General features: G+C 68.0%; 106 protein-coding genes, 2 tRNA genes, 3 pseudogenes and 1 riboswitch. Of the genes and pseudogenes, 44 read left to right on the top strand and 67 right to left on the bottom strand.

Going from position 1 to position 113,531, the window contains the following annotated elements:
- A partial coding sequence (gene smc / locus AB0M45_RS20605) for a chromosome segregation protein SMC (protein WP_364331267.1) occupies positions 1-2,678 on the bottom strand: 2,678 nt, incomplete at its 3' end.
- A gap of 441 nt (positions 2,679-3,119) precedes the next feature.
- On the opposite strand from smc, the gene AB0M45_RS20600 reads away from it, so the two are divergent.
- Positions 3,120-4,853, top strand: a complete 1,734-nt coding sequence (locus tag AB0M45_RS20600) for a hypothetical protein (RefSeq protein ID WP_364331264.1) — start codon at positions 3,120-3,122, stop codon at positions 4,851-4,853.
- A 248-nt stretch (positions 4,854-5,101) separates the two neighbouring features.
- Here the strand turns inward: AB0M45_RS20600 and AB0M45_RS20595 are convergent, their stop codons facing one another.
- Positions 5,102-5,527 (bottom strand): DUF1707 domain-containing protein, encoded by a 426-nt coding sequence (locus AB0M45_RS20595; protein WP_364331261.1) that lies wholly within the window; start codon positions 5,525-5,527, stop codon positions 5,102-5,104.
- 227 nt (positions 5,528-5,754) lie between these two features.
- Here AB0M45_RS20595 and AB0M45_RS20590 point away from each other — a divergent pair, with 227 nt between their 5' ends.
- On the top strand, positions 5,755-6,840 hold the full coding sequence (locus tag AB0M45_RS20590; RefSeq protein ID WP_364331258.1) for an S-(hydroxymethyl)mycothiol dehydrogenase: 1,086 nt from the start codon (positions 5,755-5,757) through the stop codon (positions 6,838-6,840).
- A 68-nt stretch (positions 6,841-6,908) separates the two neighbouring features.
- On the opposite strand, the gene AB0M45_RS20585 is transcribed toward AB0M45_RS20590, so the two are convergent.
- From AB0M45_RS20585 to kdpF, 4 genes are read right to left on the bottom strand one after another with little or no spacing between them, the layout of a single operon-like run.
- A complete protein-coding gene (locus tag AB0M45_RS20585) occupies positions 6,909-7,778 on the bottom strand; it encodes a potassium-transporting ATPase subunit C (protein ID WP_364331255.1) in 870 nt (289 codons plus the stop codon).
- A 1-nt stretch (position 7,779) separates the two neighbouring features.
- Entirely contained in the window at positions 7,780-9,936 is a 2,157-nt protein-coding gene (gene kdpB, locus AB0M45_RS20580; protein WP_364331252.1) for a potassium-transporting ATPase subunit KdpB, read from the bottom strand.
- Between the two features lies 1 nt (position 9,937).
- Entirely contained in the window at positions 9,938-11,608 is a 1,671-nt protein-coding gene (gene kdpA, locus AB0M45_RS20575) for a potassium-transporting ATPase subunit KdpA (protein WP_364331249.1), read from the bottom strand.
- Positions 11,609-11,695, bottom strand: a complete 87-nt coding sequence (gene kdpF, locus AB0M45_RS20570) for a K(+)-transporting ATPase subunit F (RefSeq protein ID WP_067479578.1) — start codon at positions 11,693-11,695, stop codon at positions 11,609-11,611.
- Between the two features lie 613 nt (positions 11,696-12,308).
- On the opposite strand from kdpF, the gene AB0M45_RS20565 reads away from it, so the two are divergent.
- From AB0M45_RS20565 to AB0M45_RS20535, 7 genes are all read left to right on the top strand, one after another.
- On the top strand, positions 12,309-14,861 hold the full coding sequence (locus AB0M45_RS20565) for a sensor histidine kinase KdpD (protein ID WP_364331246.1): 2,553 nt from the start codon (positions 12,309-12,311) through the stop codon (positions 14,859-14,861).
- Positions 14,858-15,586: a response regulator gene (locus AB0M45_RS20560; RefSeq protein WP_364331243.1), complete on the top strand. Its 729-nt coding sequence runs from the start codon at positions 14,858-14,860 to the stop codon at positions 15,584-15,586. Before AB0M45_RS20565 ends, AB0M45_RS20560 begins: the two co-directional genes overlap by 4 nt.
- 98 nt (positions 15,587-15,684) lie before the next feature.
- Positions 15,685-16,146, top strand: coding sequence for an OsmC family protein (locus tag AB0M45_RS20555; protein ID WP_364331240.1), 462 nt, complete (start codon positions 15,685-15,687; stop codon positions 16,144-16,146).
- The gene (locus AB0M45_RS20550) at positions 16,146-16,424 is read left to right on the top strand and encodes an acylphosphatase (protein WP_364331237.1); all 279 of its coding nucleotides are present in this window, start codon (positions 16,146-16,148) and stop codon (positions 16,422-16,424) included. Before AB0M45_RS20555 ends, AB0M45_RS20550 begins: the two co-directional genes overlap by 1 nt.
- A 31-nt stretch (positions 16,425-16,455) precedes the next feature.
- On the top strand, positions 16,456-17,280 hold the full coding sequence (locus AB0M45_RS20545) for a hypothetical protein (RefSeq protein WP_364331234.1): 825 nt from the start codon (positions 16,456-16,458) through the stop codon (positions 17,278-17,280).
- The gene (locus AB0M45_RS20540; RefSeq protein WP_364331231.1) at positions 17,281-18,444 is read left to right on the top strand and encodes a glutathionylspermidine synthase family protein; all 1,164 of its coding nucleotides are present in this window, start codon (positions 17,281-17,283) and stop codon (positions 18,442-18,444) included.
- Positions 18,445-18,508: 64 nt separating this feature from the next.
- Positions 18,509-18,964 carry a DUF350 domain-containing protein gene (locus AB0M45_RS20535; protein ID WP_364331228.1) on the top strand — a complete coding sequence of 152 codons (456 nt, stop codon included), beginning with the start codon at positions 18,509-18,511 and terminating at the stop codon, positions 18,962-18,964.
- 70 nt (positions 18,965-19,034) lie between these two features.
- Here AB0M45_RS20535 and AB0M45_RS20530 read toward each other — a convergent pair whose 3' ends face one another.
- From AB0M45_RS20530 to AB0M45_RS20475, 12 genes are all read right to left on the bottom strand, one after another.
- Entirely contained in the window at positions 19,035-19,223 is a 189-nt protein-coding gene (locus tag AB0M45_RS20530) for a hypothetical protein (RefSeq protein WP_364331226.1), read from the bottom strand.
- 97 nt (positions 19,224-19,320) lie between these two features.
- Entirely contained in the window at positions 19,321-21,432 is a 2,112-nt protein-coding gene (locus AB0M45_RS20525) for a glycogen debranching N-terminal domain-containing protein (RefSeq protein ID WP_364331223.1), read from the bottom strand.
- A gap of 14 nt (positions 21,433-21,446) precedes the next feature.
- Positions 21,447-22,613, bottom strand: a complete 1,167-nt coding sequence (locus AB0M45_RS20520) for a glycosyltransferase family 4 protein (RefSeq protein ID WP_364331433.1) — start codon at positions 22,611-22,613, stop codon at positions 21,447-21,449.
- Between the two features lie 330 nt (positions 22,614-22,943).
- Positions 22,944-24,050 carry a winged helix DNA-binding domain-containing protein gene (locus AB0M45_RS20515; RefSeq protein ID WP_364331220.1) on the bottom strand — a complete coding sequence of 369 codons (1,107 nt, stop codon included), beginning with the start codon at positions 24,048-24,050 and terminating at the stop codon, positions 22,944-22,946.
- Positions 24,051-24,132: 82 nt separating this feature from the next.
- Positions 24,133-25,719, bottom strand: a complete 1,587-nt coding sequence (locus AB0M45_RS20510) for a substrate-binding domain-containing protein (protein ID WP_364331218.1) — start codon at positions 25,717-25,719, stop codon at positions 24,133-24,135.
- A gap of 65 nt (positions 25,720-25,784) precedes the next feature.
- A complete protein-coding gene (locus AB0M45_RS20505) occupies positions 25,785-26,882 on the bottom strand; it encodes a PHP domain-containing protein (protein ID WP_364331215.1) in 1,098 nt (365 codons plus the stop codon).
- Positions 26,883-27,464, bottom strand: coding sequence for a dihydrofolate reductase family protein (locus AB0M45_RS20500; RefSeq protein WP_364331212.1), 582 nt, complete (start codon positions 27,462-27,464; stop codon positions 26,883-26,885).
- Between the two features lie 63 nt (positions 27,465-27,527).
- On the bottom strand, positions 27,528-28,388 hold the full coding sequence (gene mutM, locus AB0M45_RS20495) for a bifunctional DNA-formamidopyrimidine glycosylase/DNA-(apurinic or apyrimidinic site) lyase (RefSeq protein ID WP_364331209.1): 861 nt from the start codon (positions 28,386-28,388) through the stop codon (positions 27,528-27,530).
- Position 28,389: 1 nt separating this feature from the next.
- A complete protein-coding gene (gene rnc, locus AB0M45_RS20490; RefSeq protein ID WP_364331201.1) occupies positions 28,390-29,103 on the bottom strand; it encodes a ribonuclease III in 714 nt (237 codons plus the stop codon).
- Positions 29,104-29,125: 22 nt separating this feature from the next.
- Entirely contained in the window at positions 29,126-29,308 is a 183-nt protein-coding gene (gene rpmF / locus AB0M45_RS20485) for a 50S ribosomal protein L32 (RefSeq protein ID WP_039799574.1), read from the bottom strand.
- 53 nt (positions 29,309-29,361) lie between these two features.
- The gene (locus AB0M45_RS20480) at positions 29,362-29,991 is read right to left on the bottom strand and encodes a DUF177 domain-containing protein (RefSeq protein WP_364331430.1); all 630 of its coding nucleotides are present in this window, start codon (positions 29,989-29,991) and stop codon (positions 29,362-29,364) included.
- A gap of 96 nt (positions 29,992-30,087) precedes the next feature.
- Positions 30,088-30,834, bottom strand: a complete 747-nt coding sequence (locus AB0M45_RS20475) for a DivIVA domain-containing protein (RefSeq protein ID WP_364331427.1) — start codon at positions 30,832-30,834, stop codon at positions 30,088-30,090.
- Between the two features lie 203 nt (positions 30,835-31,037).
- On the opposite strand from AB0M45_RS20475, the gene AB0M45_RS20470 reads away from it, so the two are divergent.
- Positions 31,038-31,556, top strand: coding sequence for a GtrA family protein (locus AB0M45_RS20470; protein WP_364331197.1), 519 nt, complete (start codon positions 31,038-31,040; stop codon positions 31,554-31,556).
- 193 nt (positions 31,557-31,749) lie between these two features.
- Here the strand turns inward: AB0M45_RS20470 and coaD are convergent, their stop codons facing one another.
- The 3 genes from coaD to AB0M45_RS20455 are packed head-to-tail and all read right to left on the bottom strand — an operon-like array spanning position 31,750 to position 36,253.
- On the bottom strand, positions 31,750-32,235 hold the full coding sequence (gene coaD, locus AB0M45_RS20465) for a pantetheine-phosphate adenylyltransferase (protein WP_364331194.1): 486 nt from the start codon (positions 32,233-32,235) through the stop codon (positions 31,750-31,752).
- A gap of 53 nt (positions 32,236-32,288) precedes the next feature.
- Positions 32,289-32,852, bottom strand: coding sequence for a 16S rRNA (guanine(966)-N(2))-methyltransferase RsmD (gene rsmD / locus AB0M45_RS20460; protein ID WP_364331191.1), 564 nt, complete (start codon positions 32,850-32,852; stop codon positions 32,289-32,291).
- Complete coding sequence (locus AB0M45_RS20455; RefSeq protein WP_364331188.1) at positions 32,849-36,253, bottom strand: pyruvate carboxylase; 3,405 nt, start codon at positions 36,251-36,253, stop codon at positions 32,849-32,851. Before AB0M45_RS20455 ends, rsmD begins: the two co-directional genes overlap by 4 nt.
- 459 nt (positions 36,254-36,712) lie before the next feature.
- Positions 36,713-36,901, top strand: a riboswitch (cobalamin riboswitch).
- 170 nt (positions 36,902-37,071) lie between these two features.
- On the opposite strand from AB0M45_RS20455, the gene metE reads away from it, so the two are divergent.
- Complete coding sequence (metE, locus tag AB0M45_RS20450) at positions 37,072-39,339, top strand: 5-methyltetrahydropteroyltriglutamate--homocysteine S-methyltransferase (RefSeq protein ID WP_364331185.1); 2,268 nt, start codon at positions 37,072-37,074, stop codon at positions 39,337-39,339.
- A 463-nt stretch (positions 39,340-39,802) separates the two neighbouring features.
- Here metE and AB0M45_RS20445 read toward each other — a convergent pair whose 3' ends face one another.
- From AB0M45_RS20445 to AB0M45_RS20435, 3 genes and pseudogenes are all read right to left on the bottom strand, one after another.
- Entirely contained in the window at positions 39,803-40,174 is a 372-nt protein-coding gene (locus AB0M45_RS20445; protein ID WP_364331182.1) for a limonene-1,2-epoxide hydrolase family protein, read from the bottom strand.
- A gap of 118 nt (positions 40,175-40,292) precedes the next feature.
- A pseudogene (locus tag AB0M45_RS20440) lies at positions 40,293-40,479 on the bottom strand (citrate/2-methylcitrate synthase); the annotation flags it as partial.
- A 1-nt stretch (position 40,480) separates the two neighbouring features.
- Positions 40,481-40,801 (bottom strand): annotated as a pseudogene (locus AB0M45_RS20435) (MmgE/PrpD family protein); the annotation flags it as partial.
- Between the two features lie 144 nt (positions 40,802-40,945).
- Between AB0M45_RS20435 and AB0M45_RS20430 the strand changes: the two are divergent.
- A complete protein-coding gene (locus AB0M45_RS20430; RefSeq protein WP_364331179.1) occupies positions 40,946-42,367 on the top strand; it encodes a short-chain fatty acyl-CoA regulator family protein in 1,422 nt (473 codons plus the stop codon).
- On the opposite strand, the gene sigJ is transcribed toward AB0M45_RS20430, so the two are convergent.
- The gene (gene sigJ / locus AB0M45_RS20425) at positions 42,346-43,275 is read right to left on the bottom strand and encodes an RNA polymerase sigma factor SigJ (protein WP_364331176.1); all 930 of its coding nucleotides are present in this window, start codon (positions 43,273-43,275) and stop codon (positions 42,346-42,348) included. The two genes, AB0M45_RS20430 and sigJ, sit on opposite strands and share 22 nt — an antisense overlap.
- 199 nt (positions 43,276-43,474) lie before the next feature.
- Here sigJ and AB0M45_RS20420 point away from each other — a divergent pair, with 199 nt between their 5' ends.
- Positions 43,475-44,938 (top strand): MFS transporter, encoded by a 1,464-nt coding sequence (locus AB0M45_RS20420; protein WP_364331173.1) that lies wholly within the window; start codon positions 43,475-43,477, stop codon positions 44,936-44,938.
- Between the two features lie 760 nt (positions 44,939-45,698).
- Here AB0M45_RS20420 and AB0M45_RS20415 read toward each other — a convergent pair.
- A pseudogene (locus AB0M45_RS20415) lies at positions 45,699-46,205 on the bottom strand (YbhB/YbcL family Raf kinase inhibitor-like protein); the annotation flags it as partial.
- A gap of 89 nt (positions 46,206-46,294) precedes the next feature.
- On the opposite strand from AB0M45_RS20415, the gene AB0M45_RS20410 reads away from it, so the two are divergent.
- Positions 46,295-46,978 (top strand): GntR family transcriptional regulator, encoded by a 684-nt coding sequence (locus AB0M45_RS20410; protein ID WP_364331170.1) that lies wholly within the window; start codon positions 46,295-46,297, stop codon positions 46,976-46,978.
- A 164-nt stretch (positions 46,979-47,142) separates the two neighbouring features.
- On the opposite strand, the gene AB0M45_RS20405 is transcribed toward AB0M45_RS20410, so the two are convergent.
- The 3 genes from AB0M45_RS20405 to AB0M45_RS20395 form a co-directional block, all read right to left on the bottom strand.
- Positions 47,143-47,823, bottom strand: a complete 681-nt coding sequence (locus AB0M45_RS20405) for a dihydrofolate reductase family protein (RefSeq protein WP_364331167.1) — start codon at positions 47,821-47,823, stop codon at positions 47,143-47,145.
- Positions 47,820-48,536 carry a hypothetical protein gene (locus AB0M45_RS20400; RefSeq protein WP_364331164.1) on the bottom strand — a complete coding sequence of 239 codons (717 nt, stop codon included), beginning with the start codon at positions 48,534-48,536 and terminating at the stop codon, positions 47,820-47,822. The genes AB0M45_RS20405 and AB0M45_RS20400 overlap by 4 nt, the downstream gene beginning before the upstream one ends.
- A gap of 152 nt (positions 48,537-48,688) precedes the next feature.
- Complete coding sequence (locus tag AB0M45_RS20395) at positions 48,689-48,841, bottom strand: hypothetical protein (protein ID WP_364331161.1); 153 nt, start codon at positions 48,839-48,841, stop codon at positions 48,689-48,691.
- Positions 48,842-48,919: 78 nt separating this feature from the next.
- Between AB0M45_RS20395 and AB0M45_RS20390 the strand changes: the two genes are divergently transcribed.
- On the top strand, positions 48,920-49,123 hold the full coding sequence (locus tag AB0M45_RS20390) for a hypothetical protein (protein WP_364331158.1): 204 nt from the start codon (positions 48,920-48,922) through the stop codon (positions 49,121-49,123).
- 196 nt (positions 49,124-49,319) lie between these two features.
- Here the strand turns inward: AB0M45_RS20390 and AB0M45_RS20385 are convergent, their stop codons facing one another.
- Genes AB0M45_RS20385 through AB0M45_RS20375 form a run of 3 tightly spaced genes read right to left on the bottom strand, consistent with a single transcriptional unit; the run spans position 49,320 to position 50,881 of the window.
- Positions 49,320-50,174 (bottom strand): Scr1 family TA system antitoxin-like transcriptional regulator, encoded by an 855-nt coding sequence (locus AB0M45_RS20385; protein WP_364331155.1) that lies wholly within the window; start codon positions 50,172-50,174, stop codon positions 49,320-49,322.
- Complete coding sequence (locus AB0M45_RS20380; RefSeq protein ID WP_364331152.1) at positions 50,155-50,673, bottom strand: DUF6879 family protein; 519 nt, start codon at positions 50,671-50,673, stop codon at positions 50,155-50,157. Before AB0M45_RS20380 ends, AB0M45_RS20385 begins: the two co-directional genes overlap by 20 nt.
- Positions 50,657-50,881 carry a hypothetical protein gene (locus AB0M45_RS20375; protein WP_364331149.1) on the bottom strand — a complete coding sequence of 75 codons (225 nt, stop codon included), beginning with the start codon at positions 50,879-50,881 and terminating at the stop codon, positions 50,657-50,659. The genes AB0M45_RS20380 and AB0M45_RS20375 overlap by 17 nt, the downstream gene beginning before the upstream one ends.
- Positions 50,882-51,106: 225 nt before the next feature.
- Here AB0M45_RS20375 and AB0M45_RS20370 point away from each other — a divergent pair, with 225 nt between their 5' ends.
- From AB0M45_RS20370 to AB0M45_RS20350, 5 genes are all read left to right on the top strand, one after another.
- Complete coding sequence (locus tag AB0M45_RS20370) at positions 51,107-51,379, top strand: hypothetical protein (RefSeq protein WP_364331146.1); 273 nt, start codon at positions 51,107-51,109, stop codon at positions 51,377-51,379.
- Entirely contained in the window at positions 51,376-51,624 is a 249-nt protein-coding gene (locus AB0M45_RS20365) for a hypothetical protein (RefSeq protein WP_364331143.1), read from the top strand. The genes AB0M45_RS20370 and AB0M45_RS20365 overlap by 4 nt, the downstream gene beginning before the upstream one ends.
- Positions 51,621-52,013, top strand: coding sequence for a hypothetical protein (locus AB0M45_RS20360; protein WP_364331140.1), 393 nt, complete (start codon positions 51,621-51,623; stop codon positions 52,011-52,013). The genes AB0M45_RS20365 and AB0M45_RS20360 overlap by 4 nt, the downstream gene beginning before the upstream one ends.
- Positions 52,014-52,102: 89 nt before the next feature.
- Positions 52,103-52,531, top strand: coding sequence for a hypothetical protein (locus AB0M45_RS20355; protein ID WP_364331137.1), 429 nt, complete (start codon positions 52,103-52,105; stop codon positions 52,529-52,531).
- A 579-nt stretch (positions 52,532-53,110) separates the two neighbouring features.
- Positions 53,111-53,533, top strand: coding sequence for a hypothetical protein (locus tag AB0M45_RS20350; protein WP_364331134.1), 423 nt, complete (start codon positions 53,111-53,113; stop codon positions 53,531-53,533).
- 69 nt (positions 53,534-53,602) lie between these two features.
- Here the strand turns inward: AB0M45_RS20350 and AB0M45_RS20345 are convergent, their stop codons facing one another.
- The 4 genes from AB0M45_RS20345 to AB0M45_RS20330 all read right to left on the bottom strand — a co-directional run bounded on the left by AB0M45_RS20345 (position 53,603) and on the right by AB0M45_RS20330 (position 59,362).
- Positions 53,603-54,373 (bottom strand): hypothetical protein, encoded by a 771-nt coding sequence (locus tag AB0M45_RS20345; protein WP_364331131.1) that lies wholly within the window; start codon positions 54,371-54,373, stop codon positions 53,603-53,605.
- A complete protein-coding gene (locus tag AB0M45_RS20340) occupies positions 54,298-55,032 on the bottom strand; it encodes a hypothetical protein (RefSeq protein ID WP_364331128.1) in 735 nt (244 codons plus the stop codon). The genes AB0M45_RS20345 and AB0M45_RS20340 overlap by 76 nt, the downstream gene beginning before the upstream one ends.
- A gap of 220 nt (positions 55,033-55,252) precedes the next feature.
- Positions 55,253-57,532 (bottom strand): ATP-dependent DNA helicase RecG, encoded by a 2,280-nt coding sequence (recG, locus tag AB0M45_RS20335; protein ID WP_364331125.1) that lies wholly within the window; start codon positions 57,530-57,532, stop codon positions 55,253-55,255.
- A 3-nt stretch (positions 57,533-57,535) separates the two neighbouring features.
- Positions 57,536-59,362 carry a DAK2 domain-containing protein gene (locus AB0M45_RS20330; protein WP_364331122.1) on the bottom strand — a complete coding sequence of 609 codons (1,827 nt, stop codon included), beginning with the start codon at positions 59,360-59,362 and terminating at the stop codon, positions 57,536-57,538.
- Between the two features lie 306 nt (positions 59,363-59,668).
- On the opposite strand from AB0M45_RS20330, the gene rpmB reads away from it, so the two are divergent.
- From rpmB to AB0M45_RS20315, 3 genes are all read left to right on the top strand, one after another.
- Positions 59,669-59,860 carry a 50S ribosomal protein L28 gene (gene rpmB / locus AB0M45_RS20325; protein ID WP_011210730.1) on the top strand — a complete coding sequence of 64 codons (192 nt, stop codon included), beginning with the start codon at positions 59,669-59,671 and terminating at the stop codon, positions 59,858-59,860.
- 105 nt (positions 59,861-59,965) lie between these two features.
- Entirely contained in the window at positions 59,966-60,508 is a 543-nt protein-coding gene (locus AB0M45_RS20320) for a GNAT family N-acetyltransferase (protein ID WP_364331118.1), read from the top strand.
- 9 nt (positions 60,509-60,517) lie between these two features.
- A complete protein-coding gene (locus tag AB0M45_RS20315; protein WP_364331115.1) occupies positions 60,518-61,306 on the top strand; it encodes an enoyl-CoA hydratase-related protein in 789 nt (262 codons plus the stop codon).
- A gap of 7 nt (positions 61,307-61,313) precedes the next feature.
- On the opposite strand, the gene AB0M45_RS20310 is transcribed toward AB0M45_RS20315, so the two are convergent.
- From AB0M45_RS20310 to AB0M45_RS20295, 4 genes are read right to left on the bottom strand one after another with little or no spacing between them, the layout of a single operon-like run.
- Positions 61,314-62,177: an alpha/beta hydrolase gene (locus tag AB0M45_RS20310; protein ID WP_364331112.1), complete on the bottom strand. Its 864-nt coding sequence runs from the start codon at positions 62,175-62,177 to the stop codon at positions 61,314-61,316.
- 57 nt (positions 62,178-62,234) lie between these two features.
- Entirely contained in the window at positions 62,235-62,474 is a 240-nt protein-coding gene (locus AB0M45_RS20305; protein WP_364331109.1) for a hypothetical protein, read from the bottom strand.
- Between the two features lie 52 nt (positions 62,475-62,526).
- Entirely contained in the window at positions 62,527-63,210 is a 684-nt protein-coding gene (locus AB0M45_RS20300; protein WP_364331106.1) for a uracil-DNA glycosylase, read from the bottom strand.
- 11 nt (positions 63,211-63,221) lie between these two features.
- The gene (locus tag AB0M45_RS20295) at positions 63,222-64,220 is read right to left on the bottom strand and encodes a thiamine-phosphate kinase (RefSeq protein WP_364331103.1); all 999 of its coding nucleotides are present in this window, start codon (positions 64,218-64,220) and stop codon (positions 63,222-63,224) included.
- A 144-nt stretch (positions 64,221-64,364) separates the two neighbouring features.
- On the opposite strand from AB0M45_RS20295, the gene AB0M45_RS20290 reads away from it, so the two are divergent.
- Positions 64,365-65,117 carry a DUF3515 domain-containing protein gene (locus tag AB0M45_RS20290; protein ID WP_364331100.1) on the top strand — a complete coding sequence of 251 codons (753 nt, stop codon included), beginning with the start codon at positions 64,365-64,367 and terminating at the stop codon, positions 65,115-65,117.
- A gap of 53 nt (positions 65,118-65,170) precedes the next feature.
- On the opposite strand, the gene AB0M45_RS20285 is transcribed toward AB0M45_RS20290, so the two are convergent.
- Together AB0M45_RS20285 and AB0M45_RS20280 are read right to left on the bottom strand one after the other, a co-directional pair.
- A complete protein-coding gene (locus tag AB0M45_RS20285) occupies positions 65,171-66,274 on the bottom strand; it encodes a D-alanine--D-alanine ligase family protein (protein ID WP_364331097.1) in 1,104 nt (367 codons plus the stop codon).
- An 87-nt stretch (positions 66,275-66,361) separates the two neighbouring features.
- Positions 66,362-67,357 carry an NAD(P)H-dependent glycerol-3-phosphate dehydrogenase gene (locus AB0M45_RS20280; RefSeq protein ID WP_364331094.1) on the bottom strand — a complete coding sequence of 332 codons (996 nt, stop codon included), beginning with the start codon at positions 67,355-67,357 and terminating at the stop codon, positions 66,362-66,364.
- 31 nt (positions 67,358-67,388) lie between these two features.
- Here AB0M45_RS20280 and cofC point away from each other — a divergent pair, with 31 nt between their 5' ends.
- The 3 genes from cofC (at position 67,389) to AB0M45_RS20265 (ending at position 71,274) form a co-directional block, all read left to right on the top strand.
- Positions 67,389-68,072 (top strand): 2-phospho-L-lactate guanylyltransferase, encoded by a 684-nt coding sequence (gene cofC, locus AB0M45_RS20275; protein WP_364331092.1) that lies wholly within the window; start codon positions 67,389-67,391, stop codon positions 68,070-68,072.
- Between the two features lie 71 nt (positions 68,073-68,143).
- Positions 68,144-70,315, top strand: coding sequence for an RNA degradosome polyphosphate kinase (locus tag AB0M45_RS20270; RefSeq protein ID WP_364331089.1), 2,172 nt, complete (start codon positions 68,144-68,146; stop codon positions 70,313-70,315).
- On the top strand, positions 70,312-71,274 hold the full coding sequence (locus tag AB0M45_RS20265) for a bifunctional NUDIX hydrolase/histidine phosphatase family protein (protein WP_364331086.1): 963 nt from the start codon (positions 70,312-70,314) through the stop codon (positions 71,272-71,274). Before AB0M45_RS20270 ends, AB0M45_RS20265 begins: the two co-directional genes overlap by 4 nt.
- Before the next feature lie 168 nt (positions 71,275-71,442).
- On the opposite strand, the gene AB0M45_RS20260 is transcribed toward AB0M45_RS20265, so the two are convergent.
- The 3 genes from AB0M45_RS20260 to leuC form a co-directional block, all read right to left on the bottom strand.
- Entirely contained in the window at positions 71,443-72,090 is a 648-nt protein-coding gene (locus tag AB0M45_RS20260; protein WP_364331083.1) for an HU family DNA-binding protein, read from the bottom strand.
- Between the two features lie 156 nt (positions 72,091-72,246).
- Positions 72,247-72,855 (bottom strand): 3-isopropylmalate dehydratase small subunit, encoded by a 609-nt coding sequence (gene leuD / locus AB0M45_RS20255; RefSeq protein ID WP_364331080.1) that lies wholly within the window; start codon positions 72,853-72,855, stop codon positions 72,247-72,249.
- 39 nt (positions 72,856-72,894) lie between these two features.
- Positions 72,895-74,316 carry a 3-isopropylmalate dehydratase large subunit gene (leuC, locus tag AB0M45_RS20250; RefSeq protein ID WP_364331077.1) on the bottom strand — a complete coding sequence of 474 codons (1,422 nt, stop codon included), beginning with the start codon at positions 74,314-74,316 and terminating at the stop codon, positions 72,895-72,897.
- A 155-nt stretch (positions 74,317-74,471) separates the two neighbouring features.
- Between leuC and AB0M45_RS20245 the strand changes: the two genes are divergently transcribed.
- The 3 genes from AB0M45_RS20245 (at position 74,472) to AB0M45_RS20235 (ending at position 76,036) form a co-directional block, all read left to right on the top strand.
- The gene (locus AB0M45_RS20245; RefSeq protein WP_364331075.1) at positions 74,472-75,173 is read left to right on the top strand and encodes an IclR family transcriptional regulator; all 702 of its coding nucleotides are present in this window, start codon (positions 74,472-74,474) and stop codon (positions 75,171-75,173) included.
- 33 nt (positions 75,174-75,206) lie between these two features.
- On the top strand, positions 75,207-75,707 hold the full coding sequence (locus AB0M45_RS20240) for a PPOX class F420-dependent oxidoreductase (protein WP_364331072.1): 501 nt from the start codon (positions 75,207-75,209) through the stop codon (positions 75,705-75,707).
- Between the two features lie 149 nt (positions 75,708-75,856).
- Positions 75,857-76,036 (top strand): DUF5302 domain-containing protein, encoded by a 180-nt coding sequence (locus AB0M45_RS20235; RefSeq protein ID WP_364331424.1) that lies wholly within the window; start codon positions 75,857-75,859, stop codon positions 76,034-76,036.
- A gap of 487 nt (positions 76,037-76,523) precedes the next feature.
- Here the strand turns inward: AB0M45_RS20235 and AB0M45_RS20230 are convergent.
- The 4 genes from AB0M45_RS20230 to AB0M45_RS20215 form a co-directional block, all read right to left on the bottom strand.
- Positions 76,524-76,596 (bottom strand) — tRNA-Glu (locus tag AB0M45_RS20230).
- 146 nt (positions 76,597-76,742) lie between these two features.
- Positions 76,743-76,814, bottom strand: a tRNA-Gln gene (locus AB0M45_RS20225).
- 121 nt (positions 76,815-76,935) lie between these two features.
- Positions 76,936-78,420: a glutamate--tRNA ligase gene (gltX, locus tag AB0M45_RS20220; protein WP_364331069.1), complete on the bottom strand. Its 1,485-nt coding sequence runs from the start codon at positions 78,418-78,420 to the stop codon at positions 76,936-76,938.
- Positions 78,421-78,433: 13 nt separating this feature from the next.
- Positions 78,434-79,234: a fumarylacetoacetate hydrolase family protein gene (locus tag AB0M45_RS20215; protein WP_364331066.1), complete on the bottom strand. Its 801-nt coding sequence runs from the start codon at positions 79,232-79,234 to the stop codon at positions 78,434-78,436.
- A gap of 206 nt (positions 79,235-79,440) precedes the next feature.
- On the opposite strand from AB0M45_RS20215, the gene AB0M45_RS20210 reads away from it, so the two are divergent.
- On the top strand, positions 79,441-80,622 hold the full coding sequence (locus AB0M45_RS20210) for an MFS transporter (protein ID WP_364331063.1): 1,182 nt from the start codon (positions 79,441-79,443) through the stop codon (positions 80,620-80,622).
- Between the two features lie 324 nt (positions 80,623-80,946).
- Here the strand turns inward: AB0M45_RS20210 and AB0M45_RS20205 are convergent, their stop codons facing one another.
- Together AB0M45_RS20205 and serA are read right to left on the bottom strand one after the other, a co-directional pair.
- Complete coding sequence (locus AB0M45_RS20205) at positions 80,947-81,954, bottom strand: 3-isopropylmalate dehydrogenase (RefSeq protein ID WP_364331060.1); 1,008 nt, start codon at positions 81,952-81,954, stop codon at positions 80,947-80,949.
- Between the two features lie 385 nt (positions 81,955-82,339).
- Positions 82,340-83,938, bottom strand: coding sequence for a phosphoglycerate dehydrogenase (serA, locus tag AB0M45_RS20200; RefSeq protein WP_364331057.1), 1,599 nt, complete (start codon positions 83,936-83,938; stop codon positions 82,340-82,342).
- Between the two features lie 143 nt (positions 83,939-84,081).
- On the opposite strand from serA, the gene AB0M45_RS20195 reads away from it, so the two are divergent.
- Entirely contained in the window at positions 84,082-84,636 is a 555-nt protein-coding gene (locus AB0M45_RS20195; RefSeq protein ID WP_364331054.1) for a TetR/AcrR family transcriptional regulator, read from the top strand.
- Between the two features lie 68 nt (positions 84,637-84,704).
- On the top strand, positions 84,705-86,414 hold the full coding sequence (locus AB0M45_RS20190) for an alpha/beta fold hydrolase (protein ID WP_364331051.1): 1,710 nt from the start codon (positions 84,705-84,707) through the stop codon (positions 86,412-86,414).
- A gap of 836 nt (positions 86,415-87,250) precedes the next feature.
- Here the strand turns inward: AB0M45_RS20190 and AB0M45_RS20185 are convergent.
- Entirely contained in the window at positions 87,251-87,703 is a 453-nt protein-coding gene (locus AB0M45_RS20185) for a VOC family protein (protein ID WP_364331048.1), read from the bottom strand.
- Between the two features lie 78 nt (positions 87,704-87,781).
- On the opposite strand from AB0M45_RS20185, the gene AB0M45_RS20180 reads away from it, so the two are divergent.
- The gene (locus AB0M45_RS20180) at positions 87,782-88,426 is read left to right on the top strand and encodes a TetR/AcrR family transcriptional regulator (RefSeq protein WP_364331045.1); all 645 of its coding nucleotides are present in this window, start codon (positions 87,782-87,784) and stop codon (positions 88,424-88,426) included.
- Between the two features lie 89 nt (positions 88,427-88,515).
- On the opposite strand, the gene AB0M45_RS20175 is transcribed toward AB0M45_RS20180, so the two are convergent.
- The 7 genes from AB0M45_RS20175 to AB0M45_RS20145 form a co-directional block, all read right to left on the bottom strand.
- Entirely contained in the window at positions 88,516-88,719 is a 204-nt protein-coding gene (locus AB0M45_RS20175) for a cold-shock protein (RefSeq protein WP_014987157.1), read from the bottom strand.
- A 455-nt stretch (positions 88,720-89,174) separates the two neighbouring features.
- On the bottom strand, positions 89,175-91,028 hold the full coding sequence (gene iolD / locus AB0M45_RS20170; RefSeq protein ID WP_364331041.1) for a 3D-(3,5/4)-trihydroxycyclohexane-1,2-dione acylhydrolase (decyclizing): 1,854 nt from the start codon (positions 91,026-91,028) through the stop codon (positions 89,175-89,177).
- A 151-nt stretch (positions 91,029-91,179) separates the two neighbouring features.
- Complete coding sequence (iolC, locus tag AB0M45_RS20165; protein ID WP_364331038.1) at positions 91,180-92,118, bottom strand: 5-dehydro-2-deoxygluconokinase; 939 nt, start codon at positions 92,116-92,118, stop codon at positions 91,180-91,182.
- Entirely contained in the window at positions 92,115-92,897 is a 783-nt protein-coding gene (locus tag AB0M45_RS20160) for an ATP-binding cassette domain-containing protein (RefSeq protein ID WP_364331035.1), read from the bottom strand. The genes iolC and AB0M45_RS20160 overlap by 4 nt, the downstream gene beginning before the upstream one ends.
- Entirely contained in the window at positions 92,894-93,943 is a 1,050-nt protein-coding gene (locus AB0M45_RS20155; RefSeq protein WP_364331032.1) for an ABC transporter permease, read from the bottom strand. The genes AB0M45_RS20160 and AB0M45_RS20155 overlap by 4 nt, the downstream gene beginning before the upstream one ends.
- Positions 93,944-93,960: 17 nt before the next feature.
- Positions 93,961-94,971 (bottom strand): sugar ABC transporter substrate-binding protein, encoded by a 1,011-nt coding sequence (locus tag AB0M45_RS20150; protein WP_364331029.1) that lies wholly within the window; start codon positions 94,969-94,971, stop codon positions 93,961-93,963.
- 9 nt (positions 94,972-94,980) lie between these two features.
- Positions 94,981-95,877, bottom strand: coding sequence for a TIM barrel protein (locus AB0M45_RS20145; RefSeq protein ID WP_364331026.1), 897 nt, complete (start codon positions 95,875-95,877; stop codon positions 94,981-94,983).
- 272 nt (positions 95,878-96,149) lie between these two features.
- Here AB0M45_RS20145 and AB0M45_RS20140 point away from each other — a divergent pair, with 272 nt between their 5' ends.
- Both AB0M45_RS20140 and AB0M45_RS20135 read left to right on the top strand, forming a co-directional pair.
- On the top strand, positions 96,150-97,154 hold the full coding sequence (locus tag AB0M45_RS20140) for a LacI family DNA-binding transcriptional regulator (protein WP_364331023.1): 1,005 nt from the start codon (positions 96,150-96,152) through the stop codon (positions 97,152-97,154).
- Positions 97,155-97,207: 53 nt separating this feature from the next.
- Positions 97,208-98,233, top strand: a complete 1,026-nt coding sequence (locus AB0M45_RS20135) for a Gfo/Idh/MocA family oxidoreductase (protein WP_364331020.1) — start codon at positions 97,208-97,210, stop codon at positions 98,231-98,233.
- A gap of 13 nt (positions 98,234-98,246) precedes the next feature.
- Here AB0M45_RS20135 and AB0M45_RS20130 read toward each other — a convergent pair whose 3' ends face one another.
- Positions 98,247-98,570, bottom strand: coding sequence for a hypothetical protein (locus AB0M45_RS20130; RefSeq protein WP_364331017.1), 324 nt, complete (start codon positions 98,568-98,570; stop codon positions 98,247-98,249).
- Positions 98,571-98,953: 383 nt separating this feature from the next.
- On the opposite strand from AB0M45_RS20130, the gene AB0M45_RS20125 reads away from it, so the two are divergent.
- Together AB0M45_RS20125 and AB0M45_RS20120 are read left to right on the top strand one after the other, a co-directional pair.
- Positions 98,954-100,147 (top strand): hypothetical protein, encoded by a 1,194-nt coding sequence (locus AB0M45_RS20125; protein WP_364331014.1) that lies wholly within the window; start codon positions 98,954-98,956, stop codon positions 100,145-100,147.
- A 109-nt stretch (positions 100,148-100,256) separates the two neighbouring features.
- Entirely contained in the window at positions 100,257-100,550 is a 294-nt protein-coding gene (locus AB0M45_RS20120) for a hypothetical protein (protein ID WP_364331011.1), read from the top strand.
- 174 nt (positions 100,551-100,724) lie between these two features.
- Here the strand turns inward: AB0M45_RS20120 and AB0M45_RS20115 are convergent, their stop codons facing one another.
- Both AB0M45_RS20115 and AB0M45_RS20110 read right to left on the bottom strand, forming a co-directional pair.
- Complete coding sequence (locus AB0M45_RS20115) at positions 100,725-100,862, bottom strand: hypothetical protein (RefSeq protein WP_364331008.1); 138 nt, start codon at positions 100,860-100,862, stop codon at positions 100,725-100,727.
- Positions 100,863-100,910: 48 nt separating this feature from the next.
- The gene (locus tag AB0M45_RS20110; protein ID WP_364331005.1) at positions 100,911-101,990 is read right to left on the bottom strand and encodes a hypothetical protein; all 1,080 of its coding nucleotides are present in this window, start codon (positions 101,988-101,990) and stop codon (positions 100,911-100,913) included.
- Positions 101,991-102,503: 513 nt separating this feature from the next.
- On the opposite strand from AB0M45_RS20110, the gene AB0M45_RS20105 reads away from it, so the two are divergent.
- The 3 genes from AB0M45_RS20105 to AB0M45_RS20095 are packed head-to-tail and all read left to right on the top strand — an operon-like array spanning position 102,504 to position 105,117.
- Positions 102,504-102,764 carry a hypothetical protein gene (locus AB0M45_RS20105; RefSeq protein ID WP_364331002.1) on the top strand — a complete coding sequence of 87 codons (261 nt, stop codon included), beginning with the start codon at positions 102,504-102,506 and terminating at the stop codon, positions 102,762-102,764.
- The gene (locus tag AB0M45_RS20100) at positions 102,764-104,617 is read left to right on the top strand and encodes an alpha/beta hydrolase (protein WP_364330999.1); all 1,854 of its coding nucleotides are present in this window, start codon (positions 102,764-102,766) and stop codon (positions 104,615-104,617) included. The genes AB0M45_RS20105 and AB0M45_RS20100 overlap by 1 nt, the downstream gene beginning before the upstream one ends.
- The gene (locus tag AB0M45_RS20095; protein WP_364330996.1) at positions 104,614-105,117 is read left to right on the top strand and encodes a hypothetical protein; all 504 of its coding nucleotides are present in this window, start codon (positions 104,614-104,616) and stop codon (positions 105,115-105,117) included. Before AB0M45_RS20100 ends, AB0M45_RS20095 begins: the two co-directional genes overlap by 4 nt.
- 193 nt (positions 105,118-105,310) lie before the next feature.
- Here AB0M45_RS20095 and AB0M45_RS20090 read toward each other — a convergent pair whose 3' ends face one another.
- Together AB0M45_RS20090 and AB0M45_RS20085 are read right to left on the bottom strand one after the other, a co-directional pair.
- On the bottom strand, positions 105,311-105,730 hold the full coding sequence (locus tag AB0M45_RS20090) for a GNAT family N-acetyltransferase (protein ID WP_364330993.1): 420 nt from the start codon (positions 105,728-105,730) through the stop codon (positions 105,311-105,313).
- Complete coding sequence (locus tag AB0M45_RS20085; protein WP_364330991.1) at positions 105,727-107,076, bottom strand: hypothetical protein; 1,350 nt, start codon at positions 107,074-107,076, stop codon at positions 105,727-105,729. Before AB0M45_RS20085 ends, AB0M45_RS20090 begins: the two co-directional genes overlap by 4 nt.
- A 614-nt stretch (positions 107,077-107,690) precedes the next feature.
- Between AB0M45_RS20085 and AB0M45_RS20080 the strand changes: the two genes are divergently transcribed.
- Positions 107,691-107,987, top strand: a complete 297-nt coding sequence (locus AB0M45_RS20080; RefSeq protein WP_364330988.1) for a hypothetical protein — start codon at positions 107,691-107,693, stop codon at positions 107,985-107,987.
- A 178-nt stretch (positions 107,988-108,165) separates the two neighbouring features.
- Positions 108,166-109,107, top strand: a complete 942-nt coding sequence (locus AB0M45_RS20075; RefSeq protein WP_364330985.1) for an HNH endonuclease — start codon at positions 108,166-108,168, stop codon at positions 109,105-109,107.
- Between the two features lie 58 nt (positions 109,108-109,165).
- Here the strand turns inward: AB0M45_RS20075 and AB0M45_RS20070 are convergent, their stop codons facing one another.
- The 3 genes from AB0M45_RS20070 to AB0M45_RS20060 all read right to left on the bottom strand — a co-directional run bounded on the left by AB0M45_RS20070 (position 109,166) and on the right by AB0M45_RS20060 (position 112,958).
- A complete protein-coding gene (locus tag AB0M45_RS20070) occupies positions 109,166-110,590 on the bottom strand; it encodes a VWA domain-containing protein (RefSeq protein WP_364330982.1) in 1,425 nt (474 codons plus the stop codon).
- A gap of 400 nt (positions 110,591-110,990) precedes the next feature.
- Positions 110,991-111,884, bottom strand: coding sequence for a MoxR family ATPase (locus AB0M45_RS20065; protein ID WP_364330979.1), 894 nt, complete (start codon positions 111,882-111,884; stop codon positions 110,991-110,993).
- A gap of 30 nt (positions 111,885-111,914) precedes the next feature.
- Positions 111,915-112,958: an acyl-CoA thioesterase gene (locus tag AB0M45_RS20060; RefSeq protein WP_364330975.1), complete on the bottom strand. Its 1,044-nt coding sequence runs from the start codon at positions 112,956-112,958 to the stop codon at positions 111,915-111,917.
- Between the two features lie 332 nt (positions 112,959-113,290).
- On the opposite strand from AB0M45_RS20060, the gene AB0M45_RS20055 reads away from it, so the two are divergent.
- Positions 113,291-113,531, top strand: a 241-nt coding sequence (locus AB0M45_RS20055) for a transposase (RefSeq protein ID WP_364330972.1), incomplete at its 3' end; no start/stop codon positions are given.

The following is a 113,531-nucleotide window of genomic DNA, read 5'->3' as shown; positions in this document are numbered from 1 at the left end:
AACCCGGCCGAGTTGATCCCAGGGGTGGCGAGCGCGGCTGAGCCGAGCGGGATGGAATCGACATCGAGAGCGGCGACCACCTTTTCCAGTTCTGCGGCGATCTTCGCACCGGACCCGGCGACCGCCGCGGCCACCTCGGCGGCCTTCTTGCGCGCGGCCTGGGCACGTTCGGCGCGGGCGCGGGTCTCCCGTTCCGCGCGTGCTGCCCGGCGCAGTGAATCCGCTTTACCGCGGACGGATTCCGCGCGTTCTTCGGCGGTGCGCACGGCGAGCCTGGCTTCGACTTCCATGGCCCGCACCTCCGCCAGCGCGGCCGCCGCCTCCTCCCGCGCGCGACCCGCGGATTCGGTGCCCGCGGCGCCCGCGCCGTCGGAGTCGGCCCCGGACTGTTCGAGTTCCGCGTGCCGCAGGCGATCTTCCAGTTCGGCGAGCGCGGCGAGCGCCTCCTCCCGGCTCGTCTCCGCATCGGTGCGCTGGGCCAGCAGGCGCTCGCTGTCGGCATGTGCGGTGCGGGCGGTCTGGCCGAGCCTGCCGAGCCGCTCGTAGATCGCCACCAGCGCCTGGTCGGATTCGTGCAGGGCGAGCAGCGCCTGATCGACGGCGTCCTTGCGGTCGGCCTGCTCGTCCAGTGCGCCGGACAGCGCGGCCTCGAGTTCCTCGGCGCGCCGCTGCGCCGCGGCCAAGTCGGCGGTGGCCGCGTCGATGTCGGCTTGGATCTCCAGCTGGCTCGGCGCGCGATCGGAACCACCCAGCAGCCAGCCGTTTCCGGCGAGATCGCCGTCCCGGGTGACCACGCGCACCTCGGGCCGGGCCGCGACCACCGCCCTGGCGGTGGGCAGATCGTCGACCACGGCGATGTCAGCGGTCAACGCGGCCATCGCGGCGCGCACGCTGTCGGGGCAATCCACCACATCGATCAGCCATCGGGCGTTGCCGGGCAGTGCGCCGAGGGACGGACGATCGGCCTGCGCAGCGCCGAATACGACGGCGGCGCGTCCGGCGTCGGCGTCCTTGAGCGCGCTGATCGCGGCGTGCGCGGACTCGTCGGTGTCGGCGGCGATGGCGTCGGCGAGCGGACCCAGCGCGGCCGCGACCGCCGCCTCGTAGCCACCGTGCACGCGCAACAGCGCCGAGAGCGGGCCGAGCAATCCTTGTTCCCGGTGCTCCACCAGCCACGCCCCACCGTCACGCCGGGCCAGGTTCATGCCGAGCGCTTCGATCCGCGCGCTCAGCGACGCCACCCGCTTGCTCGCGTCACGGTCCTGTTCGCGCAGTTCGGTGACGCGCTGATCGGCCAGTTCCAGCGCCTGCACCGCATGCTCGTGCTGAGCGTCCAAGCCCACCTCGCCCGCGTCCAGTTCGGCGAGCTCGGCCTGCACCGTGTCGAATTCGGCCTGCGCGGTCTCACCGCGATGCCGGGCCTCGGCGATGGCGGCGGAGAGCCTGGCGATCTCCGCGTCCACCGACTGGGCCCTTGCGCGCAGGGTGTCGACCTTGCCCGACAGCCTGGCCAGTCCTTCACGCCGGTCGGCGATCGCCCGCACGGCGGCCAGATGTGCCTGCTCGGCGGCCTTGGCCGCGTGTTCGCGTTCGGCCAGCTGGTCCCTGGCCGCCTCCAGCGTCTCGGCGGCGATCTCGACCGCCTCGCGCAGCTCGGCCTCTTCGGCCTCCACCCGCTCGGCCTCGGCTTCCAGCTGCTCGGGGTCGCGACCGGTGCCGACCGGGACCGCCGTGTCCAGGTGACGCGCGCGGTCGCCCGCGATCCGGATGGTCGCGTTGACCCGCTCGGCCAGCGCGGAGAGCTGGAACCAGATCTGTGCGGCCGCCTCGGCACTCGGGGTCAGCCGGGACAGCTGGAATTCCTGCTCCGCCAGTGCCGCGTTGGCGGCGTCCAGCTCGGATTGCACGGTGATCTGCTGCTCGCGGGCGTATGCCTCTTTGCTCTGCTGGCTTTCCAGTTCCCGGCGGCGGGTGACCAGGTCGTCCGCGGCCAGGCGAAGCCGGGCGTCGCGCAGATCGGCTTGGACGGTCTGCGCCCTGCGGGCCACCTCCGCCTGTCTGCCCAGCGGTTTGAGCTGGCGGCGCAGCTCGGTGGTGAGGTCGGTCAGGCGCGCCAGGTTGGCCTGCATGGCCTCGAGCTTGCGGACCGCCTTTTCCTTGCGCTTGCGGTGCTTGAGCACACCGGCGGCCTCTTCGATGAACGCGCGGCGGTCCTCCGGGCGCGATTCCAGGATCGCCGACAGCTGGCCCTGGCCGACGATGACGTGCATCTCGCGGCCGATGCCGGAGTCGCTGAGCAGTTCCTGCACGTCCATCAGGCGGCAGGAGTTGCCGTTGATCTCGTATTCGCCCGCGCCGTCGCGGAACATCCGCCGGGTGATGGACACCTCGGCGTAGTCGATCGGCAGCGCGCCGTCGGAGTTGTCGATCGTCAATGTGACCTCGGCACGGCCGAGCGGGGCGCGTCCCGCGGTGCCCGCGAAGATCACGTCCTGCATCTTGCCGCCCCGCAGCGCCTTCGCGCCCTGCTCGCCCATGACCCAGGTGAGCGCGTCGACGACGTTCGATTTGCCCGATCCGTTCGGACCGACCACACACGTGATGCCCGGCTCCAACCGCAGCGTCGTCGCGGACGCGAAGGACTTGAAGCCCTTCAACGTCAGGCTCTTCAAGTGCAAATTCGACGACCTTTCCGTTTTCCACCCGGCCCGCGGCCTGCCTGTGCTCGGCAGCGCATCGGCGACCAGTCATCGTATTCCGTCGCGTGCCGGAGCTTCCCTGGGCCCGACAGCGTGCGGCCGAGTAGCGGTTCGGCACTCCCAGTAGGTTATCGACTCGCCCGGGGATTCCGCGCATGCGATATGCCCCAGGGTTGCCGGGACTTCCTGTATCGCTGTCTACCGCGCTCGATCGTCCCGCGCAACGCGAGCATGACACATCACCGGGTCCTTTCCGCGCCGCGGCGCGGAAAGGACCCGGCGCGGTGGGCCCACCGGCCGCATATCCGAACCGGCCGCACCGCACCGCACCGAGCAGTCTCGAACTGGCACTGACGCCGCGCGGTCCCGCCACATACGATCCCTCTGATTCGCCAGCGGCACGTTCTGGAGCGCACCACCATGTCTGCCCCCTCAGCAGGGTCTCCCACGGCGTTCCGCCTTGCCCGCATCGCGGCGCTGGTGCTGGGCAGCCTGGTGTTTCTCCATGCCTGCGAGCGCAGCAAGAGCATGGTGCTCAGCGACGTGTGGGGGGAAGTCGTCGTCGCGGCCGTGTTCGTCGCGGCGGCACTGGTGGCGGCGTGGTTCGAAATCGAGCTGAGTGCGCAGGAGCGGGAGGGCGACGACGCGCGTCCCGGCGCCGAAAGCGGGTGGGATGACGACGCGGAGCAGGCCGCGGCTCCCATTCGTGGGAATTTTCCCCGGCGAGGCCGCCGATCCGGAGACGAGGAGTACCCGGAAGACGAGCCGGGTGAGCGCACCGGTCGCGCGGCGCGTCCGGTGCCCATGGCGCCGCCGGGAGCGGACGACCTGTCCGAACCCGCCGAATACTCCGCGCGTTCCGACCTCGTCGCCGGGATAGCGCGGACATTGCGGATCGGCCGCCCTGGCGCTGAGGACGAGCGGCCACTGCTGTCCACCTGGAACGCCGTGACGAAGTGGGCGCGGCGCGGCGATCCCGGCGAGGACGCCGACCTCGACGATGTCGACGATGTCGACGACCACGACGAGATCGAGCAGATCACGCGCACCGAAACGGGTGAACTCGTCGTCGAGTCGAGCAGGCGGACGATCCGCGTCAAGATCGGTCGTTCGGGTGACCTCGTGGTGCACGGCCGCGCGATCGTCGGTCCGCATCCGCGGTCGGAATGGAGGTGGACATTCCAACCCGACACGTTCCCCGGCATCCGCGCCGCGCTCGGTGACCGGCCCGGTGATCTGCTGGACCTGCTCGAGGAAACCATTCCGTGGCTGGACGCCGGTGCCCGCGACGACCCGGGCGCGTGGCTGCGAGCCCACGACCTTCCCGCGACCTATCGCGAGAAGGGCGTCAGCGCCTCCCATGTCACCCGGGAACTTCCCGTACTGCGGCCCGGGCCTGCGCCGTGGCCGGGCAAGCCGCCTCGGCAATCGCCGGAAGACACACCCCGCACCAGACACCCACGCACGACGGCCGCAGAGATGGCAGACGTCCGCGATGCCCATTTCCCCGCCCGCCGGGAAAGATCTTCGGCCCCTGCCCGAGCCGCCGAGCCTCTACCGTCCCGCCGAGAAAGCCGCTCGCCACGCGAGAGCGCCGCCGATCCGCGGGCCTCGTCCCGCCGCGCCGACGTCGATCGGCCATCCGCCTCCCGCCCCACGGAGCAACGGAAGCCGCGGTCCGGCAACGACGGACCGTCCCGCTCGGCGCGCCGCCACCGCGACAACCCCGATCCGGACCGGCACAGTGGCCCGTTTCCGCGAACCGCCGCGGAAGACCCCCACCTACCCTTGCGTCCCACCCCCGGGCGTCCCGAGCTGCCACGACGACGACGTCAGGAACCCGCCGACGAACCGCCCGCCGACCAGCGGTACGCCGGGCGCCACACCCCGCGGCCGAGTCCGGATCCACGATCCGGTTACGAGGCCGACGCGCACCCATCGCCTCCAGAATCCGGGCGCCAGCGCAACCCGTACGCGGCTACGGACTTCGAGTCGCGGCCGGGGCGACGCGCCCAGCCCGAGCGCCCGCGTCGCGACCAGGCCGCCGACCCACACCACGACCAACCTCCGCCGCGCCGCCGCAACGGCGAACAGCGGTCACGGCGCGATCGCCCCTCCCCGTCGCACGAGTCGACCTCGCGGCGCAGGTGGTAGCACCCGACATCGATACCGCCACCAGGTGATCCGATGGCGGCGCCGACACGCTCAGCCCGGTGCCACGTCACAGCCGGCTCGCCAGCCTGACCAAGCCGCCGAACGACCACGACGAACCTCTGCCCCGGGCACCTCGCGGCGTCGAACAATGCTCGCAGCGGGATCAGCCCAGTCGACCGCACGGCGCGGTGGTAGCTCACGAAATCGGCACCTTCACCGGATGTTCCGATGGACGGCGCCGATCCGGCTCAGCGCGCGCGGCGCCCGCAGCGACCGCTCTCGAAGCCGGTCAGCACGCGGAACGCGAGTACGGCACCCCACGGGCCGATCACCCAGATCGGCCAGAAGTACGTGACGGCACCGACGCCGAGCGAGATCGCGGCCCAGATCGCCAGCACGAGCACGCTGACGCCGAGCCACGTGCCGCCCTCGATGCGCTGCCAGATCGGGATGCGCGGCCGCGGGGTGGCCGGTTCGGCGGCGCCCTTGGCGAGTTCGGGCAGATCGGACAGCACCAGTCGTAGGTCGTCGCGGGTGGTGGTCGCGTACACCTGGGCGACGCGCTGGTCGTACTCGGCCGCGTCGATCCGCCCGTCCGCCATATGCCTGCCGAGCAGGCGCACCACGGTGTCGCGTTCGGCATCAGAGGCGCGGGTAGCGGTGGAGATGTCCATACCTGGTCCTATCGACGGTTCCACGGTCCATAGTGGAATGTTGGTTTCCAGCATAACCCTCCAAAGTGGAATGTCAACTCTTCTACTTCCGCTCGGAAAAGCGGGACTTCGCACGGCCCGGCGGTAGCGTTCGAGGCCTCGGGTACAGGAGCATGGACAGGTGTTCAGCTCGCGGGCCCGCCGAGCGGCCGGACCGCGTCATCGGTGAATTCCCTCAGGAGGCACAGATGTCGGAAACCGTGCGTGGGGTCGTGGCCCGGAGCAAAGGCGCGCAGGTCGAGCTCGTCGACGTGGTGATTCCCGATCCGGGACCGCACGATGTGGTGGTGCGGGTCCAGGCCTGCGGGGTGTGCCACACCGACCTGCACTACCGCGAAGGCGGGATCACCGACGACTTCCCCTTCCTGCTCGGCCATGAGGCGGCAGGCGTGGTGGAAACCGTTGGCGCCGCGGTCACCCACGTGGCGAAGGACGACTATGTGATCCTCAATTGGCGCGCCGTCTGCGGCGAGTGCCGGGCATGCAAGCGCGGCCGTCCCTGGTACTGCTTCGCCAGCCATAACGCCAGCAAGAAGATGACGCTCACCGACGGCACCGAACTGACCCCCGCCCTCGGTATCGGCGCGTTCGTGGACAAGACCCTGGTCCACGAAGGCCAGTGCACCGAGATCGACCCGGAAGCCGACCCGGCGGTGGCGGGGCTGCTGGGCTGCGGCGTGATGGCGGGACTGGGTGCGGCGATGCACACCGGCAACGTCTCACCCGGCGACACCGTCGCGGTGATCGGCTGCGGCGGCGTCGGGGACGCGGCGATCACCGGTGCGCGCCTGGCCGGAGCGAAGACCGTCATCGCGATCGACCGGGACGCCCGGAAGCTGTCCTGGGCCGGCGAATTCGGCGCCACCCACGCGGTCGACGCGACCACCGAGGACGTGGTCGGGAAGATCCAGGAGTACACCGGCGGATGGGGCGCCGACGTCGTCATCGACGCGGTCGGCCGGCCGGAGACCTGGAAGCAGGCGTTCTACGGCCGCGACCTGGCGGGCACGGTCGTCCTCGTCGGCGTGCCGACCCCGGACATGGTCATCGAGATGCCGCTGCTCGACCTGTTCTCCCGCGGCGGCGCGCTGAAATCCTCTTGGTACGGCGACTGTTTGCCGGAACGCGACTTCCCGGCCCTGATCGACCTGTACCGTCAGGGCCGCCTGCCGCTGGACCGCTTCGTCACCGAACGGATCGGACTCGACGAGGTGGAGCGGGCATTCGGCAAAATGCACACCGGCGACGTGCTGCGCTCGGTGGTGCTCTGGTGACCCGCCCACATCAGGGATGAAGCCGCCCTGGGCCGGACGCGTCGGCACGCCCGGCGGCAGGCAGACGATCACCCTCCGTACGGATAGCGGTGGTCCAACTCCACGTTCAGCTGAAGAACATGCACGCGCGGCTCGCCGAGGAACCGCAGCGTCCGCCCGCTGGTGTGCTCGTCCACCAGAGCGCGCACCTGCTCCGCGGAGACGCCGCGCGCCTTCGCGACACGAGCCACCTGGATGGCCGCGTACTCCGGGGAGATGTGCGGATCCAGCCCGCTGCCGCTCGCGGTGACGGCGTCGGCGGGCACCGCCGGGTCGGCGGGGGCATCACCGTGGATCGGCACGATGCGGCCGACCGAATAGTCCCGGCCGGGCTCGGCGCATTCGACCCGCACGCCGCGATAGGTGTGCAGGAACGGCTGCGCCGGGCACACCTCGTTCACGCTGACCACCTGCACCGGACGCGACACGTCTCCGTCGGCGTCACGTGGGCCGATCACCGAAAGCACCGCCCCCACACCATTTTTCGTGCAGAACGGACGGCTGCCGTCGACGCGCTCACGGTCGCCGGCCTGCTTGCTGCGGGTGCACACCTGAGTCAGCAGACTCTTGCGCGAGGCGGTGTCGACGATGTCCTCCGGGCCGAGGTTGCTCGCCGAGGTGGACAGCGGGTCGTACCCGGCGCCGGCGGCGGACGGACGGCTCTGGAAGTACTGCACCAGGGCGGCGCCATCGGCGTCGGTGAACGACTGCCCGATCAGGCTGGAACCCACGCTCGCCGCGTTCACGTCCAGGAGCGAGCCGTCCGCCTTTTCACGCAGACCGGGCAGCTGCGCGACCGCGAAGACCGCCAGTGGATAGACGATTCCGGTGATCGCCGTGAGCACGAGCAGCGCGCGCAGTGCGGCGACATGTTGCCGGAGCAAGGTCGAGAAGCGCATGTCAGGACATCCCAGGGAGGAATTGGACCGCGAGGTCGATGAGTTTGATGCCGAGGAACGGCGCGATGATGCCGCCGAGCCCGTACAGAGTCAGGTTGCGGGTCAACAGCTTCGAGGCGTTCGACGGCCGGTAGCGCACGCCGCGCAGGGCCAGCGGGATCAGCGCGACGATGACGACGGCGTTGAAGATCACCGCGGACAGGATGGCCGACTGCGGGCTGGCCAGCCGCATGACGTTGAGCAGGTCGAGGCCGGGAAACAGCGTCACGAACAGCGCGGGAATGATCGCGAAGTACTTGGCGATGTCGTTGGCGATGGAGAACGTGGTGAGCGCGCCGCGGGTGATGAGCAACTGCTTGCCGATCTCCACGATCTCGATCAACTTGGTCGGATCGGAGTCCAGATCGACCATGTTGCCCGCTTCTTTGGCCGCCGAGGTGCCGGTGTTCATCGCCACGCCCACGTCGGCCTGGGCCAGGGCGGGCGCGTCGTTGGTGCCGTCGCCGGTCATCGCGACGAGGCGTCCACCGTCCTGCTCTTTCTTGATCAGCGCCAGCTTGTCCTCCGGCGTGGCCTCGGCCAGGAAGTCATCGACTCCTGCTTCGTCGGCGATCGCCTTGGCGGTCAACGGATTGTCCCCGGTGATCATCACCGTGCGGATGCCCATGCGGCGCATTTCGTCGAACCGCTCCCGCATGCCGTGCTTCACCACGTCCTCGAGGTGGATCACGCCGAGCACCCGCGCTGCACCGTCGGCCACTCGGCCCACGACCAGCGGCGTGCCGCCCGCGGCGGAGATGCCGTCGACGGTCGCGCCGAGTTCGTCCGGCACCGCACCGCCCTCGGCGCGCACCCATTCGGTGACCGCGCTCGCCGCGCCCTTGCGCAGCTGGCGGCCGTCGAGGTCGACGCCCGACATGCGGGTCTGGGCGGTGAACTCGACCCAATGCGCGTGAGTCAGCTCGCCTCGCGTGCGCTCTCGCAGCCCGTGGGCCTGCTTGGCGTAGACGACGATGGAGCGGCCCTCCGGCGTCTCGTCGGCCAGGCTGGAAAGCTGTGCGGCATCGGCCAATTCGTCCTCGCTCACGCCGGGCACGGGGACGAAATCCGTGGCCTGGCGGTTGCCGAGGGTGATGGTGCCGGTCTTGTCCAGCAGCAGCGTGTTCACATCGCCAGCGGCCTCGACGGCACGGCCGGACATGGCGAGCACGTTGCGTTGCACGAGGCGGTCCATGCCCGCGATGCCGATGGCCGACAGCAGCGCGCCGATGGTCGTCGGGATCAGGCACACCAGCAGCGAGACCAGCACGATGCCGGTGACGCCGTGCACGTCCAGCGCCGAACTGTCCTGCACCCCGGGGTTGTTCGCCTTGCTGAAGATCGCCAGCGGCTGCACCGTGACGACGGCGAAGACGAAGATGATGGTCAGCGCCGCGAGCAGGATGTTCAGCGCGATCTCGTTCGGCGTCTTCTGCCTGCTCGCGCCCTCGACCAGGGCGATCATCTTGTCGATGAAGCTGCGGCCCGGCTCCTGGGTGATCCGCACGACGATCCGGTCCGACAGCACGGTGGTCCCGCCGGTCACCGCCGAACGGTCGCCGCCGGATTCCCGGATCACCGGCGCGGACTCGCCGGTGATGGCCGACTCGTCCACCGAGGCGATGCCATCCACCACGTCGCCGTCACCGGGGATGACCTCCCCCGCTTCGACCACCACGTGATCACCGGGCCGCAGTTCCGGTGCGGCGACCCGTTCTTCGACAACCCGCGCGCCCGGCGACCAGTCGGCCAGCCGCCGCGCGACCGTATCGGTCTTGGCCTTGCGCAGCGTGTCGGCCTGCGCCTTGCCCCGGCCCTCGGCGACGGCCTCGGCCAGGTTCGCGAAGATCACCGTGAGCCACAGCCATACGACGATGGCCCAGGCGAAGAAGCTCGGATCCGCCAGCGCCAGGATGGTCGACCACACCGCGCCGAGCTCGACGATCAGCATCACGGGGTTGCGCCACAGGGTGCGCGGATCGAGCTTGCGCACCGCGTCCGGCAACGAGGTCAGCAGCATCTTGGGGTCGAGCACCCCGCCTTGTACGCCCTTGCCCCGCCGCGGCCGCTGGGATTCGGCCTCCGCGGAGACGCTCTTCTCGATGACGGAACCGGACATGTCAGTGGATTCCTTCGGCGAGCGGCCCGAGCGCGAGCGCGGGCAGGAAGGTGAGCGCGACCAGGATCACCGTCACACCGACGACCATGCCGGCGAACTGCGGCCGGTGCGTCGGCAAGGTGCCGATCGACTCGGGAGTGGTGCCCTGCCGCGCCAGCGAACCGGCCAGCGCGAGCACGACGATGATCGGCAGGAAGCGGCCGAAGACCATGGCGAGGCCGAGCGCGGTGTTGTACCACTCGGTGTTGCCGGTCAGGCCCGCGAATGCCGAGCCGTTGTTGTTGGCCGCCGAGGTGAACGCGTACAGGACCTCCGACAGGCCGTGCGGCCCGGAGTTCAGCATGCTCGCCCGTTGCCCGGGCAGCGCCATCGCCGCGGCCGTGCCCACCAGGACGATCAGCGGGCTGATGAGGAAATACGAGGCGGCCAGCTTGATTTCGCGCGGCGTGATCTTCTTGCCGAGGTACTCGGGTGTGCGCCCGACCATCAGGCCCGCCACGAACACCGTGATGACGGCCAAGATCAGCATGCCGTACAGACCCGACCCCACACCGCCCGGCGCGACCTCGCCGAGCTGCATGTTGAACAACAGCATCGAGCCGCCGAGGCTGGTGTAGGAGTCGTGGAACGAGTCGACGGCGCCGGTCGAGGTCAGTGTGGTCGAGGCGGCGAAGGTAGCCGAATTCGGCACGCCGAAACGCTGTTCCACGCCCTCCATCGAGGCGCCGATCGCGGTCGGCACGGTCCCGTGGTGCTGGAGCTGGAACAGGTTGGTCAGTGTCACGCTGATCAGTGCGATCGTCCCCATCACCGCGACGATCGCGTAGCCCTGCTCGCGACTGCCCACCATCCGGCCGAAGGTGCGCGGCAGCGAAAAACTGATCACCAGCAGCAGGAAGATCTCCAGCCAGTTGGTCCAGCTGGTCGGATTCTCGAACGGGTGCGCGGAGTTGGCGTTGTAGAAGCCGCCGCCGTTGGTGCCCAGTTCCTTGATCACTTCTTGGCTGGCGACCGGTCCGCCGGTGATGGTCTGCGGAGCACCATTCAGGGTCTGCGCCACCTGATCGTGCAGGTGGAAGTTCTGGATCACGCCGCCCGCGACCAGCACGATCGCGAACCCGAACGCGATCGGCAGCAGGATGCGTAGCGTGCCGCGCACCAGGTCGACCCAGAAGTTGCCGAGGTCGCCGGTGTGCCTGCGGGCGAATCCGCGCACCAGCGCCACCGCCACCGCCATGCCGACCGCCGCGGAGACGAAGTTCTGCACCGCGAGCCCGGCCATCTGCACCAGGTGTCCCTGGGTCGATTCACCGGAGTAGTTCTGCCAGTTCGTGTTCGTCACGAAGCTGACCGCCGTGTTCCAGGCCAGCGCGGGCGTCATCTCGGTGGCCGGATCGTTCAGGTGCAGTGGCAGTTCGTCCTGTACCAGCTGGAAGAAGAACAGGAACAGGATGCCGATCGCCGAGAAGGCCAGCACGCTGCGGGCGTACACCGGCCAGGTCTGCTCGACCTCGGGTTGTGCGCCGATCGCGCGATACACCAGGCGCTCGACGCGAGAATGCTTGCGGCCGTTGTATACGCGATACATATAGTCGCCCAGCGGCACGTGCACCAGCGCGAGCGCCAGGATCAGGACGGCCACGAAGGCGATCCCCGCGGTTGTCGGGCTCACTCAGAACCTCTCGGGGAACAGCAACGCCGCGACCAGGTAGACCGCGACGCCGACAGCGAGTACCAGACCGATCAGGTTCGCGGTCACAGCTTCTCCATCCCGCGCTGGACCAGCCCCAACAGCGCGAACACCACGAGGGTGAGCGCCGTGAACACGACGACCGACATGACTCGTCAACCTCCATCCGCGCGCCGATGCTTCGGCGCATCAGAGCGAGTGAAGCGCCCGGACCGCTGTCCCGACCGCTTCCTGACGACTTCTTGACGCCCCTGCGCCCGGCATTTGCGGTTCATTGACACGCCGGACAGGGCCGCAAGTATCGCGTCAAAGTACGCGGCCGAATTGTCAACACACCGTAAAGATCGAGGTCGGCCTGCGACGAAGGTAGAAGACGAAGGTAGAAGTGGAGAACCGGCCAGGCGGAGGACACCCGCACGACCGGTGTCACCCGCCGGGAGGAAAGCGAGGATCGTCGTGTCGGCAGTCGCGGTTGTCGTCGGATTCGTCTGCTGCGCGCTGGTCATCCGCGCGCTCGGGGTACGCAAGCAGGCGCCGTGCCGACAGTCCGTCGTAGTCGAGAGGGAGGGTGCGCGGCGGTGACGCGCGCAGACCCGCGCAGGACGCCGGGATACCAGGCACAGCACACCGGATCGGCCGGGGGCTGCTGGGCCGGAGCGGCGCGGCGCGCGATGATGAACGCGTGAAGCGCGGTCAGTTGCGGATCTACCTCGGCGCCGCGCCGGGAGTCGGCAAGACCTACGCCATGCTGGGCGAGGCGCACCGACGGCTGGAGCGCGGCCGCGACGTGGTGGCCGCGGTGGTCGAAACGCACGGCAGGGAGAAGACCGCGCGGCTTCTGGAGGGCATCGAGCGCGTTCCGCCGAAGATGATCGAGTATCGCGGCGCCATCTTCCCCGAGCTCGATGTCGATGCGGTGCTGCGGCGGGCCCCCGCGGTGGTGCTGGTCGATGAGCTGGCACACACCAACGCGCCCGGCAGCAAGCACGAGAAGCGCTGGCAGGACGTGGCCGACCTGCTCGACGCGGGTATCGACGTGATCTCCACGGTCAACGTGCAGCACCTGGAGAGCCTCAACGACGTCGTGGAACAGATCACCGGCATCCAGCAGCGCGAGACCCTGCCGGACGCGGTGGTGCGCGGCGCGGACCAGGTGGAGCTGGTCGACATCACACCGGAAGCGCTGCGGCGCAGGCTTTCCCACGGCAACGTGTACGCCGCCGAGAAGATCGACGCTGCGCTGCGCAATTACTTCCGGGCGGGCAACCTCACCGCGCTGCGCGAACTGGCGCTGCTGTGGCTGGCCGACCAGGTCGACGCCGCGCTGGCCAAGTACCGGGCCGACCACAAGATCACCGAGCTGTGGGAAGCGCGCGAGCGCGTCGTGGTCGCGGTGACCGGCGGGCCCGAGTCGGAGACGATCGTGCGCAGGGCGAGCCGCATCGCCACCAAATCCAGCGCCGACCTGGTGGTCGTGCACGTGGTGCGCGGCGACGGCTTGGCCGGGGTCTCCACCGAGCGTCTGGCCCGGCTGCGTGAACTCGCGGCCAGCCTGGACGCCTCGCTGCACACCGTCACGGGCGACGATGTGCCCACCGCCCTGCTGGAATTCGCCCGCGAAGTGAATGCCACTCAGCTGGTGCTCGGCACGTCGCGGCGCTCGCGCTGGGCGCGGATGTTCGACGAGGGCATCGGCTCCACGGTGGTGCAGCTGTCCGGCAAGATCGACGTCCACATGGTGACGCACGAGGCGGCCCACCGCGGCTTCCGGCGTCCGGTGCCGCACCTGCGCCGCCCGGTCTCCGCGTGGCTGGCCGCGGTGCTCGTACCCGTCCTGGTGTGCGCGCTCAGCGCCGCGTACCTGGACGACGTGCTGGATCTCGGCGGGCTCAGCGCGGTGTTCGTGGTCGGCGTCGTCGCGGTGGCGTTGCTGGGCGGCGTCGTGCCCGCGTCGTTGTCGGCGCTGCTGTCCGGCCTGCTGTTGAACTGGTTCTTCGCACCGCCGCGCTACAGCCTGACCATCGCCGAGCCGAACAGCTTCATCACCGTCGTCGTGCTGCTCATCGTCGCCGTCGCGGTGGCGGCCCTGGTCGACCTGGCCACGAAGCGAACCAGACAGGCACGCAAGGCATCTCGGCAGGCCGAGCTGCTGACCATGTTCTCCGGCGCGATCCTGCACGGCGCGGACCTGCCCAAGCTGCTCGAGCAGATCAGGGAGACCTTCGCCCAGCGCGCGGTCGGTCTCGTATCGGGCGACCAGGTACTGGCCGAGGTCGGCGCCGATCCCCCGCGGCTGCCCTCCGCCGCGGACACCGTGGTGGAGGCTGGCGATGCCCATCATCTACTGCTGCTCGCGGGCCGACCACTGGCCGCGGCCGACCGCCCGGTGCTCAACGCGGTGGCCAACCAGGCCGTCGGGCTGGTGCGGCAGGCGCGCCTCGCCGAAGAGGCCGGAGCCGCCGCGGCGCTGCTGGAGGCCGACCGTTTGCGGCGGGCACTGCTCTCGGCGGTCAGCCATGATCTGCGCACCCCGCTGGCCGGAGCCAAAGCGGCAGTGTCCAGCCTGCGCAGCGACGACATCGAATTCTCCCCGGAGGACACCGCGGAACTGCTGGAGACGATCGAGGAATCGGTGGACCAGCTCACCGCGCTCGTGGGCAATCTGCTCGACTCGTCGCGGCTTGCCGTCGGCGTTGTCACGCCCCAGCTGCGGCGGGTGTACCTGGACGAGGCGGTGCATCGGGCGCTGGTGAGCGTCGGGATGGGCGCCCGCGGGCTGCGGCGCGCGGCGATGGACCGGGTCGAGGTCGAGGTCGGCGACGTCTCGGTGCGCGCCGACAGCGGCCTGCTGGAACGGGTGCTGGCCAACCTGATCGACAACGCGCTGCGGCACGCGCCGCGGGGCAGCTCGGTCCAGGTCACCGCCGAACGCACCGGCGACCGCGTCTCGATCGCCGTCGTCGACTCCGGCCCCGGCGTGCCTCCCGGCGTAGAGGAGCAACTGTTCGAACCGTTCCAGCGCCTCGGGGACCGGGACAACACCACCGGCGTCGGGCTCGGTCTCTCGGTGGTGCGCGGGTTCGTGGAGGCGATGGGCGGCACGGTGCACGCCGAGCCGACACCGGGCGGAGGATTGACCATGCTGGTCGAGCTGCCCGCCGACGAAACGCCGGACTCCACCGGTGCGGGCGGCGAGGTCGCGCAAGAGACGATGAGCGCAGGAGGTGAGGTGTGACGACACAGGAGGCGGCGGTCGTGACGAAAACGCCCGAGGCGGTGGCGACGAAGGTGCTCGTGGTCGACGACGAACCGCAGATCGTGCGCGCGTTGCGGATCAATCTGTCGGTCCGCGGCTACGAGGTGATCACCGCGGCCACCGGCGCCGCGGGCCTGCGCGCGGCCGCCGACCGGCATCCGGACGTGGTGGTCCTCGACCTGGGCCTACCCGACATGGACGGCATCGAGGTGCTCGCCGGGCTGCGCGGCTGGACGTCGGCGCCGGTGATCGTGCTGTCCGCGCGCACCGACTCCGCCGACAAGGTCGAGGCGCTGGACGCGGGCGCCGACGACTACGTCACCAAGCCGTTCGGCATGGACGAGCTGCTGGCACGGCTGCGCGCCGCGGTCCGCCGCGGCGCCGCCGACGGCGACTCCTCGGCACCGGTCGTGACCACCGCGTCGTTCACCGTCGACCTGGCCGCCAAGAAGGTAACCAAGCGCGGCGAGACCGTGCATCTGACCCCGACCGAGTGGGGCATGCTGGAGATGCTGGTGCGCAACCGCGGCAAGCTGGTCGGGCGGCGCGAACTGCTGCGGGAGGTGTGGGGCCCCTCCTATGCCACCGAAACGCACTATCTGCGGGTGTACCTGGCCCAATTGCGGCGCAAGCTGGAGGACGATCCGTCCCACCCGAAGCACTTGCTCACCGAGGCGGGTATGGGCTACCGCTTCCAGGAGTAGTAATCCCGGCCACCGCTCGGCTGCCTCCGGAATCGTCGGGCCTGACGCGGCGTTGCCAGGCGCGAGCCGATCACGACGAGAATGGCAGGATCGAACCCATGGCTGAACAGACCGCTACCACCGCCGCCGCGGCGCCGACCGTACCCGGATCGACCACGCTGTGGGTCGAGCGCACCGGAACCAGGGCCTACACCGGCCGCAGCTCCCGCGGCGCCGAGGTCCTGATCGGATCGCAGGGTGTTCCCGGTGTGTTCACCCCCGGTGAGCTGCTGAAGATCGCCCTGGCTGCCTGCTCGGGACTGAGCGCGGACTTCGCGCTGTCGCGCAAACTCGGCGACAGCTTCGACGCGACCATTCGGGTCTCCGGCGACGCCGACCGGGACAACGAGGTCTACCCGCAACTGGACGAGGTGTTCGAGCTCGACCTGAGCGAACTCGACGACGAGGCGCGCGAACGGTTGCTGGTCACCGTGCAGCGCGCTATCGACAAGGTGTGCACGGTGGGCCGGACGCTGAAGGTGGGATCGAAGGTGACGCTGTCGTTCGACATCGAGGCCTGATGGACGGCGCCGTCCGGTTGAGCGCGTGGGTGCACGGCCTGGTCCAAGGCGTGGGTTTCCGCTGGTGGACCCGGTCGCGCGCGCTGGAGCTCGGGCTGGTCGGGCACGCGACCAACGCCCGCGACGGCCGGGTGCACGTGGTCGCGGAGGGCCCGCGCACCGCCTGCGAGCGGTTGCTCGACCTCTTGCGTTCGGGGGATACACCTGGTCGGGTGCGGTTGGTTGTGGAAAGCTGGGAGCCCGCGCGGGGTGATTTGACGGGTTTCGAGGAGCGGTAGTGGTGATTCGGGCAACGAGGGGGGCGCAGCGGTGAATACGCGGAATCCGGGTGACGGCAAACGTCGAGACGACGCCGAACCCGAGCGCCCGGCCGAGGGCCGGCCGACGCCCGCGACCACGCCCGAATCGGCCGACCAGCAAGAGTGGCCGGCACCCACGTCCGGCGGCACGGACTGGTCGACGCCTGTGTCCGCACCGAGCGGGCCCGCCGAACCGCCGGAGATCGACTGGTCGACGCCGAGTTCGGTGCCCCCCGGCACGGGGACCGGCCAGGAGCCCGCAGAAGGCACCGGTTCCGATCAGCAGCCAGCCGAACCCCAACAACGCCGAGGCACTGTGCAGCGTCAGGAACCAGGCGTCACGCAGCCGCGGCCGCCCACGGTTGCCGAGGCACGGGCCAGAGACAAAGCGCGTAAGCGCGCCGAAGAAGCGCAGCGCGCGGCCGCGGCGGCCGAGGCGGCCAAGAAGCGCAAGCGCAAGCGGGTCATGATCGGGGGTATCGCCATAGTCGGCGTCGCCGGTCTGGTCGGCGGCGGATACCTCACCTATCGCGCCCTGGCCGCGCCGGACCGGGTCACGGCGCACTGCGTGAAGACCGAGAACGGCCAAGAGGTCGTGGTCGACGACTCCTACTGCGGCGAAGGCCGTCCCGGCTTCACCAGCAGCGGGCCGGGCGTGATCATCCTCGGCGGCGGACCGCAGTATCGCTACTACTACGGCGGCACCGGCACGGTCGGCAAACCACCCACCGGCGGCACCACGATCAAGCCGAAGGGCGCCGAGATCAAGACCAAGAGCGGCACCACGATCCAGCGCGGCGGACTGGGCAGCAAGAGCACCGGCGGGGGATCGTAGATGCGCCGCGTGCGGGACAAGCCCCGGCCGGGCTGGCAGGGGATTATCGAAAGCCAAGGATTGGTCTACGGTTCCCCTGGACGGGATGCGAGCGGGCAACCGCGGCCGTACTGGGACGAATCGGTCCATTACGAGTTCGAGATGCCGGAGATCCTCGCCTTGGAGGCCGATGTCGAACTGCTGCACTCGATGTGCCTGAACGCGGTGGAACACATCGTGCTCACCGAGCGGTTCGCCGATTTCGGCCTGCCCGAGTGGAGCTGGGGTCCGATCGCCGAATCCTGGAAACGCTCCGACCCGCACGTCTACGGGCGCTTCGACCTGCGCTACGACGCGCGCCGCCCGGCGAAACTGCTGGAGTACAACGCCGATACCCCGACCTCGCTGCTGGAGGCGGCGATCGTGCAGTGGCACTGGCTCACCGACCGACACCCCGGCGGCGACCAGTGGAATTCGCTGCACGAGAAGCTGGTCGAGCGGTGGAGCGCGCTGCGTGACGTGGTGCCCACCCCGCAGCTGCATTTCACCTGGTCCGGCGCGGACGCCACGGGTGAGGACAACGTCACGACGGCGTACATGCAGGAGACCGCGGCCGAGGCCGGGTTCGACACCATCGCGCTGCCGATCGAGGAGGTCGGGTTCGATTCGGAGCTGGAGCGTTTCGTCGATCTGGCCGAGGCGCCGATCGAGGCGATGTTCAAGCTCTACCCCTGGGAATGGGTGCTCGACGACGAGTTCGGCAAGCGCGTCGTGGACAGCCTGCCGCAGACCATGTGGATCGAACCGCTGTGGAAGACGCTGCTGAGCAACAAGGCGATCCTCGCGGTGCTGTGGGAAATGTACCCGGGCCACCCGAATCTGTTGCCCGCCTATCTCGACCAGCCCCATGAGCTCACCGAGTACATCCGCAAGCCGAAGCTCGGACGCGAGGGCGCGAACATGACCATCGTCGGCGCAGGCTTGGAGACTGCCACCGGTGGCGTCTACGGCGAAGAAGGCTACGTGTACCAATTGCTCGACCCGCTACCGGAGTTCGACGACATGCGCCCGGTGCTCGGCGCATGGATCGTCGGCGATACCGCGGCCGGTCTCGGCATCCGCGAGACCGCGGGACTGATCACCGACGACGGCTCCGCCTTCGTCCCGCACCGCATCACCGACTGAGCATCATCACCGACGAACACCAATCCGTCTCCACCGCAGGCCAACCCATTTCGGAAGGATCAAGATGACCGCAGTCGCCCTGGAATCGGGGTACTGGAACTCGCTGGGCGAGGGTGTGGGAGCGATCATCCTCTACGCCCTGGTCGGATTGCTGCTCATGCTCGTCGGCTTCTACGCCGTCGACCTGACCACGCCGGGCAAGCTGCGTAAGCTGGTCGTGGCGGGCAAGCCGAACGCCATCATCGTGACCGCCGCGGGCATGATCAGCATGGCGTTCATCGTCGTGCTCGCCATCTTCGCGGTGGGCGGCGGCGGCAAACTCTCCGAGGGCCTGATCGCGGCGCTGGTGTTCGGCCTGGTGGGCATTGTCGCGCAGGTCATCTCGGTGCGGGTCATCGAGCGGGCGCTCGGGATCGACATCGGCGCCGCTTTGCACGCCGAGACCTACACCTCCGAGGTCCTCGTCGTGGCGGCCGCGCATTTCGCGCTCGGGCTGGTCGTCGCCTTCGCGATTCTGTAACGGGTCGCCGTACGCGGAGGTCATCGCGGGCGCGCTCGCCCAGCCGCTGCGCGGGTGAAAAATCGGTGGTTCAGTTGTCGTCGAAGTGATCGAGGCAATACGCCGCCGCCGCGAGGTACTGGCGGCACTCCGGGCCGTGTCCGGCGTGCACGCCGCGAATGAACAGCGCGCGGTCGAGGTCCAGATCGGTCGTGGGCTCCGCCGTGCAGTCCCGGTACTGCGTGCGCCACAGATCCTGCATATCCAGCGATGTCTGCATCGTGCACCTCCCATGCCTGCGTGTCAGTACGAAGAGGCTTGCCAACATCCTTACGCCGGAGGCATACCCCTTGGCGCCTCTCGGCAACCCGGCCTGGTCATCTGATCACCAATTGCCAGTCGTCGGGTAGGCGGGCCGCAGCGATCTGGGTACCCTCCACCTCCAGGTCGACGGTGATCGCGCCGAGGCGCAACGCGCGCAGCGAAATCCTGCCCCACCTCGCCGGAAGGTGCGGGCGCACGGTGAGCGTCCGGGTCGGAACGTCCGGGTCGAGTCCGAGAAACGCGCGCACCAGCAGCAGCGGCGCGGCGCTCGCCCACGCCTGCGGCGAACAGGACGTCGGATACGGCACCGGGTTGGCGAACCGCGACCGGGGAAAACCACAGAACAACTCCGGCAGCCGCCCGTCGAACACCGCTGCCGCGTCCAGCAATCCGATGGCCAGCTGCGTCGCGAGTTCGACCGCGCCGGGCACGTGCTGATAGCGCAGCAGGCCCGCCACCGCGATCGCCGTGTCGTGCGGCCAGACCGAACCGCAGTGGTAACTCATCGGGTTGTAAGCGCCCATGTTCGACGCCAAGGTGCGCAATCCGAACCCGGAGTCCATCTCCGGACCACCTATATGTCGCACCAGTTCGGCCGCGTGCTCGTCACTCGCGATACCCGACCAGAGGCAGTGCGCCGCATTGCTGGTCAACGCGTCGACCTGCCGCTTGCCGCCGTCCAGCGCCACGGCGTACCAGCCGCGGTCGGGCAGCCAGAACTGCTCGGCGAACTTGCCGCGCAACTCCTCGGCGCGCTCCCGCAGTTGGGCGGCCAGCCGCCGGTCGTCGAATGCGTCGGCCAAATCGGCCCGGGCCAGCAGCGCCGCGTGCACATATCCCTGCACCTCGCACAGCGCGATGGGCGCCTCGGCGATATGGCCGGTGGCGTCGTTGATTCCGTCGAAGCTGTCCTTCCACCCCTGATTGATCAGGCCACGGTCGGTCGCACGGCGGTACTCGACGAAACCGTCACCGTCGCGGTCGCCGTAGTCGGTGATCCAGCGCAGCGCGGCGTCGGCGGCGGGCAGCAGTTGCCGGATCGCCTCGGGATCGGCGCCCCAGCGATAGCATTCGGCGAGCAGCATCACGAACAGCGGTGTGGCGTCGGCGCTTCCGTAGTAAATGTTGCCGCCGAGCACCTGACCACCCGCCGGGCCGCGGCGCATCTCGTGCATGATGCGTCCGGGCTCCTCCTCGGTGAGCGGGTTCACCTCCTGCCCTTGCAGTTCCGCCAGCTGCTGCAGCGTGCCCAGCGCGAGGTCGACTTCCAAGGGCAGCGCCATCCACGCGGTGAGCAGGCTGTCGCGGCCGAACAGGGTCATGAACCAGGGCGCGCCCGCGGCGACGAACGGGCGGGCGTCGCCGGATTCGTCGTGAATCTGCAACGCGCCCAAGTCGCTTTCGGTGCGGCGCAGCACCCGGGTGAGCACCGGATCGGACGCGCTGATATCGGTGGCGGTATCCCGCCACGCCTCGATCTTGCGGCCCGGCGCGCTGATTCCATAGTGCTCGCCGGGAGCGACCGCTTGGAAGCGCTGATTGCCCACCGTGGGCTGAGCGATGATCTCGGTCTGCCAGAGCTCACCGACCGGCACGATCACCCGCCACAGCAGCGTGCCCGGCATCACCTGGGGCTCCACCGTCGCCGAGATCGAGATCCCGCGGGTGCGGTCGGCATGGTCGTGCAGCACCAGTTCGCCGTCGGCGACCGTCACGTCGGCCCTGGCGTGTCCCGCGCGGCCCTCCTTCACCGCGAACAGGTCGACGAAATCGGCGTCCACGTGCAACTCCAGCAGTACCGCCGTTGGCTCGCGCCCCATGTTCTCCAGGGTGAGCAATTCGTGCATGCCGTCGGCGACGATCCGTTCGCGCACCACCAGCAGCGTGCTGTCGGCCAGGCCAGCCTGCGGCGGCCTGCGCAACACGAACCTGGCGGCGAACGCCTCCGGACTCAGCACCGAAAGCGACTCGGCGGGTTTGCCGTTCACCAGCAACTCCCAGCGGGACAGCACGCGCGCGTCACGGAAGAACAACCCGTGCGGCTTACCCGGCTCCACATCACCGAGCCGGTTCGACAGGCAGAACGTGCCGCCCTCCACCAGGGTCACCGAACCGCACCCCCCGAATCCGGCCGGTTCACCGGAGTTCAGGGGGGCGGGAGTCAATGGTGGGGTACCTGTCACGCCAATCCGCTCGCGGCGATTCTGGCCGGCGCGGAAGCGGGCACGCCCGCGTCGATCGGCACCGCGCCGAATCGATTCTTGGACCGCAGCACCCGGCGATACACCTGCTCGTAGCCGAAGCCGAGGGTGTCGGAGCCGAATTTCGCCTTCACGTGGGCCCGGCAGGCGAACGGGTCCATCGTCCGGACCTCCTCGATGGCCGCGGGCAACTCGGCGGGGTCGGCACAGATGCGGCCGGTCACGCCGTCGACGATCACCTCGGACACCGCCCCGCCGCGCAGCGCGACCACCGGCGTGCCACAGACCATGGATTCGATCATCACCATGCCGAACGGTTCCTCCCAGCGAATCGGGAACAACAGGCAACGCGCATTGGCAAGTAGCTTACGCTTGGCCGTGGCGTCGGCGAGGCCGAATACGTGGTCGTTGTCGGTCAGCAGCGGCCGTACCTTCTCCTCGAAGTAGATCTGCTCGGGTCGTTCGCTGCATTTGCCCGCGAGCACCAGCGGGATGCCGGCGGCGTGCGCGGCTTCCACCGCCAAGTGGGGGGCCTTGCACTCGCTGAACCGGCCGAGGAACAGCGCGTAGTCGTCCTTCTCGACGCGGAACGGCCAGTCGTCGACGTTCAGCGCATTGTGCACGCGCCCAGACCAGTTCAGGCCCGCGGCGAGTTCGCGCTGCCGGTCGCTGATCGCGACCAGCGCCACCTCGTCGCCCAAATCCTGGTAGTACCGGTAGATGTCGTCCTCGACCGGTCCGTGCACGGTCAGCACCGTAGGCAGGCCGATGCGCTGGAAGACCGACGCGTTGAGCGGGCCGGCGAAGGTGTGGTCGTGCACCAGGTCCACACCCGATGTGGCCGCGACCTTCTCGATCGCGCGTCGCACCCGGATCGCGTGCACGACCTCGGGAAACGGCTCTCCGAGGCGCTCGGGAACGGCGCGATCCCACACCGGCACGAACTTGGCCTTGGTGCCCGGCTCCCCCGCCCCGAACAGGGTCACATCGTGCCCGCGGGCCACCAATGCGTCGACCAGATCGGCGACCACGGCCTCGACACCGCCGTATGCCTTGGGCGGCACGTCGAAATACGGTGGTACGACCATCGCGATGCGGAACGGACCGCTGGAATGGTCTGTCGACAAGTAGTCGGACGACGCCATCGGCAGATCGGACAACGCCCTCTGCCCCGAAAACGGCACGGAAATCGCGCTCATGACCCTCCTTCCAGGGACAACCAAGTAGCACTCGCATTCACCCAGCACTCGGAGTACCGGGCGCCGAACTGAACTAAGTGGCCGCCGCGGCGGGGGTGAAGACCTTGCTGCACCGCCGTCCATGGGGCTTGGTTGGCCTGGTCACGCGGTCGGCATGATCAGGGGGGCCGTCTGGGAGGTACCTCAGACGAGCCGTTTCAAACCAATCGATGTGACTAAAGTCAACGCAATAGCGATTAATCAGCTATCAATGGGTAGTCCGGTGGCCCCGGTTCGTCAACCCGCAATGACAACCTTCGGGTCTCCGTCGGCCGCCGCGGCCCCGCCCGCCGCGATGAACGCCAGCAGATCCTCGGCTTCGGCGCGTACCGCCGCCTCGTCCGACGCCGAGAGCGGATGCCACGGCATGACGCGGAGCGTGCCACCGTCGAGCCACCAGCGGCCGTGCACGAAGCCGTCGACCAGATACATGGGCACGCCCGCGGATGCCTCCTTGGCGGTGCGCTTGCGGTCTTCCTCGCTGATGATCCTGCGGCGGTCCTTGTGGCCGAGCAGCGCGTTGTCGAAGGCGGGCAGAAAACGCACGGGCACGGGCACATCCGGCTCGGCCAAAGGCGCGTCCGGAAGATCGAACAGCACGCGGTGCTGGTCGTCGGTGAACACCCGCAGGCGCGTGCGCATCTCGTCGACGACCTCGGCCAACCGCGTGATGCCCGCCCACGCTTGCATATCGGCCACCGTGGCGGGGCCGAACGCGGCCAGATAGCGCAGCACCAGCGTCTCGGGCCGCGGCGCAGCGGCCATGGGTGCGCCGATCCATTCCTCGGCCAGCCCCACTGTGACGTACCGGTTGCGCCACCGTCCCCACACACCGGTCTCCGGACCGTGCGCCAGCGGGACCAGTAACTCCACCGTCTCGGCCAACCGGCGGGTGTGCCGGTCCGGGAAGCGCTCCGCGAGCAGCTTGCCCAGCTCGCCGCGGCGCAACAGCCGGCCGGCCAGCATTTCGCGTCCGGCCGCCGCGAGTTCCTCCAAGTCGACACCGTCGATCTCATCGCGGAAATACGGTGCTTTCAGCGCGGCGTCGACCACCGGCTGCACCGTGGGCCGCAACCAGCGGAAGTCCGCGGCGTCGGCCAGATGCACGGTCCGGCGGATCATGGTGGAGCGCACCAGCTGACGCTCACGCAGCAGCGCGGCCAGGTCGTCGCGCCGGAACGCCGCCAGCCGCGACCACAGTCCCACGTAGGGCCAGTTCGGCTCCTGGCCCTGCACGGCGACCAGATGCCGGACGAGTTCGAACGGGGTCAGCGCCACCCGCTCCACCAGCTTCTGGCGGACCAGCAGCGTCCGATTCAGTTCGCGCAGCGAGAGTTCCGTCATGCGTCCATCGTCGCGGAGACCACCGACAGATCGGCGGCGGCGCGATGGTCGGTGCTGCGGCGCGTACGACAGCGCGCGGGATTCACCGGTCGGGCAGGCAGCGACCCGGGTCGGGCAGGTCGGCGCACGGCGCGTTGCCGTGCGCTCGCAGCACCTCTTTGCCGGTCTGATCGGTCAGGAAGTGCAGGAAGCTCGCGGCGAGCGAGTCGCCGGGCGGTTCCCCATTGCTGTAGGCGTACTCGACACCCCAGAACGGGTACGTGCGCCGCACGGCGGCATCGCGGCCCGCGCCGACGCCGTCGATCGCGACGGTGGGCAAGCCCGCGTCGATCGCTTCGGAGAACTCCACATAGCCTACTGAGCCCGGGATGTCGGCGACCGCCTTGCGCATGTCCGCGGTCACCTGCACGTCGCAGTGCGCGGGCGCGCTGATCACGGTGCCTTTGAGCGCGATGCAGCTCACGTGCGGGCGATCCGGCTGCGTGCCGTCGAGCAACCTGCGCTCGAAGGTGGTTCGCGAACCCGAACCGGGAATGCGGTTGACCAGCACCACCGGCAGATCCGGACCGCCGACCTCGCGCCAGTTACCGACCGTGCCCCGGTAGAGATCCTGGACCTGGGCGACGGTCAGATCACGGACGCCGACGCCGGGATGCACGATCAGGGTGAACAACGACAGCGCGAGCGGCCGGTGCACCAGCGCCGGATACCCGCCGCCCTTCGCGCCGTCGCTGATCGCGAGCAGGCCTGGGTTGCCCGCGCCCTCCTCGGCGAGCTTGTCGAGACCGCGTTCGGTGCCCTCGAATCGGAACGCGAATTCCGCTCCGGTGCAGCGCTTCCGATACTGCTCGGCGGCGTCCTGGATCACCGGTCCGAACGCCGACGACCCGATCACGGTCAGCTTGCCCGACGCGCAGCCGAGCGGCGCCGGATCCGGTTCCATCGCGGTCATCACGAGTTGCACGATGATCACCGAGACCAGAAACACCGTGAGCGCGATCACCATCCGGGAAACGCTGGTCCGGCTCCGGGTTTCGATGATCCCGCCGCCCTTGATGCCACCGCGCAGCACCGGGTCCGGATACGGCCCCTCACCGTCGGAGCGCTGCAGGATGGCCAGGATCTTGTAGTGATCGATCTTGCGCAGCGGCACTTTCGGCAGATCGATCACGCCGATGTGCCCGTCGGTGTCCTCGCGCACACCGATGCCGGAGTTGCGGCCGAGATGGTCGGCGAGCGCCGAAGGATCGCTGAGCTCGTTCACCGCCATGCCGATCACCCGGCGCCGCGGAAAGTGCAAGTGCAGACCGATCTGCGGGCTCGGCGCCGTGTAGTCCTCGATGTCGAGCCGCATGATGCCCGCGTTCTCGATGCGCACCAGAACGACCGAGATGTCCTTCAGGTCCGGGCTCGCGCCGTCGGCCGATGGACGCAGTTGTGTGAGCACGCCGGGGAAGATCGACTCGATCTCGCCGGTGACCGGCGTATCCATCTGCACCCGGTAGCCGAGCCGCTTGCTGCCCGCGAAGACGAATTCGCGCAGGAAGGCCAAGACCGCTATGGCGAGCGCAATCACCGCCACAACGGTGCCGATGAGCTCCAGAACGGTGTCGAGCTCCAAGTCGCCCACCAGTTGATCCCACTCCCCGAGAAGACGGTGTGCACTCATTCTCGGGCGCAATTACCCTCCAGCACATCGTGATTCGAACTGTTCGGCAACCGTTAACCCGACCGTCATGCTCCAGCGCGGGTCCAGGCCAGCAGGTCCGCCAGCGGCCAGGCGTTGATCACGCGTTCCGCGGCAACACCGTTCGCGACCGCGCGCTCGCATCCGTACCCCTGCCAGTCGAGCTGTCCAGGTGCGTGCGCGTCGGTGTCGATGGCGAAGTGACAGCCCATCTCCACCGCCAGGCGGAGCAATCGCGATGGCGGATCGAGCCGTTCGGGCCTGCTGTTGATCTCGACGGCGGTGCCGTAGGTGCGGCATGCCTCGAAAACCACCTCGGCGTCGAAGGTCGACTCCGGCCTCGTGCCGCGGCCACCCGTGACCAGGCGACCGGTGCAGTGCCCGAGCACGTCGACGTTGGGATCGGCGACCGCGTACGCCATGCGCTTGGTCATCGTCGCGCTGTCATCGCGCAGATGCGAATGTACGCTGGCCACGACGATGTCCAGCCGGGCGAGCAGGTCCGCCCGCTGATCGAGGGTGCCGTCATCGAGGATGTCCACCTCGATACCGGTGAGAATCCGGAACGGCGCCATCCGGTCATTGAGTGCGGCGACCACGTCCAATTGCTTGCGCAGCCGGTCGGCGGACAGCCCGTTGGCCACGGTCAATCGCGGTGAATGGTCGGTCAGGGCGCAATATTCGTGGCCGAGCGCCGCCGCGACGCGCATCATCTCCTCGATCGGGCTGCCGCCGTCCGACCAGTTCGAGTGCGTGTGCAGATCGCCGCGCAGCCGCTCGCGCAACGGCTTGCCCGGCGCCCCGATCGGCTGCGCGGCAGCACGCAGCTCGACCAGGTACCGCGGCACCGTACCGGCGTACGCCTGTTCGATGACGGCCGCGGTCTTGGGCCCGATGCCCGCGATCTCCTGCCAGCTGCCCGCCGCCCGATGCGCCTCCCGCTCCTCGGCGCTCAGCCCGGCGACGGCGTCGGCGGCGCGCCGGTAGGCCTTGACCCGGTGGGTTTCGGCTCGGGCGCGCTCCAGCCAGAAGCCGATCTCCCGCAACGCCGCCACCGGACCCGACACGGTCGCGTCGTCCGGCGTACCTTCGCCTTCGCTCCGGCCATGCGAGGGCTGATGACGGACCGCGTCCGGCTCCGCCATTTATGCGATCCGGCTGTACTTGATGAAGGCCACGCCGTCCTCGAACACCGTGCTGGTGATCACCCGGAACTTGGCCGGTTCCGGCAGCCGTGACCCCACGCCGAACAGCGGCCGTCCGCTGCCGAGCACGATCGGGTACAGCTTGAGGAATATCTGGTCGATCTCCGGGAGCAGCACCTGCGCCAGCTCACCACCGCCGCACAGCCAGATGCCCAGCCCACTTTCTCGCTTGAGCGCCCTGACCTTCTCGATCGGGTCCGCCGAGATCAGTTCCACGGCGGGATCAGGGCTCTCCGGCAGGGTGGTCGACACCACGAACTGCCGCAGATGCGCGTACGGGCTGGAGGTGCCGGTACGCACGCCGAAGTCGTGCGTCTTGCGCCCCATCAGCACGGTGTCGAAATAGCGATTGCGTTGCTCGATGCCGATCGCTTCGCGCACCTTGGTCGGCAGCGTCTCCGGGTACTGCGCGTTGATCGCGGGGCCGTGATCGCCGCCGACCGGGAAGAAGTCGACCGAGCCCTCCTCGGTGGCGATGAATCCATCGATGGTCGAGGCGACGTAATAGGTGAGCTTGCGCATGCTTCCCTTCCTCACGGCGGGTGACATTCCGAACCGCCTGAGGAAAACGGTAGCTCGCTCGCGCTAGCGGTGGCGCGGCTTCGGCTGGCAGCGCGGGCAGGAGTAGGACGAGCGGTTCATGAACCGCTCCCGGATGATCGGCGCGCCACAGCGGCGACACGGCTCGTGCTCCCGGCCGTAGACGGCGAGGGAGCGCTCGAAATAACCGGACCGACCGTTGATGTCTACGTATAGCGCGTCGAAAGACGTGCCGCCCGCCACGAGCGCTTCGCCCATCACCGCACGCACCTCGGCGAGCAGGCCGCGCACGGCGGGCCTGGACAATCCCGCGGCGATCCGCCCGCCGTGCAGCCGGGCACGCCACAGCGCCTCGTCGGCGTAGATGTTGCCGATGCCGGAGACCACGCCCTGGTCGAGCAGAACGCGTTTGATCTCGCTGCGCTTGCCCCGGATGACGGCGACCACGGATTCGACGTCGAAACGCGGGTCCAACGGGTCGCGGGCGATGTGCGCGACCGGCTCCGGCACCAGGGTGCCGTCCACCTCGACCAGCGGCGCGAGCGCCCAACCGCCGAACGTGCGCTGGTCGACGAAACGCAGCTGAGTACCGTCGCTGAAGGTGGCCCGGATGTGCGCGTGCTTCTCCAGCGGCGCGTCGGCGGGCTGGATCAGCATCTGACCGCTCATCCCCAGATGCACCACCAAGGCGGCTTCCGGGTCGTCGAAGGTCAGCCAGAGGAACTTGCCACGCCGCTCGGCCGACTCGACCTTCAGGCCGGTCAGCCGCGCGGCGAGATCGGCGGCGCCTTCGAGGTGCCTGCGCACCGAACGGGGATGGGTGATCGCCACCGATTCGACGACCCGGCCGACCACATGCTCGGCGAGGCCACGTCGAACCACCTCGACCTCGGGAAGCTCGGGCACGTCAGGTTTCGGCGGTCAGCGCCTCGTAGGCGGCCCCCGCGGCCTTCTGTTCGGCTTCCTTCTTGGACCGCCCCACGCCCTGCCCGTAGGCCCGGCCGCCGACCACCGTTGTGGCGGTGAACTCCTTGTCGTGGTCCGGCCCCGTCGAGGTGATCTCGTAGCTGGGCACGCCGAGACCACGCTCGGCGGTGAGTTCCTGCAGGCTGGTCTTCCAGTCCAAGCCGGCGCCCATGCGCGGGCCCCGCTCGAGCAACTCGGCGAACAGCCGCAGCACCACCGAGCGCGCCACATCGATGCCGTGCTGCAGATGCACGGCGCCGAGCAGCGACTCCATGCCGTCGGCGAGGATGCTCTCCTTGTCCCGGCCGCCGGTGAGTTCTTCGCCCTTTCCGAGCAGCAGGTGCGCACCGAGGCCGCCTTCGCCGAGGCCACGGGCGACCTCGGCGAGCGCGCGCATGTTCACCACGCTCGCGCGCAGCTTGGCCAGCTCACCCTCGGTCTTCGAGGGATGTTCGTGATACAGCCGCTCGGTGATGCTCAGTCCGAGCACGGAGTCGCCGAGGAACTCGAGACGTTCGTTCGTCGGCAGGCCGCCGTTCTCGTACGCGTACGACCGGTGGGTCAGCGCGAGGCGCAGCAGATCCGGCTGCAGGTCGACGCCTAGCGCGGCGATCAGGCTCGCGTGTTCGCCGGACGAGTCGGGTTCGTCGGTCACGTCGCTACGGAAGGTCGGACGATCAGACCGCGGCGGTGACCTGGCGGCCCTTGTAGGTGCCGCAGGACGGGCAGGCGATGTGCGGCAGGGTCTTCTCACCGCAGGCGCGGTTCGGGCAGGTGATCAGGGTCGGCGCGGCGGCCTTCCACTGGCTGCGCCGCGACCTGGTGTTGGAACGGGACATCCGGCGCTTGGGAACGGCCACGACTACTTCTCCTCTGTCTTGATTGCTCTGCCGGTTCGGCTGATCGGTCTTGCTCAGTGGTCTCGGTCGGCCGCACCCTCGCCGGGGCTGCCGGTGCCGGGCGATCCGGAGGCGAATTTAGCCAGTCCGGCCCAGCGGGGGTCAAGTATCTCATGCGTGTGCTCGGATCCCGCAATCGCCATCCGTACGCCGCATTCCGGGCACAGTCCGGCGCAATCCGGTGTGCACAGCGGCTGTAGCGGAAGCTCCAGGCCGAACGCGTCGACCACCACGGGCTTCAGGTCGATGGTGTCGTCGACCATGCGGTAGACCTCGTCGTCCTCGGTGGTCTGCTCGGTCGTGCTGTCCGGATAGGCGAACAACTCGGTGACTCGCAGGCCGACCTCGCCGGTGAACGGCTCCAGGCAGCGCGAGCACTCCCCCTCGGTCGGCGCGGTCACCGTTCCGGTGACCAGCACACCCTCGGACACCGCCTGCAACTGCAGGTCGAGCTCCACCTGCGCGCCAACGGGGACAGCGATCAGGTCCAGGCCGATCCGCTCCTCGGTGGTCACAGTGCGACGCAGCTCGCGCATCGTCCCCGGCCTGCGGCCGAGACTGCGGGTGTCCAGCACGAAAGCGGCGTCCGGCATCCGGCGCTTGGCCGAATGGGAACGCGACGCGGAACCGGAACCGGCGGACATCACGAACTCACTCACGATCGGGGGATATGGGCAACCACTCAACAATACGCGACCGCGTGGTTCTCGCCCAAACGCAGCTGATCATCCCGGGTGCCGCTACCTGCGGAATTCGGTGGCGTAGTCGGGCGCGCCCGCGCCGGTGCGCAACTGGTGGCGCCCGCGGCCGACGGTGCGCAACGTGCTGGTGAGCGTCTCTTCGAACTCGGCCAGCCGGGAGTCGACGTAGTGGTCGCACTCCTCGCGCAGCCGATCGGCTTCCGCGTGCGCGGCGTCGATCACCCTGGCCGATTCGGCATGCGCGGCGCGCACCACCTCGGTCTGCGTGACCAGGCGCTCCTGCTCGGCGAGACCTTCCGCGACAGAACGCTCATAGGCGGCCTTCCCCGCCTCGATCATCCGCTCCGACTCGGTGCGCGCCCGGCCGGTCAGCGCCTCGTATTCGGCATTGCCGTCGGCCACCACGCGCTCGGCCTCCTCCTGTGCGGAGGTGACCAGCCGGTCGGCGTGCGAACTCGCCTCGGCGACCATGCGGTCGGCGTGCGCCTTGGCGTCGGCGAGGATGCGGTCGGCCTCCTCGCGGGCCGAGCCGATGGTGCGCTCGGCCTGTTCGTCGGCGCCCTGCACCGTGGTCTCGGCCGCGGACCTGGCGTCGGAAACGATCTTGTCCCGGTGATCGAGCACGTCCTGGGCGTCGTCGAGTTCGCCGGGCAGCGCGTCACGGACGTCGTCGAGCAGTTCGAGCACGTCGCCGCGCGGGACGATGCAACTGCGAGTCGGCGGGATGCCGCGCGCCTCCTCGACGATGGCGACCAGCTCGTCGAGCGCTTCGAATACGCGATACATGCTCACTACCCTCCTGCGGACTCACGGCGAAACCCAGTGTGCCCCTCGTCACCGCTCGTGCCGAATCACTTTCCGGTGTGTCGCGGCAGTGTCTTGCACACCACAAAATCAAGTGGAGCCCCACCCTCCGCTTCGTGTTACATTCGTCTGGAAGATCGAAATCAGATCTTCCTGCCGAGGGCTCGTGTTCGATCGGAATGACGATGACTGTTCTGGAACTGCCGCGACCGGCGGGAGTGAGCGCCACCAGCTTGTTCACGCCGTGGGTGAGCCCGTACCCGGCGTTGCCGAATGCCGAGGCCGCGGCGAGGTTCGAACAGCCGATCCGGTACCTGCGCAGTGACCGCGCCTTCGCCCAGCTGATCCGCTTCGCGCTCGCCGGCGGGTCCAGCAACGTCGCCTACGTGCTGTTGTTCTTCGCCATGCACGGTGTCGGGCCGCTGATCGCGAACGTCGCCGGCTCGGTCGTCAGCACCATGATCGCCAACGAACTGCACCGCCAGCTGACCTTCCACGCCGCAGGCCGGGTCGGCTGGTTCACCGCGCAGTGGGAAGGCGGCGGACTGGCGCTGGTCGGTCTCGGCATCACGACCGCGGCCCTGGCCGCACTCGGCGTGTGGGCGCCCGGCCTCGGGGACACCGCACAGGCGGCCGCCATCCTGGCCATCACCGCCGCGGTCGGCGGCCTGCGCTTCCTGGCGCTACGCGGCCTGGTCTTCTGAGCCAGTCCGCCTCTCCGCGTCTTTAGGCCGTACAAGTCAGGTACCGCCGGATTCGCGTTCAGGTCCTGCGTTGGGTGCCCGCTCGGTTTCTGGGCGTACCCGGCGAGTTACCCATGTTCTCGCGAAATCAGTAGTTGCGTGCGGCGGTAATCGAGTGGATAGCCGGGACTGCGGAATTCAGTCCCGGGTTCGCTCAGGCTTTGCGTTCCGCCAAGCGGTCGAGGAGGCGTTTGTGGACGGACGGGGGAAGCATGTCGGCGACGTCGCCGCCGTATGCGGCGACCTCCTTGACCAGGGAACTGGACAAGTAGCTGAAGGACGGGTTGGTGGCGATGAAAAAGGTGTCCACGCCGGAAAGCTTCTTGTTCATCTGCGCCATTTGCAGCTCGTAGCCGAAGTCGCCCGCGTCGCGCAGGCCCTTCACGATGGCGGTGATGCCCTGCTCGCGGGCGAAGTCCACGAGCAGGCCGTGCCATGACTCCGCCCGGACGTTGCTCAGGTGCGCGGTCGACTCGCGCAGCATCTCGATGCGCTCCTCGACGGTGAACATGCCCTGCTTCTTCGGGTTGATCATGACGGTGATGACCACCTCGTCGAACTGGGCCGCCGCCCGGGTGAAGACATCGAGGTGTCCGTAGGTCACGGGGTCGAACGACCCGGGGCACAGTGCTCCTGCCATGAGCCGACGCTAGCAGGACCGCGGCCCTGCGGCACGAGTGGCCACGCCCGCGTCTACTGGTCCGGCTCGAACTCCGCCAGATCGATGCGCGTTTCACCGTACCGGCGCGACTTCGCGGGCAGGAAGCCTGCGGGCCAAGCTGTTTCGGGCGAACGCGCCGAACGCTCCAGCACCATCACGGCGCCGGGACGCAGCCAACCGTGCTCGGCCAGCGCGCGCAGGTCGTCCAGCACGGCGGCGTTGTCGACCGCGTAGGGCGGATCGGAGAACACCACGTCGAAGCCGCCCGCACCGCCCAGCCGCAGCACGCTCGCCACCGTCGCGACCCGGAGTTCGGCACCGGGCAGCCCGAGCTCGGCGATATTGCCGCGCACCACGGCGGCGGCCTTGCGGTCGGACTCCACGAGCAGCGCGTGCTCGGCGCCGCGCGAGAGCGCCTCCAAGCCGAGCGCGCCGGAACCCGCGTACAGGTCCAGTACGCGGGCGCCCGCGAAGTCCAGCCGCGCGTCCAAGGCGCTGAACAGCGCCTCCCGCACCCGATCGGAGGTCGGGCGGGTGCCCGAAGGCGGCACCCGCAGGCGCCGCCCACCCGCCGTCCCCGCGACGATCCGGGTCATTGGGCGGAGGATTCCCGCACGGTCAGCTCGATGAGCAGATCGCCGCCTTCCACCTGCTGCACCGGGCCGATCGCGACGCGGCCGACGATGCCCGCCCGGGGCGCGGTGATCGCGGCTTCCATCTTCATGGCTTCGATGGTGCCGATGGTTTCGCCCGCGGCGACCGAATCGCCTTCGGACACAGCGAGCGTCACCACGCCGGCGAACGGAGCCGCGACGTGTCCCGGGTTGGCCTTGTCGGCCTTCTCCGCGGCCGGGATGTCGCTGGCGATCGAGCGATCGCGCACGGAGATCGGTCGCAGCTGCCCGTTCAGGATGCACATCACGGTGCGCATGCCGCGCTCGTCCGGCTCCGAGATCGCCTCCAGGCCGATGAGCAGGGTGACGCCTTTCTCCAGCTGCACCCGGTGTTCCTCACCACGGCGCAGGCCGTAGAGGAACTGGTTGGCCGAGAGCCCGGAGGTGTCGCCGTACTTCTCCCGGTGGGAGAGGAATTCCGCGGTGGGGCCAGGGAAAAGCAGGCGGTTGAGCGTGGCGCGCCGCTCTTCGGAGCTACCGGCCAGCCCTTTCTCGTCAGCGGGGGTCAGCGGTGTTTCCGGCTTGGCAGCGCCGCGACCGGCCAGTGCCTTGCTGCGGAACGGCTCGGGCCATCCCCCCGCGGGGGTGCCGAGTTCGCCACGCAGGAACCCGATCACGGAATCGGGGATGTCGTAGCGCCCCGGATCGGCGGCGAAATCCTCGATGTCGACGCCGGTGCCGACGAGTGCGAGCGCCAGGTCGCCGACGACCTTCGACGACGGCGTCACCTTCACCAGGCGCCCCAGCAGCCGGTCGGCCGCGGCGTATTTGGCCTCGACCTCCTCGAACCGGTCACCGAGGCCGAGCGCGATGGCCTGCTGCCGCAGATTCGACAGCTGACCGCCGGGGATCTCGTGGGTGTAGACCCGGCCGGTGGGTGCGGGCAGCCCGGACTCGAACGGCGCGTACACCTTCCGCAGCGCCTCCCAATACGGCTCCAGATCACACACGTTCTGCAGATCGAGGCCGGTGTCGTACTCGCTGTGCGCCGCGGCCGCGACGATCGCCGACAGCGCGGGCTGGCTGGTGGTTCCGGCCATCGCCGCGCTGGCACCGTCGATGGCGTCGGCACCGGCCTGCCACGCGGCGAGGTAGGTGGCCAGCTGACCGCCGGGCGTGTCGTGGGTGTGCACGTGCACCGGCAGATCGAAGTTGCTGCGCAGCGCGGTGACCAGCTTGGTAGCGGCCGGGGCCCGCAGCAGACCGGCCATGTCCTTGATGGCCAGCACGTGCGCGCCCGCGTCGACGATCTGCTCGGCCAGTTTCAGGTAATAGTCGAGGGTGTAGAGCGATTCGTCCGGATTCGCCAGGTCACCGGTGTAGCTCATCGCGACTTCCGCTATCGCCGTCCCGGTTTCGCGCACCGCGTCGATGGCCGGACGCATCTGGTCGACGTTGTTGAGCGCGTCGAAGATACGGAAGATATCGATACCGGTCGCGGTCGCCTCGGAGACGAACGCGCGGGTCACCTGCTCCGGATACGGCGTGTAACCCACGGTGTTGCGCCCGCGCAGCAGCATCTGCAAACAGATGTTCGGTACCGCCTCGCGCAACGCGGCCAGCCGCTCCCACGGGTCCTCGTACAGGAACCGCAAGGCGACGTCGTAGGTAGCGCCGCCCCACGCCTCGATCGACAGCAGCTGCGGCGTCAGGCGCGCGACGTGCCCGGCCACACCGAGCAGGCCGTTGGTGCGCACCCGAGTGGCCAGCAGCGACTGGTGCGCGTCGCGGAAGGTGGTGTCGGTGACGCCGACCGCCTTCTGCTCGCGCAGCGCCCGCGCGAAACCGTCCGGACCCAACGCCAGCAGCCGCTGCCGGGAGCCGTCCGGCGGCGGCACGCTCAGGTCGATCGCGGGCAGCTTGTCGTGCGGGTACACCGTGGTCGGCCGCTCACCGTGCGGCTTGTTCACGGTGACATCGGCCAGGTACTCGAGGATCTTGGTGCCGCGGTCGGCGGATCGGCGCAGGGTCAGCAGCTGCGGGCGCTCATCGATGAACGAGGTGGTGACCCGGCCTGCCTTGAAGTCGGCGTCATCCAGCACCGCGAGCAGGAACGGGATATTGGTGGCCACACCCCGGATACGGAACTCCGCCAGCGCCCGGCGCGCCCGCGCCACCGCCGTCGAAAAGTCGCGACCGCGGCACGTGAGCTTGACCAGCATCGAGTCGAAGTACGCGCCGATCTCCGCACCCAGATTCGCACCGCCGTCCAGCCGGATGCCCGCGCCGCCCGGCGTGCGATAGGCGGTGATGCGGCCGGTGTCCGGACGGAATCCGTTGGCCGGGTCCTCGGTCGTGATCCGGCACTGCAGTGCCGCACCACGGATCGTCACCGCTTCCTGGCTCAACCCGAGGTCGGCGAGGGTCTCTCCCGCGGCGATACGCAGTTGCGACTGCACCAGGTCCACATCGGTGATCTCCTCGGTCACCGTGTGCTCGACCTGGATGCGCGGGTTCATCTCGATGAAGACATGGTTGCCGCGCTCGTCGAGCAGGAACTCCACGGTGCCCGCGCACGAGTAGCCGATCTCGCGTGCGAAGGCCACCGCGTCGGCGCAGATCCGTTCCCGCAGCGCCGGATCCAGGTTCGGCGCCGGCGCGAGCTCGATGACCTTCTGGTGGCGGCGCTGCACCGAACAGTCCCGCTCGAACAGGTGCATCACGTTGCCGTGCTGATCGGCCAGGATCTGCACCTCGATGTGCCGTGGGTTCACCACCGCCTGCTCGAGGAATACGGTCGGATCACCGAACGCCGACTCCGCCTCCCGCGAGGCCGCCTCGATCGATTCACGCAACTGTTCGGGGGCGGCGACGCGCCGCATACCGCGTCCGCCACCACCGGCGACCGCCTTGACGAAGATCGGGTACTCCAGCTCCCGCGACGCGGCGATCAGCTCTTCCACGTCCGCCGACGGCGCGCTGGAGCGCAGCACCGGAAGCCCGGCCGCCTTGGCCGCCTCGATGGCGCGCGCCTTGTTCCCCGCCAGCTCGAGCACCTCGGCCGAGGGCCCGATGAAAGTAATGCCCTCCCTGGCACAGGCCGCCGCCAGGTCCGGGTTCTCGGAGAGAAAGCCGTAGCCAGGGTAGATGGCGTCCGCCCCCGCCGACTTGGCCGCCTCGATGATCGCATCGATGGACAGGTACGCCCGGACCGGATGGCCCGGCTCCCCGATCTGATACGACTCCGCCGCCTTCAGCCGATGAACCGAATTGCGGTCCTCATAGGGGAACACGGCGACCGTCCCGATGCCGAGTTCGTAGGCCGCGCGGAAGGCGCGGATGGCGATCTCGCCACGGTTGGCAACCAAGACTTTCGAGAACATTGACCTAAGGTACCCGGCTTCGTGAACCGCACGAACATGGAATCCCCCTTCGCAAGGCTCTTCACAAAGGGCCCTAGCACCGTTGCGAAGTTGCGTTCACGAGACCGATACATGAGCTTCGCGGGAGCAACCGCGCGCCGGGCGCCCATTACTCGATCAGCTGGCCGACGCGCCGGTCGCTGCCGCGGGATCGACGGCGGGCCACCGCACAACTCCCAGCGCAGCGAGTGATTTCGTGAGCACATGGGTAACTCACCGGGTACGCCCAAAGCCCGGGCCGCACCCAACGCAGGACCTGAACGCAAATCCTAGGTCACCCGACTAGTACGGCCTAAAGGCCCGGAGAGGCGGCACAGCCTATGCTGAGGGGGCAGCTGGTTCACCGGTGCGCGGCGAGATGGAGCCCCGACGTCGCGCGACGGAGTCGAGCCCGCCCGTGCGGCGACGTCACGGCGGGCGAGAGGGAACCCGGTGGGAATCCGGGACTGTCCCGCAGCGGTATGCAGGAACGACCGCCGTCACCAGGCACTGAGTTCACCGGGCCGGAAGGTGCCGCGACTCGGGAAGCGACGGCCAGTAGGTCGGCCATCGGGAACACCGGCACGAGCCGGGCCATCCCGCGGCCGGTGCCCGCGAGTCCGAAGACCTGCCAGCCGTGCCGGGTACACCGTATCCGGCGGCCACCGCCTCGTGGATTGGGCGTGCGGATCACCAGCTGACGTGTCGGGCTCCTCGGCCGGGAATATCTCCGGCATGTCATAAGGTTCTCCGCCTGCCCGTATGGCGATGGCTTTCGTCCTCAGCAATGGAGAAACATCGTGACTGTTTCACAGCAAAAGCCGTTTACCGCAACGGTTCTCGGGCTACCGCGGGTGGGGCCGCGGCGCGAGCTCAAACGGGCAACGGAGGCCTATTGGGCAGGCAGAACAGATGCCGGGAAATTGCACGCCGTGGCACGTGAGCTACGGCGTGCTCAGCTCACCGAACTGCACGCCGCGGGCCTGGACTCGATCCCCGTCGGGACCTTTTCGTATTACGACCAGATGCTCGACACCGCCGTGTTGCTCGGCGCGCTGCCGCCTCGGGTCGCCGGGATCGCCGATCCGCTGGATCGGTACTTCGCCGCCGCACGCGGCACCGACACGGTCGAGCCGTTGGAGATGACCAAATGGTTCGACACCAACTACCACTACTTGGTGCCGGAAATCGGCCCGGACACCGCGTTCTCGCTGCATCCGGAGAAGCTGCTGGAAGAATTGCGGGAGGCGCTCGAGCTGGGCGTGCCCGCGCGGCCGGTGGTGATCGGCCCGATCACCTTCCTGAAGCTGGCGAAGGCGACCGGCGGCTCGGCGCAGGCACGGCTGCTCGAGCTGCTACCGCTCTATAGGGAACTGCTGCGCAGGCTGGCCGCCGCGGGGGCTGAGTGGGTGCAGATCGACGAACCGGTGCTGGTCACCGACCTCTCGGCGGAGGAAATCGACCTGGTGCAGGTCACCTACGCCGAGCTGGCCGAGGCGACCGAGCGTCCCGCGATCCTCGTCGCGACCTACTTCGGCCATCCGGGTGCCGCGCTCGCGCCGCTGGCCGGCACGGGGATCGAGGCCGTCGCCGTCGACTTCACCTCCGGAACCGATGTTTCCGCGGTGGCGGCGGTGCCCGCCCTCGCGGGCAAGCTGGTCGTCGCCGGAGTGGTGGACGGACGCAACGTGTGGCGCACCGACCTGGACCGCGCGCTGGCCACCCTCGGCACATTGCTGGGATCCGCTGGCCGCCTGGCGGTTTCGAGCTCGTGCTCGCTGCTGCACGTGCCGTACACCCTGGCCACGGAGACGCGGTTGGATGAGCGACTGCGGTCGTGGCTGGCTTTCGGGGCGGAGAAGGTGGCAGAGGTAGGCCTGCTCGCCACCGGCCTGCGCGAAGGACCGGAGGCGATCGGCGCCGACTTGGCCGCGGTGCGGGCGGCACTGGCGTCGCGACGGTCGGATCCGCGGCTGAACGATCCGCAGGTGCGGGCGAGGTTGGCCGCGCTCGGGCCGGACGCCGTGCGCCGTGCTCCCGCCGAGCAGCGCCGCGAGCTGCAACGGGACCGCTTGCGGCTGCCCGCGCTGCCGACCACGACGATCGGTTCCTATCCGCAGACTTCCGCGATCCGGCTGGCGCGGGCCGCGCTGCGCAAGGGTGAGATCGATCAGGCGGAGTACGTGCGCCGGATGCGCGCCGAGATCGCGGACGTCGTCGCGCTCCAGGAGGAACTCGGGTTGGACGTGCTGGTGCACGGCGAGCCGGAGCGCAATGACATGGTGCAGTACTTCGCCGAGCAGCTCGACGGTTTCGCGGCCACCGAGCAGGGCTGGGTGCAGTCGTACGGGACCCGCTGCGTGCGGCCGCCGATCCTGTTCGGTGACGTGGCGCGCCGGGAGCCGATGACCGTCGAGTGGATCGGCTACGCGCAGTCGCTCACCGACAAGCCGGTCAAAGGCATGCTGACCGGCCCGGTGACCATTCTCGCGTGGTCGTTCGTCCGCGACGATCAGCCGCTGGCGGAGTCCGCCCGTCAGGTGGCGCTGGCGATCCGGGACGAGACCGTGGACCTGCAGTCGGCGGGCATCCGGATCATCCAGGTCGACGAACCGGCTCTGCGCGAACTGCTTCCGCTGCGCGTGGCCGACCAGCCCGGGTACCTGGAGTGGTCTGTGCGGTCGTTCCGGCTCGCCACCTCCGGTGTCTCGGATGCGACGCAGATCCACACCCACCTGTGCTATTCGGAGTTCGGCGAGGTGATCGACGCGATCGCCGGGCTGGATGCCGACGTCACGTCGATCGAGGCCGCGCGTTCGCATATGGAGGTGCTCGACGACCTCAACGCGGCGGGCTTCGATCTGGGCGTCGGCCCCGGTGTGTACGACATCCACTCGCCGCGGGTGCCCAGCGTAGAGGAGATCACCACGTCGCTGCGTGCCGCGCTGAAAGCCGTTCCGGCCGAACGGCTCTGGGTAAATCCGGACTGCGGGTTGAAGACCAGGGGACCGGCCGAGGTGGAAGCCTCGCTGCGCAATATGGTCGCCGCCGCGGCGGCGGTGCGGTGAACGCGTTCGCCTGAGCGATGATCGGCGCCCCCTTCCCCCGGCGAAGGGGGCGCCGACTCACGTCACGCCCGCCCGACGGCATTGACTGCCGCCCCTGGTCACCCTCTCCCCCATCCCACAGATCGCTTCCCGCGCCCGTGGATCGAAGTTCCGGTCAGCGCGACCGATCACCGACGCGCTCAATCGCGTTCCGGCTCCTGCCGTGGCCGCCGCCGCGACGGATACCGCTCACACAGCTCCTCCTGCCGCAGCACCGGCAGCACGCGGACCCGCGTCCGTATCCCCTTCCGCCACGCCGTGTGACACCCGGAACAACGCTCCATCGGCAGACCCCTCCTCGCACGTCATCTCCGACTCGGTTTTTCCCCTCTTGCCATACTTCGACGCGCGTTCACTCGATTCGGTTCCGGGCAGTCGCGACGAATTTCCCGAATCCGAGGACCACCTGGTCGCCCGGGCCGCCCTACAGTCCGAAAGCCCGGTTGATGACCGCCATGTCGAAGTAGTCGCGCCAAGTGGCGATGGTGCCGTCGGCGACCTCGAAGAAGCCCATCACCGGGAGTGGGGTCGCCCGCCCCGCGGAGAGCAGGGTGTCGGTGCGTTCGTTCATGACCACGTTGCCGGACGCGATCTGGTGGTGGATGTCGAAGTCGATGGCGTCGAAGGTGGTCAGGAAGCCCGCGATGAAATCGCGGATGGCGGCGCGGCCGACGATGGGTTCCATCGGAATGTTGTGGTAGACGGCGTCTTCGGCGAAGTACGCGCTGATCCGGTCGGGATCGGGGTCGGACCAGCTTCGGCACATCGCACGGACGAGCTCGTCAGGAGTCGGCATTCGCGTGGCTCACTTTCCTGCTGGCCGGTGGGCGGGGTTCGCCCCTCGATTCAACCAAGCAATTGCTCGGTATGGAAGGAAATCGAGGGTCCGCCACCCGCCGGGGCAGTCGCTCCGGTCAACGTCCGGTGGCCAGCTCACGCTGCGGCACGCCGATGTACTCCGACAGCGGGCGGATCAACGCGTTCGATGCCGCTTGCTCGACGAATGTGGGCGGTCCATCCGGCGATCCGGCTCATCACGAAGATCGGCGTGAACATCGCGATGTCGAAGCCCATCAAGTAATAGGCGGGGCCTGCAGGAAAGCGCGACACCGTTGGCCCAGGCGGCCCACTCCGGCGAAACGCGCTGCCGCGCGGGGAGTCCGAGCACCGTTGCCCCTGAACGGCCCGCGCGCGGCCGGTAGGGCTGTGCGGTGGCCTGGGCACGCGCGGCGGTCACCGGGCGGCGGGTCAGCGCGGCGGCGGCCACGGCGGCATTGTCGATGATCCGGTTCACGATCATCGCGCCTACCTCGGCGGTCACCTCGACCGGATCCGCGGCGACCTCGGCGATCTTGGTGGCGAGATGCTCCGAGCGCGGGAACTCCTCGGCGGCGGCGCGTGCGCGTACGATGTGTCTCTTCATGCATCCTCCACGAGCGTGCCAAATCCATTCTTCGCATGCTACGCAGGCCGGACATATTGCTTAATACCTCGCAAAAGCATATTTTTGCGGGAACAATCCCCGATTTTGCGATGATTGCGAATAGTCGCAGTTACTATCGTGCACGTGCGCAAGATGTATGCGGGCGCCCGGCTTCGGCGGCTGCGCGAAGAGCGGAGGATGACCCAGGCAGCCCTGGCGAAATCGCTGGACCTGTCACCCAGCTACCTCAATCAGCTCGAGCGCGACCAGCGGCCCCTCACCATTCCCGTACTGCTGAAACTCAATTCCACCTTCGACCTCGACGTCCAGTTCTTCGCCGCCGATTCGGACGCGCGCCTCGTGTCCGACCTGCACGAGGTGCTGATGGACGCCGCGGGCGGGCACACCGCCCCGCTCACCGAGGTGGAGGAGCTGGCGACCCGCCAGCCGGAGATCGCCAGGATCGTCGTGGCGATGCACCGCCGACTACGCGCGGCCACCGATCAGCTCGACCTGCTCTCGGCGCGGGTGTCCGCGCCCGCCGGCGCGCCCGGGGTACCGATGCCCTACGAAGACGTGCGCGACTTCTTCTACGACCACCACAACCACATCCCGCAGCTCGACATCGCCGCCGAGCAGCTGTTCGAGAACTCAGGCCTGTCCATCGGCTCGCTCGATCGCCAGCTCGCGCGGATCGCCGAAGAACGGGCCGGGGTGACGGTTCTGGTGCGCGGCGACGGCGCGGACCCGGCCATCCCCAAGCGGCAGTACGACTCGGAGAGCCGCACGCTGACCCTGGCCCGGCGATTGCGTCCCGGCCAGCGCGCTTTCCAGATCGCCACTACCCTCGCCTTCCTACTGTACGGCGCCGAACTGGACGCGGTGCTGGCCGGAACCCCGTCGCTGACCGGCGAATCCCGCACCCTGGCCCGCGTCGGGCTGGCCAATTACTTCGCGGGCGCGCTGGTGCTGCCCTATGGGCGATTCCTGCGGTCGGCGGAGGAACTGCACTACGACATCGACCTGCTCAGCTTGCGTTTCGAGGTCGGCTTCGAAACCATCTGTCATCGGCTCAGCACCCTGCAGCGGCAGGGACAGCGCGGCGTACCGTTCTTCTTCGTCCGCACCGACCGTGCGGGCAATATCTCCAAGCGCCAGTCCGCCACCGCGTTCCACTTCTCCCGGGTCGGCGGCAGCTGCCCGCTGTGGGTGGTGCACGAGGCGTTCGCCTATCCCGGCCGCATTCTCACCCAGGTCGCCGAGATGCCCGACGGACGGCGCTATCTGTGGATCGCCCGCACGGCCGCGGTCGCCCCACACGGATTCGGCACGGCGGCGAAGAGCTTCTCCATCGGGCTCGGCTGCGACATGGAATACGCCGAGCGCCTGGTGTATTCGGCGGGCTTGCAGCTGGACGACCCGGCCACCGCGGTGCCGATCGGCGCGGGCTGCAAAGTCTGCGAGCGTCCCGCGTGCCCGCAGCGCGCGTTCCCGCACATCGGCAGCCCGCTGGCGATCACCGAGCACACCAGTATCGATCTGCCCTACCCGCGCGTCGGCCGCTGACCGGCTTCGATCCTGGTGAGTTTGTCCGGATTGGACACGGCGTAGATGCCACGGATCCGGTCGGTGGCCGGATCGATGTCGAGGACGAGAACCGCGAACGGTGCGCCCGCGGAGAAGATCAGCGCGGCCGGGTCCCCGTTCACGAACCGATATCCGACACCGAAATCGGGCACATCGTTCAGTAGGTTCTCGCCGGTGAGCAGGCGAGCGACCTTCTCCCGGCCGTGGATCGGGCGCAGCGCGGCCCGCCGCTTGCCGCCGCCGTCGGACCAGAAGGCGACGTCCGGCGCGAGCAGTTCCAGCAGACCGGCCAGGTCGCCGTCCGCTTGGGCGGCGACGAGCTTCTCGGTCACCCGTCGCTGCGTGTGCGGGTCGGCTCGGTAGCGTGGCCGCCGCGCGTGGACGTGCTCCCTGGCCCGGTGGGCGAGTTGACGGATGGAGGCGGGGGTGCGGCCGAGGATCTCCGCGATGTCGGTGTGCGGATAGCCGAATACCTCATGCAGCACGAAGACCGCGCGCTCGAGTGGGGTGAGCGTCTCCAGCACCACGAGCACCGCCATGGACACCGATTCGGCACGCAGCGCGCCCTCCGACGCGTCCTCGGTGAGCTGTGGCGTGTCGGTGACCAGCGGCTCGGGCAGCCACGGGCCTACATAGGTCTCGCGCCTGCGATTGATCGCCGCGCGCCGCGCGAGCGCCTGGTTCACCGCGATGCGCACCAGATACGCCCGGGGATGCCGGATTTCGTCACTGCCCTCACCCACCCGGGCAGCCCAGGAAAGCCACGTCTCCTGCAGCACGTCCTCGGTGTCGGCGACGCTGGCGAGCATGGCGTAGACCACCGAGAACAGCAGTTCTCGGTGGTCGGCGAACACCCGCGTAGCGGCCTCGCCGGCGGCCTCGGTCATCAGACCTCCTATCTGTGCGGGACGATCGCGCCCGCGCCGGTCTCACGCATAGGAGCGAGACAGCGCCGCGATATGTGACGTCCGGCTCCGAATTGTGATCCGTCTCTCGGCACCGGGCCGCGATGTCACATCCAGCCGACGCGGGGCCTCTCGGTTCGCAACGGGCGACAACGTCCGCATCGAGAAAGAGGACATCGGAGTGCTCGCACCCACCGAAACACCATCGTTCTTGGCGACCCGCCGCGGCAAGCTCACGCTGGCGCTGCTGTGCACGGTCGCCTTCCTCGACTTCGTCGACGCATCCATCGTGAACGTCGCGCTACCGACCATCCAACGCGAATTCGGCATGCCGGTGCCGACGTTGCAGTGGGTCACCAGCGGATATCTGCTCACCTACGGCGGGTTGCTGCTGCTCGGCGGCAGGCTGGCCGATCTGCTCGGACGCCGCAGGATCCTGATCGCCGGGACCGTCGTCATCGGCGTGTCCTCCGCGCTCGGCGGGCTCGCCGACAGCAGCGGGCTGCTGATCGGAGCTCGCTTCGCACAAGGTATCGGCGCCGCGCTGATGCTGCCCGCCGCCCTGTCGATCCTCACCACCAGTTTCCGGGAAGGCTCGGACCGGCACACCGCGGTCGGAATCTGGGGCGGCGCCGCGGGTTTGGCATCGGCCGCCGGCGTGTTCCTCGGCGGGGTGATCACCGAGGGGCCGGGCTGGCGTTGGGTCTTCTACGTCAACACGCCGGTCTCCGTGCTGGTGCTGGCGGCCATACCGCTACTGATTCCGAACGATCAGCGCAATGACATCCGGCGCGGCTTCGACGTGCTGGGTACGGTCTTGGCGACCGCGGGCCTGATGACGCTGGTGTTCGGCTTGGTGAAGGCCCCGGAATACGGATGGGGCGACGCGCGCACGATCGGCCTGCTCGGTGTGGCCGCGGTCCTGCTCGTCGCGTTCGTCGTCAACGAGCGCGCCACCGCCGACCCGCTGGTGCCGCTGTCGATCTTCGGCATCCGCGGACTTGCCGCGGCGAACCTGTCCCACCTGGTGATCGCCGCGGGCATGTTGTCGATGTTCTTCTTCGTCACGCTGTACATGCAGACGGTGCTCGGCTACGGCGAGTTCGAGGCGGGCGTCGCCTACCTTCCGGTGAGTCTGACCATCGGTGTGGCCGCGGGTCTGGCGACGAAGTTCTTCACCCGAACCGGGACGCGGGTCTTCACCGTGGTCGGGTCGCTGCTGTGCGGGATCGGTGTTCTGCTGCTGTCGCGCATGTCGACCGACGGGTCCTACGTCACCGATCTGCTGCCGGGAATGCTGGTGATGTCACTGGGCGCCGGTGGTGTCTTCGTCGCGAACACCACCGCGGCGAACGCGGGAGTGCCGCCCGAACAAGCGGGCCTGGCCGCCGCGCTGCTCAATACCGGGCAACAACTGGGCGGTGCGCTGGGTCTCGCGGTGCTCACCGCCGTCGCGACCTCGCACACCAATGCCCAGCTCGCGGCGGGACACACGCCGATCGAGGCGATGAACGCCGGATTCGGGCGGGCGCTGTTCGTCGGCGGCGTCATCGGAGTGGTCGCCGCGTTCCTCGGGTTGTGGACGGTCAACGCACGCGGGGATGCCGAGTCCACGGCGTCTGCCACAGAACCCGCGGCGGTCTGAGGTCGACAGGGGCCGGGAATCGAACGGCTCCCGGCCCCCACCGACGTCGTCCACTACACCGCCTCCGCACGGCCGCCCCGCACAACAACTCGCACTTCGCATGACTTGGCCGCGCTGAAACTCGGCCCGCGGTTCCTCGCTGTCCCGGAATCGGCAATTTGCGTGTTGGGACTACCGCGCCGGATCCGCTGTCGGCCAACCGATCCGGAGGGCGTTCGGGCGGCCGAGCGGCGTCTCGTCAGGCGGTTGTTCTCCGACGGACGGTGCGTTCGAGGATCCCGAGGGTGGCCTTGAGGGCGAACTCGGGGACGACCGGGAAGGTGAGACGCTTCTTCCACTCCTCGCCGATCTCCGACCAGTCGTAATACGAGGTGACGAGGGTGCCGTCTGCGGCCGGTTCCAACCGGTAGCCGTAGATGTGGCGGACATGAGGCGGGGTCCGTCCTTCTACGGTCCAGGCGATCTCCTGGTCCGGGGCGAGCTTGATGATGACAACCTCGACGTGGTACTTGCCCAGAGGAAGATCCCCGAGGGCTTCCCGGTCCATATGGACCAGGAACCGGTCACCGGGCCGTTCGACCGGTTCGCCTTCGGCGTCGAGCAGCATTCCCGACGCGTCGATGTCGACGTGGCCCTTCGGGTCGGTCAGGACCGCGAAGATGGCGCCGGCGGAGGCGGGGATGAGCCGGGAGACCTCGATCCGTTCGACATCCTCGCCCGCGGGACGCTCGTCCACGTGCGGCGTTTCCGCCGTGGCGGTCAGGACCGCGCGACCGAGGATGTGCGAGGCCATGGTGAAGCCGAGGAACGCCGGGGTGGCGTCGGCCGGGACGCCGATGGACTCGACGTCGAGGGCATGCACCACGATGACGTAGCGGTGAGGGCCATGCCCGGCCGGCGGCGCTGCCCCGATGAAGCGCGCCGCGCGGGCGTCGTTGGGCAGCTGGAAGGCGCCCTCGGGCAAGCCCGAGCCGGTATCGTCGCCTGCGCCCTCGGGTAGCTCGGTGACAGTGGCCGGGATGTCGGCAACCGCCCAGTGCCAGAACCCGGACCCGGTGGGGGCGTCCGGGTCGTACACGCTGACGGCGTAACTCTTGGTGCCTTCCGGGGCGCCGCTCCAGGCCAATTGAGGGGAAACGTCCTTCCCGCCGGGGACACCGGAGGAGAACTGCTCCGGCGGCAACGCGGCGCCGTCGGTCACGGTGGTGCTGGTGACAATGAATGATGTCGCCTCGGGGAGGCGGGCGAAGGGATCGTTGGCGCTCATCGCGTCGTACCTTTCAAGCCGTACTGCGGAGACGGAATCGACCATAACAGAAATAATCGATTATCTACCGGATCGTCTATGCTGCTGGAATGACCGGGACGGCCCACACCTCGGCCTCGTCGGGGAAGCAGATGCTCTCCGAGCAGGTACACACACACCTGCGCTTTGCGATCATGCGGGGGGAGTACGCCCCCAACGACGCCCTCAAACCGCAGGATCTCGCACAGGAGCACGGCGTTAGCCTGGCCGTCGTACGTGAGGCGCTCGTGCGGTTGGTCGGCGATGGCCTCGCCGACCGGCTGCCCAACCGCGGCTTCGCCGTCCCGGCCTTCTCCGACCGCCGCTGGCAGCAGATCGCGGAGGCTCGCCGGACCATCGAACCGGTCCTGCTGCGCATGTCCATCGAGCGTGGCGACGTCGAGTGGGAGACCCGCGTCCGAGCCGCCCACCACCGACTTGCTCGCACCCCGCCATACGCCCCGGAGGAAGGCGAGTACTACAGCGAAGCATGGTCCGAAGCCCACCGGGTGTTCCACCGCACCCTGCTGGCTGGTTGCGGTAACCCCGTCCTGCTGGAGACCTTCGACCGGATGTGGACCGCAAGCGAGCTGGCTCGCCGCTGGTCGACACACCGCAACCCGGACCGGGACGGCGCCGACGAACACCGCCGACTGGAGGAGGCGGCGCTGGCCCGCGACGCCGACACCGCAGCCGAGATATTGACCCGGCACCTCACCCTGACCGCCGCCGGACTGACCGCAAAGAACGCCTGATACACCTCGGCGGCCGTGCGCCCACAAAGGACCGACGGGCGTCCGGCCGGGCGGGCCTTTCTCCAGCACGCTCACTCGAGCCGAAACATCGTGCGGCGCACAGGCCGCCACCGCGGGCGAAGAATATCGGCCGCCCCCGCCAAATGTGGACGACCGGTACTGACCTACGTCTTCGGGTGGTAACGCAGCACTGCGACGTCGCCGAGCTGGGTGACGTCGACCAGTCGCATCCGCCGCGTCGACCCGCCCGGGAACTGTGCAGGATTCACGAACCGCGGCGCGTCAGGGTCGCCGACCAGGGTGGGGCCGATCGCGAGGTGCAGCTCGTCGGCGAGCCCGGCCGACAGGAACGCCGTGTGCATATGGCTGCCGCCCTCGACCATCAGCCGGTGGACGCCACGGGCGCCGAGGTCGTCGAGCAGCGCACCGAAGTCGACGGTCTCGCCGAGCGCGACGACGTCCGCCAGTTCGCCGAGCTGTTCGCGCGCCTTCGCTGCGCCGGCATCGGTTGTGTAGACCACGGGCCGGTGCTCGTCGGTGCCGTGGTGCCAGAACTTCGCGTCCGGGTCGAGGTTGCCGCTCTCGGTGACGGTCACCTTCAACGGCTGCCGGGTCCGGCCTGCAGCGGCGCGCTCGGTTCGGCGGTCCTCGCTTTTCACGATGAGCCGGGGATTGTCGGCGCGGATCGTGCCTGCCCCGATCAGGATGGCGTCGCACTCGGCGCGGACCTGGTCGACGCGGTCGAAGTCCTCGGCGTTGGACAGCAACAGCCGCTCCGGGCTGGTGTCGTCGATGTAGCCGTCGATACTGGTCGCGACCGACAGCAGCACGAACGGCCGCGTCACGAGACGACCGCCCAACGCTCGGCCGCCTCATGGAACTCGGAGACCTCGGGCAGGTGCCGCGCAGACAGCAGCTCGTCGACGAAGCGCACGTTTTGCAGCACGCGTTCGGATCCGGTGCTGACGCCGACCTGCATCGCGGCCGGCCCGAGCGTGGCGGCTGGCTCGGCCTCGGCCGCGCGGGCGTAGGCGAGCGCTTGGCGTGAGGTGTAGACGGCCTGGTCGCGGGTGAACCTGGATTGCATTCCGCTGATCGCGCGACCGAACTGGTCGATCGCGGCGCGGTAGTCGCCGAGTGCCGCGGCGCGTTCGGCGGCCTCGGCCAACTCCATCGCCTCGGTGCCGTCTTCCATGTCGTTGGCGATCTGCGCCTTCCGGATCAGGGTGGCCGCAATGAAGTAGTCGTCGCCGAGCTGGTGTGACCACGTCAGCGCGCGGTCGGTCCAGTGCTGCGCCCGCGGCCAGTTACCGGCGTCCTCGTACAGCCACGCGGCGAACTCGGCGTAGAAGATCCGCTTGCGTTGCATTTCGGCGGCGTCGCCGATGCCTGCGCGCCGCAACTGGTTCATGATCTCGAGGTTCTGCTCGACCAGCGGGATCACCGATTGCCCGCCGTAGAGGTTGTCGCTTTCGATCAAAGCCGTACGCAGCGTGCGGAAGTGGGCGGGATGGTCGATGTGACTGTGAGCCAGGGCCGCCGCGGGCTTGGCGCCCACGGCGGCGGCTAGGGCTCCGGCCCCGAATCCTGGACTACGGTGCGACGTGGGAGTGACACGAGGACGACCTCTCCGGCGGCGGTCCGGGCGCGCACCCAGACCTGATCAGCATCACCAGCACCGACGCGATCGGCACCAGCCGATCGGGGGTGTCATTCGCCAGCGTAACCGTTGCCGGGGAGAGCGCCGTCGGGTTCGTCTCGCTGCGATCCGATCTCCGCGAGGACCCGCTCGAACCGGGCAACCACCTCCGGCGACGCCTCCGCGAGCGCCTTGTCCAGCAGTTCCCGACTACTCGGACGCATGTGCGCTCTTCCGGCTGGGGCCGCTCCGCGTCCGGGCTCCGGCTGCGCCCGCCTCCAAATCGAGGATCGGCGCATTCTGTGGTGGACCGCGGCGTCGTATTTGGCGAACACCTGCGACTGCACGAGCCCGCGTGCATCCATCCACACCGCCTCGAAACCACCGGCGACGCGCTCGATTTCGCCGAGCTGCACGAGGCGCCGCCGCCGGGCCTGCTCGAGGCGGAGCACCGGCTACGCAGCCGAGGTAGACGCCCGGCGACCGCCTGCGCGCTCGCAGCCTAGGACGCCGACGAACTGACCTGCGTCGATACTGTCGGCGAAGGGGGACTTGAACCGCCGTATCGCCCCAGCTCGCACCGCGTGACCTCGGGATTCATCGGGATTGATCGGGATTCACCGGGTTTGGGTGGGACCAGAATAGGGCGATTTGTGGACCGCGTCCACACTGTGTGCCTCTACGCTGATGGGTCCACGAAAGTTAGCCGCTCAGATCATCCAGGGCAGTGACGATCAGCTGCCGCGCAGCTCGACCGTAGACGGCTGAGCTTTTCAGCTCCTCGAACATCCGTGCGTACAGGTTGATTTCGGCGGGCTGCACAACCTGAATGCTCGCACTGGGGGTTTCGAGGGCGACCAGGTCGTCGTCGAAAATCCAGAACCCGGCCGAGCCCACGCCACCGCGTTCGATCATCAGTGGGATGATTCCGAGCGAGATGTTCGGCAGGGCCATCACTTCCAGCAGGCGGCCGAGCTGCCCGGCCTGCACCTCGGCGGTGCCAAACCAGGTTCGTAGCGCTTGCTCCTCGAGGACGACGACGAAGCGGCGGCCACCTCGCTGCACGATGTGCTGCCGCTCGACACGAACGGCGACGGCCTCGTCGATGTCGTTGGGTGTGCCGAGGAACCGAATCCAGAACTCGAGCATCGCTCGCGCGTATTCGGGGGTCTGGAACAAGCCAGGCACGACGTTGTGCTCATAGATGCGGAACACTCGGGTCGCCTCGTACCGCTGCGGGGTGTGGGCGCCGAGGACCCGTTTCATTCCGGCGCGAGCTTCGCGCCGGTGTTCCATGTACGCGGAGTCGACCGCGCGCAATGTGGCGAGCAGGTCGGGCTGCTGATCCTCGGCGCCGGTGAGTCGGCACCACTCGGTGATGTCGCGGACGGTCGGCGGCTGGTGTCCGTTCTCGATCTTCGACACCCGCGTGTAGTGCTTGCCGGTCGCCGCCGCGACATCCCGAATGGTCAGGCCCGCGCCGGTGCGTAGGTCGCGCAGTCGTCGACCGAGTGCGCGCCTGGCCTCCTGCGCCGAGCTAGACGGGCTTGTACTCACGGTGCGGGATCGCCCACTGCCACACCGCCTCGAATGCTGTGCGGCACAGCTGGATATCGCTGGGATCGGTCGAGGTCACCTTGTCGACGCCGAGCCCGTCGCCGGAGTAGTGCAGGAAGATCACCAGCCGGTCGTCGAGCAGGTAGAAGTCGTTGCCCGGGATCGCAATCGAGTCCAGGCGCCGCCGCGGCACCCAACGGATATCCTCACCCGCGTCGACCATGGGCTGCGCGATCGAGTGCGACCACCTCTGATAGCTGCTCAGCGGTTCGGACACGATCCGGGCTCGACGGATACTGCGCCCAGCGTCGACGTGCTTGCGCAGGTTTGCACACCAGTCGTCGAGCCAACTCAGATCGTCGTGTTCACCGGCGGCCCATTTCGCCATGTACGGCAGTTCGATCTCGGTGCCGTACGCGTCGCGGGTCTCGAGGTGCACAGCGATCTGCTCGAACTCGGCGAGTAGCTGGTCGAACTCGTCGTCACTGATTACTGTCACTGGCGGTCTGGGCTCCTTGGAAGAAGCACGGTACGAGCCGATCGGGGATTTCGACGCACGATTCGCCCTCGGGAATATCCATCTGGGCGAGGATCTCTGGGTCGGTGACAATCCAGCCCTGCACGATCCATCCGTTCTCGGTCTTGTACAGAGTCGGCGATCCGGACGGGTTCGATCCTGGATCCTTGGCGATGAACGTAAGCCTCACGGTGGCCCCCTGCCTACTGTGTTGCGCGAAGTTGCGGTACGGATTTCATCCTGATTGCACTGCGGTCGAGGGTCAATAGGACGCAGGCTTTCGCAATAATTCGCAACAAGCTTCCGTGCTGATCGGCGCTGCTCTTAGCGTTTGGAATACGCCCCGGCGCCGGGTCGATCCCCCTGATCCTCGGCGTCGGGGCGAGTCACCTGACCCTCGCACCGAGGTAGGACTATGACCGCACTGCCCCCGCGACCTCACCACCGCGCCCACACCGCCGCGCTGATCGCTGCCGAGGACGCTCTGCTAGACCGATCCGTCTATCCCACGGCTTGGCCGCACGAGGCACCCGACCAGCCGCTCACACCCGAGGCCGCCCACTACGCCATGCAGCGGCACGCCTCGTGCCCGATCGACACCTGCGCCCGTAAGCGCGCCGCGCACAACGCACTCATCGAGGCCGGTCACATCGTGCCCGACCCGCGCAACTCGAAGAACCTCCCGTGATCCGCGAGCTTGCCCAGCTCGACGGGCACGACGACCAGGATGAGCAGCTCTCCACGTGGATGCAACGCGAAGACGGGTCGTGGTGGGAGGTCGACGATTACGGCATTGCGCACCCGGTCAGCACCGGCGACGACGAGTTCGCCGAACTCGACGCCGACGTGCAGGCCGTACTCGCCGCCATCGCATCGCCGCGCGTGATCGACGTTGCGCCGCTGCAAGTTTCCGACACCGAGGTTTCCGAGTGACGGCCGCCGCGGTTGCCCTGGCCGGCCCCGACCAACGCGATGCCGGGATACGCCGGTACTACAGCCTCGGGACATTCGCGATGCTGTCCGGCCACCCGTACCGCCAGATCGTGACGTGGCGCCACAGTGAACGGGTATGGGTGCCTTCGCCCGATATCGAAATCGGGCGGTGGCCGGGGTGGTCGCTCGCGTGCATTCGCGCGTGGTCGCCCGACGGCGCGCCGTTCGGTCGCCCTCGCATGGTGGCGTTCGCCGACACCGCCGAGACCATGCGGTACTGGGGCACTACGCGCCAAACACTGTGGACCTGCATCGGCGACGGCTCGATTCCGGCCCCGGTCGTGTGGATCGACGACCGGCCCGGGTGGGCGTTACCCGATGAAGCCTGACACCTCACGGCAGTACTGAGTATCCGCCGTAGGGGGCGGTTCTGATCTCTCCCGTGGGGTGCGGGAGTAGTAGGTAATGGAGGATATCCATGAGATACAACGCGATTCGGGCAGCCGTCACGGTTGTCGCTGTCAGCGCCGCATTGCTCGGCGGGCAGACGCTCACCACCACGCCGGTTGCGCAGGCAGCTGACCGTGCCTGCACCTTCGCCTTCAACAAGGAGCCCTACCTGCTTCACAAGGCCGTCGTCGGCGGCGGAACAGTGAAATGCGACCCCGCCCCGCTCGAGTTCCGCATCGAGTTGCAGCTATGGCACCGGTCGGGCACCAGCAACCCGAAGCCGAAGGGTGACCACGTGGTTGTCACGCGGATTCCCAATCCCACGCTTCACGTCGCCACGATGGCGTTGGACTGCGTACCCGGCATGTGGCAGGGCAAGATCGTCATGCGGGCTACCTGGGACACCGGGTCTGCCGAGGTCCGCAAGGAGACCACGCCCGCCATCATCCCGTGCTAGGTTGACGCCGTGAAGCTGCTCTATATAAGTAGCGGCCCTGTCACATGGTCGACTCGCTGGCTCTGGTTGCGCCAAACCCTGTACCTCCGGCTCCGGGGTGTCTCCCGCCCGCCCGGCTACACCAGAAAACTCCAGTGGAATTCTCGCCGTGAATACGGCGGATGGGTCATCCGTCCATCCATCGGATGGCGTCGGATTCGATGGGTAACCCCACCGCTGCACTACACGCGCGCTATCCCCGCTGACGACATGGACGCCGTCGGCAGTTGGATGCTGGCGAAGTTGGAGAAGTAAGTCCGGCAATCCAGATACAGCGGCGGCCCCGCCCGGCCTTCCAGGTGGGGCCGCTTCGCGTCCGGGCTCTGGCTGCGCCCGCCTCCAAATCGAGGATCGCGCGCATTCTGTAGCACAGATCGGTACGCCAACGACACACTCGACGACAACTGCGTCACTGCGCGCCGATGAGGGGAATTCATCAAATCCGTTGCAAGTGTTCTGGCCTTCGCCGCTGCGTCCGTAGCGGTCGCGGCTTGCAGCTCGACGAGCACCGAGGACAGCCACGCTGCGCACTCTTCGTCAGTGTCGGCGGAACCGGCGGCGACAGTCGCGCCCGCTGCCGGTGGCTGCTACCCGTCACAGCCGATCGCCGACCCCGAGCTCGCGGCGTTCGCGGCCGGGCTGCAACTCCCGCCGGGCGTGCAGGTCATCACCGGTCGCGTCAGTACGCAGAGCAACCACCCGGGCAAGGTGGGCGTCGCCCTCGACCTGTGCGTGCCCAGCTCGACGGACGTCGACACGCTGCGCCCGATCGCGACGAGCATCGCCGCCGCGCTGAAACCAACGCCGCTCGGACAGCGCACGTTCGCGTTGTACGTCGCCGACATGAGCGCCGACTACAAAGACGAGGCCAAGCTCAAGGACGGCGACTACTCGCTGCACCTGTGGAACGGCAAGCCGTCGCCCGCGGCCGAGAACGGCCGGTGGGAGGTCGTCGGCCGCTGAGCCGAGAGATGCGAAACGCGCCCCCTGCTCGGATGTGAGCAGGGGGCGCGGTCGTTTCGGCGTAGCGGGTCAGGTAATGCTCACGGTTGGAGTGTTGGCCGTGACGGTGGGTACTGGGTTGTAGGTGCTGCCCTGGATCTGCACTTTGACGAGGTCACCTGCGACCAAGTTGGTCGTGACCGTGCAGGTTGCGGTGCCACTGCCCGCGGCCACGAACGCACCCGCCGAACCAACCTGGGTGCCGTTCACCAAAATTCGCACCTGGGTGCCGCTGCCACCGAAGTAGGTGCCGCCACTGAACGGCACGGTCGCGGTGATGGTGGCGCTGTCCTTCGTACCACTGGCAACCAGCGCGTCACCGCTCAGGGTCGAGCCGGGGTAAGCAGGATCCACGACCCAGCCTGTGATGTCGCCCCAGCTCGCCGGAATTGGGAATGTGCTGCCGTTCTTCTTCATGCCAGTCGGACTGAACCCGGCGCGCGGGCCTGTGACGATGCATCCCATTACGCTGTGCCTTTGAGGTCGATCTATAGGGCCCTTACCGGGTGATGTCCCCACGCCGGTGATCTGGCCGGACAGGATGTCACCGGCGGCGAACGAGTAGGTGCCCGTCGCGCCGCCGCCTGCGACCTGGTTCGCCGCGGCAATCGTGGCCGAGCTGCCCGCGACGGCGGCGCCATTCTTTCTCAGCTCGACGACGAGGTTTCCGCTGCCGTCTGGGGTCACACCGCGATACCAGACCTCGGTGAATGTGACCGGACATGTCAGTTGCACGCCGTGCGGGAAATCGCCGGTGCCCGCAGCGCGCACAGTGTCTTTGCCGCACACTGTGATCGACATGTCGGAGGGCGAGGTGCCCGCGGCCGGTGTGCGAGCGTCGGACAACCGGGAGTCGTTTCCGACGCAGGCAACCGAGGCGCCGGTGCCGAATGCGCTCGGCGAGAACGACGGCGCGGCCGCGTTGCCAGCGAGCACACCGGCGAGCTGAACGATCCCCTTCGTTGTCGTGGTGGCGTCGGGCGCGGCCGGGCCGCCGCGCCCATGGCTGCGCACAGCAGGCCGTGCTTATTACGGATGGTCTTCGGTGCGTTGTCGAACTCGGTTTCGAGCCACTCGACCCACGCGGCATCGAGCTCGGGCGTCACGCCGTCGACGGGCAGGTGCTCCCCATTGAAGAACGGGACGATGTCGCGGTCGATCATGCGCCGGTACTTGCGCTTGGTCTCCTCGTCCACGCTCTTGCCGAGGCGGTCAACGTACCGGTGAAGCCACACCTTCAATGTGATCGTGTCGGCAACGGCGCCGAGCTGCGCGGCGAGGACCCGCTCGGCCTCGGCCGGGCCGACCCGGTCGAGCAGCTTCGCCCACCGGATCGCGGCGGCGTGGTCGTCGAAACTCTGGGATGTCTGTACGGCCTTGCCGTCACGGGTGATGCGGTAGCGCACCTGCGAGTAGGTGCTGCCGTCCTTGCGGACACGGATACGGGGAGTGGTCGCCATGGCACGGGTCCTTGCGTCAGGCCGAATCCCCTCAGATTCCCTGTGTGTGGACCGCTGTGTGGACGCAGAAGGGATGTAATCCGTGGATTACATCCCTTGACCTGCGTGTTCTCTGTGGGCGAAGGGGGACGTGAACTCCTGCCTCGAGTCGCCCCACGGCGTCATCGGCGTGGTCACCGCGAGGTGGGGTCGTCCCATTCGGTGCAGCACGATTTGTGCTTCACGACTTGGCCAAGTACTCCAGGCGCTCGGTGTCCACGGCCGCATGCATCATGCTCGCCAAACCGGGGTGCCTGGTCAGGCCGGGATCGGATGCCACGACGGAACGGGCGAATTCCTGGGCGGCGGTGATGACCTCGAGATCGTCCAGCAGCGACAGCAGGCGCAGGGAACGGGCCGTGCCGGACTGGGCGGCGCCGAGCACGTCGCCCTCGCGGCGGGTGCGCAGGTCGAGCACCGCAAGTTCGAAGCCGTCGGTGGTGGCGGCCACGGCGTCCAGCCGCGCCATCGCGGACCCGCCCGGGGCGGCGTCGGTGATCAGCAGACACAGCCCCGGATGCGCGCCGCGCCCGATCCGGCCACGCAGCTGGTGCAGCTGGCTGACACCGAAGCGGTCCGCGTCGACTATCACCATCACCGTCGCGTTCGGTACGTCGACACCGACCTCGACCACCGTTGTGCACACCAGCACGTCCACCGATCCGTCGTTGAACGCCCGCATCACCTGGTCTTTTTCGTCGGCGGGCAACCTGCCGTGCAGCAAGCCGACTCGAACGCCCGACAGCGGCCCGCCGCGCAGCATCTCGAACACGTCGAGCACCGCCTGCGTGGTCGGGCCGTCCTTCTCGCCGTCGCCGGACTTCGAGCGCCCGTTGCGGGACTTGCCCGCGCCCTCCTCGTCGTCGCCGATGCGTGAGCACACCACGTAGGCCTGGCGCCCGGCGGTGACCTCCTCCACGATCCGCTCCCAGGCGCGATCCACCCAGTTCGGATGCTGCCTGCGCGGCACCACCTTGGAGACGATCGGCGAGCGGCCTTTCGGCAGTTCGGTGAGCGTGGAGGTCTCCAGATCGCCGAGTGTGGTCATCGCGATGGTGCGCGGGATCGGCGTCGCGGTCATCACCAGCAGATGCGGGCTCGAATCCGGTTTCGCCTTGGCGCGCAAGGCATCCCGCTGTTCGACGCCGAAGCGATGCTGCTCGTCGACCACCACCATGCCGAGATCGAAGAACTCGACGTTGTCCTGGATCAGCGCGTGCGTGCCGATCACGATGCCCGCCTGGCCGGTCACCGCCTCCAGCAGCGCGGCCTTCTTGGCGGAGGCCGACATCGACCCGGTCACCAGCACCACGCGGGTCGCGTGCTCGGCCGCGCCGAGTTCGCCCGCGGAGCCCAGTTCACCGAGCATGCCGCGTAACGACCGATAGTGTTGCGCGGCAAGCACTTCCGTCGGCGCGAGCAGCGCACACTGCAATCCTGCGTCGACCACTTGGAGCATGGCGTGCAAGGCGACGATCGTCTTGCCGGAGCCGACCTCCCCCTGTAGCAGCCGGTGCATCGGCTGCTCCCGGGACAGATCGGCGGAGATCTCGCCGACCACCTTCTGCTGCCCCGCGGTGAGGTCGAACGGCAGCTGACCGTCGAACGCCGCTGCGATGCCGTCGGCGCGTGGCGGGCAGGCCCGCGCGCTACGGCCGGACACCTCGTGCCGCCGCTCGGCCAATACCAGTTGCAAGGCCAGCGCTTCGTCGAAACGCAGGCGATCCTTGGCCCGGTCGATATCGGACTTACGGTCGGGCAGATGGATCAGGCGCAGCGCGTCGGACAGGTCCAGCAGTGCGCGTTCCCCGCGCATGTCCTCCGGCAGCGGGTCCTCGATGGGGTCCAGCTGGTCGAGCACCTGGCGCACGCACGCGAGCACGTCCCAGCTCTGCACCTTCGCGGTCGCCGGATAGACCGGGATGAATTCCCGCTCCATGAACGAGGTATCCACTCCCCCGGCGCCTTTCGCGCTCTGCGCGAGGCCGCGCAGATCACCGCCGCCGCGCACCTTGGTCAGCTCGCCGACCGAGTCGTCGCCGTCGGTCTCCGGCAGGATCAGGTAGCCGGGATGGCTGAGATTCCACTGACCGGGCCGCCAGTAGTTCACGGTGCCCGACATCATCGCCCGCAGGCCCTCGCGCACAACGTATTTCACTTTGTCACCGTTGAAGAAGGTGACGTCGACGCCGCGCCCGGAACCGGTATCGAGGACCACCTTCAGCAGCGAACCGCGGCGGTTGCGCATCGGCCGCAACTCGGCCTTGGTGATCCGCCCGATGACCGTGATGTGCGAACCGTCTTCGGGAGCCTCCTCCGTGAGCGGCTGCCCCTGGGTCGCGTAGCGCAACGGGTAGTGGCGCAACAGGTCCTCGACGGTGTGCATGTCGAACGCGTCCGCCAGCGAGGCGGCCGCCTTCGCGCCCAGGATGTGATCGAGCCGATCGCTCAGTGTCGCCATGCCCTACTCCACTCCGATCTGCACCAAATCGCCTTGCTGCCCACCGGAATACACGATCACCTCGACACCGGGGAAGCCCTGCGCGATATGCGCGGCGAGTTCCGCGCCGAGCTCCTGTGGCGCCTCCGCGCCCATCAGCAGGGTGACCAGCTCACCACCGAAGGCGAGCAGCCGATCGAGCAGTGTCCGTCCGGCGGTGCGCACGTCGCGGTCGATCACGACGACCTCGTGGCCGACCAGCCCGAGCCCATCGCCCGACGCACAGGTGCCGACCAGGGTGAGCGCGCGCTCGGTGGCGGCACGCAGCGATCCCCACCGCGTCGTGGCGGCGGCCTCGGACATGGCGAAGGCATCGTCGACGGCGATCCGCCCGCGGTCGTGCACGGCCAGCGCGGCAAGCCCCTGCACCATGGACGCGCTCGGCAGCAGCAGCACGTCACGATGCGCGTCACGGGCCGCGACGCCGACGGCGACCAGCTCGTGCGCGGCCAGCGCGCCGTTGGGCAGCACCAGCACTTCGCGGTGGGGCATCCGCCGGATCGCAGCCAGCAGCGTCGTCGCGGTGACCGCCGGGTCGCCCGCCAGCACCACCGCGCCCGCGTCCTCGAACAGGTTCGCGGCGCCGTCTCCGGCGACCACGGCCAGAATCCCGCGGTCCGGCGGGGTCCGCGATATCCCCGCGGCGCCGAGAACGCCCGCCACCTGCGCCGAACCCGAGCCCGCGGCGGTAGATCCCACGAGGGCGCCGCTCACTGGTGCGGGTTCCACCCGCGCGGCGGACCCATGGCCGCTGCCTTCGGCCGCATCGGTCTGGTCAACGATGGCGACGGTGCCGGTTCCCGCGCCTCCACCGTGGCGGTCGGCCCGTGGTACGACGGTTTCGCCGTACCGCTCCCACTGATCGTGGTGCGCCCCGACCGCGACGTTCTCGATGCGGATCCGGCTGAGCGTGCCCGCCGCGATCCCCGCCTCCACCGCCGCGCCCGCGTCGGCACAGTGCACATGGGCCGACCAGGACCGATCGCCGTCACCCACGACCACGACCGAGTCGCCGAGTTCGGCGAGGCGGGCCCGCAGCGCCGCCACTTTCGCCTCGTCGGCGCCGGCCAGCAGGTACATCACCTCGTATCGCGGCTCGGCGTCGACGGGCGCTGATCGCATCGCGGCCACAGGGGCCCGCGGATACTCCGGCCGCGTAGGCGCCTCACCGCGGGTCACCGAGACCAGACTGTCCAACAGCACGACCAGTCCGAGGGCGCCCGCGTCGACAACACCGGCCGCGCGCAGCACACCGAGCTGAAAAGGCGTGTCGCCGAGTGCTTTGGCCGCGCCATCGGCCGCCGCGAGCGCGACGTCGCCCAATGTCTGATCCGGGCAGGTGGCCGCGGCCGCGGAAGCGCAGTCCAGGACGGTGAGGATCGTTCCCTCGATGGGCACGCTGAGCGCCTCGCGTACCAGCCCCGAGGCCCTGGCGAGCGCGTCGCGCAAGCGGTCCGCCGTCAGCGGCCCGCTGCGCACCGCCTCGGCGACGCCGCGCAGCACCTGGGACAGGATGATTCCGGAATTGCCCCGCGCGCCGACCGTGGCACCGTGCGCCATCACGGCGGCGACGGTATGGGCCGCGCCATCGGCGCTGCTCGCCGCGGCACCTTCCGCCGCTTCGACCGCGGCACACATGGTGGCCAGCAGGTTGGTTCCGGTGTCGGCGTCCGGGACGGGAAAGACATTGAGCGCGTTGATCTCCTCGCGCCGCAGTTCCAGGCCGGTGAGGCAGGTGCGACCCCAGCACAGCAGTGCCGTGCCGTCCATCACATCCCGCGCTCCGGGCACGTCGCCTCTCCCTTCCGCCACCTGCGCACCACCACCGACCGTCAGGTTAGCGGGCGGTGCCGACAGGGACCCGGTGACACCGTCCCACTACAATCGGGTGTGCCCAGCATCCGTTCCGGCACTCGTCCCCTGGGACCGGTTTGGTGGATCGGCGCCCGCACAGCTACCCTTGCAGGGTTGCCTAGCGCGGCCGTCGCCGGTCTGCGCTGGTCGGCTTCCGCCGACAGGGCACACTTGACATTGCACCGGGACAACGCCGCATCGCGAAGGCGGCGGTCCCCACATGACATGAAGGAGTTCGCGACTATGGCTGCCGTCTGCGACGTCTGCGCCAAGGGCCCCGGCTTCGGGAAGTCGGTCTCGCACTCGCACCGGCGCACCAACCGTCGCTGGAACCCGAACATCCAGACCGTTCGCGCACAGGTCGCGCCGGGCAACACCCGCCGCATGAACGTGTGCACCTCCTGCCTGAAGGCGGGCAAGGTCGTCCGCGGCTGATTCCGGCCTCCGGCCGAACCAGCACCATCGGCACACGCCCCGGCACCCTTCTCGGGCGGTCCGGGGCGTCGTCATGACTGCGGCGGTTCGGCGAGTATGGCCGGTATGACCGAGCATCCGTGGCGGATCCTGCCGCTGGCCGCCGAGCACACACGCAGCCTCGCCGAATGCCATATCGCCTGCTGGCGCGAGGCCTATCGCGACCTGGTACCCGCGCACGTGCTCGACGCGTTCGATGTCGAACGCCGGGCCCAGCAGTGGGAGCGTGACCGCGTGCGGCATCCCGGCCGCACGCATGTCGCGACAGTCGACGACGTGGTGATCGGATTCGCCAGCGCGGGCCCGTCGCGCGACACGCGCGCCGTGTCCCCGTGGGAGTTGCACGCCCTCTATGTCCGCACCCCCTGGCACGGCAGCGGCGTAGCCGACGACCTGATCCGCGCCGCGCTCGATCCGGCCGCCGCGTGCTCACTGTGGGTGTTCGAGCAGAACCCCCGCGCGCAGGCCTTCTACCGCAGACACGGATTCATGCTCGACGGCACCCGCAAGGTCGAATCGTTCACATCCGCGATCGAGGTGCGCATGGTCCGCCCATCGACGACGCACGGCGACTCCGCACCGGCCGAGGCCCCGGATGGCACCGATTAGGGTGCAGGCATGACCTCCACCGAGCAAGCCGAGTACGTGACGACCGTCGACGGCGTTCTCCAGATCACCATCGCCACCGCCGCGAACGGCACATCGATGGACTTCGCCGGTATCAAGGCGGGCACCACGGCACTGGGCTCGCTCGGGGCCGACGTGGGCGCGGTGCTGCTGCGAGGCACCGGCGCGAACTTCTGCGCCGGCGGCGACATCCGCGGCTTCGCCGCGGCGCACGACCGCTCCGCGCACATCCACGGTCTCGCCACCGACCTGCACGAGTTCGTCCGCGCGCTGGACGCCACCCCCGTCCCGGTGGTGGCCGCGGTGCAGGGCTGGGCCGCGGGCGCTGGCATGAGCCTGGTCTGCGTGGCCGATATCGCGCTCGGCGGGCCGGGCACCAAGCTGCGCCCCGCTTACCCGGGCATCGGACTGAGTCCCGACGGCGGCATGTCCTGGACCCTGCCCCGGATCGTCGGGGCGGGCCGGGCCCGCGAAATCCTGCTCACCGATGCCGTCCTTGATGCCGGCGAGGCGGTGCGCCTGGGCGTCCTGAGCAGGCTCGTTCCCGATACGGAGATCGCGGGCGAGGCGCAGCGAATCGCTCGCACTCTCGCCTCCGGACCGCTGTCCACCTATGCGAGCATCAAATCTCTGCTGCGGGAATCGGATTCGGCAACGCTGAGCGATCAGCTCGACCGCGAACGGGACGGTATCGCCACGGCGGCGAACTCACCCGCCGGTCGCGAGGGCGTGGACGCGTTCGTCGCGAAACGCAAGCCCGACTACACCGGGCTCGCCTGAGTCCGCGTCATTCCCGGGTCGAGAGCACGAATTTCGCCACCGCATCGGTGAACGAATCGTTGTCGTCACCGGCCGCGGTGTGCGCGGCGCCACCGATCTCCACGAGCTGGGCATGCGGCACCAGCCGCTGGAACGCTTCGGCGCCCTCGGGGCTCACCACGTCCGAACGCATACCGCGCACCAACAGCACCGGAATGCTCAGGACGCGCGCCGCGTCCTCCATCTGCTCGATCATCGCGGACGGGTCCTCCAGCCGGCCGCCGAGCATGTCCGGATCCCAGTGCCAGTACCAGCGGCCATCGCGTTCACGCAGGTTGCGCAGCAGACCGTCGGTGTTCTTCGGTCGCGGGCGGTGCGGCAGGTAGGCGGCGACCGCGTCGGCCGCCTGCTCGATGCTGTCGAAGCCGTCTCGATGCCTACCCATGAAGTCGATCACCCGGGCGACGCCTTCCGGCTCCGGCCTGGTCACGATGTCGACCAGCACCAGGGCGCTGATCGCCTCCCCGCCCGGCTCGGCGGTGGCGAGCAGTCCGGTGACGCCGCCCATGCTGGCACCCACCACCACCGCGGGCGCGCCGAGTTGTTCCAGCACGAGCAGAAAGTCCTGGACCATGGTGTGGCGCCGGTAGTCGCGGTCGGGCGCCCACTGGCTGTCGCCGTGGCCGCGCGCGTCCAGGGTGATCACCCGCATCCCGGACGCGCCCAGCCGCGCGCCGGTCTGCTTCCACGAGTGACGGTTCTGCCCGCCGCCGTGCAGAAAGACGACGAGCGGGCCGTCGACCGGGCCGAACTGGTCGGCGACCAGCTCGATTCCGCCCGAACCGCGCAGCCGCAGCCGAGACGGTTCGAGAAGATCGTTCGCATTACTCACGATCTGTAGGATCGCACAACACCGGCCTTAGCCGAAGCAAACCTGCGAATCGATTACTCAGCAGGCGAGATTGCCCGCGAACACCAGGCACGCGATCTTGGCGTGCACCGACGAGGAGATGGTGGAGGAGCCGCTGGAGGTGTACTCCTCGGCGACCGGAGCCGTGGTGGTCTCCGTGGCGGGCTCGAGCCGCAGCGGGGCCGCGCCGGCGACGGCGGCGCCGCTGGTGAGCGCGGCGCAGACGGCCAGGGTCGCGGTGGTGCCGCGCAGCGCGCCGCGGACGGTGGTGTTGTGCATGGAACAGCTCCTCACTCGGTTTTCTCTCGGTCGATCACACACTGGCACCCATTCAGGGCAGGCGCCAGTCAACCGGTTCGGCCCCTAGTTCGTCGAGTAGTTCGTTCACTCGCGAGAAGGGGCGCGAACCGAAGAACCCGCGCGACGCGGACAACGGCGACGGATGCGCGGACTCGATATAGGGGATCTCGGACTCGATCAGCAGCGGCTTCAGCGTCGCCGCGTCCTTGCCCCAGAGGATCGCCACCATCGGCTCGTCCCTGGCGACCAAGGCGCGAATGGCCTGGTCGGTGACCGCCTCCCAGCCCTTGCCCCGATGCGAGGCCGGCTTGCCGGGCGACACGGTGAGCACTCGGTTCAGCATCAGCACTCCCTGGTCCGACCACGGACTCAGATCACCGCAGGACGGCGTGGGGTGGCCGAGATCCTTGCTGTACTCGGCGAAGATATTGGCCAGGCTGCGCGGAATCGGCGAAACATCCGGCGCCACCGAGAAACTCAGGCCCATCGGGTGGCCCGGCGTCGGATAGGGATCTTGGCCGACGACGAGCACATGCACGTCGTCGAACGGACGCTGGAAGGCGCGCAGGACGTTCTCACCCGCCGGTAGATAGCCGCGGCCCGCCGCGTTCTCGGCACGCAGGAACTCACCCATGGCGGCAATCCGATCCGCCACCGGCTCGAGTGCCTTCGCCCATCCCGGATCCATGATTTCCGACAGTGGTTTCGTGCCCATGACCGCACAACTTAGCGTGGTTCGTCTCCGGTTGCCCAAGCCGCCCCACGGAACGATTCCCACCCACCGTCGCCCGTCTGCGCCACACCGTCGACGGTGAGCCCGTGACCGGCCACAACATGCCCGATCGCGACCCATCCCGCAGGTAGCGGACGGCCCGGCGCCCAGCTGCCCGCGAAGGCGTGGTCCTCGCCTCCGGTCAGAATCCATTGCGCCGCATCGGCGTCCAGCACGGCGGCGACGCGTTCCAGCGCCGGATCACGCAACGCCGCCGAATCCAGATCGATCGCGACGCTGGAGGCCGCGGCGACATGTCCCAGATCCGCGAGCAGCCCGTCGGACACGTCGGTCAGCGCGTGCGGCCCGACGTCCGCCGAACCGGCCGTAGTCGACCCACACCGAAGCGCGTCCAGCACGGCGGCGTAGGGCGGCTGCGGAACACGATGTGCGGCAAGCGCTTCCGCGACCTCGGTACCGCTCACACCGGCGGTGAACGCGTCGAGTCCAGCGGCCGACCAGCCGAGGCGGCCCGCGACCGCGACGATATCGCCCACGCGCGCACCGGATCTCGTGATCGGCGCGCCGCCACCCAGGTCGCCGAAGGCGGTGACCGAGATGACCAGGTCGCGACTGCGGACCAGGTCGCCGCCCGCGATGGACGCGCCCGCCCTTGCGGCCTCGGCCCACATCCCGTCCGCGAGTCCGTCGACCAGCTCGAGCGGGGTGTCGGCGGGGCAGCCGAGCGCGACGACGAACGCGGTCGGCGTCGCGCCCATCGCGACCACGTCGGCGGCGTTCTGCGCGATCGCCTTGCGGCCGATGTCCTCGGGACCGGACCAGTCCAGCCGGAAATGCCGATCCTGCACCAGCATGTCGGTGGTGACCACGAACCGGCCGTCCGGAGCCGCGACCAGCGCCGCGTCGTCGCCGGGGCCGAGCAGCACGCCCGGCGTCTGCACCCGCCCCGCGTTGATGCGATCGATCAGCGCGAACTCCCCCAGTCCACGCACTGTCCTCGGGCCCGTGCTCGCGCTGATGACCGATCCTTTCCGGCGTGCCGCTTGCTGGAACGAGGCCGACGGTACCCTTTCGCCAGGCACTCGAGTACCACCGGGCCGACGCCCGATGCGCGCGAACAGGAAGGATCGGTGAGCATGGCGGCGGATTCGTCGAACCGGGATTCGACGGAACACGAGGACGAACACGCGGATGCCGCGAGATCCGCGTCCGATGCCCCGGACGCCGTAGGCGGTCCGGCGGTCGACACCGGTGACACCCAGCCGGACACGCCAACCGCCACCGAGCCCGCGGAATCGGACGCCGACGACGCGGACTGCGAAGCAAAGGAGCCGGACCACCCGGCCGCCGGATCACCTCAGTACTCCCCGGCCCTCATCGCCACCGCCGTGGCGCTGCCGGTCGTCTTGGTCGTCGCGGTGCTGGTGGCCGCGGTGCTGGCGCGCCGCGCACCCGTCGAGCGGGAACCGCTGGTCCTCGGTCCCGTTCCCGCCCCGGCCGCGGACGGTCCCGCCTGCGCCGCTCTGCTGCCCGCCCTGCCCGCGGACCTCGGCGAGTTCGGCAAATCGACCCTCGTGGAGCCCGCTCCGCCGGCCACCCGAGCATGGCAGCGCACGGACGGCGGCGACCCCATCGTGCTGCGCTGCGGGTTGGACCGCCCGCTCGAGTTCAACCGCGCCTCGCCTTTGCAGATCGTGAACGGCGTGCAGTGGTTCGAGGCCCGGGACCAGGTAGCGAAGGCGAGCACCTGGTTCGCCGTCGACCGGAGCACCTACATCGCCCTGACCGTCCCCGACGGTTCGGGACCGACCCCGCTGCAAGAGGTCTCCGACACCATCACCGCCACCCTCCCCGCACAGCCGATCGACCCGGGACCGCTGCCCAACTGACCGGCGATCGCTTCCTGGCCGCGCGACTGTCGCGGAGCTCAGGGCCGCACGACTCAGCGCAGGCCGGTGCCGCGGGCGAGGGCCGTTTCGATGAGCGTGGAGACCAGCGTGGCGAAGTCGACTCCGGTGGCCTCCCACATGCGCGGGTACATGGAGATCGCGGTGAAGCCGGGCATGGTGTTGATCTCGTTGATCACCGGCCCTTGCTCGGTGACGAAGAAATCGACCCGCGCCAGTCCCTGGCAGTCGAGGGCCTGGAAGGCGCGCACCGCCAGTTCCCTGATCCGGTCGGAGACCTCGTCGTCCAGCTTGGCCGGGACGTCGAATTCACAGACGTCGTCGAGGTATTTGGTGTCGAAGTCGTAGAACTCGGGCGCGGCGGCGGTGCTGTCGTCCTCCGGCATCCGGATCTCCGCGACCACACTCGCCGAGACCCGCCCGTCCGGGAATTCCAGGACACCGCATTCCACTTCGCGTCCGACGATGCCCGCTTCCACGATCACCTTCGGATCGTGTTCGCGCGCCGCGGCGATCGCCGCGTCCAGCTCGTTCCAGTCGGTCACTTTGGTGATGCCGATCGATGACCCGCCGCGCGCGGGCTTCACGAACACGGGCAGTCCCAAGCGCTGCCGATCCTCCTCGGCGACCGTCGAGGTACCGCGTCGCAGCACCACTTGGGTGCCGATCGGCAGTCCCTCGGCCGCGAGCAGCTTCTTGGTGAACTCTTTGTCCATCCCCGCCGCGCTTGCCAGCACCCCTGGCCCCACGTAGGGGATTCCGCCGAGCTCGAGCATCCCCTGCAGGGTCCCGTCCTCGCCGAACGGCCCGTGCAGGATCGGGAACACCACATCGACCGAACCGAGGGCGGCGGCCGGATCGTCCAGCGCGATCAGCGCCCCCGGGCGGCTCGGGTCGGCGGCCAGGGTCAGTGCCGTGCCGGTGGCGTCCACCGACGGCAGGGCGCGGTCGTGAATGCCGAGCGCGGCCACGTCCGAACCACCGAGCACCCAGCGGCCCGCCGCGGTGATGCCGATGGGCACGACCTCGTACTTCTCCGGATCCAGATTGCGCAGCACGCTGCCGGCCGATACACAGGACACGGCGTGCTCGTTACTGCGTCCGCCGAACACCACCGCAACCCTGATCCGGTTCCTCATGCCCGGAACCGTACCCGTTTCGGCGAGCGTACCCACCGTTGACCGTCCGGCTACGGCGATATCCGCCCTGAGCCGGGCGCAGCCGGATCACTCCGGTTTGATCCGCCGTCCGAGCAGGTTGTCGACGGCTTCGCGGACCGAGAGCCCCTCATGGCAGACCTGGTGCACCGAGGTCGTCAGCGGCATCTCGACCCCGTGCCGCTCGGCCAGCGCACGAATCGATGTGCAGGACTTCACACCCTCGGCGACCTGGCCATGAGTGGCCGACTGGGCGGCATCCATCGACCCGCCCGCGCCGAGCACGTGACCGAAGGAGCGGTTGCGCGACAGCGGCGAGGTGCAGGTGGCGACCAGGTCGCCGACCCCGGCCAAGCCGGCCAGCGTGGTGGGTTCCGCGCCGAGGGCCACCCCGAGCCGGATGATCTCGGCCAGACCGCGGGTGATCAGGCTGGCGATCGAGTTGTCGCCGAGACCCATCCCCGAGGCGATGCCGCAGGCGAGCGCGATGACATTCTTGCAGGCACCGCCGATCTCACAGCCGATTACATCGGTATTGGTGTAGGGCCGGAAATATCCGGTCGCGCTGGCGTGCTGCACCGCTACCGCGCGGTCGGTGTCCGAGCAGGCGATCACGGTCGCGGCGGGCTGACCCACCGCGATCTCGCGCGCCAGGTTCGGCCCGGACAACACCGCGATCCGGTTCTGGTCCGCGCCGGTGACCTCCCCGATCACCTGGCTCATGCGCAGCAGCGACCCGGTCTCGATGCCCTTGGCCAGGCTCAGCAGCGTGGCGTCCGGAGCGATCAAGCCCTTCCACTCCGCGAGGTTGACCCGCAGGGATTGGGACGGCACCGCCAGCACCACGATCTGCGCCCCGTCCAGCGCCACCGCGGGGTCGTGGGTGGCCGCGATCGGCGGCAGCGGAATATCGGACAGGTAATCGGGATTGCGATGTTCGGAGGCCAGCGTCGCGGCCACCTCGGGCCGCCGGGCCCAGATCGTGACCTCGGTTCCCGCGTCCGCCAACACCTTCGCGAACGCGGTGCCCCACGATCCCGCGCCCAGCACCGCTGCCCTCGTCATCAGCCCAATATGCCATGGAAGGATTGCACGCATGCGCCCGCACTCCGTGCATGCCGTGATCGCGGTCAAGAGCCTCGATCGGGCCAAGAGCCGACTGGCCGACCGGCTGCGCCCGGAGCACCGGGCGCGGCTGGTGCTGGCCATGCTCGCCGACACCGTGACCGCGACCGGAGCGGTCGCCGCTGTGGTATCCGTGACCGTGGTCACCCCCGACCCCGCGGTCGCCGATCTGGCTCGCACACTGGGCGCCGACGTCCATCCGGAGCCGCGCGAGCGGAACTCCGACGGACTGAACACCGCCCTGGCCGCCACCGCCGCCGCCTTGCGCGCCGCGCACGGCCCCATCGACCTGCTCGCCTTGCAGGCCGATCTGCCCGCACTGCGTCCGGAAGAGCTCTCGGACATGCTCGCCACCGCGCCGCCCGGAGTGCGGTCGATCGTGGTCGACCACGCGGGCAGCGGAACCGCCGCGCTCGTGGTCCGCGACCCGGTCGCCGCGCTCGACCCGCGCTTCGGCCCGGGGTCGGCCCGCACTCACATCGCCGCGGGCGCGGTGGACCTCGCCGGGGACTGGCCGGGACTGCGCCTGGACGTGGACACTGCCGACGATCTGGACCGCGCCGTAGCGCTCGGGGCCGGTGACGCAACCCGCGCTGTCGTGCATGACATCGGTTGGCCGGGCGCCGTTCACGAGCACGTTCCACACGTGTGCTAGGCGGTCGCCGCGGTGGCGTGAGACATACGTCAATCCGCGCTGGGGGCTGCACACCCGCTCGTCGGTAAGGGATGATCGTTGACGTGAGCGATACGGAAACCGTCAAGCAACAGCCGTTGCTTCCCACCCCACCCCCGGCGGCGACACCCCTGTCCGCCGACTCGGCGGCGCCCCGGTTGCCACGTGATCGCTACCTGAACCGCGAATTGAGCTGGCTCGACTTCAACGCCCGGGTGCTCGCCCTCGCCGAGGACGCCTCGCTTCCGTTGCTGGAACGCGCGAAGTTCCTCGCGATCTTCGCCTCCAACCTGGATGAGTTCTACATGGTGCGGGTGGCGGGCCTGAAACGGCGCGCCGAGACCGGTCTGCTCGTGCGCTCGGCCGACGGCCGCTCCCCCGGCGAGCAACTGGAGCTGATCGCCGCGCGCACCCAGGAGATCGCGGTGCGGCATGCCCGCGTCTTCCTCGACAGCGTGCTGCCCGCGCTGACCGCCGAGGGCATCGCCATCATCGACTGGACCGACCTGGACGACGACGAACGCCAGCGCCTCTCCGGCTACTTCCAGGATCAGGTCTTCCCGGTCCTCACGCCGCTCGCGGTGGACCCGGCGCACCCTTTCCCCTATATCAGCGGGCTGAGTCTCAATCTCGCCGTGACGGTGAAGGATTCCACCACCGGCGGCGAGCATTTCGCGCGCGTCAAGGTGCCCGACAACGTCGACCGGTTCGTCCGCGTGCGCCGCACCGAATCGGGCTCCCCCATCGCGGCCTTCCTGCCGATGGAGGCGCTCATCGCCGCGCATCTGGACCTGTTGTTCCCCGGCATGGACGTGGTCGAGCACCATTCGTTCCGGATCACCCGCAACGCCGATTTCGAGGTCGACGAGGACCGCGACGAGGACCTGCTCCAAGCGCTGGAACGCGAACTGGCCCGGCGCCGGTTCGGTTCGCCGGTGCGGCTGGAGGTCTCCGACGACATGACCGAGCACATGCTCGATCTGCTCCTGCGTGAGCTGGATGTCGACCCCGCCGACGTCGTCCAGGTGCCCGGCCTGCTCGATCTGTCCTGCCTCTGGCAGGTGTACGGCGTGGACCGGCCGAATCTGAAGGACACCCCGTACGTCCCCGCGACGCCCCCCGCGTTCGGCGAGCGCGAGACGCCGCGCAACGTGTTCGCGGCGCTGCGCGAGGGCGACGTGCTGGTGCACCACCCGTACGACTCGTTCTCCACCAGCGTGCAGCGATTCATCGAGCAGGCCGCGGCCGACCCGCAGGTGCTCGCGATCAAGCAGACGCTCTACCGCACCTCCGGCGACTCCCCGATCGTCAACGCGCTGATCGACGCCGCCGAGGCGGGCAAGCAAGTCGTCGCCCTGGTGGAGATCAAGGCGCGCTTCGACGAGCAGGCCAACATCAAGTGGGCGCGCGCGCTGGAGCAGGCGGGCGTGCATGTGGTGTACGGCCTGATCGGCCTCAAGACGCACTGCAAGACCTGCCTGGTGGTGCGCAGGGAGGGCGCGACGATCCGCCGCTACTGCCACATCGGGACCGGCAACTACAACCCGAAGACCGCCCGACTCTACGAGGACGTCGGATTACTCACCGCCGCACCGGAAATCGGCGCCGACCTGACCGACCTGTTCAATTCGCTGACCGGTTACTCGCGAAAAGAGCGCTACCGCAACCTGCTCGTCGCCCCGCACAGCGTTCGCTCCGGCATCATCGAGCGCATCCAGCGCGAAACCGAGCTGGCGTCCGAGGGATATGACGCCCGAATCCGCCTGAAGGCCAACGCGATCGTCGACGAGGAGATCATCGACGCGCTCTACCGTGCCTCGCAGGCGGGCGTGCCGGTGCAGATCGTGGTGCGCAGTATCTGCGGCCTGCGCCCCGGCGTGCCGGACATGAGCGAGAACATCGAGGTCCGCTCGATCCTGGGACGGTTCCTGGAGCACTCGCGCGTCCTGCACTTCCAGGCGCAGGACGAGTACTGGATCGGCAGCGCCGACATGATGCACCGCAACCTCGACCGCAGGGTCGAGGTGATGGCGCAGGTGAAGGATCCGCGGCTGACCGAGCAACTCGGCGACGTGTTCGACTCGGCGCTGTCACAGACGACGCGCTGCTGGATACTGCAACCCGATGGCACCTGGCGTGCCTCGCCCGGGGTATCCGGAAACGGGGACAAGATCAGAGACCACCAGGAGTTCTTGATGCGGCTGCGGAGACCCGAACAGCAGTGAGCGCGGAAACCGGATTCGAACAGGAGGGGGGCCCGTTCTGGGATCCCCGCGTCACCGCCAATATCCACGCCGCGGGAGCGGTGCTGTGGCGGGTAACCACACAGGGAACGGTGGAGATCGCGGTCGTCCACCGCCCCAAGTACGGAGACTGGTCCCTGCCGAAAGGCAAGCTGGACCCCGGCGAGACCCCGGTGCTGGCCGCCGTCCGTGAGGTCCGGGAGGAAACCGGGCTGGACGGCAAGCTCGGCCGCTACCTCGGCCACGTGACCTACCCGATTCCCGGCCATCGCAAACTGAAACGGGTCGACTACTGGGCCGCCGAACTGGTCGGCGGCGAGTTCGCCGCCAATTCCGAGGTGGACGTGCTCAGCTGGTACCCGCTCGACCGCGTGATGGATCAGCTGTCGTATCCCATGGACCGCCAAGTGGTGCGCGCCTTCACCCGCCTGCCCGCGCGCACCAGCACCCTGCTGCTGGTGCGGCACGGGAGAGCGGGCCGCCGGGACCGCTTCACCGGGCCCGACGAGCAGCGGCCGCTCGATCGCGACGGCAAGGAACAGGCACAGGCGCTGGTGCCGAATCTCCTGGCGTTCAAGGCATCCGAGATCTACTCGGCCGATCCACTGCGATGCATGCAGACGATGGCGCCGCTGGCCGAGCGGCTCGACGCCGAAATCGCCGTCGAGCCACTGCTTTCCGAGCAAGGCTACACCGCCGACCCGGACAAGGCCCGCGAGCGTTTTCTGAACTTGGTGTCCGACAACGCCGTTCGCGTGGTCTGCAGCCAGGGAAAGGTGATCCCGGACCTGCTGGGGTGGCTGGCCGAACGAGACGGCGTCGCGCTGCAGTCGGCGCGCAACCGCAAGGGCAGTGTGTGGGTGCTGTCGTTCGCCGGGCGGCGCTTGGTGGCCGCCGACCATCTGGATCGATCGCTGTCGGCCTACGTCGTGAAGGACTGACGACTTCGACCGCCCGCCGGTCGGCGAGCGCCGCCTACCGCCGACGGTTACTGGTGACGAACATCCGAAAACGGCCCCGGGTGTTTCCCGGGGCCGTCTCGACGTTGAGGCGAATGGGCCCAGTCTTCGGGGCCGCGCATCCGGCGCCGATCCGGCGGTGGCTCGAGATCAGCGGGCGCGACGAGCCGGGGCCTTCTTGGCCGCGGTCTTCTTCGCAGGTGCCTTCTTGGCGACGGTCTTCTTGGCGGCGGTGGTCTTCTTGGCCGCCGAGGCCTTGGTGGCCGTCTTCTTGGCCGGAGCCTTCTTCGCGACCGCGGTCTTCTTCGCGGGCGCCTTCTTGGCCGCGGTCTTGCGGGCGGTGGTCTTCGCCGGGGCCTTGGCGGCGGCCTTGCGCGCCGTGGTCTTGGCAGGCGCCTTGGTGGGGGTCGCCTTCTTCGCGGCGGTCTTCTTCGCCGCCGTCTTCTTCGCCGCCGCCTTCTTCGCGGCTACCGGCGCACCCACACCGCGTTTGACGGCAGGGCCGGTCGCGGCCAGCTTCTGCTTACCCGCGATCACCGCCTTGAACTGAGCGCCAGGGCGAAACGCGGGCACCGATGTGGGCTTCACCTTCACGGTTTCGCCGGTGCGCGGGTTCCTGGCGACTCGAGCCGCACGCTTGCGCTGTTCGAACACACCGAATCCGGTGATTGTGACGCTCTGACCCTTGTGCACCGCGCGCACGATGGTGTCGACCACATGCTCGACTGCCGCGGTGGCCGTGCGCCTGTCCGTACCCAACTTTTCGGTCAGAACGTCGATCAGTTCCGCCTTGTTCATTGAATCCTCCGCAGACTAATGGCCCGTCGTCGGACCGACTAGGTACCACGGTAAACCCACTTTGGGCAAGAGTCTATGTGCCACGCCAAAATTCATGTGGTTTAGCACACGTCCAGCTACCGCAACTCAGGCCACCCAGCTAACCGCCAGGGGTGATTACGTCTGCGAAATATGTGCCGGGAGGGTGGCGGGTTTCCATGTTGGCCTTGCCTTTTCGAACCGGTCGATGACGTCTTCCTGCCGCAGCGTCAGCCCGATGTCGTCCAATCCCTCCAGCAGACGCCACCTGGTGTAGTCATCAATATCGAACGGCAACACGACGGTTCCAGCCGCCACAGTGCGCGCCCGGAGGTCCACAACCAATTCCAAGCCGGGCTGTTCCTCGAGCAACTTCCAGAGCATTTCGACATCGTTCTGTGACATCTGCGCAGCCACCAGCCCGCCCTTACCCGCATTGCCGCGGAAGATGTCGGCGAACCGGGACGAGATGACCACCCGAAAGCCGTAGTCCGACAGCGCCCAAACGGCGTGCTCACGCGAGGATCCGGTACCGAAATCCGGACCCGCCACCAGCACACTACCCCTGTTGTATGGCTCGACGTTGAGAATGAAGTCGGGATCGGTGCGCCATGCGGCGAACAACCCGTCCTCGAATCCCGTACGAGTCACCCGCTTCAGGTAGACGGCGGGGATGATCTGATCGGTATCGACATTGGAGCGGCGCAGCGGCACCCCGATACCCTTGTGCACGGTGAAGGCTTCCATAACGAATCTCCTGGGTTTGATTGAGGGAATCGGGGCCGGTCAGTCCAGATCCGCAGGCGACGACAGGGTTCCGCGGACCGCCGTCGCGGCCGCTACGAGGGGAGAAACCAGGTGCGTACGGCCGCCTTTGCCCTGCCTTCCTTCGAAGTTCCGGTTAGAGGTGGAGGCACAACGCTGGCCGGGCGCGAGCTGGTCCGGATTCATTCCCAGGCACATTGAGCAGCCCGCCTGCCGCCATTCGGCGCCCGCCGCGGTGAAAATCTCACCGAGTCCTTCTTTTTCCGCCTGTGCGCGAACCCGCATCGACCCCGGTACAACCAGCATTCGCACGCCGTCGGCGACATGACGTCCCTTCAAAATCCCGGCCACCGCACGCAAATCCTCAATGCGTCCGTTGGTGCACGAACCGACGAATACGGTGTCGATCGGTACTTCCCGAAGTGGAGTACCCGGCTCCAAGTCCATGTAACGCAGCGCTTTCTCCGCGGACTCGCGGGCCACCTCGTCGGCGATCGCGGCCGGGTCGGGCACCGCCTCGCCCAGGGGGGCGCCCTGGCCCGGATTGGTGCCCCAGGTGACGAACGGGGTCAGCGCGGAGGCGTCGATGTGCACCTCGGCGTCGAAAGCCGCGTCCGCGTCGGTCTTCAGCGCGTCCCAGGCGGCCACCGCTGCGTCCCAGTCGGCGCCCTGCGGGGCGTGCGGGCGCCCTTTGAGGAATTCGTAGGTCGTCTCGTCCGGGGCGATCATGCCGGCCCGAGCGCCCGCCTCGATGGACATGTTGCAGATCGTCATTCGGGCCTCCATGGACATGGCCCGGATGGCCTCGCCCCGGTACTCCAGGACATAGCCCTGCCCGCCGCCCGTGCCGATCTTCGCGATGACGGCCAGGATCAGATCCTTGCTCGTCACGCCGGGGGGCATGGTGCCGTCCACGGTGATCGCCATCGTCTTGAACGGGCGCAGCGAGAGGGTCTGGGTGGCAAGCACATGTTCGACTTCGGAGGTGCCGATACCCATCGCCAGTGCGCCGAACGCGCCGTGCGTCGAGGTGTGGCTGTCGCCGCAGACCACCGTCATCCCCGGCTGGGTCAGGCCCAGCTGCGGGCCGACCACGTGCACGATGCCCTGGTCCAGGTCGCCCATGGGATGCAGCCGCACACCGAATTCCGCGCAGTTGTGCCGCAGCGTTTCCACCTGGGTGCGCGAAATCGGGTCGGCGATCGGCTTGTCGATATCGATCGTCGGTACGTTGTGATCCTCGGTCGCGATCGTGAGATCCGGCCGCCGCACCGGCCTACCCGCGGCGCGCAGCCCATCGAAGGCCTGCGGACTGGTCACCTCGTGGACGAGGTGCAGGTCGATGTAGATCAGGTCCGGCTCGCGCGAGGCACCCTCACCCTCCCCGCGAGCGACGACATGCTGGTCCCATACCTTCTCGGCCAGCGTGCGCGGTTCGGCCATAGTCGATCACCTTTCGGACGAAGCAGCCGTTCCGCGATCCGGACTTCGATGCAGCGACGGTTGCACAAGTTGGGATAGCTACGCCTGGTCGGAACGCTGATGACCGGAATCCGCGTTGGTGGATTTCTCAGCATCCGAGACGCTAGTATCGTTCTATGAGACAGCATAGCGGCATCGGCGTCCTCGACAAAGCAGTGGCGGTCCTGTACGCCGTAGCCGAGCATCCCTCCGGTCTCAACGAGCTGTGCGCGCGCACCGGCCTGCCCCGCGCCACCGCGCATCGTCTCGCCGTCGGCTTGGAGGTGCATCGCCTGCTCGCCCGCGACAGCAACGGGACCTGGCGCCCCGGACCCGCCCTGGCCGAGCTCGCGACCAGCGCCAATGACCCGCTCCTGGAGGCGGCGTCGGCCATTCTGCCCCGCCTGCGTGAGATCACCGGCGAAAGCGTCCAGCTGTACTGCCGCGACGGCAACGCGCGTGTGTGCGTCGCGGCGCTGGAACCACCCGTCGGCCTGCGTGACACCGTGCCGGTGGGAGCGCGGCTTCCACTGACCGCGGGCTCGGCGGCCAAAGTCCTGCTGGCGTGGGCCGACCCGGAACTCCAGCGCACCATCCTGGCCGACGCGGTATTCGGCGAGCGTGCACTGGGCGAGGTGCGCAAGCGCGGCTGGGCGCAGAGCGCCGCCGAGCGCGCGGCCGGTGTGGCAAGCGTTTCCGCGCCGGTGCGCGACGCGGGGGGCACCGTGGTCGCGGCGGTGTCGGTGTCGGGCCCGATCGATCGGATGGGCCGCAGGCCGGGCGCGCGCTGGGCGGCGGATCTGGTCGCGGCCGCCGAGGCATTGCACAAGCGCCTGTAACGCGTTTCAGTTCGGACTCTCTAGAGTTGGCCCATGGGAGTCAACCAACGGGCACAGATCGTGATGTCCGACACCGAGATCACCGAGTTCCTGCAGCGCAGCCGGATCGCCACGCTGGCGACCATCGGCCCGGCGGGCACGCCGCACCTGACCGCGATGTGGTACGCCCTCATCGACGGCGAGATCTGGTTCGAGACCAAGGCCAAGTCGCAGAAGGCGGTGAACCTGCGGCGCGATCCGCGGGTCACCTGCCTGGTCGAGGCCGGTGACACCTACGACCAGCTGCGGGGCGTGTCGATCGAAGGCCGGGCCGAGATCGTCGAGGACGCCGAGAAACTCTTCGCCGTCGGCGTGAGCGTCTGGGAGCGCTACACCGGCCCCTACAGCGAGGACGTGCGCCCAATGGTGGAGTCCATGCTGCACAAACGGGTCGCCGTCCGCGTCGTGCCCGAGCGCACGCGCAGCTGGGATCACCGCAAGCTCGGCCTTCCACCCATGCCGCTCGGCGGGACCACCGCGCACGCGCTGGACTGAACAAAACACGCTCGGGCAGCACGACGCGCCCGAATTCCAACTGACACAACCACCTCGCACGGGATAGTTTCGAGGTGTTCGACATGAATCGGCCGGGCATCGCCGCCCGCGAGGGCGCGCTGCGCGGCCGCGACGACGAGGAGCATGCGATGGCGGATTCGGATAAGCCCAATGGCTCCGACGAGGTGAAGCGCAAATTCCGGGAGGCACTGGAGCGCAAGAACCAGCAGCACGCCCGCGCGGCCGACCACCTCGACGGACGGTCCAAGGCGTCCGCGGCGCACACCGCGGCCGCCCACAAGCGGGAATTCCGGCGCAAGAGCGGATAGTCCGCGACCACGACGAAGGCCCTCCAGCAAGATCGCTGGCGGGCCTTTCGTTTCGCACCCGCCGACCGAAACCGAAGCGAACAAGCACTGCGGAACAGCCAAAACCGCCCCCCGACACGCCGCAGCCGACACTCCCGGACAGCCGGATGATCGGGCCGGCGGTACGACCGAGCCCCGGGAACAGAGCCCAGGCCGGGAACCTGAGAGCTAAGTCTCAGCCAGAGATCCGGAACAAACTCACGCAACGACCCGGGCGAAGCCCTCCAACACGCGAACCGGACGCGAAGCCCTCCAACAGGGGAACTGAGGCGAGCCCTCCAACAGGGGCGTGGGGGCAAAGGCCCCAGTCGGGGCCCCGGGGCGAAGCCCCCTGGGGTGGGGGTCCGGGGGCGAAGCCCTCCGGGCGGGGTGTGGGGGTTGCACCCCCACAAGACATAGCGAAACGAGAAAGGCCCACACCCTTGTGGGCATGGGCCTTCCACTCGTGTAGCCCCGACGGGATTCGAACCCGCGCTACCGCCTTGAGAGGGCGGCGTCCTAGGCCGCTAGACGACGGGGCCAGGACTGCTTCTCACTGTCGTGAGGAGCGCCGTGGTGATCTTTCGATCAGGAGGCTCGGCTAGTTTAACCGGCCGAAGCTCGGCGACCAAATCGCCGGTTGCTGTCATGATTTCGGCCGCGAACCGAAGTCGAACAACACTCTCCGCTGGGGTACCAGGACTCGAACCTAGAATGGCTGAACCAGAATCAGCTGTGTTGCCAATTACACCATACCCCAATGACCAGGTCGTTCCGTCTCGCGTCTGGATGACTCGAGACCGTGTTCCGGGCCGAGAAGAAGAGTACCAAACGGCTACCGGTCTACTACAAATCGCCTGGTCAAAGCCACATTTTCGGCGTTACGACCCCGCTTCGCCCGGTGCGGTCCACTTCAGCGCCGAGTGCAGCCGGTCCATGGTGACGTCCCGGCCGAGCAGTTCCAGCGACTCGTACAGTGGCGGGCTGATATGCGATCCGGTCACCGCGACCCGTACCGGCGCGAAGGCCTTGCGCGGTTTCAGCCCCAGATCTTCGATGAGCGCCTTTTTCAGCGCCTCTTCGATCGCCGCGGTCGTCCACTCCGTCAGCGGCGTTACCGCAGCAATAGCGGCTTGCAATACCTCGGTGGCGTCGGGCCCGAGATTCTTCGCGCCCGCGGCGGGGTCGATCGCGAACTCATCCGCGGGTGCGAACAAGAAACGCAACAGTTCCCAGGCGTCCGCCAACACGACGATCCTGGTCTGCACGAGGGCGGCTGCCGCGCCGAACACCTTCTCGTCGATTTCCGCGCCGATATGGCCGTGCTCGGTGAGATACTCCCGAAGCCGATGTGTGAAATCGCCCGGCTCCAGCAATCGGATGTGCTCGGCGTTGAGCGCGTCCGCCTTCTTCTGGTCGAAACGGGCCGGATTCGAATTTACTTTCGAAATATCGAAGGCTTCCACCATCTCCGTCATCGTGAACACGTCGCGGTCTTCGGAGAGGCCCCAGCCGAGTAGCGCCAGATAATTCAGCAAACCCTCGGGAATGAATCCGCGGTCGCGGTGGGCGAACAGATTCGACTCCGGATCACGCTTGGACAACTTCTTGTTGCCCTGCCCCATGACGAAGGGCAGATGACCGAACTCCGGCGTGAAATCGGTAACTCCGATCCGGCGCAGTGCAGCATACAGCGCGACCTGCCGCGGGGTGGAGGAGAGCAGGTCCTCACCGCGCAGCACGTGGGTGATCCGCATCAGCGCGTCGTCGAGCGGGTTGACCAGGGTGTACAGCGGGTCGCCGGTGCCGCGGGTGAGCGCGAAGTCCGGGACGGAGCCCGCCTTGAACGTGGTCTCGCCGCGCACCAGATCGTGCCAGGAAAGGTCCTCGTCGGGCATTCGCAGCCGGATCACGGCGGGTCGCCCCTCGGCTCGGTACGCCTCGATTTGCCCGGGCGTCAGGTCGCGGTCGTAGTTGTCGTAACCGAGCTTCGGGTCGCGTCCAGCAGCCCGGTGGCGAGCCTCGACTTCCTCTGGCGTGGAGAATGATTCATATGCCTCCCCGGCCTCCAGCAAACGCCGGACCACGTCCAGATGCAGATCTTTTCGCTGCGACTGGCGATACGGTTCATATGGCCCGCCGACCTCCGGGCCCTCGTCCCAAGTGAGGCCGAGCCAGCGCAGCGCGTCGATAATCGCCCGGTAGGACTCCTCGGAATCGCGTGCGACATCGGTGTCTTCGATACGAAAGACGAATGTGCCACCGTGATGGCGGGCGTAGGCCCAGTTGAACAGCGCCGTCCGGATCAGGCCGACGTGCGGTGTTCCGGTCGGCGACGGGCAGAATCGGACCCGTACTTCAGTCATGGCTCTCTTTCGATCAGCGTTTGGCGGCAACGGGATTGGTGAGCGTTCCGATCGCATCGACGGTCACCGACACCTGCTGCCCCTCCTTCATCGGGCCGACGCCCTCGGGGGTTCCGGTGAGGATCACGTCACCGGGCAGCAGCGTCATCACGGTGGTGACCCACTCGATGAGCTTCGGAATGTCGTGCAGCAGAAGCGAAGTGCGACTACGTTGGCGCACTTCGCCGTCGAGCTCGGTGACGATCTCCAGATCCGAAGGGTCGACAGCGGTTTCGATCCACGGACCGAGCGGGCAGAAGGTGTCATAGCCCTTCGCCCTGGTCCACTGGCCGTCGTGGCGCTGCTGGTCACGGGCGGTCACGTCGTTGGCGACGGTATAGCCGAGGACGACGTCCAGCGCGCGGGCGGCGGGCACGTCCTTGCACGGGCGGCCGATGACGATGGCCAGCTCTCCCTCGTAATCGACCTGAGAAGCGCTGGGCGGCAGGATGATCGGGGCGTTCGGCCCGACGATCGCGGTGTTCGGCTTGAGGAAGATGACCGGGTCTTCCGGTGCGGGGCCGCCCATTTCGGCGGCGTGGGCGGCATAGTTCTTGCCGACGCAGACCACCTTGCTGGCCAGGATCGGGGCGAGCAAGCGCACGTCGGCCAGCGGCCAGCTCCGGCCGGTGAACGTCGGTGTGCCGAACGGGTGTTCCGCGATCTCCTTGGCGATCGCCGACCCCGCGCCGCTCCGGCCCGCACTGTCGCTTACGTCGCCTTCGATGCTGACGAAGGCGACCCCATCGGGACTGGCAACTCGACCTAGACGCATGCCCGGCAGTCTATCGACCCACTGCCACCTGCCCGAACGCGCCCGACCGAGTGGTACGGAATTTCCGCACCCGCTCCGGCGACCGCGCTGTGAGCAGTCCGACAACCGCAGCCGTCGATGCGCGCCGCCGCGCGGGTGTACGGTGAGCACCGAGGTTCACAAAGTGGGAATCAAATCCCAAATATTGAGATATCGAGGTGAGGGCGATGGCGACCGAGACCCAGATCGACGAGGTTCGGCGCTGGTCCATGCTGGGTCTCGGCGTCTTCGCCCAAGCCTCCAGCGCGGTGTTCATCCATGGTGTGCCGTTCCTGCTCCCCGCGCTGACCGACCGCGGCATGCCGCTGGCCACGGCAGGCCTGCTGGTGGCCATGCCGACCGTCGGACTGGTCTGCACGCTCATCGCGTGGGGTTACGTGGTCGACCGGGTCGGCGAGCGCAAGGTGCTGGTCGGCGGCCCGCTGCTGATGCTGGCGGCGGGATGCGCCGCGGCGGCGACCACCGACCACATAGCCTTGGGCGCGCTGCTGTTCCTCGGCGGCATCGGGGCGGCCAGTACCAACGGCGCCAGCGGGCGGGTGATCGTCGGCTGGTTCCCACCGCATCGGCGCGGGCTGGCGATGGGTATCCGGCAGACCGCGCAGCCACTCGGGGTCGGCGTCGGCGCGTTGGCGATCCCCGCGGTGGCCGCCGCCTACGGCGTGCCCGCGGCCATTCTGGTTCCCGCGCTCATGGCGGGCCTGGCGGCCCTCGGCTGCCTGACGGGCATCGTCGATCCGCCGCGCCCCGCGCGTTCCGCCGGCGATCCGGCGTTGCGCGCCAATCCTTATCGCGATGACACCACCCTCTGGCGCATCCACTTGGTCTCGGTGCTGCTCGTCGTGCCCCAGGGCACCGTCTGGACGTTCGCGCTGCTGTGGCTGCACCGCGACGTCGGCTGGTCGCTGGCCGCCGCGGGCGCGCTGGTGACCTTCACACAGATTCTCGGCGCGCTGGGCCGCATCGGTGCGGGCGCGTGGTCGGATCGGGTCGGCAGCCGGATGGGCCCGCTGCGCACCGTCGCGATCGCCGCCGTGCTCTCGATGGCGGCCTTGGCCATAACAGCGTGGACCCACTGGTGGTGGGCCGCCATCCCGCTGCTGATCGCCGCGTCCGTGATCACCGTCTCCGACAACGGACTGGCCTTCACGGCGGTAGCCGAAATCGCGGGCCCCTACTGGAGCGGCCGCGGCCTCGGCATCCAGAACACCGGACAGAACCTGGCCATGGCCGCCATCCCTCCCGTATCCGGCGCACTCATCACCGCGAGCGGCTTCCCCGCCGCCTTCGTGCTCGCGGCCGCCGCGGCGGTAGCCGCCGTCCCACTGGTACCCGCCGACCCCGAATAACCTCTCCCGCAATATTTTCCACCCACGAACGCGCACACCACTGCCCACCTTCGCCGCGGAGGTGGGCAGCTCGGAGCCTCGTGCGCAACGCCGAGGTTTTGTAGTCGGCACGGGACACAGAGCCCGCTTCGATGTAGGCCAGCACCCATAACCGGGCCGGTGTCGAGGGCAGTGGTGCCCACCCGGACTGCGATAGGCGACAGCGCGTCGGGTAACGGTGACGTATGCCGACGGCATACGGGCGAAGATTTTTCGGACACTCACCAGAGACCGACACGCACAGGTCCCGCCCCCGGATCGGGGCGGGACTTCGTCTGTGCGATGTCAGACGCTGGCGGCGATGCGGTCGCCGACCTCCACCGTCGACGCGCCGCCGGAGCGAGACGCGAGATCCCTCGCGACCGCGGACTCGATGCGGGCGGCCGCCTCGGTGTCGCCGAGGTGGTTCAGCAGCAGGGAGACCGAGAGGATCGCGGCGGTCGGGTCGGCCTTGGACTGACCGGCGATGTCGGGGGCGCTGCCGTGCACCGGCTCGAACATGCTCGGGTTCGTCCCGGAGGCGTCGATATTGCCGCTTGCGGCCAAGCCGATACCGCCGCTCACGGCGGCGGCCAGGTCGGTGATGATGTCGCCGAAGAGGTTGTCGGTGACGATCACGTCGAACCGGCCCGGATCGTTGACCAGGTGGATGGTCGCGGCGTCGATGTGCTGGTAAGCCGTTGTGACATCGGGGAATTCGGCCGCGACCTCGTCCACGGTGCGCTGCCAGAGCGAGCCGGCGAAGGTGAGCACGTTGGTCTTGTGCACCAGCGTCAGGTGCTTGCGCCGGGCCTGCGCCTTGGCGAAGGCGTAACGCACCACGCGCTCGATGCCGAACCGGGTGTTGGTGCTCACCTCGGTCGCCACCTCGTGCGGGGTGTCGACGCGGATCGCGCCGCCGGTGCCGGTGTAGGGGCCCTCGGTGCCTTCGCGGACCACCACGAAGTCGATGTCGGGGTTGCCCGCCAGCGGGCTGGTCACGCCGGGGAACAGTTTGGACGGCCGCAGGTTCACGTGGTGATCCAGCGCGAACCGGGTGCGCAGCAGCAGCCCGCGCTCGAGCACGCCGCTGGGCACCGACGGATCACCGATCGCGCCGAGCAGGATCGCGTCGTGCTGCTTCAGCTCGGGCAGCACAGAGGCCGGCAGGATCTCGCCGGTCGCGTGGTAGCGCCGCGCGCCGAGATCGTATTCGGTCTTCTCGACACCGGGCACGACCACGTCGAGCACCTTGAGCGCCTCGGCGATGACCTCGGGCCCGATCCCGTCACCCGGGATGACAGCAAGCTTCATGACAAATGCTCCGTTCGATGTTTGCCGGTCGCGGCCGCCACGAGATGCGGCACGTGGTTCGACCGTCGGGTGAACACGACATTCCGGCCGGGTGACCGCAGCACCGTCACGGTACTCGGCGCGGCCGGGCGATCGAGAATTGGGCAGCGGACACGGAGGGCGCACCGCGCATGGACAACGCGGACCGGCTGGGCCGGACCGGGGTCGAGCTACAGGGGCCGATCCGGGACCGACAAACAGACACCGCGCCCGTCCCGACAAACAGACACCGCGCCGCGGAACGACCGACAGACGCCGGGCCGCGGCCGACCGACAAGCAACGCCGCGCGCGAATACGTCGCGCGCGGCGTCAGCTTCTCCGCGATCGGGGGTGACCCCGATCCGATCAGAACAGATCGACCAGGACGATCTTGCCCGCGCCGACCGATTCTGCGATCGCGGCCTGCACATCGCCGGGCACCTCGCGGGCGACCCGCAGCACCACGGTCGCGCCTTCCTTGTCCACGTCCTGGGTCAGCTGCGCGGCCAGGATGTCGATCCCGGCCTCGCCGAGCTTGGTGCCGATCCTGCCCAGCGCGCCCGGCCGGTCCTCGTAGTTCAGGATGGCCAGGTTGAGGCCCTCGGCGCGCATGTCGTAGTTGCGGCCGTTGATGTTGACGATCTTCTCCACCAGCTGCGGCTCGGTCAGCGTGCCCGCCACGTTCAGGGTGGAGCCGTCGCCGAAGACGGCGCGCAGGTCGACCACGCTGCGGTGGCTCGGGCTCTCCGACGCCGTGGCGACCTGGGTGCTGATCCCGCGGTCCTTGGCCAGGGCCGGCGCATTGACGAACGTGACCTGGTCCTCGACGTGCGCGGAGAAGATGCCGCGTAGCGCGGACAGCTCCAGCACGCCGACTTCCTGAGAGGCCAGCTCGCCGCGCACCTGGACCTCGACGCTGACCGGCAGCTCGTTGGACAGCGCGCCGAGCAGGGCGCCCTGCTTGCGCACGATGTCCAGCCACGGCGCGACCTCTTCGCTGACGGTGCCGCCGGTGACGTTCACCGCGCCGGGCACGAACTCCCCGGCCAGGGCCAGCAGCACCGACTTGGCGACGTCGGTACCCGCGCGGTCCTGGGCCTCGGCGGTGGAGGCGCCCAGGTGCGGGGTCACGACGACCTGCGGCAGATCGAACAGCGGGCTGTCGGTGCATGGCTCGGTCTCGAACACGTCCAAGCCGGCGGCGCGCACGTGACCGGACTTGATCGCCTCGGCCAGCGCGGCCTCGTCGACCAGGCCGCCGCGGGCGGCGTTGACGATGATCACGCCAGGCTTGGTCTTGGCGATGGCCTCCTTGCCGATGATGCCCTTGGTCTCCGGGGTCTTCGGCAGGTGGATGGAGATCAGGTCGGCGCGCTCGAGCAACTCGTCGAGGCTCAGCAGCTCGATGCCCAGCTGCGCGGCGCGCGCCGGCGAAACGTACGGGTCGTAGGCGACGACCTTGGTCTCGAAGGCGGCCAGGCGCGCGGCGAAGAGCTGGCCGATGCGGCCGAGGCCGACCACGCCGACGGTCTTGCCGAAGATCTCCACACCGTTGAACTTGCTGCGCTGCCAGGTGTGCTCGCGCAGGGTGGCGTCGGCGGCGGGGATCTGACGCGCGGCCGACAGCAGCAGGGTGACCGCGTGCTCGGCGGCGGTGTGGATGTTCGAGGTGGGCGCGTTCACGACCATGACGCCGCGCTCGGTGGCGGCGGGCACGTCGACGTTGTCCAGGCCGACGCCGGCGCGGGCGACGATCTTCAGGTTCTTCCCGGCTTCCAGGACCTCGGCGTCGACCGTGGTCGCCGAGCGCACGAGCAGCGCGTCGGCTTCGGGCACCGCGGCCAGCAGGGCCGGCCGGTCGGGACCGTCGACCCACCGAACCTCGACACCGTCACCGAGCGCGTCGACGGTCGACTGGGCGAGCTTGTCGGCGATCAGAACTACAGGACGGCCTGCTTGGCTCACGTGGGTTACTCCTGGGGAATGGGGTCGGCAATTTCCGCCGACCAGCTTAGTGCGCGCGGTTTCGGTCGCTCCTACCACCTGGTAGGCGGCCGTCCTCAGTCAGCTCGCTGGAAAAAATATGCAGACCGGTCTACAGTCTTGGCATGGGCGTGAAAGGCACCGAGACACGCGGCAAGCTGGTCGACGCGACGCGGGCGCTGGTCGAGCGGCACGGCTACTACGGCGCGGGCCTCAACCAGATCCTGGCGACCAGTGGTGCGCCGCGTGGCTCGTTGTACTTCCACTTCCCCGGCGGCAAGGACGAATTGGTCGCGGTGGCGATCGCCCAGGCGGGCAAGGACATCGCGACGCTGATCGACACCATCGAGCCCGGCGACACCGCCGCGGCGGCGACCAGGCTGCTGCAAGCGTTCGGTGACCGCCTGGAAGCATCCGGCTGGCAGCAGGGGTGCCCGGTCGCCACGGTCGCCTTGGACGTGGCGGCCGCGAACGACCCGATCCAAGCCGAGTGCGCCGCCGCCTACACGGCATGGGAGGAGGCGTTGCGCATCCGCCTGCGGGCCGACGGCCGTGACGACGCCGACGACATGGCGGCCGCGGTGCTCGCGATGGTCGAGGGCGCGCTGCTCCTGGCTCGTGCGCAACGCAGCCGCGAACCCCTGAAGCGGGTGGAGCGCACCCTGCGCAATCTGCTCTGAACCCAATAGCCCACCCAACTTTTCGCAGGTCCACAAAATATGTAGACCGGTCTAGTAAGGAGCATCTCATGTCCGACAGCATCGTGTTCGGCGCCGCGGGGTTCCTCGGCCGCAACGCGGTCGCCCGCTTGCTCGCGCAGGGGCATTCCGTCGCCGCCGCGTTGCGGCCAGGTAGCGAGGAGCGGCTCACCAGCTGGTTGCGCAGACGCGGAGTGGAGGCGAGCAGGCTGGAGATCGTGGCGTGCGATGTCACGGCGCCGGATCTCGGCCTGCCCGCCGGGTTCGACTCCTCCGGCATCCGGGACGTGTACAACTGCGCGGCCCGCTTCGCCTTCGGACTCGCGCCCGAGGACGCGTACGCGGTCAATGTCACCGGGGCGGTGCGCGTGCTCGACTGGGCGGCAGCCCTGCCGGACCTCCGGCGCGTCGTGCACATCACGGGATACCGGATCACCGTCGAGGAATCCGAGGAACAGCGTTACGAGAACGGCGCGTACGGCGCGTCCAAGTTCGAGTCGGATCCGCTACTGCGTCGCCGCGCGGCCGAACTCGGCGTCGCGCTGACCATCGCGAACCCGAGCAGTGTGATCGGCCCCGGCCAGTACATCGGGTTGTCGAGCATGGCCGAGGATCTGTGGAATGGAAAGCTCGCGGCGATTCCCGGCGGCGCGGAGACCTTCGTGCCGATCGTCGACCTGGATTACTTCACCGATTTCCTGATCAGCCTGCCCGCTCTCCCCGATACCGCGGGCCGGTCCTATACCGTCCTCGACAATCGAACCCCGGCGCTGCCGAAGCTGATTCGGCTGCTGGCAGGCCACCTGGGGGTCCGTGCACCGCGGTTGTCGATTCCGGTCAGTGTGATCTCGAAGCTTCCCCGCGCGTTGACCGGCACCGATCCGGAGACGATGACCTTCATCGCCGAGGACCGCTACGACACTTCCGCGGCGGACGAGGTCGCGCGCCGCGCCGGGCTCACCATGCCGCCGACCGAAGCGACCATTCTCGCGTGGGCCGATCATCTCGTGGCCAGCCGTTTCGGTGCGGTGGCGGACGATCCGACCGCCGGATTCGAGCACGGCGTCTGGGTGAGCGGTGAACGCGAACGTCCGGCTTACGTCTTGGTGCACGGCCTTCCGCTGGACAGCGAGTCCTGGAACGCGGCGCGCGCCGAATTGGACGGACCGAGTCTCGCCATCGACCTTCCCGGGCTCGGGCGTTCGGCGCCCGGCGACATCGATGCTGCGCTGCCGCGGTTGCTCGCCTCGGTCCACACCCGGCCGGTGCTGGTCGGTCATTCACTCGGCTGCGGACCGGTGCTGCGTTACGCGGCCGAGCATCCGGAGCGGATCTCCGGTGTGGTCCTAGTGGCGCCCGCGTTCTTGCAACCGCGGGCCGGGATGCTGCTGCGCTCGCCGCTGATGACACCGGCACTGCGCCGAATCTCGGCCACCGCCTTGTCGAAACGGCTGGGGGTGCCCGACAGCCCGGCGATCACGAGCGCCGCGGCGAATCTGCGCAGACCGGGTGTCGCCGCACGAACCATCGGCGCGCTGCGCCGGGCGAGCGCCTCCGCGCGGCGCGAGGAGTTGCGCGCATTGCTCGACCGGGTCGAGGTACCGGTGCGAGTCGTCACCGGTTCGGCGGATCCGATCACCATCCCGACATCGAGGAAGTCGATCTCGATCGAGGGCACCGGGCACTACCCGCAGCTGACCCATCCGGAGCAGCTTGCGGCCGAACTCGTCCGGATGTCCACCGTCGGCGCTCGCAACTGACCTCGCTCGGGCGTCCGTCGCACCCCGCGGCCGAGCTCGCGCGAACGTCGGCAGCCACAGCGCGCCCTCTGTGACCTCCGTGCCGGTGGAGGATGGCGGATCTCGGACGGCGGCGGGCCCCCGCGCCAGCCCGGTGCGGGGGCCCGCTCGATCACGCCGTCCATCGGCGCGAGAACCGGTCGATCTCCTCGACCGTCACGTCGGTCAGCGGCCGCCGAAGGAGCCCGTCCACAGAGTGTCGACGAGACCGTGCAGCGCCGCGCCGAGGGTGTTGAAAAGACCGTTCACAGCAGCGCTACCAGTGTCGATGATAACGGGGATCATGGAAATACCTTTCCTCGGAATATTACCCAGTCGAACTGGCTGACATGAAGCACATCGAGGGCCGGACCGCGACGGTTACGGAATTCTAATAATTAGTGATGTAGGGCACGTTGCGATACTGTCGTGACGCACACCACTCTCCATCACGTCATCGACCTGCTCTTTTAGTCATTTGACCAGGTCACGGCGGTGCATCGGCGCGAATAGTTTTCTAGACTAAGGACTTTATAAGAAAGCTCTGAGAAATTCGGACCACGGCCGATACCGGAAATTCCGGACAGTCGTCCCACGCCAGGCCGGGCTGCCACCAATAGAGGCTCCGAATAACTGTCACTTCCCCCTCATTGTGCAGAGCCTGGAAATAGTGGAGCCATGCCGTCGCCGATATCCGAGGCCGGCGCCGGATTCGCGCACGAGTGGCCGTGACAAGCCGCCGGTGATCCGCGCCGCATCTCCGGAACACCCGCGCGGCGACGACGGCACGCGGCATCCGTACCGCCGGTCGCGCACGGTCAGCTGGCCCCGAACTTCTCGGCCACGTGGTCGGCACTGAACTGCTCGGCGTACTCCCGGCTCGGCGGAACCTCGGTGATCACGTCGATCAGAACGCCACCAGGGTCGGCAACGATGAAGTGGCGCTGACCGAATTCCTCGGTGCGGATGTCTATTTCGGCGCGCACACCGCCCCGCACCACCAAGCGGTCCCATTCCGCGTCGACGTCATCGACCTCGAAGTTCAGCAGCAGCCCCTGCACCGGCTTTCGGAAGGCCGCGGGCACCGTGGGGTGCGTGTAGTCCAGCAGAGCCAGCTCATACGCGGGCTCGTCGGCACCGCCGGGCCTGCGCAGGCTGATGTACCAGTCAGCCTCGAAGGTGGTCTCGAAGTCGAACCACGTGGTGTAGAAGTCTCGCGACTCCGCGAGGCGGGTGGTGCAGACGACGGGGTAGAAGCTGCCGAGTTTCATGCCTGGCCTTTCACATACCGATGGAATGTCGAGTACGCTAGTTCACATACTTTCGGTACGTCAACAGGAGAACCATCGATGCCGGGCACCTTGCGCACCAAGCAGCGCGAAGAGACGCGCCGCGCCCTGCTGCGCACAAGCCGACGATTGTTCGCGGCGAAAGGGTATGGCGCTGTTGGTCTTTCGGAGATCGTCGCGGCCACCGGGGTGACCAAGGGCGCGCTATACCACAACTTCGACAGCAAAGCCGCGCTGTTCCGAGCGGTGCTCGACCAGGTACAGCAGGAGGTCGGCGAGCGGGTCGCCGCGGCGGCGGAGGCCCAGCCCGACGCCTGGTCCCAACTGGTGGCGGGCTGCGAGGCCTTTCTGGCCACCTGCACCGCTCCGGAGATTCAGCGGATCATGCTCGTGGACGGCCCCGCGGTCCTCGGCTGGCACGAATGGCGAGCCATGGATGAGGCCAATTCCGCCCGCTATCTCGGCGAGGCGCTACATCTGCTGGTCCAGGAAGGTGTGCTCGCGCCCCAACCGATCGAACCGCTGACCCACCTGCTGTCCGGCGCGATGAACGAGGCCGCGCTCTGGCTCGCCTCGACCGACGATCCGGGAGCGCTCGCCGAGACCACTACCGCATTGCACCGCCTGCTCGACGCGCTGCGCGCCACCCCGCCTGAGGCGATCGATCCGCGGTCGGCCCCGTCGCGTACGTCCCCTAGCTGGTAGATTCACTCGCTCGGCCGCGTAAAACCCTCTGAACAGGGGAAAGGCCCCGCACCGTTCTGGTGCGGGGCCTTTCGGAAGCTTGGTCGCGATCAGAGAACGCGGACGTCCTGGGCCTGCGGACCCTTCTGTCCCTGGCCGATCTCGAACTCCACGCGCTGCCCCTCATCGAGGGACCGGAAACCCGAGCCGCTCACAGCCGAGTAATGCACGAAGACGTCGGGGCCCCCGCCGTCTTGTGCGATGAAGCCGAAGCCCTTCTCGCTGTTGAACCACTTCACAATGCCTTGAGCCATTTCATACTTTCTGTAGACGAGCCAGGTGTGTTCATCGATATGCCCCGGTCTCGTAGATCAACGATGCCATGATCCGACGAATTACTCACGTTCCGTCCACCAACTGTGAGCTAACGCTCACGAGTGCGCTCTCGGTTCACTCGCTGACGCTCGTTCACGGGCGGACTGCGTCTTCACCTCCCACGCTCGGTCGGGACCCGATCCGGACAACCCACTCTCCGGAACAGCACTCGGGTACCCCGTATTGCTCGCCCGATGCACCCGCCGTCGTCTTCGACGAGCACACCCCGATCGCATGGGCCACCGCGCCCGGCACCATGAACGTTTCCTTCGTCTACGCGGCTCGGCATCGGCCTTCTGCTACCAGTTTCGTTGTGCCCCAACCGTTTACAGGCTACAGCACGCAGAATCCGGCAGTTCATCCTACGTCGGCCGGCGGCCGGACGCACCGTTCGTTAAGTTCTGTTCACGCCACGCAGATAGCGCAACTGGCGCGGTTTGGTCTCGTCGTAGTCGGCCCGGCCCGGCAGGTGCTCCGGCACGCCGACCTCCCACCAGGCGCCCGCCTCGGTCCACGCCGACGGCTGTGTCCGCACCACGACCACCGCCGGACGGGATTCGGCAGCGGCGGCGACGCGCGCCCGCCCGTAGGCATCGCGGAATTCGCCCAGTTCAGCGGCCGTGAAGACGGAACAGCCCAGGGCCGCGGCATGGCCGGCGAAGTCGACTCGGGGCGGATGCTCTTGGGTGGTAAGGCAATTCGCGTAGAAGTTGTTGAACGGGGCACCTCCTTGGCCTTCTTGCAGGCGGGCGATCACTGCGTAGCCGTCGTTGTCGCAGACCACCGCGACGAACGGGTGCCCGGCGAAGGCGGCCGAGAACAATTCCGAGTTCAGCATCAGATAGGAGCCGTCCCCGAGCAGTGTCGTGACCACGCCATCGGTATGGGCCATGGCCGCGCCCCACGCGCCCGCGAGCTCGTAGCCCATGCAGGAGAAGCCGTACTCCACGTCCATGGTGGGTGCGCCGCCAGTCGCGCGCCAGCCGCCCACGAGTTCGCCGGGCAGGCCGCCGGAGGCCGTCATCACGTAGTCGGTCGGCCCGCTCAGGTCGTTCACCGCGCCGACGACCTGGGCATAGCTCGGCATGCCCGGGGTCGGCGCGCGCAGTTTGTCGATGTGCGCGTCCCACGTGCTGCGCAACGCCACGGCTCGTGCTGTCCACTCCGGATCGAGGCGCCACTCCCCTGGCTGTTCGGCCAGCTCGCGCACGGTGGCGTCGGCGTCACCGACCACCGCGAAGGCGCCGTGCTTGACGGCGTCGAACCGCGCCACGTTGATCGTCACCAGGCGAACGTCCGGCGCGAAGACGGTCCAGGACGCGGTGGTGAAGTCCTGCAATCGGGTCCCGACCGCGAGGACCACGTCGGCCTCGGCGGCCATCGCGTTCGCCGACGCCGAGCCGGTGATACCCAACGGTCCCGCGTACAGCGGATGGTCATGCGGCACCAGCGTGCGGCCCGCGGTGGTCTCCACGATCGGTATGCCGTGACGCTCGGCGAACTCCAGTACCGTGTGCCCGGCGCCCGAATAACGGACACCGCCGCCCAGCACCAGCAGCGGGCGTCGTGCGGCGTGCAGCGTGGTGGCGGCCTCGGCGAGGGCGCGCTGGTCGGGGCGAGGCCGCGCCAAGCGGTGCACGACCGGCACGAAGAGCGCGTCCGGGAAGTCGTAGCTTTCGGCTTGAACGTCCTGCGGGAGCGCGAGGACGACCGGACCGGCGTCGGCCGGGTCGGTGAGCACCCGGACAGCTTGGGGCAGGGTGCAGATCAGCTGTTCCGGGCGGGTGATGCGGTCGAAATACCGGCTCACCGCGCGGAACGCGTCGTTCACCGTGACGGTGGCGTCGCCGAAATGCTCGACCTGCTGCAGGACAGGATCGGGCGCCCGGCCGGTGAACGTGTCTCCCGGAAGCAGTAGCAGCGGAAGGCGATTCGCGTGCGCGACGCCTGCCGCCGTCACCATGTTCAGCGCGCCGGGACCGATCGACGAGGTCGCGACGCCGACCTGACGCCGATGCGTGGCCTTGGCATAGCCGACGGCCGCGAGCGCCATCCCCTCTTCGGTGTGTCCGCGCCAGACCTGGAGTTCGTCGCGTCGTTCGTACAGCGCGGTACCGAGGCCGAGCACGTTGCCGTGCCCGAAGATCCCGAAAACGGCGGGAAAGAGCGGCACCTCGCGGCCGTCGAGTGTTTCGGAGCGCTGGGCGACCAGCCAGGCCACCAGCGCCTGCGCCGCGGTCAGTTTCATCCGATCCCTCCATCGTGAGTGGTGACCGGGCGGCCGATTGATTCGCCGTCCCATCGCCCGCGCTGCACAGAGGCCCGCTCGGCAGGGTCTCTCGCCCGAACGCGCGGCAGCTCGCGCCGGCGTTCGTCGGTCACATGCCCAGCGGCAGGGCTCACCCGCACAGCAATTCCTCGATTTCCGCGGCGGTAGGCATCGCGTCGGCGCAGGCGAGACGTGCGGCCACCAGCGCGCCCGCCGCGTTGGCGTAGGTGGCGATGCGGCGCGGATCCCAGTCCGAGAGCAGACCGTGGATCAACGCACCGCCGAATCCGTCGCCCGCGCCGAGCCCGCACACGACCTCTACTCGGCAGGGCGGCACGGTCCAGCGCTCGGAGTCGGTAGCGACCAGCACGCCGTCGGCGCCCTGCTTGATCACCGCGAGACGCACACCCCGTGCGAGCAGCCGGTCGGCCGCCGCGTCCGGATCCACGGTGCCCACCGCCACCTGGACCTCGGTGCGGTTGCCGACCACCACGTTCACGTGGTCGAGCATCCAGCCGATCTCGGCCCGCGCGGTGTCGGCGTCGGGCCAGAACATCGGCCGGTAGTCCAGGTCGAGCACGGTGTGCCCGCGTCGCGCGCGCCGCAGCAGGATCTCGCGCTGCGTGCCCCGGCACGGCTCGGCGCTCACGCCGGTGCCCGTGACCCACAGCAGTGGCACGGAATCCACCACGTCCCAGGGCACTTCCTCCGGGGTGATGGTGAGATCCGGCGCGATCGGCGCTCGGTAGAACAGCAGCGGCGGATCGGCGGGCGGGGTGAGCTCGCAGAACACGACGGGGGTCAGCAGGTCCGGCGCGGTCGTCACGTAACGGGAGGAGACGCCGAAGCCCTCCAGCGCGGTCCGCACGAAATCGCCGAAGCCGTCGGGTCCAACCTTGGTGAGCACCGCCGAGCGGCGGCCCAGCCGGGCCGCCGCCACCGCGACGTTCGTCGCGGTGCCGCCCAAGAACTTCGCGAAGCTGCGCACCTGCGCCAGGGCGACGCCGCTCTGTTCCGGATAGAGGTCCACCCCGACCCGGCCGATGGTCAGCGCCTCCAGCTCGGTCACGAGTCCATCACCCGCTGCAGTTCGTGCTGCAAGGCGTCCAGTTCCGCCCCACCCGCCATCTGACGGGTCAGTTCCGGCAGGTCGATCTCCGGTTTCTCGTACGAACCGAGCATCGCGCCCCGCTTGAGCAACAGGAACCGGTCGCCGACCGGATAGGCGTGGTGCGGGTTGTGCGTGATGAGCACGACGCCGAGACCGCGTTCGCGCGCCTGCACGACGTACTTCAGCACCACACCGGCCTGTTTCACACCCAGTGCGGCGGTCGGCTCGTCGAGGATCAGCACCTTCGCCCCGTAGTGCACGGCGCGCGCGATGGCGATGCATTGCCGCTGGCCACCGGACAGCGTGCCCACCGGCTGCTCCAGGTCGCGAATATCGATTCCCATGTCCGCCAAAGCCGTTCGCGCGATCTGTTGGCCCTTCTTACGATCCAGCAGCCGGATGGGTCCGTATCCGACGGTGGGTTCGGAACCGAGCACGAAGTTGCGCCACACGCTCATCAACGGCACCACCGCGAGATCCTGATACACCGTGGCGATGCCGCGATCCAATGCCTCCCGGGGCGAGGATAACCGGGCCGTTTCACCCTCGACGCGCAACTCGCCCCGGTCGTGCTGGTGCACCCCGGCCAGGATCTTGATCAGCGTCGACTTGCCCGCGCCGTTGTCGCCGAGCACGCAGGTCACTTCGCCCGCGTTCACCACGGTGGACACCTCGCGCAGCGCGACCACGCCGCCGTAGCTCTTGCCGAGGTCAACGGCCTCGATGAGGTGAGTCATCGGCGTACCCTTTCGGCTCGTTTCTGGAATCTGTTGTTGACCAGCACCGCCGCCAGCAACAGCACGCCGAGGAACAGCATGAACCAGTCGCTGTCCCAGCGGGCGAACACGATGCCTTGGCGCGCCATGCCGAAGATCAGCGCGCCGATCGCGGCGCCGACCGCGGAACCGAAGCCGCCGGTCAGCAGGCACCCGCCCACCACGGCGGCGATGATGTAGTGCAGTTCGAGCCCGACACCCTGGTTGGCCTGCACGCTCGCGAACCGGAGGATGTTGCACGAGCCGACCACCCAGCCCGCGAACGCGGTGCCCATGAACAGCAGGATCTTGGTGCGGTCCGCGGGCACGCCGACCGCGCGGGCGCTCGGCAGCGCGCCACCCACCGCGAAGATCCAGTTGCCGAACCTGGTACGCACCAGGATGATCGCGGCGAGCGCGGTCAGCACGACCCACCACACCACCGACGCCTGGATGTGCGCTTCGCCGATGTCGAGCGTCGAGGCGAACACCCAGCCCGCCGACTGGTAGCCGTCCGCACTCCGCACACCCGAAACCTGGACCGTGCCGGTGACCAGCCGCGTCACGCCGAGATTCAGGCCCTGTAGGGCGAGGAACGTGCCCAGCGTGACGATGAAGCTGGGCAGGCCGGTGCGCATCACCACCCAGCCGTTGAACGCCCCGACCGCCAGCGCCAACGCCAACGAGGCCAGCAGCGCGAACCACACGTTCCACCCGGCATGCACCGCGAGCAACGCGGTGACCAGCGCGGTGGATGCGGTCATCACGCCCGCCGACAAGTCGAACTCGCCGCCGATCATCAGCAGGGCCACGGCGACCGCCATGATGCCGAGCGTGGACGCGTCATCCAGCCAGGTCGCCACGCCGAGCGGGCTCAGGAACCGGTCGGTGATGATCGAGAAGAACACGAACACCAGCAGCGCGCCCAGCGCCGCGCCGATCTCCGGCCGTACGGCCAAGCGCTGCAGTGGCGAGAGGCCCGCCGATCGCTCCTGTGTCGGATCGGATGTCTGTGTCGCAACGGTCATTTCATCCACTCCCGACCTCAGCGCGTGCCCTGCGCGACGAGCGCGGCGACGGCTTCTACGTTGCTCTTGTCGACGAAGCCGGGGCCGGTCTGCACCGGCGTGCCGCCTCCCACGGTGTTCAGATTCGCCCGGTACAGCCGCAGCAGCACGATCGGCAGATAGCCCTGCTCGTACTGCTGCTGATCGACGGCGAACAGCAGCCTGCCCGCCCGGAGTGCCTCCACCACATCGGAGTTCAGATCGAAGGTGGCGACGGTGGCGGCCGAGCCCGCTTCCCGCACCGCGTCGACGGCTCGCGCGGCGACTTGGGAGTTCAGTGTCAGGACCGCGTCGATGGACCGGTCGGCCTCCAGCGCGCCTTTGATCCTCGACTGCGCGTCGGTCGGGTTGTTGATGTCGACTTGCAGGGTCGTCGCGTTGCCGAAAGCCTTCGTCGCACCTTCGCAACGCTGGTTCGCGCCGATATTGCCCGCCTCGTGGATGACGCACAGCATCTTGGTGCGCTTGGCGTCGGCCAGTCGCCGGCCCGCTGCCTGCCCCGCCAGCGCTTCGCTCTGGCCCACGTGGACGAACGCGCCGAACTTCGCGCTCTCGGCCTCACCGGAATTGATCGTCACCACCGGAATGCCAGCGGCCACAGCCTTTTCCACCGATGGCCGCAGCGCCTCGGGATTGGCCATCGAGACGACGACGCCGTCGACACCCTGCGCCACCGCGTTGTCGATCAGCTTCGCCTGCTGACCGGGATCGCCCGATGCGTTGTACTCCACGCGGATGCCCAGATCCTTGCCCGCGGCCTCCGCTCCGTTCTTGACGACGTTCCAGAACGCGTCGCCGGGGCTGCCGTGAGTCACGACGGCGACCGAATTCACCGTCCCAGCGGCGATCGGGGTTTGCGAAGGGGCGGGCGCGTCGGCGCCGGGGCCGGTGCACGCGGCCACGAGGGCGGCCGCGGCGACCCACGGCAGCATGCGACTGAAGCGCCACGTGGTCGCGCCGCGGTGTGGTCTCAGAGACATCGTTGTCATCGCTTCCCACTAGATTCCTGCCGCGGCGAGCGCGATGTCCGCTAGATAGCGCAAACTGCGTCCGGCGTCGCGGCTGGACTGCCGCGCCGAGTCGGTCGGCCGCAGCGCGGCGTCCTGCTCCAACACGTACCACCCCCGATAGCCCGCGGCCTGCATGCATCGCATGAGCGCCGCGACGTCGATATCGCCCTCGCCCAGCGGGACATACAAGCCGCGGCGCACCGCCTCGCTGTACTCCAGGTCCCCCGCGCGCACCTGGTCGGCCAGTGCGCCGCGGACGTCCTTGAGGTGAATGTGCCCGACTCGCCCGGCATGCCGTTGGGCGAGGCGCACGGGGTCGGTGCCGCCGACGAGCAGGTGCCCGGTGTCCAGGCAGATGTCGAGATCGGAGTCGGCGAGGAATCGTTCGACCTCCGGTTCGCGCTCCACGTGGGTGCCGACATGCGGATGCAGAACAGCGCGCAGGCCGTGCGCGGCGGCTGTATCGCGAATCGCGGAGGCCGTGTCGACCAAGGTGCGCCATTCGGCGTCGTCCAGTTGCGGGCGCGCGTCGTATCCCTTCAGCCCGGTCGCGGCGGCGAGCACGAGCACTTCGGCACCGATGGCGGCCAGCAGCGTGGCGGAGTCCTCGGCCCGCGCGACGGCGTCTTGCCGGTCGCGGTGCAGCACGAGCGCGAGGAATTCGCCGACCGCCGTCAGGCCGAAGGAGTCGAGCAATCGCCGCAGTTCAGCGGGGTCGTTCGGCAAGTAGCCGGGTGGGCCGAGTTCGGTAGCGGACAGGCCGAGTTCGGCCATTTCCGACAGAACGGTGCGCACGTCGAGCACGTGGCCCCAGCCGGGGACCTCGCAGACCCCCCAGGAGATCGGCGCGGCCGCGATGCGCGGCGAGTAGAGGGATTCGGTCATCGGCACTTCTCCGACCTTCGATGTCGAGGTGACTCCGCTCTATTGGAGCGCTCCAACTATGTAACGTAGGTCATAGTGTGTCAAGAGCTTTCGATTCGCCCGTTAAGTGGGTCGCTACCAGCTGATATTCCCGAGCTCACTCGGAAACAGATGCCATCGAGTGTCCGTAAAGTCTAGTTAGAGCGCTCTATTGATTCGGGTGCAGGGATCTTGTATCGTCCGGTCCGGCGGGGGTCGGGCGAAGGATCGGACGAACTCGGAACGGAGGCGATATGGCGCGACCCACCATGGAGGACGTCGCCGCCCGCGCAGGCGTTTCCCGTGCCCTCGTCTCGCTCGTCATGCGCAACTCGCCCAAGGTCAGCGAGCACCGCCGCCGTGCCGTCCTGGCCGCGGCGAAAGACCTCGGCTACCACCCGCACATCATGGCGCGCTCGCTGGCCAGCCGGACCTCCAACATCGTCGGCGTCATGGTCTCCGACCTGCGCAACGCCTTCTTCGCCGACGTGGTCGAAGGCATGGACGCCGCCGCCCAGGAATCCGGCCTCGAGTTGATCCTCAATACCGGCCGCCGCAGTGCCGCGCGCGAGCGGACCGCATTGGAAAGCCTGCTGTCCTTCCGGCCAGGGGGCCTCATCCTGCTGTCGCCCATCCTGCCCGCCGCCGCTATCCGCGAAGCGGCGCAGCAGGCTCCGCTGGTGCTGGTCTCCCGCACCTCCACCGTCCCCGACATCGACACGGTCAACGACGACGGCGAGATCGGCGCCGGTCTCGCCGTCGATCACCTGGTCTCCCTCGGCCATCGGCGCATCGTGCATCTCGACGGCGGCGGCGCTTTCGCCTCGGCGCCACGCCGCAAGGGCTACCGGACGGCCATGCAACGCCACGGCTTGGAGCCGATGGTCGTGCCGAGCGAACACACCGACTCCGCGGGCATGGCCGCGGTACGCAAACTGCTGAACCTGTTCTCCCGCGACAACTTTCCCACCGCGCTGGTCTGCGGCAACGATTTCAACGCCGTGGGCGCGATGTCGGCGCTGGAGGAAACGGGATTACGCGTCCCGGAAGACGTTTCGGTCGTCGGCTACGACAACACCTCGCTCGCCGCGCTGCGCCACGTCGCCCTGACCACCATCGACCAGCCCCGCACCGAGATGGGCCGCCTCGCGATCGAGGCGCTCGCCGAACGGCTCCGCGACGGCCGCACCGCCCCGGTCCGCCGCCGCCTGCAACCATCCCTCGTCGTCCGCGCCACCACCGCCGCGCCCGGTCACTGAACCACCGCCGCGCCCGCCGACACAGGCCGCGATTCCACCGCTAAGGAGAGCCGATGTCATCCCACCGAGCCGTTACCCTGGGCCTGGCCGGAACCGGCCGCATCGGGACCTCACACGCCGAAACCCTGACCAAGCTCCCGAACGTCGCCACCGTCCTGGTCGCCGACGCCGACACCGACCGAGCCCGCGCGACCGCCACCCACCTCGGTGTCGAATTCGCCTCCGACCTCGACGTTCTTTTCGCCGCCGACCTCGACGGCCTGATCATCGCCACGGCCACCGACTCCCACCCCGCACTCATCACCCGCGCCGTGGACGCGGGCATCCCCGTCTTCTGCGAAAAGCCGGTAGCCGCCGACATCGAAGGCACACTCGGCGTCATCGACCACATCCGCAACTCCCCCGTCCCCGTCCAAATCGGCTTCCAACGCCGCTTCGACGCGGGCTACCGCGCGGCACGTGAAGCTGTCCGCTCCGGCAAACTCGGCTGGCTGCACACATTGCGCGCCACCACCCTCGACCCGGCTCCCCCGCCCGCCGAATACATTCCGCGATCGGGCGGTATATTCCGCGACTGCGGAGTGCACGATTTCGACATCATCCGCTGGGTGACGGGACGCGAGATCGTCGAGGTCTATGCCCTCGGGGCCAACCGGGGCGCGGCGTTCTTCGCCGAAGCCGACGACGTCGACACAGCCGCGGTGGTGCTGCGCATGGACGACGGAGCGCTGGCGACCGTGTCGCTGACCCGCTACAACGGGGCCGGCTACGACGTCCGCCTGGAAGCGTTGGGCTCCAAGGGGAACGCCATCGTCGGATTGGACGACCGGGCACCTCTGACATCGGTCGAACCCGATTACGCTCCCCCTTCCTACCCCGCCTACGCGAGCTTCATGGAGCGGTTTCGTCCCGCGTACACCGAGGAACTCTCCGCCTTCGTCGCAGTTATCAGCGGCGAACTGGACAATCCATGCAGTCCGCTGGATGCTCTCGAAGCGTTCTACGTCGCTGAGGCCTGCGAACTGTCCCGGCGAGAAGGCCGAGCTGTCGAGATAGCCGAAGTACGGCACCGCGCGTGAAAAGGCATTTGGCCTACTTCCAGGCCCACAGCTTGCCGATCGCCTTGCCGCTCGGGTCCGTCTCCCATTCGAAGACACCTGCGGTGCCGCGCAGCGCAGCAAATTCCGACGAGTCGCTGTCGTAGACGATCGAGCCGCGCCAGCTGACCGAGCCGTTCTCGCTGAGAATGCCGACGCCGGAACCTTGCCAACTGGCGTGGGCGCCGGTCGGGCTCATGATGACGCCCTGACCCTCGCCGTAAAGCGTGCCGTCGGCGCGAAGCCGACCCGTATACGTTCCGGTGTCGTTGATGGTGACGTCGAGCAGATGTCCCGTGGCCTGGAACGAAGTCTCCATCGCCGGCGGAAGTCCGTTCTCACCGCGCAGTACTCGCTGCACCGTGACCTGGCCTTATTCTTCCGCGATGAGGTCGCCGAGCATGACCGAACTCCTTCTCTGTCTCGTCCCCCTAATGGCTGGGCTACACCCGTTGAGGGATGGTGTCAACACTCGAACCGCAGCTCGGTTGAAACATCAGATTGTCAGTTTTCCGCCTCCTGTTTCGCTGCGCAGTCACGACCGATCCCGCGAGCCTTGGGGACATCCGCCCGAGCACGCGTTGCCTCGGATCCGCACGGTCTGGGCAGATGACCAGTGGACCGGCTCCGATCAGAACACTTCTCGAAGATGGGTGCTATCGGCAGCCGTAGCGGTCGGCCGCTTCGTGTCAGGATGTCGCGATGAGCAAAGCGGCACGTCCGGTCAGCGAGGAAACGGTGGAGCTGTTCATGGATTACGGGCAGTTCTGTGTCGATGGCGGTCTCGGAGATCCTGATCGGCAAATCGATCTCCTCGACCGCGCGCTGGCGGCACATCCCCATGCCTCAGACGGTCTGGCCATGGTGGTGCTCAACCCGCACCAGAACAACTTCCGGATGCCCGTGACGGTGCAAGTGTGGGGAGCCCGGCCGCCCGGCGATCGGGACCAGTGGCAACAGGTATGCGAGGCGCGGCTGCGCGTCGGCCCCGAGGGATTCCTGTCTCTGTCGTCACCGACAGACGGTGCGGCGGACTGTGAGGTTCCGGAGGGTGACTACCTGATCGAGGTCAGTGGCCGCGGATTCGTCAACTACGGCTGGCCTGGGTCCACCGAACCCGGCGATGTGTGGCGGATCCGGCTCTGGCCGGATGACGGCAGTGAACCGCTGCCCGCCGTGCGGTGGAATATGCCCGAATACGGTGTGCCGGAGAACGTTCCGATCCCAGACCGCCCCGCCTCGGCAGAACGCGAAGAGCCTGAGTGGGTCACGGTTTTCGATGAAGACGGTGTCCATCATCTGCACATTTCCGAGTTGCCCGAGCGAGCCGCGGCGTTCGAGCGAAAGCAGTGGGGCGGAGATCCGATCGAAGAATTGCGGGATCTCTCCGGCGCCGAGGAGGTATCCCGCTATGACCGCCCGCTCGCCGAGGCGATCGCCACAATGGACGAGCAGGATCTGCGGCGCTTGGCGTGCTGGTCTGCTGTCCAGGCCTGCGAAAAGGCGGAAATTGCCGAAAGGCCTTGGATACAAAGGGCTTTGAGCGCACTGCGCGAAGGCAAGCCGCTGCCGCCGCCATTCGACGACATGGAGGCTGCGTTCACCCGTTTGCACGAGGAGGATTTCGGGCCGGTGGGCGAGGACGGGAACGAGATCGTCGGATCCCTCGTCGCCTATTCGCGCGAGTCGGCGCCGAATCCCTTCGACCTCGGGCCGATCCACCGGCCGTCCTTCGCCCTGCCGACGATCGTCGACGCCACCAAGCCCGCTGCCAGGGACGCGGCGATCACCACCCTGTACGAGACGGCCATCGTCTTCGGCCCGGATGTCGATGTTCTGCTCGCCGCCGTCCGAACCGAATTCGGTCTCCCCCTCGATGATCAGGTGGCGCCGTGAGGCCGAGTGGAACCGATATCCGGCACTGAGAGCCTGGGTAGGGCGCGGTGGATGTCGGAGCCGCCGCGATTCGTCCGACAGCAGCTATGCGTATACGTATACTGCAAGTGTGTTGGATCCCCTCAGCCTTGCAGTCGGCGCCGGCCTGGTCGGGGTCGGCTGGGTATGTGGCCGGTTCGGGCATCGGCGGCGAGCCGGGTCGAGGGAGAAACTTCCCGCGCGCTGCGGCTGCGGCCACGACTTGGCGCTGCACGACCGCGCCACAGGTACTTGCCACGCCGAGATCTCCCGTAAGGGCACTCACGGCCTGCGGGAGTGGGTCGGCTGCCACTGCCGCCGCTACACCGGCCCGACTCCGCTGGAAGAAGTGTTCACCTCGCCGATACTCCCGCCGGAATCATGAACGGGTCATCGTCTCCGGAGCGATGTCGGCCGCGTCGGATTCCGTCATCACGTCGGGCATGGGTGTCGCCGGGGCGCAGATAGTCCATGCACGCCCACAACTCCTCGCGCTCGGCGTTCTTCCCGGATTTCTTGTCGGTGAAGATCCGCTGGCATCCGGCCGCGGTGAGCGCGGCTACTGGCGGTCGAGCAGCCGGCCCTTGGCCGAGACCCGCCCGTAGCCGACCAACGTGCCTCCGGCACCGCCGATCGGGTCGAAAGCATCACCGTCGAGGGTGAGCGGTTCGGCGATGTCGAGTGCGCGGCTGACCATATCCGGGACGGTACGAGAAAGGTCTGACAAGACTTGTGCTGGCTCGCCTCAGATGTGTTGAGTCCCCCACTGGACGAGTTTTTCGACGGGTATGTTCCATGCCCGTACCGCGGAGTTGGGGACGAACGTCGTGATCTCTGGAATTCCCTCCAGTTCTGGGACCGTGGCGAGAAAGTGGAGATACCTGCCGTCTTCGAGCTGGGTCGAGAAGGGCTGATCGGGAGAGTCGGGTTCGGCGTCGAACGACAACTCGGGCTCAGCGACGAGCCATGGCTCCAGCCGATCCTCGACTTGGGTGAAAGCGACTCGGGTGAGCCAGTCCCGTTGTGGCTCATCCGTGGAGAACCCGTCGATCGTGGAGAAGCAGAGAGTCGACCAGTCTTCGATATCGCTTGCCCGGCACTGCTCGGCCAGTCCAGCGATGTCGAAATCATGCAGTTCGGGATCCGGCAAGCCCGCAGCCAAGGTGACACGGCCGGCGTAGATGTCCTGGCCGTCGGCGCCGAAGCAACTCAAGGCGGAGTCCACCGCGCTGGCGAACCTGCGGTACTCGTCGGGTGTAAAGAATTCACACCAATAGGGGACCGTACCGTCGGGTCCACACGGGTCGTCGGGCACCTCCGCACGCCTGGCTTCCTCGCAGGCGTCCAGCAGCGGGGTGGCGGATTTCTGCAGGGTGCCCCGTTCTCGATCTCGGACCAGCTGGCGCAGAAAGAATTCCGGGATCACACCTGTCCTGAACTCCGTCGGGGTGTTGCAGCGGATGACCGTGGTGCGGTTGTAGGGGTTGAGGTCGTCACCTCCACGATCCTGATAACCCCATCGGGCCGGCGCGACACGCAACAGGACTTCACCGATGTATCGCACCGTACCGGTGGTGAACTCCGCGTTGTCCTCGACGCCGATGGCAGCCTGGTCTGGATAGCGCGCGAGCACGATCGGTTCCAGCGCGTCCAGGGAGTCGAGGGTGAAGTCGAAAGGAAAGTCTGCGGGCAGGTAGGAACGGCGCCACTGCTCCAGCGCACTTCCCATGCTGGCCAGCCATCTGTCCAGAAAGACGCGCGCCGGCTCGGTCATGTTCTTGCGGTCCTCGGCCATGTACGCCTCGGTTCGGTCATTCTCGTGCACGATGTACATCCTCGCGTACTGCTGGTGGGTTCCCATTTTCGAGTAGCGCGCTCGACTATCCCGCACGACTTACGTTGGGCGGCGCGAGAATGTGCTACACCTATCGTCCCGATTGTCGGTCGATGCGCCGACCGTGCCTGAAGATCACGCGGGTATCCGGTTCAGTGGTGAAGCGAATCCATCTCATGAGCAACGCCGGAGCCACCCGCTCGCCTGTCTGTAGTAGCCCGCTCACTCGCGGGCATAGTGTCTCGTCAACGATCGTTTCTCGACACCGGCCGCGACGATGGCATGTGATCGCCGGTAACACTCGGACTCGCATGCCGGTGGCGCATCGGGGCGAGTTCCGATTACGGTGAACGGACCGCATGTCCAGATCACCCGGGTAGCCCGGGTAGACGAGGGGGGAGCATGAGTCCCGATCCAACAACGTCACCGACGCCGCCTGCACCGGCGACTCCACCCGCAGCGTCGTCGGCCGGAAATATGGCGTTGGGTGTCACACCGGATCAGGTGAAGAACATTTCGGCGACATGGCGGCGGGAGGGTGGGGAGATCGGCACGATGTCCTGGTCCGCCATGGCAGAAGCGACCGGTGCGGGCAGCGACGTCCTCGCCCTGGTCCGCGGCATGGCGGATCCGGCGCAGCAGGCCATGACCTCGATCGCGACCCGCTTCACCACGTTGGCCGACCTGCTGGACAAGTACTCGGCGAACATCCAGGACAAGGACGCCGAGATCGCCACCGAGATTGGAAAGCTGAGCCCCCGCTGATGCGCCCGCTGATCAGCCAGCTCGAAGGCTGGAACATCGACGGACTCAACCGCGCCGCCGAAGCGGCCCGCAACAACGCCGAAACCCTCTACAGCTCGGTCAACGACTGCTCCCGAGCGGCATCGGCCGCCGGCGACTGGAAGGGGCAGACCCGAGACGCGGCGATGCGACGCATCGATGAGGAGGTCGATCATGGCTACGAGGTCCGCAGCCTGCTGCTGCGGCTCGCCGATGACGCCGACGACGCATTCCTCGGGATGCGGCACGCGAAAGACTATGTCCTCGCCCAACGGCGACGCGCGGTCGAGCAGGGATTCGTCGTCACCGATGACGGACAGGTGTCGCATCCGGATCCCGAAAAGGCTGGTGACGCCGGTGTTTTCCAACTCAATCTCTCGAGCGGGCTGGATGAGCTCGAACGTCTCGACAACACCTTCGGTGCGAGCCTGCGGGAGATCCAGGCCGACCTCGCCGCGATCCGCGACGGGCAGCAGGACATCACGCTGCCGGATGGTTCGCGCCACGACCCGGATGCTGTGGCCACACAGCTTGCATCGATGACACCGGATCAGCGGGCCACATTCCTGGCCGGGTTGAGCCCGGAGGCGCAGCGGCAGTTGGTGATCGCGGCCCCGGAGAAGCTGGGGAATATGAATGGTGTGCCGTTCGCGATGCGGATCGAGGCCAACGAGATCAACATCCGCAACGCCCTCACCGTCGAGAAGCAGAAACCCGATCCGGACGAGGCACGCGTCAAACAGCTCGAGGCCATGCTCGCGCCGATCCCGAACCCCGCCACCACCGGGGCACACGATCAGAGACCAGTCTCCGACGGCCCTGGGGAGACTCCAGGGAACAACCTGATCGACCGGAAGTTCGTCATGTTCGACACCGGCGGCAACGGCCACATGATCGAGATGATCGGCGAGATGAGACCCGAAGCACCCGGAGTCGGCGTGTACGTTCCAGGAACGAGCACCAACCTCAACGGTTCGGGATCGAACCACACGGCGGCGTGGAACCTCGCCGATCAGACCGGCGGTCCGATCTTCCTCTACATGGAAGGGGATTTCCCGCAGAGCCTCTACAGTCCGGCCGACGGCGCGCCGAGCCCGAAGTTCGCTCAGGACATGGCGCCGAAACTGGTCGACTTCGGCCGCGAAATCGACCGGGAGGTAGGGCGACACACGCCAGGCAAACCGGTCTCCTACGTCGGGCATTCTTACGGTGGATCCATCGTTGCTTCCGCCGAGCAGTTGGGTCTGCGTGCCGACCGGATCCTGCATGCCTCCTCAGCCGGAACCGGCGTGTTCGAAGGCAGCTGGAACAACCCAAACCCGAACGTCCAGCGGTACTCCATGACCGCTCCCGGCGACATGATCGGCATTGTCCAGTCCTACCCGCAAGAGGGACTCAGGCTCCCAGGTGGCATCCCGATCCCCGGAAACCCCCACGCGGGCCACCCGCTCGGCGGCGACCCCGACGAGGTCCCCGGCGTAACCCGCCTCGACACCGGCTACTACCACAGCGGTGCGGACAAGGTAGGCCACAAGCCGGAAGAAGTCGTGTTCGGTCCGGATGGGCACGGAAAGTATTGGGACGACCCGACCTCGGATGCGTTCAAGAACATCGTCGGCGTCATCAAGGGCACGGAGGTCACGGGCTACGTCGAACGCGGAATCGAAACTCCGTACGTCGATATCGGGCTCGGTGACGACGGCAACGGCGGCAAGGAAAGCTTCGACGCGGGCAAGGCCGCGACCATGGGCCAGATGTTCGGCGCCGACGACCCGTACGCCAATCCGCGCGTAACCGATAACCCGCAGCCGGGCCCGTGGATCGACGTCAAATGAAAGCCCCGCTCGCCATCGTCACCCTGGCGACGCTGCTCATCACCGGATGCAGCAGTGTGATCGACGAGGGGCCGACCAACGACGAAATCAAGAAATCCACCGGACTCACCGTGGATGAGGCAGCACGGACCGTGTACGAGAACCTCAACACGGTCTGGCCGAACCAGGTAAATCCTGACCCTCAACACGTGCAGAAATCAGGCTGCCGCACGAATCCGAACTCGCTCAGAAGTGAAGGACCACCGTGGCGGGTGGCGAAGGAAGCGGAAAAGCAAGATCCTGCACCAGAGTTGGTCGATCAGGTCTTGGCCGGACTGGATACCTTGACCAGCCGCGGATTCACACTTGCCCCTCGCCATGTCACGAACGACCACCCAGCTGACCGTGTCTACCGCGACGGCCGAGGATACATCGTCCAGTCCGAGATGGACATCGACCCACGTGTAGGAGGTCCCCCTAGATTCTCCGTGAGATCAAGCTCGCCGTGCGCCGCAGAGTGAAATGCGCAATTCGACATTCCACCGGGCCTGCATGACGGTCACTCTCGCTCTCGAGGTGCCTCGCTCATCAGCCCAACAGCCGAGCCATTTCATCCATCACCGGAGAGTCGACGAAGGGCTGGTCTTGACCGATCACACGCCAGCCCCACGACTCATACGCCGCTCGGGCAGGGTTACCAACCCGGACGAGCAATTAGGCCAGTGGTTCAGGACGCTCCGACAATAGGGCGTCGTGGATCATTCGCGCGAACCCCTGGCCGCGGTGATCAGGGTGTACGGCGAACTCACGGAAGATGTAAACGGGTGCATCCGTCGATACCGGGTGCAACTCGGGATAGATCCGAAGAGCCTTGTGCCACACTGCTTCCGGTCGACCGTACGGGGTACCGAAGGCATAACCGATCATTCGGCCGTCGATCCGTCCCGCCACCAACTCGAAACCCGCAATCGGGGCGTACAGCTCTTCGAAGCGTTCCCAGAACTTCGCGGGGCTGTACCACAGATTGCCTTGCTGTTCGCGGTTCGAGGCGAGATACACGTCCCTGAGCTCGTCAGAGAGTGCGAGCGTTCCGGTGGCGTCATAGCGGACGAGCTCGACCGGGCTGGCGGTCATGACTCGATCGCTCTTCGTTCGCGAGCAGCATGGTCACGCAGGAGTTCGTGAAGCTCTCGAGCAGTGCGAGTGCGTCGCTGATCGGTCGGCACAGCCGCAAGGACCTGTTCTCCCAAACCCACGACGAACCGTGTCCGGTGCTCGGTAGGCAAACCCTCCAACGTGGTCGTCGCGTGTCCGGCACCCTGGCTCGGATCACCGGTAGTGACCAGGCAGAGGGCACGCTGTAGCTCGATCTGGACCGGCCCACGCCGACTGTCGGGTGGGTACAGGCCGAGCGCCGCCGACTGCGCTTCCTCGGCCCGGCAAGTATCGCCGAGGTGGGAGTACACGAAGCTCTCGGCGAACCTGACCCGCTCTTCCGGATATGCCCAACAGTGCCAGCCGTGATCGTTGGTCATTTGGAACGGCAAGGCGGCGAAGGTCTCTCGCAGGGCGACCAATGACGACTCGGCCTCCTCGGCACGGCCGAGTAAAGCGAACGCCTGAGCACGCGCAGCGAGCAGACTCGGTCGCCCGGCAGCAGGGCCATCTGCGATCAGGGCATTGGACTTGCTGATCTCGTCGATGATGATTTCGGGCGTCTGACCGTCATAAATCGCCCGGATAGCTTTGCGGCCTCGCACATGCATCATCGTGTGGCGGTCACCGGAGCAGTCTGCGGCATACGAAGATGTGCGCCACCACCGCATCGCTTCGCGGTGCTGGCCGAGGTCCCCAACGGCCTGGGCCAGATACTGGCTCAGCAGTGCACCAATCTTGTAAAGCGCTCGGCGTTGGGTCAGGTCCGACGACATGCCCAACGCCGTCTGGAGGCTCAGGACATCCACCAACAGCATTTCGTGCAACTCGGTGGCTGTGTGTGTGACGGCAGCGGCTCCGTACTCGCGGACGATCTCATGCCAGTCATCGAGATCTACCGAGAAGCCGTCGGAGACCGCCCGATTGAGACCGTGCCGCGCCGACTCCAATCCGAGCGCCATACCGACACCAGCAGCCGAAGCGCTGAGTAGGAAGGTCCGGCGGAGCACGTCGTCAACCTCTTTCCCTACGGTCGGCAGGAACGTCGGCGGATCATTCTCGTCTGGCCCCATACTATCGGCGCCGGACCCTCGCTCAACCGGCCGGAAGCCGAGTTCGGCGTCCGTAGCGACACCGAGGACCGCCCTCAACCCTGCACGGTAATCCGCACTAGGCCAGCGAAATACGCCGCGTTCCAACTTGCCGATGTAGTTGCCGGACAGTTGGATGACCCGACCTGTCTGGCGGTATACCCAGGCGTTTACAGCGTCGGCGACTTCCGCACGCGACAGCGGATGCCCGGTCGATTCCGACCGGGTCCGCACTCTGGCCGCGCTGAGCTGGTGATTCGGTTCGGACAAGCCCCGTCCCCCTCGTTCGGTAACCCGCACCCGAAATGATCGCAGCCACCAGACGCGCCCGCCGCCGAACTGAGCGGGCTCCCGGAGATCTCCCCGTGTTCTCCCTCAAACCGTCGTTCTCACAGGCCCACGCCGCGAGGGACTCTGGCGATGGCACCCGATGACACGGATTTCGGGTGTGGGTACAGCCACCCCGTGACAGCTACCGGCCGTCAGGGCGGACAGTCATCGAAGCAATCCGCGCATGTGCCATACCCAGGCCACGCGGAGTCCGCACGTAAGGCGCGTAGACACGCGTCATTCCCACACCCCACGAGCACAGGAACAACAGGTAGGAGCGGCGATGCAACGGGAAGGGCTGACAATCGGCAGCTGGGTCAGTACCAGCAAGGGCTGTCCCGTAAGAACTGTCCTCGATGAGTCCCACGAATACGTGACCTTCGTGTTCGGGACCGCCAGTAACGAATTCGAACTACTCATCGACGCCGTCACCTTGGCAGAGGTACTCAGTCTCGGCTCAAGAGCAATAGAACGAATGGGAATCGACGAACGACTCTAGGCAACGTGACCACAGCACAGTGAAGATCGACCAACCGGACATCGAAGTGCTCTTCGTACGTGACCCAGACGGACCTGACCAGTTCCACGTGTTCGTTAACGGCACGACGAAGACGATCACCCTCTTCACCATCGACGCGGGGGCCGGATGGTGCTGGAAAGATTGGAAGGACTCGCGAGACGCAGCTTTATCCACCGCATCTGCCCAGGCACGGCGAACCATGCTGACTGTTTACGCAGACCCGCCTGGCGGAAGCTACATCCAGGGTCGCGACGAAGCAGAGTGGCTCGAAGGGGTTCCATTCGACCTCTGGTGACGTCTAAGGCCAGGGCTCCACTCGAGCGACGGTCCCGTAAAGGTGCCCAGCTCACGATCGGCGCGCCTTACGCACAGCACCCATACCCCATGTACGGTTGACCAGTACGGCTTGGTCGCGTTTCACACCTCGGCTCCCGAGCACGAACGCGGCAGGTATTGGATCAAGCGGGGTTGCGGTGCTCGAGAGACTGGCTAACCGAAGGGCCTGGCTGGTCCTGCTAAAGTCCGACTATCGACGACTGAGCACATCGAGTCGCTACGACGACGAAGCGGCGACGCATTACAGCTGGGACAGCCGCGTACCGAACTGCCGACAGGTGCGAGTCGGTGACCTCATCGCGGTTTGGGACGAGGCAGAACTGATCGGAGTGTCGGTCGTAGAGACCATCGAACGTGGGTTCGGGCCCAAACCGATCGCGCGATGCAGGAATTGCCATAAGACCAACATCGAACGGCGAACAACCCTGCGGCCAACTTTCCGGTGCTACGAGTGCAAAGCCATGTTCGATGAGCCCGAGTACGAGGAAGCGGAAGTCGAGACATTCCGATCGACCCACAGCCAGGGGTGGGTCGATCTGCCAGGAACGCTCACCGCGAAAGAACTACGGGCGCTATGCGTTAAACCTAAATCGCAGAACAGCATTCGCGAACTCCGCTGGGACGACTTCCAGGCAGCGGTGCAACGCGAAGGTCTCGGGGATCCGCTGGTTCCGCTGGAAGCGACGTCAGCTCAACTGAGCGGTGGGCACACCACGAAGCCTGTGCGTGTGAGGTTAGGACAGCAAGGCTTCCGAGCAGAGCTACTACGAAGATTCGGCCCGAATTGCGCCTTCTCTGGGCAATTGCCCGCGCCCGCACTCGACGCATGCCACCTGTACAGTTATGCAGTGGTCGGCAAGCACGATCCGCACGGCGGGATTCTTCTCAGACGCGATCTTCACAGCCTTTTCGATCGTGGTTTGGTCGCGGTCAACCCCGACCGAGTCGTCGACGTAGCGATCGAGATTCGGAACTATCCACTCTATGGTGCACTGCACGGACGACAGTTCCGAATCAAACCCAACGCTAAGCAAGACGAGTGGCTACGGCTGCACTGGCAGGAACATCGCGCGTCGTAGCGAATCACGCAGTGGAAGCATCTGACGCCACCCTGGAAATCCGACTCAACGGGCCGACTCACGACGGCAGCAAACGGGCGATGACCCCGGTCAGTTGTTTGACGTTCCGGCACTCGTGCATCGTGACGTATTCCGCGTAGCCGTGGGCGGCGGAGTCCCCCGTGGACCAGGAGCGGGAGGGCTCCGGATTGAGCCAGTAGGTGTGTTTCGCCTGGTCGGCAATGGTCTGCAACGCCGCAAGATTCGGGTCGGTGCGATTCGTGCGAGCATCGCCGAGGATGAGCACGGACGTGCGCGGTCCGAGGGCGTCGGCGTAGTTGTCGAGGAAGCCTTGGAATGCTTCCCCGTAGTTGGAGCTGCCGAAGCGGGCCACCTTGGTAGAGCGGATGATTTGGGCCGCTGTGCCGGGGGTAGGTGGTTCGCCGGGCGTGAAGAAGCTGGTGATTTCGTCGCAGGTGTCAATGAAGCCGAAGCTGCGGACCTTGCTGAATTGGTCTTGCAGAGCCTGGATCAGGTGGAGGGTGAATTCGGCGAAGCCGGTGACCGAGCCGGAGAGGTCGGCTAGGACGACGAGGTCGGGGCGGCCGTGTTTGCGGGCGCGGAGGACCGGGTCGATGGGGACGCCGCCGGTGGACATGGAGCGGCGCAGTGTGCGGCGGAGATCGATCTGGCCGCGGACGGCTTTGCGGCGGCGGACGGCGAGGCGGGTGGCGAGTTTGCGGGCCAAAGGGTGGACGAGGCGGCGCATTTCGGCGAGGTCTTGTTCGCGGGCGCCGAGGAAATCGATCTGGTCGGTGCTGGATTCGATGCCGCGGCGGGCGATGTATTCGGTGCCGCGCAGTTGTGCCGAGCGCAGGCGGGCCTCGTTTTGGACGGCGGCGCGGAATTCGGCGAGGCGGCGGTTGGCTTCGATCGTGTGGACAGTGGTGTCGAGCTGGGAGGTGCCGTTCATGCCCGCGACGATGCGATCGACGAGGTCTTCCGGCTGTAGGGATTTCATGGTCAGGTAGGAAGACCAGCCCGCACCGGAGGCGGTGCTAACCGGACCGTCGGTCTGCCCGGTGCCGACCCCACCATAGCTACCGAGTTCGGTCAGCGCCTGGCGAGCGAGTTCGGTGACTGTCTGTGAATCATCTTGTGCCAGTGCGGCAACGAGTCGATCCCGCAGGGCATCGACGGATTCGGGAGTCGCCGGGGGCACGGGCTGTGGCTGTTCCGCGGTGAGGAAGTAGAGGTCGAAGAGCTGATCGAAGACGGCGCGTTGACCATTGCGGCGCAGAAGGCACGCGGCCATACCGGAGCGGAGACGATTGCGATCGGTCACTCCAAGGGCGACCATCGCCTCAGCCGCGTCGATGGTTTCGCTCGGCCCCGCATTGATCCCGTGATCACCTAGCAGGCCGACGAATTCGACGAGCCGGTCGGTCATCGAGCCGCCGGCTGGGTGCCCGGAATGGTCGCCGCGCCCAATGGCCGTGCTCATGATCCCAAACCTGCACTTGTCCACGCACGGCTGAACCCGCCAAGGTCTTCCGTATCGCCTCGCACCCCGATCTGGCAGGTGAGGGCAGACCCCGCCGCGCGATGAGACGCACGGTCCAGATGACGCCACCCCGCAGGGCCGACGTGGTCCCGGTGCTCGGCAGCAGAACCCGCACCTGTGTGGGCGGCTGGACGGCCCCCCGAGCCAACCACCGATTCCGTGCGCGAAGTCCGCCGCCTAGTACGGGCACCGCAGAGCCGTTCCCTTCCTCCCGCACCGCCTTGGGCGCTCGCCGAACGTGCGAGGAAAGATCCGGCGGCGCGAAGTGCGGCATCGATGGGAAGGTGCGCGGCGGGATCCGCTTCGAGTGAACGCAACATCGCGCGATCAAGCCCGGCGCTCATTGCGCCGCGCTTTCGGGCTCGGAATCCGGGTCGAGCAACCCCAGCCGCTCGACCGCCGTGTGGTGGTCGGATTGGTATTTCAGCAGCACCCCGAGTGTCGAACGGACAACATTTCCGCTCAGGTTGCGAGCACCGAGGGCGACCAGGGTCTTTGCCCAGTCGACGGTTTCGGCGATCGACGGGCCTTTGCGCAACGACAGCTGCCGGAGCGCGCCGACCACCCGGACCACCGGCTCGCCGAGTGCCTCGTCCAGCTCGGGCACCTTCATCCGCACGATCGCCCGCTCCAATTCGGCGGTCGGGTAATCGATGTGGAGGTAGAGGCAGCGTCGTTTCAGGGCCTCGGACAGCTCGCGGTCGGCGTTGGACGTCACTATGACGAACGGCTTGCGGACCGCGGTGACGGTGCCGAGTTCGGGGATGCTCACCTGGTAGTCGCCTAGCACCTCGAGCAGCAGGCCCTCGAGCTCCACATCGGCTTTGTCGAGTTCGTCAATGAGCAGCACGGTGGAACGCGGGTTGCGGATGGCGGCCAGCAGAGGCCGGGCGAGCAGGAATTCCTCGGTGAAGACGTGGTCGCGCGTGCTGTCCCAGTTCTCGTTGTCCGTCGCGGTGATGCGGAGCAGTTGCTTGGCGTGGTTCCACTCGTAGAGGGCGCGGGCCTCGTCGATGCCCTCGTAGCACTGCAGGCGCACGAGATCGGATGTCGTCGCGGCGGCGACGGCCTTCGCCAGTTCGGTCTTGCCGACGCCCGCCGGACCCTCGATCAGCAGCGGCTTGCCGAGGTGGCCCGCGAGGAACACGGCGGTGGCGATGTCGAGGGACGGGAGGTACCCGGCCTGGGCGAGGCGACCGGTCACCTCGTCTACCGACGAAAAGAACTTACTCATCGGTAACTAGTTTAGCCGCGCGGTCGCGACCTACCTCGGCACCGGTACCCGGAAAAGACTGGGCTCGGCGTCGTCCGGCACCGCGGTCGCCGGGGTGAACGGCTCCACCAGTGCACGCAGTTCGACAAGCTGCCGGGCGTGCGCGTCGAGCGCCTGGTCTTCCTCGGAGACCGGCATCCATTGCGGCACGGCCCGAGCCTTTCCGCCGTCATCCAGCGCGACGACCACCGCGAGACCGTGCGCGGCCAGCGCGGGTTCGTCGGAGTGGGCGTCGGTGGACGTCACGTGCACGCTCATATGCATGCTGCGCGGGCCGGTATGGATCAGCCGAGCGGTGACCTCGACGACGTGGCCGATGACGATCGGCCGGTAGAAGCGGATCCCGCCGAAGTAGGACGTGATGACGCGCTGTCCGGCCCAATCGGCGCCACACACGTACGCCGCCTCGTCGATCCACCGCATGGTCCGGCCGCCATGGACCTTGCCGCCCCAGTTGATGTCCGAGGGCGCTGCCAGGAACCGCAGCGTGGCACTCGGTGCGGTGCCCGCGGCCGTGTACCGCTGGGCGGCCATCGCCTCCTCGATGTGCTTGCGCACCGAGACCCTAGCCCGCGCCTGCCGATGCCGCTGCAACTCCAGCAGCGTTGCCGGATTCCATTGCGGAACTTCGACAGTGCGCCTGTCGTCGTCGACCGCGACGAAGATCGTGAGGCATTGGGCCGACTGCACCGGCTTCACCCGGGTGGGATCGGTCGAATAGACGGTGACGAGGATATGCATGCTGGTGCGCCCGGTGTGGACCAGATTCGCATGCAGTTCGACCAGTTCACCGACCGCGATCGGCCGATCGAGATGGATGTTTCCGACATAGGCGGTGACGCAGTAGCGACCGCTCCACTGGGCCGCCGCCGCGTAGGCGACCTTGTCGATCCATTCGAGCAGTTTGCCGCCGTCGACCGATTCCACGATGCCGGCGTCGGCAGGTTGAACGAGAAAGCGGTGGATCGCCTCGGGTCGCCGTCCGGCCGAGGTCGGGCCGGGAACGGCGCGGTCGAGATTCGTCGAGTTGGGCAAGGTTCACAATCCGTTCGGGCAGAGAATCTTCGGGTATTCAGGTCTCTGACCTCGTTGTCCCGGAGAACCTTAGGTCCCCGCGGCCGTACGAGCGAGTAGCGAGACGGCGCCCGCGCGACCTACTGTGCGGTACCGATCTGATTCATTTGCCCGCCCCGTCGCTCAGGCGGAGCGGAAGCCCCTAGCCACTGTTTTGAAAGTGGGTTGTTGACGGCGTCGCTGCGCGGCGGCCTCAACAGCCTGGTTGTGATCGAGATCCTCTGCTCGCGTTGGCATGTCGGTGGGCAGATGAGAGGAGGTCTCCGGTAGATGGGTTAGCGACCAAGCAAACCTTGAATACCGGAGACCTCGTGCTCAGCGTAGCGGTGACGAGGCGCGCGGATCTGACCGACGCCGAATGGGCGCGGCTGGCACCGCTGTTGCCTCGCGGGAAGAAGGCGGGACGACCGTCGAAGTGGACGAAACGGCAGCTTATCGTCGGGATCCGATGGCGGGTCCGGGTCGGTTCTCCGTGGCGGGACGTGCCCGCGCATTATGCGCCGTGGCAGACGGTCTACGGGTTGTTCCGCCGCT

It is taken from the genome of Nocardia sp. NPDC051787 (assembly GCF_040681325.1).
Classification (GTDB): Bacteria; Actinomycetota; Actinomycetes; order Mycobacteriales; family Mycobacteriaceae; genus Nocardia.
The sequence above is the reverse complement of the archived record's forward strand: the minus strand, read 5'-3'. Positions and strand labels throughout refer to the sequence as shown.

Bases quoted from the DNA above. Each gene is read 5' to 3' on its own strand.
- AB0M45_RS20125 (WP_364331014.1), top strand. From the start codon at position 98,954: ATGAGCAAAGCGGCACGTCCGGTCAGCGAGGAAACGGTGGAGCTGTTC.
- sigJ (WP_364331176.1), bottom strand. From the start codon at position 43,275: ATGACCGAGGCCGCCGGCGAGGCCGCTACGCGGGTGTTCGCCGACCAC.
- AB0M45_RS20160 (WP_364331035.1), bottom strand. From the start codon at position 92,897: ATGACTCACCTCATCGAGGCCGTTGACCTCGGCAAGAGCTACGGCGGC.
- AB0M45_RS20280 (WP_364331094.1), bottom strand. From the start codon at position 67,357: ATGACGAGGGCAGCGGTGCTGGGCGCGGGATCGTGGGGCACCGCGTTC.
- AB0M45_RS20535 (WP_364331228.1), top strand. From the start codon at position 18,509: ATGACCGCAGTCGCCCTGGAATCGGGGTACTGGAACTCGCTGGGCGAG.
- AB0M45_RS20215 (WP_364331066.1), bottom strand. From the start codon at position 79,234: ATGCGTCTAGGTCGAGTTGCCAGTCCCGATGGGGTCGCCTTCGTCAGC.
- recG (WP_364331125.1), bottom strand. From the start codon at position 57,532: ATGGCGACACTGAGCGATCGGCTCGATCACATCCTGGGCGCGAAGGCG.
- AB0M45_RS20175 (WP_014987157.1), bottom strand. From the start codon at position 88,719: ATGGCTCAAGGCATTGTGAAGTGGTTCAACAGCGAGAAGGGCTTCGGC.
- AB0M45_RS20595 (WP_364331261.1), bottom strand. From the start codon at position 5,527: ATGGACATCTCCACCGCTACCCGCGCCTCTGATGCCGAACGCGACACC.
- leuC (WP_364331077.1), bottom strand. From the start codon at position 74,316: ATGGCCGAACCGCGCACGCTGGCCGAGAAGGTATGGGACCAGCATGTC.
- AB0M45_RS20340 (WP_364331128.1), bottom strand. From the start codon at position 55,032: ATGGCGACCACTCCCCGTATCCGTGTCCGCAAGGACGGCAGCACCTAC.
- AB0M45_RS20315 (WP_364331115.1), top strand. From the start codon at position 60,518: ATGACCTCCACCGAGCAAGCCGAGTACGTGACGACCGTCGACGGCGTT.
- AB0M45_RS20190 (WP_364331051.1), top strand. From the start codon at position 84,705: ATGTCCGACAGCATCGTGTTCGGCGCCGCGGGGTTCCTCGGCCGCAAC.
- leuD (WP_364331080.1), bottom strand. From the start codon at position 72,855: ATGGAAGCCTTCACCGTGCACAAGGGTATCGGGGTGCCGCTGCGCCGC.
- AB0M45_RS20505 (WP_364331215.1), bottom strand. From the start codon at position 26,882: ATGGCGGAGCCGGACGCGGTCCGTCATCAGCCCTCGCATGGCCGGAGC.
- gltX (WP_364331069.1), bottom strand. From the start codon at position 78,420: ATGACTGAAGTACGGGTCCGATTCTGCCCGTCGCCGACCGGAACACCG.
- AB0M45_RS20470 (WP_364331197.1), top strand. From the start codon at position 31,038: ATGACTGTTCTGGAACTGCCGCGACCGGCGGGAGTGAGCGCCACCAGC.
- AB0M45_RS20195 (WP_364331054.1), top strand. From the start codon at position 84,082: ATGGGCGTGAAAGGCACCGAGACACGCGGCAAGCTGGTCGACGCGACG.
- AB0M45_RS20500 (WP_364331212.1), bottom strand. From the start codon at position 27,464: ATGCGCAAGCTCACCTATTACGTCGCCTCGACCATCGATGGATTCATC.
- cofC (WP_364331092.1), top strand. From the start codon at position 67,389: ATGCGCCCGCACTCCGTGCATGCCGTGATCGCGGTCAAGAGCCTCGAT.
- AB0M45_RS20150 (WP_364331029.1), bottom strand. From the start codon at position 94,971: ATGACAACGATGTCTCTGAGACCACACCGCGGCGCGACCACGTGGCGC.
- AB0M45_RS20510 (WP_364331218.1), bottom strand. From the start codon at position 25,719: ATGAGTGCACACCGTCTTCTCGGGGAGTGGGATCAACTGGTGGGCGAC.
- AB0M45_RS20585 (WP_364331255.1), bottom strand. From the start codon at position 7,778: ATGCGCTTCTCGACCTTGCTCCGGCAACATGTCGCCGCACTGCGCGCG.
- AB0M45_RS20455 (WP_364331188.1), bottom strand. From the start codon at position 36,253: ATGTTCTCGAAAGTCTTGGTTGCCAACCGTGGCGAGATCGCCATCCGC.
- AB0M45_RS20320 (WP_364331118.1), top strand. From the start codon at position 59,966: ATGACCGAGCATCCGTGGCGGATCCTGCCGCTGGCCGCCGAGCACACA.
- AB0M45_RS20100 (WP_364330999.1), top strand. From the start codon at position 102,764: ATGCGCCCGCTGATCAGCCAGCTCGAAGGCTGGAACATCGACGGACTC.
- AB0M45_RS20090 (WP_364330993.1), bottom strand. From the start codon at position 105,730: ATGACCGCCAGCCCGGTCGAGCTCGTCCGCTATGACGCCACCGGAACG.
- AB0M45_RS20445 (WP_364331182.1), bottom strand. From the start codon at position 40,174: ATGCCGACTCCTGACGAGCTCGTCCGTGCGATGTGCCGAAGCTGGTCC.
- AB0M45_RS20235 (WP_364331424.1), top strand. From the start codon at position 75,857: ATGGCGGATTCGGATAAGCCCAATGGCTCCGACGAGGTGAAGCGCAAA.
- AB0M45_RS20515 (WP_364331220.1), bottom strand. From the start codon at position 24,050: ATGACGGAACTCTCGCTGCGCGAACTGAATCGGACGCTGCTGGTCCGC.
- AB0M45_RS20290 (WP_364331100.1), top strand. From the start codon at position 64,365: ATGGCGGCGGATTCGTCGAACCGGGATTCGACGGAACACGAGGACGAA.
- AB0M45_RS20530 (WP_364331226.1), bottom strand. From the start codon at position 19,223: ATGCAGACATCGCTGGATATGCAGGATCTGTGGCGCACGCAGTACCGG.
- AB0M45_RS20540 (WP_364331231.1), top strand. From the start codon at position 17,281: ATGCGCCGCGTGCGGGACAAGCCCCGGCCGGGCTGGCAGGGGATTATC.
- AB0M45_RS20520 (WP_364331433.1), bottom strand. From the start codon at position 22,613: ATGGCGTCGTCCGACTACTTGTCGACAGACCATTCCAGCGGTCCGTTC.
- AB0M45_RS20270 (WP_364331089.1), top strand. From the start codon at position 68,144: ATGATCGTTGACGTGAGCGATACGGAAACCGTCAAGCAACAGCCGTTG.
- AB0M45_RS20185 (WP_364331048.1), bottom strand. From the start codon at position 87,703: ATGAAACTCGGCAGCTTCTACCCCGTCGTCTGCACCACCCGCCTCGCG.
- AB0M45_RS20240 (WP_364331072.1), top strand. From the start codon at position 75,207: ATGGGAGTCAACCAACGGGCACAGATCGTGATGTCCGACACCGAGATC.
- AB0M45_RS20305 (WP_364331109.1), bottom strand. From the start codon at position 62,474: ATGCACAACACCACCGTCCGCGGCGCGCTGCGCGGCACCACCGCGACC.
- iolD (WP_364331041.1), bottom strand. From the start codon at position 91,028: ATGAAACTGACCGCGGCGCAGGCGCTGGTGGCCTGGCTGGTCGCCCAG.
- AB0M45_RS20590 (WP_364331258.1), top strand. From the start codon at position 5,755: ATGTCGGAAACCGTGCGTGGGGTCGTGGCCCGGAGCAAAGGCGCGCAG.
- AB0M45_RS20300 (WP_364331106.1), bottom strand. From the start codon at position 63,210: ATGGGCACGAAACCACTGTCGGAAATCATGGATCCGGGATGGGCGAAG.
- AB0M45_RS20070 (WP_364330982.1), bottom strand. From the start codon at position 110,590: ATGAGCACGGCCATTGGGCGCGGCGACCATTCCGGGCACCCAGCCGGC.
- AB0M45_RS20550 (WP_364331237.1), top strand. From the start codon at position 16,146: ATGGACGGCGCCGTCCGGTTGAGCGCGTGGGTGCACGGCCTGGTCCAA.
- coaD (WP_364331194.1), bottom strand. From the start codon at position 32,235: ATGGCAGGAGCACTGTGCCCCGGGTCGTTCGACCCCGTGACCTACGGA.
- AB0M45_RS20155 (WP_364331032.1), bottom strand. From the start codon at position 93,943: ATGACCGTTGCGACACAGACATCCGATCCGACACAGGAGCGATCGGCG.
- AB0M45_RS20210 (WP_364331063.1), top strand. From the start codon at position 79,441: ATGGCGACCGAGACCCAGATCGACGAGGTTCGGCGCTGGTCCATGCTG.
- rsmD (WP_364331191.1), bottom strand. From the start codon at position 32,852: ATGACCCGGATCGTCGCGGGGACGGCGGGTGGGCGGCGCCTGCGGGTG.
- AB0M45_RS20135 (WP_364331020.1), top strand. From the start codon at position 97,208: ATGTCATCCCACCGAGCCGTTACCCTGGGCCTGGCCGGAACCGGCCGC.
- AB0M45_RS20600 (WP_364331264.1), top strand. From the start codon at position 3,120: ATGTCTGCCCCCTCAGCAGGGTCTCCCACGGCGTTCCGCCTTGCCCGC.
- AB0M45_RS20205 (WP_364331060.1), bottom strand. From the start codon at position 81,954: ATGAAGCTTGCTGTCATCCCGGGTGACGGGATCGGGCCCGAGGTCATC.
- AB0M45_RS20480 (WP_364331430.1), bottom strand. From the start codon at position 29,991: ATGTCCGCCGGTTCCGGTTCCGCGTCGCGTTCCCATTCGGCCAAGCGC.
- AB0M45_RS20145 (WP_364331026.1), bottom strand. From the start codon at position 95,877: ATGACCGAATCCCTCTACTCGCCGCGCATCGCGGCCGCGCCGATCTCC.
- AB0M45_RS20140 (WP_364331023.1), top strand. From the start codon at position 96,150: ATGGCGCGACCCACCATGGAGGACGTCGCCGCCCGCGCAGGCGTTTCC.
- AB0M45_RS20115 (WP_364331008.1), bottom strand. From the start codon at position 100,862: ATGGTCAGCCGCGCACTCGACATCGCCGAACCGCTCACCCTCGACGGT.
- AB0M45_RS20260 (WP_364331083.1), bottom strand. From the start codon at position 72,090: ATGAACAAGGCGGAACTGATCGACGTTCTGACCGAAAAGTTGGGTACG.
- AB0M45_RS20395 (WP_364331161.1), bottom strand. From the start codon at position 48,841: ATGCGTCCGAGTAGTCGGGAACTGCTGGACAAGGCGCTCGCGGAGGCG.
- AB0M45_RS20065 (WP_364330979.1), bottom strand. From the start codon at position 111,884: ATGAGTAAGTTCTTTTCGTCGGTAGACGAGGTGACCGGTCGCCTCGCC.
- kdpB (WP_364331252.1), bottom strand. From the start codon at position 9,936: ATGTCCGGTTCCGTCATCGAGAAGAGCGTCTCCGCGGAGGCCGAATCC.
- rpmB (WP_011210730.1), top strand. From the start codon at position 59,669: ATGGCTGCCGTCTGCGACGTCTGCGCCAAGGGCCCCGGCTTCGGGAAG.
- AB0M45_RS20245 (WP_364331075.1), top strand. From the start codon at position 74,472: ATGAGACAGCATAGCGGCATCGGCGTCCTCGACAAAGCAGTGGCGGTC.
- AB0M45_RS20475 (WP_364331427.1), bottom strand. From the start codon at position 30,834: ATGTATCGCGTATTCGAAGCGCTCGACGAGCTGGTCGCCATCGTCGAG.
- AB0M45_RS20355 (WP_364331137.1), top strand. From the start codon at position 52,103: ATGAGATACAACGCGATTCGGGCAGCCGTCACGGTTGTCGCTGTCAGC.
- AB0M45_RS20555 (WP_364331240.1), top strand. From the start codon at position 15,685: ATGGCTGAACAGACCGCTACCACCGCCGCCGCGGCGCCGACCGTACCC.
- AB0M45_RS20285 (WP_364331097.1), bottom strand. From the start codon at position 66,274: ATGAGGAACCGGATCAGGGTTGCGGTGGTGTTCGGCGGACGCAGTAAC.
- AB0M45_RS20180 (WP_364331045.1), top strand. From the start codon at position 87,782: ATGCCGGGCACCTTGCGCACCAAGCAGCGCGAAGAGACGCGCCGCGCC.
- AB0M45_RS20095 (WP_364330996.1), top strand. From the start codon at position 104,614: ATGAAAGCCCCGCTCGCCATCGTCACCCTGGCGACGCTGCTCATCACC.
- AB0M45_RS20345 (WP_364331131.1), bottom strand. From the start codon at position 54,373: ATGTCGATCACAGTGTGCGGCAAAGACACTGTGCGCGCTGCGGGCACC.
- AB0M45_RS20410 (WP_364331170.1), top strand. From the start codon at position 46,295: ATGACCGGGACGGCCCACACCTCGGCCTCGTCGGGGAAGCAGATGCTC.
- AB0M45_RS20130 (WP_364331017.1), bottom strand. From the start codon at position 98,570: ATGGAGACTTCGTTCCAGGCCACGGGACATCTGCTCGACGTCACCATC.
- AB0M45_RS20370 (WP_364331146.1), top strand. From the start codon at position 51,107: ATGACCGCACTGCCCCCGCGACCTCACCACCGCGCCCACACCGCCGCG.